Below are 115,343 nucleotides of genomic sequence, written 5' to 3'. Positions count from 1 at the left end.
TCAGCTTTATCAAAAGCAACCGTAATGGCATTGAATTGAGAACCTGTCATCAGTTTCTTCTGTCGAATGTTATATTCCTTGTCATTTTCGCCTTCTCTTCTAACATTCTCCGCCGGAAGAAGCTTTCTGTTATCCGTAAATTTTGATAAGACGTACGAAGCAGGTGTCGCTTTTGCCACTGAAATCGTCATAAGACTAAACGTACCTTCATCATCTTTATCTCCACCTACAACCTCAACAAGTGGATCCAAGTCATATGCACCACCCGGAGATGAAATATAAGAATCAAGTGGATATATGAACAAAATAGCTATAATTACCAGCATTACCCCGATTAAACCGAACCGTTTCTTCTTCAATTTACGTACACCTCCGTTAATAGCCTGTACTTCCATTACATATATATAAGTGTAGCACCAAAAAAAGACTTGCAAAACCTTTGTTCATAAATAGAGCAAAAAGGAGCGTAGTACATAATCGATGAAAAGCATGTACGCCTTTATCAAGTTATAAATTTGACTGTTGTTTGGGGATTAATCATACTGTTTATCTGGCAACCGGGAACAGCGCACGCTGGGGCAGTAGCCGGTGCACAGTTATTTATCCATGCGCTACTTCCGTATTTACTACCCTACATTATTTTGACACAATGGCTTTTAAAAATGCCTAGCCATTCAAAAAAGGTACCAAAGTGGAGACGGTTTTTGAAAGCATATGTGCTGGGGTCTTTCGGAGGTTTCCCAGTCGGTGCCGTAACGGTAACTGAAATGATGAAGAACGGCGAACTATCGAAAAAGCAAAGCGCTTTACTCTTAGCTATATGTCATGCACCTGGACCGATGTTTATCATTGGTTTCGTTGGAACTGAACTTTTTGGTGACATCAGTTCCGGTTGGAAATTGCTAATAGCCATTCACATCGCAAATGTCTCATTTTTTCTACTAGCACTCATTTTTCGGATACAAGGCGACGATTCAGGTATCCCACCTACAGATTTACCAAAAAAAGTTATAGGAATGCCCCTCCTTGACGCTATTAAAGAAAGCTCTACAATCATTGTTCTCGTCGCAACTACGGTAATTTTCTTTTCCTCACTTGGGACTGTTTTATCGACCGTTTTCACTTCCGCATTTACTGTGGAGATGGGAATTGCAAAAACCTTTGCATTGGCCATTTTTGAAATGACATCAGGCGTCCAAGCTGCAACAGATCATTTTTATGGTTTTCCCATTTTCCCATTTCTCATTGCAGCAATTATTTCCATGAATGGTTTGAGTATCCACATGCAAGTTTTTGTAATCGCGAAGTCAAGCTCCCTTTCAATGACCCCATACGTTATTGGGCGATTCTGGAGTGTTATTCTAGTTCCCATTATTTTCTATTTCTTGTATTAAACACAAAATGGTTATGATGAAATAATAATTTCATCATAACCATTGATTACTTAATTATGCTTCGTACTTTATTTTCAATGCTTCGTACTTTGTTTTCAATGCTTTTTCAACTTGAATTGGCACAAGTCCCGTAATGGAACCGCCGTATTTTGCTGCCTCTTTAACCATACTCGAACTGAGGAATGAATACTGATTGTTTGTCATGATGAAAAACGTTTCAATGCTTTCATCAAGGTATCTGTTCATTGAAGTAATTTGCATTTCGTACTCAAAATCGGAAACAGCCCTTAATCCACGTATAATAGCAGATGCACCTATACTTTTTGCATAGTCTACAAGTAATCCTGATGAAGAGTCTACTCTCACATTCGGGAAAACTGCTGTCACTTCCTCTATAAGTGCCACCCGTTCATCAACGGTAAAAAGTGAATTCTTCGATGAATTATTCATCACTGCAACTCTCACATCTCCAAAAACCCTGGCCGCTCTCTTGATAATATCAAGATGCCCATTTGTCAGTGGATCAAAACTCCCTGGAACAACCGCAATTCTAGACATTACTGAACCTCCATCTCGTAAATTGATACAGCGCTATTTCCATAAACTGAACTCTTAACTTTGTGAAACGTACCAAACGATTCTGGTAATCCGAACTTTTTATCATGTTCACATACTATGACAGCATTTTCAGTTAGGAGACCTGCTTCTGAAAATTCCTGAGCGAGATTATAAAACTTCGTTTCTGCGTATGGAGGATCGATAAAAAGAAGTTTCACTTTCTCTTCTTTTGTCAGCAAAAGCTTAACCGCATTTTTTGCGTCTGTACGTTGAATAAGTAATTCTTCCGTGAACCGGCACTTCTCCGTATTGGCCTTGATCATCGCACATGCATTAGTATTTTTTTCGAATATGTATGCCTTATCTATTCCCCTCGACAATGCCTCCAAAGAAAGGGATCCGCTGCCTCCAAACAATTCAACGGAAATCCCACCATCAAAGTAAGGACCAATCATGTTGAATACGGATTCTTTCACTTTATCCGATGTCGGACGTGTATTTGTCCCTTGAATGGACTTCAAGGGAATACCTTTTCTAGTCCCTGCAATAATTCTCAATTGTCTTCCTCCTCTAGCAGTGTCGAAATTCTGGTGATATCGATTGTGTCTGCCGTTTTCTCGATACTGAGAAGGAACAATCGTTTAAACCAATTTTCCTCGAAATAAAAATCGTCTTCCCGCACTTCAAAAGGCATCGTTACGAAATCATATTTATGTTCATTATAAACGTAAAAAAGATCATTCTTCGGAAACCTGAATTTTCTAATTTCATTTTCAATATAAATGGATCTATCATTCGAAGTAACTTTATAACCTGCGAGACTTAATATCTTTTTAGCGGGATAGAGGGTTTTTTCGTCCTTCAAAATGATTTGAATGTCTGAAAAAGCGCTACCTTCAAAATAGATCTTACGCGAATCTTCTACTAAGAACGGATAACTCGATACACTTTCTTCAATATTCTTATTGAAATAAGATATCTTAAATCCTGTTGCCTTACCAGCAAGCCTATCCAAAACGGTTGCATCGATTTCTTGTCCCACCCTGTCCTTTAGAAGTCCTTTAAATGTTTCGAGTTTTACGGCGCTCATCGATTCACTTAGGGTCTGATACAGTTTACGTGATGTAATCGAACCCGCGGCCTTTCCCGAAAGAATTGAAGCCGCCAATTCAGCTGTCAGACGTTCTTTATCCGGAATGATAAATCGATTATACATCGCTGCCGTCAGAAAGCGGTCTGATACTTTTTCTGCATCTGTATTTTCTGAAATAACGAACCTTGTGGAGTGAACAGTTGGGTTAGTGTTGTCAATTACAACCGTCGAGTGGTCTGCATCAATCGATTTAAGAGCTAAATCCACATCACCAAGCCTCTTAACATCAACGCCTTTTCCAAAAACAGACAACCTATCCCCCGCGTAGAGAAGAGGCAATCTATTTTTCTGCCAATATAAATCCGTAACCCCGCCAGATCCTCGGTATAATGCATAATCAATAGACGTCATTTCTTTTGTGCCTACGCGCTCGAGACCATTCACCCATAATCCACCAATCCCAGTTTCATCGGTCATATGAAATAATGTGAACGATACCGAAGAGCCGTAGAGCGCAGTAAATGGTTCTTTGAACAAGGCATTCTTTTTCATTTGGCCTTTTTTGGGTATTTCATAGGAAATGGACTGTCTGTCATTTTCCCCTTCAAGAAAGGCTGTGGTGTTTTCGTCTAACCGATTACATGACATTGCGTCTGATAGATAACATGTACGATTAACACTTTCTTCTGGCCAAATAATTTCATGCCGTTTATTTGATAAACCACTAAAGTTATGACGAACTACGAGTACATCCGAACGATTGATTACTTCAATCTCTTGTGAATAAGTTGAAGCCTTCGTTTCTTCTGAATTCGCACCTGCCGATAGATAATAATGCATATAAACGAGAAGACCATTCACACTTAGCAGAACGAGTATAGTTCTTGCAATAATTTTCAAATCTACACCCCGCAGAATGAATTGATGAATGCGCCCGTGCATCCATAATGGTATGATAAGTCTAGATTTACGTATTTGGAAAGGTAGTGGTGATTATGATACTTAATCAGCGATTCATAGAGCTTGGTCAGGGTTATGGAGATGTGTATGAATTATGCGAGTTGATCAATACAAATAGAGGCCGTCTGCATAAGACGTTCATCTTATCCTCAGAAACGCCTTTAGGCCATGCACTTTCTCTTGCAGCAGCCTTCGAGCCCGCAAATGATAGTCAGTTCATGCCCGTTTATATTTGTAGAGAAGGAATTATACAAAAGGATAACGACAAGTCAAAAAGAAGAGTACTCTTTGAAGAAACAGCGGAAAAGGCTGGTAGCACACCTGTCTATATCGAGTTGAAAAACTCTTCAGAATTTGCAGAACCTGAGTTATTCTTTCAATATGCGACTGGAATTCTTCGCATCAACAAGTTGCTTCCTCCGTTACGATAATTTTATAAACCGGTTTTATAATCGTATTCTTTCGCCCTATCAGGTTTAGTATTTTCAAATTCCGTTTTCACAAACGGTCGATAGGACGGAAGAACTTTTTTCACGGATGGTAGACGTTCTATTTTACCCATAACCGTGTCGACATCCTCCATATTGCAATACAGAACGACATACTTCATCGTTCGTGATATATAATGGACGTGACCATATTTCCGAAATGATTTTGCTTGTTTTAAATGATGAAGATAAACAATGATTCCTTGACGATCAATCATAGATTTCCCCTCTTTTCCTAACCCATACAATACCATAGTAGAGAAATGGGCTGCAACAAAAGAAAAGCAAAAGGCGCCGCCCAGCTCCGACAGGCATAAGCCGAACCGACTTATGAACCGAGGGGCTGGCGCCTGTAGCTAGACATCAAATATTGCTGACAGCGTTAATTTTTTGAATTACAATTAGTATAAGCATTGGGCGCAAAATGGCGCTTTGAGTCTATAAAACATAAACAGTTTATTTTATTAGGAGGTTCATGAATGGGTAGAAAAACAAATGTGGCTCTTACAGTAGGTGCAGCAGGAGTTGCTGCTTGGGCCGCTTCTAAAGTTGTCGCAAAACCAGTACCTCGTGAAGGTAAGAAAGCGCTCGCTTTTGATAAACCCGTTATTTTAGCTCATCGGGGAGGACTTTCCGAAGCCCCTGAAAATACATTAACTGCATTTTCTAATTCAGCCGCACTCGGTGTACATGGATTTGCAGTAGATATTCGGCTAACAAAAGACGAAGAGATTATTGTCTTCCATGACGAATTTACAGATAGAACTACGGACTTTTCTGGAAGAGTTGCTGATTATACACTAAGCGAATTGAAATTAGCAGATGCGGGCTATCGATTTGAGGACGATGCTGGGCAACATCCCTATCGTGGTAAGGGTGAGGTAATCCTAACTTTGCGAGAATTAATCCAACAGTTTCCGCATATGTTGATTGCCATCAATCTTAAAGATTCGCCAGACATGTACGAAGGCAGCCTTATGCCATCGAAACTTTGGAGACTACTCGAAGAACTAGACGCAAAAGACTGTGTAGCTGTGACAAGTCCTTATGATGAACAGACGGACAGGTTTAACTTGTATGCTCAAAACAGGGTAGCTACTGGTGCAGGTGAGATTGAAGTGAAAAAAGCATATGCTGCTTTCACAAGTAAATTTGGTCATCTTTACAGTCCACGTGCAGATTTTTTTCGGATTCCTGAAAAGCTCGGCGTATTTCCCCTTGGAACTGAAAGTTTTATCAACTTCCTAACAGACATTAACGTACCCGTTTATTTTGAAGGCGTTTCTGATAAAGATTCAATTATCAAACTCCTTCATGCAGGAGCGGCGGGTTTCATAACAGATACCCCTACTATTGCAATGGAAATTGTGCAAGATAATGTAAGTTCATCCTAACAAAAGAGAGGTTGCTTGAATGTCAATGACATTCAGGCAACCTCTCTTTTGTTGTAAAGCTTGAAATCCTGTATCCTCTTATGCTGAACACGAGCAGCCTCCACCGGTTCCACAGCTTCCACCACATGAAGAATCTGAAAAGAATGCGCTACCGGCCGGAACTTTTACTTCATCTGACACCGATTTTGCAATGATGGAACCGATTTCGTCAAGTACATATTGCACATCATTTTCGGTCAAACGGAGTTCCGCTACCCGGTCATTCATATCGAGTGCTCTTTTTTGAACACGGATATTTTTCATTACTATATTATAATCCGGATGATATCTCCCGAATCGTTGGACTTCCTCATATCGTTCCTTCATGATCGTGAACTCTTCGATCGTCTTCACCAGGTCGGCATCCGAATAAACATCATCGTAAGCTTTTCGGTAACTTGCCACCACTTCTGAAGCGAGAAGCATTTCAGTCAGTTCTTCGGCATGTTCAATGATGGTGATCCATTCGTCTGTCATCATATGAATAATCCCCTCCACTCACTGCTTATCATACCAGATGAAAAGGCATGCATGCACCTATTCAATTTCCATTTCTTTAATATCCAGAAATGTTTTTTCAGAAAGAGCTCGCCTTGCCTCATCAAAATCGGAAAATGGAATCATACCTTCAGCAGTGTGTTGCGTTTTCTCATGACCTTTCCCAGCAATTAGAACGACATCTCCCGGAGCCGCACAAAAAATCGCTTTCCGAATCGCATATTTACGATCCAGTACCGCTTCGATCGCAGAACAATCTCCTCCAAACCCCTCCATAATGTCCCTTATAATCGTCAGTGGATCTTCATTTCGGGGATTATCAGAAGTAACAATAACACTGGATGAATACAAAACAGCGAGTTCTCCCATCAAAGCTCGTTTCCCTTTATCCCGTTGTCCTCCACAACCAAAAACAGTTATTAATTTTCCATAACATGAATTGGATAATGTCTTTAATACTGATTCCAGTGCATCAGGTGTATGCGCATAGTCAATATAGACCTTTACACCATCACGCTCTACTAGTTGCAATCTACCTTCTGGGAGTTGAAGCGCGTTACAGTGCGGTACAATCTCATCTAAAGTGTAACCTAAGACAAGGAGCGCACTGATAGCGGCTAATGCATTCATGCGATTATAGTGACCTGGAACGACAGGGTTCATTTTCAGTTCCGGTACTCGGACATCTGCTGAAGTAGTTGTTCCAAAGTAAATAATCGGAGTCGTACTATTCTTAGTCATTTCCATACATTGTTCATCATCCTGATTGACAATCATCGTTTCTGCCATTCCGATTAAGCGCTTCTTTGCATTGATGTAGGATGACTTTCCACCATGTTCCTCATAATGATCAGTTCCCACGTTTAACAATAAGCCAATATCGATTTCACAATGATCTAAGCGATTTGTGGATAACCCTAGTGAAGATGCCTCAAGAACAATATGAGTGACACCTTCTGTTTCACATTTTTTTAACAAAGGATGAAGATACTCCGCTGGTAACGTTGTCATTTTTGGACCTTCATATTCACTGTAAACACCATCGACAAAAATGCCTGTTGTCCCTATGACAGCCGCTTTTTCCCCTAGACCTTTCAATAATTGACCGATGAAATGCGTGACTGTAGTCTTCCCATTGGTTCCCGTCACAGCTATTACCTTCATACGTTCCGCGGGACTACCAGCTAGTCGTGCACTGGCATGCGACATAAAAGTTTTACAATCGGGGACAACGATACTAACTGTCCCGGCTGGAATTTCAGTCAAATTCGTTCGATCTACAACAATAGCCGTCGCGCCTTGTCTTATAGCTTTTTCAATATATGACGCTCCATCATAATAAACACCTTCCCGCGCAACAAAGATGTAGCCTTTTTTTACTTGCAAAGAGTTTTCAGTAATTCCCGTGACCACAGTCCTGAGTTCGCCGCCGCTGACTGTACAAGGCCAGTCTTTTAGAAGCTCCGTTAATAACAGCACCAGTCTCCCCTTCCCGAACATTTTTCTATGAAAACGAATATATTGAGAGCGAACATACTTTATCGTATGAAGAGAACTCAATGAACGTCACGAAGAAAGTTGGGAGCCTTATGATCGTTCAAAAATTTGGTGGGATAGCAATGAAAGACAAGAAAATGAGATTGAATTGCATTAACCATATAAAAGCTGGATTGCATGAATTTGGCGACATTGTTATTGTCGTTTCTGCAATCGGTCGTTATGGTGATCCTTACTCAACGGACAGCCTACTTCAACTTACGGATGCCTTTTTACCCACGACAGCCGCTAGCGACCTTGTCGCATCTTGTGGCGAGCTCATAGCGGCAGCGGTGTTGTCTGCCGAGCTAGAGCAGGCTGGTGTAGAAAACACAGTTCTTCATGGTACACGGGCAGGCATAATGACAACGGGTGTCTATGGCGATGGAATGATTAGTACGATTGATACTACGTCGATTCGACAAAATCTAAAAATGACCCGTTGTGTAATCATTCCAGGTTTTCAAGGAGTTGCTGAGAATGGGCAGACGATGACACTTGGAAGAGGCGGAAGCGATTTGTCTGCCATTGCCCTTGCTGCTGCACTCCAAGCATCTCATGTAGAATTCTTTAAAGATGTCCCCGGCGTCATGACCGACGATCCACGCGAGGCGAAAAATCCTATTAAACTAGACTCGCTAAAGTTGGAGGAATTCATTCCCCTGCTGGATTGTGAAAGACCAATTATACAAAAACGTGCGGCGCTCCATGCAATGAAAACAGCGATACCCCTATATATAAGAGGTATCGCTGGTACAGAATCAGGTACATGGGTTTTGCCTTAGGCAGCAATAAAATTTACTGCTGCCTTTTTTCTTCATCAGTCATACGAACCAAAACTTGTGTATAATATTTTCCATATGCACCTGTTCCAAGATTTGTTACATCTTTTTCAAGCAATACACTTCGGTGGGCAGGCGAATTGAGCCAACCATGCACCGCCTCAATCGCATCCACATAGTTAAATGCTATATTTTCACGTGCTTTACGATGCTCAATTTCCGCTTCTTTCAACCTATCCGCAAGATTTCCAGTCACTGGGGATTCATGGGAAAAGTAATTTTCAAGCGCCATATCCTCGCTATGCTTTCTAGCAACTTGTGTCAGTTCATAGTCGCCTTCCACTTCACTTATACCATGATTTTTTCTATAAAGGTTTGTTAATTCATAAAGTTGTCGTTCCATAGCACGGTCCACTTCTATCTGCATTGTGGATGAAGGATGATCCGCACTTACAATTTCACCCATATAGGTCATATCATAAGGTTGATGGAGGACAAGTGTATGTGGATCTATAAAGCGCACAGCCTCCAGTTCACCGTCAATTCCGTCAAAGTAGAGTTGTGCATAGACACCTTCATAAGCAATGAGTAACCTATTTTTTACATCCTCACCATTCAATGTAAACGTATAAACACTTTCACCCGTGTGCACACTTACTTCTGATTCAACTATCGTAAACCTGTAAATGTCTTTTACGTCTTGACCGAGTTCAAATGGTTCAACATCAGAAGATGAATCAGCTGAGTATATCTGGTTCACTTTTTCACCTATTACTCCGACCATTAATTGCACACCCTGGTCATAAATCCACCAATCGTACCCATAATCGGATGGTTCAATCCTGTCCGGTTCACCAATCTTTTCGATTAGCCTATCTACACCTTTACCGACATACTGAGATATGCCAGATTCAGGTCTTGTTGCCTGATTCATTGAAACCCCTTCACCTTTTCCGGGGATTGGTATGGCCGTTCCGTGTTTCACTGGTGATTCAAGCGGTTCATTCTCTTTCACTCCATCATCTAAAATATAAAATACCAATAGGACGATGATGAGTAGAAGTATTATTTTCCAAAGAACTTTCATTTTTCGCCCTTCTTTCCTAATCGGTAGTTTAGTCATTTCATTTCTAGCTGATTCCATAAATGAGTTGCTCTATTCATTATACTTCATCAAAGCGATAAAAAAAGCGAGGTACGTCTAATTCTAAGTCATTCACTTCTTGACACAATGTTGTCATTGCAACTGTCAGTGATTTGTTCTATTATAAATAGGTATAGGGAATTGGCTGGACGATATATGAGGAGGATATAAACTATGTATATTGAGGATACAGGCATTGAAAATATTGTAACCGACTTATCAATACTTGACGAAATTATGTTAAAACACGATCTTGTCCGTGCAGGACAATGGGACTACGAACGAGCGACATTTGATAAGAAGTATATGCTTAAAGAAGGTACATACTATTTGCGCGTATTCAGTTACACAACTGATGGTGATGTAGATACACGCGAAGCAACTATGATTCTAAAAAAACCAGTTGTGGGTAAACATTATTATCCGCACGGCGTTGAGTACGGCGAAGGAGAACATTTCCCTGCAAGTCTCATTAAGGACTGTATCGCAACATTAAAAGCAGTAAGTGCTGAACTTGAACCTTTCAATGTAAAAAAATAATTTTATTGCAGAGGCCGAAGAACTTAAAGTTCTTCGGTCTTTTTTCGTCCTCTATTATTCAAATCTTTTTCACTACTCAATCACCTAAGTCTTGGTTATAATTGAAGTAGCGAATACTTTGGAGGAATGACCGTTGTCAAAATGGCTAACAAAACGTAATTTCATCATAATACTAAGTCTTATCCTCATCACCTTGACATCCATTATTATCCTACCTGTATCGTTGCCAATCATTTTCGCGCTACTGATAGCATTGATAATTGAACCTATCGTCAAAATGACTGAAAAGAAGTTCAAGTGGAATCGTAAAGTATCAGTCATAACTGTCTTTATGTTCACCCTCGCAATTATTACTATTTTGCTCTACTACACGGTTACTCAATTGTTTGGTAAAATTATTGATTTCACGAAAGCAGCACCTGACTATTTCAATTCGTTGTCGGGTGTATGGATTGACGTTCAAAGTAAGCTTTTACAATATACCTCAGGAATGCCTGATGAAGTCGTTATGTCTGTTCAAAAAGAATTTAAGAATATATTCGAATCGATTCGTAAATCGATACTCGATTTTCTGAACTACGAGAGAATTATGTCACTTATGGCTGAAATTCCAAACTTCCTCGTCAGTTTTTCAGTCTTCATCATAGCTTTATTCCTATTTATGCTTGAACTTCCCGAATTGAGAAAAATGTTGTTTAGGCACTTAACAACGTCAACGGCAGAAAAAGTGCGGTTTATGATTACACGGCTTAACTCAGCTATATTTGGATTTTTGAAAGCGCAGCTATTAGTCAGCTTAATCATTCTGGCGGTTACATTTGTCGGTCTACTCCTGATTATTCCTAAGTATGCAGTTGTCATGTCACTTGTCATTTGGTTTATTGATATCATTCCAATTCTTGGTTCAATCCTTATACTTGCACCCTGGTCGATGTATCTGTTCATTAGTGGAGATGTAGCAACAGCGACACAATTGGCTATTTTAGCAGTTATCCTGCTAATAATAAGGCGAATTGTGGAACCAAAGGTGATGGGTTCACAAATTGGGTTAGCACCGCTCCCCACACTGATTGCGATGTTCATCGGATTGAAGTTGTTCGGCTTCCTCGGATTTTTTATCGGTCCATTAGTAGTCATATTGTTTACAACAGCACGTGAAGCCGGGTTCATCAAAATGAATTTCAGAATTTAAAAGAGTGAAGAAAAAAACTATATATGGTACGTGTCAGAAATCCTGCTAATACCACTTCTGCGCTGGATGGTCTATTTTAGATAGCGCATTTCGTTACCTGGGATTTGATTGCAACCTATAGTATAATGCGATAAATCGAGTGAATGCATTTAACAACAGTAAACATAGATGGAATGAAACAGAGATTCTGCTAATATCGCTTCGACGCTTTGTGGATGGTCTCTTTAAGAAAGCACATTTCACTATCTGGGATTAAATCTGCAACCTATAGTGCGTCATTCTTAAATTAAATCAGTATCAAATAGTAATCACATTATAATCTCAGTCCATACATCTCAAAATCACTTTCAATAATGAACACCCCAGCGAAGGCGCGGCAAAGGGGTCGCCGAAGCCGCGAGACTGGATGCGAAGCGCTAATCCTGGCTTACCCCAGAGGCATCCCCAAAGCGCCAAGCGATCTACAATCCACACTCCGAACCCCAACTCTCCCATTGTGCCCTAAAATAGTTCCTACATTTTACAAAGCGAGCCTATTCTCAATAAAATCGAGAATAGGCTCGCTATTTTTTGTTGCTTATAGATACGCACATAAATTGGTGGTCGCCTTTGTAAAAAGCTAAGGTAAATGTAAGCCCTATTACGAAAGAAAACTCAATTAAGTGAATTACCCATGCATCGTCAATCGTTGACGTTCGCGAAGTGCTTGCGCAGTGATTTCGTCCGCATTTTCCCGTTCTTCTCTATTCCATTTAATGAAAATGCTACCAAGGACACCGACATAAACAATTTCCTGAATTACTTTCATGATAATACCACCAAGTTGTTGATCAACCAATGATGGCATATTCGTAAATAGCTCAGGACCTGAAATACCTAACCCAGATAACCCCGCTAGCGTACCTGCAGGTACACATAGCGCCATCGCTTTTAACCAAGCTTCTCCGGATTGGTAGGTTTCATAAACAGGTACATCTACGAAAATGATTAGAGAACATGCTGGAGTGATTAATATTGCACTTAATATGATATAACCAATCTTTTTCAAACCATGAAGCTTTGGTTGACCTTCCAATGTATTAATGACTGGCCACCAAAGAAATACAGCTGCAATAAACAGCGTTATCGTAAATATGGAGTGAAGGATAAGGCTCATTTTCACATTATCTAGGATAAGGGGTAAATGATAGAATGAAAACATACCGCTAAAGAACAGTACGCTTAGAATCGGTTTAGTGAAGAATCGGAAAACCTTATCAATAATCTTGACATCAAAAACCTTTTTCCACATCCAATTGGGAATACCCATAATGATTAATGGAGCAACGATTAGTAACAAAACTGCCATTTGTACCATGTGCATTGAAAATAGGATATGACCCATTAAATCCACTGGTGAACCTTTTAAGACGTAAAGCAGAATCATACCAGTCATGAATAAAAATACCTGACTTTTTTTAACCGGATGCGAGTCTTTAAATCGATGGCGCATTTTCGTCGACATTACTAAATACAAAGCCATACCGAGTATGATAAATAGTAAGAACCATGGACTCCATAATGCCTGGAATCCAAATATGCTTAAAGGCATTTGAGATCGCTCCTTCAATAGTTTCTTTCTTCATTATAAAGCGAATGGGACTGTAACTCAATGTACGAACTATGACAGTTTTTTTAAAATAGTAAAAGCCTGTGGAGGGTAGTATCTTCCACAGGCTTTTACATCTATTAATTACCACCAAACGATTGTTACAAAAGTTAAAACAACAGCGAATGAAAGGATTACTCCAGAATACATAAACATTTGAGGAACTTCATGTCCTTTTTCGCTCATATGCATGAAGTAATACAATTGTAAACCGACTTGTACTGCAGCAAATAACAGAAGCGATGGAATAATCAAGAACTTTGAAAATCCAGCGACATCAGCTTGGTATGCCATTACCATTGAGAAAGACATGATAGTCATGAAAATCATAAGCGAAAACATCATGACCTGATTACGCATGGACTTACGTGCACGTCTCTGGTCTAAGTTAAATTCAGCTGGTGACTTTTTATAAACTTGGATGTCAGACATATTAACCTATCACTCCCATCAAGTAGACTACAGTGAAGATGAATACCCAAACTACGTCAATGAAATGCCAGTACAACGAGAATGTATAGAATTTCGTCGCGTTATACAAGTTCAGTCCGCGCTTAGAATTACGATAGACAAGCAGCGTTATCCATACAAGTCCGAACGCTACGTGGAGACCGTGCGTTCCAACAAGTGCGTAAAATGCCGAACTGAAAGCACTGTTGTCAAATGTGAAACCTAATTTAATGTAATGTACAAACTCATACACCTCAAGCCCTAAGAATCCAAGGCCAAGGAACGCTGTAATAACGAGCCATAGTTGCATTTTCTTAAAATCATAATTTCTCAAATGATACATTGCGTAAACACTCGTCAATGATGATGTTAAAAGAAGCAACGTCATAACGAAGACAAGCGGCAATTCAAAAAGTCCTTGAGTTGAAAACTCAAAACCACTTGGACCTTTGTTCTTTAAAGCTAGATAAGTTGCAAAGAGCGTTGCAAACAAAATCGTTTCTCCGCCAAGGAAAAGCCAAAAGCCGACAAATTTGTTTTTCGCTTCAAGCGTTGCTCTTTCTGGATGATCCGGCCACGTCTCAGGGGTGAATTTTTTATTCAAATCCATTATTGTTTGCCCCCTTTACGTTTTAAATCTTTTAAGATGTCTTCTTTCTTAACATAGAAGCCCAAATCGTCTTTTAATGAACGCATTGCCATTGATACGAAAGTAAAGAGCAAACCAAAGATTAAAACCGGCAAGCCCCATGACTCTTCAACGCGGTACATTGCACCAAATCCTGCAATGAACAAACCTAAAGACATCAAAAATGGAATGAACGAACCGTTTGGCATATGAATGTCCTGAACTGGTTCAGACGGTGTAATACCCGACAGATTTCCTTCCAATTTTTCAATATGCACTGTGTCAAGACCACGTACAAGTGGTGTTTGTGCGAAGTTATAGAATGGCGGTGGTGATTCAATCGCCCATTCAAGTGTTCTTCCGTCACCCCATGGATCATTTGCAACACGTACTTTTTTAACCGAAGTGATAACTATATTTATGACTAAGACTATAATCCCGATTGCCATAAATACCGCTCCCACGGTACTAATATAGTTAGATAAGTTCCAGCCTTGTCCGTCCATGTATGTAAATACACGACGAGGCATTCCCCAGAAACCTAACCAGTGTTGAATCAAGAATGTCAAATGGAAACCGATAAAGAAGAAAGCAAAAGTTACTTTACCTAGCATTTCATTCAACATTGTACCGAACATTTTCGGCCAGTATAGATGAGTACCAGCAAGTATACCAAAAACAGTACCTCCAACGATTACGTAATGGAAGTGAGCAACAACAAAGTATGTGTCGTGCAATTGGTAATCAAGCGGCGCTGTACCTAGCATAACACCTGTAACTCCACCCATAACAAATGTTGGGATGAAACCTAATGCATAAAGCATCGGAGTTGTTACTTTTATACTTCCTCCCCACATGGTGAGCAGCCAGTTAAATATCTTGACTCCGGTAGGTATGGCAATTGCCATTGTCGCTACAGAGAAGATAGCGTTCGCCGTCGGTCCAAGACCAACCGTAAACATATGGTGAGCCCAAACCATGAATCCAAGGAATCCGATAAGGACGGTAGCGAATACCATCGCGGAATAACCAAAGAGACGTTTGCGTGAGAAGATTGAGAAAATCTCCGAGAAAATACCGAATGCCGGTAAAATCAGTATATATACTTCAGGGTGACCAAAAATCCAGAATATATGCTCCCAGATGATTGTATTTCCACCCATCGTATGATCAAAGAAATTCCCTCCGAACATTCGATCAAACGTAAGAAGGAAAAGTCCTACAGTAAGTGGTGGGAATGCGAACAAGATCATTGCTGATGCAACAAACGTAGTCCATGTGAAAAGTGGCATACGCATGTACGTCATCCCCGGAGCACGCATGTTAATAATTGTGACGAGGAAGTTAATTCCCCCAATTAACGTACCCAGACCTGCAATTTGAAGACCTATTGCATAAAAGTCGACACCATGTCCTTCTGATACCAATGCGAGAGACGCATAAGAAGTCCAACCTGCATCGGGAACTTGACCAATGAACCAAGAAACGTTTAAGAATATACCACCAAACATGAACAACCAAAAACCTAATGAATTTAGGAATGGGAATGCGACATCTCGTGCCCCGATTTGGAGCGGCATGACGGCGTTCATGAATCCAATTAATATCGGCATGGCCGCAAGGAAAATCATCGTCGTTCCGTGCATCGTAATAAGCTGATTAAATATCCCAGCGCTGACGAGATCGTTGTTTGGCGTTAGAAGTTGCAAACGGATGATCATCGCTTCTATACCGCCGACTACGAAGAAGAATCCTCCACCAAGGAGATAAAGGATACCAATCTTCTTATGGTCGACTGTTGTCAGCCAATCCCACAGCGTTGCGCCAAAACCTCTTTTTTGAGCAACTGAACTCAATTTGTTTACCTCCTCTTCAATTTCACGTTAATAATTACTTTTCTACCGAAAGACCCATAAGGTACTCTGAAATTGCATTTAATTCATCGTCGGAAAGCTGTTCACCGAATGACGGCATCAAGTTTCCAGGCTTGTATTTTTGAGTGTCAGAAATCCATTCAACTAAGCTTTCTTCTGTGTGATCCATAAATCCTGCAACTCGATTACGGTCGCCGAATGATGCTAAGTTGGGACCTTGCGCTCCACTTTCACCAACCGCGGAAGTTGCGTGGCACATAATACAGCTTTGTTGGAACAGTTCTTCACCTTGAGTTGTTGCTGCAGCGACATCCGTCGTTTCATCGCCAGTTGCCTGCATCGCTACAACCCATTCGTCAAACTCGGCTGACGGTAATGTTTTCACTTTGAAATCCATTAATGCATGTGATGGTCCGCAAAGTTCCGCACATTTACCGTAAAATACACCGTCTTTAAGATCTTTCGACTCTTCGTCAAACGTTAAGTAAAACTTATTGACGTTTTCAACGTTCGTGTCGAGCTTACCTCCAATTGCCGGAATCCAGAAGGAGTGCTTAACATCCGCTGCTATCAAGTTGAAATATACTTTTTTTCCAGTTGGTACAACAAGTTCCTGTGCTGTAACGATTCCGAGGCTTGGGTATTCAAACTCCCACCAGTATAGTTTCGCCGTAACATCGACGACAAGGTTTTCAGCATTTCCATCCTCATCTACTGTTTCCATCGCTGTAACATCACTGAATTTATATGTGTAATAAACAGTAGGTACAGCTAGAAGGATTACTAGAAGAACCGGTATGACCGTCCACACAAGTTCCAATGTATGGCTTCCTTCAATGTCCTTAGGTACATGGTCTTCACCTAATTTTGAACGTCTGAAGCGAACAATTGCAACTAAGTAAATAGCCATTACTACGACAATAACGAACAACATAATTGATGATGATAATATCAACAATTTGAATTGATCTTTTCCGACTTGTCCTGCCGGAAGAAGTGTGGATAGCTCTTGTTGGCCACAACCCGCAAGGAATATGGTTAGAGCTGCTAATAGAGAAAAAAGACGCCACTTTTTGAGTCCTTTCATCATCGCTTAATGATACCTCTCTTTCTAAAAATGATTTCTTAATACTTGAGGACGATTGACCTCTTTATGTGAATTCCTGTCTAAAGAAAGAATTCCGGAACACTAGATGAATATCGAGAAAATGATCATTGAAACAAATAGGATTGTCATGTAATTCAATGAATAGATAAACATTCCTGTAGCCCATTTAAGATCATCTTTGGCTTTAAAGCCCTTAAGCGCTAAATAAAGCCATCCGATATTCAACGCGGTAGCAAGAACTAAGAAGCCTATTCCAAGTCCGCTAAGTAGAAATGGGATTGGAAATAAAAACAGTACCCATGCAAGCATCGATTTCTTAGTTCTAGCAAAACCTTTTACAACAGGCAGCATTGGAATATTCGCTGCGCGGTATTCCTCTGTTCTTCGCATCGCCAGTGCATAAAAATGAGGCGGTTGCCATACGAACATGATTAGGAATAATGCCCAAGCACCTGCTCCCAGTGCTGGCTCGACCGCAGCCCATCCGATTAACGGCGGTATGGCTCCTGAAACACTTCCAACAACTGTATTACTAACATACCTGCGTTTCGACCACATCGAATAGAGTACAACATAACTGAAGATACCTGCAAGTCCCCAAAGACCAGCTGCTACAGAAGCGGAAAACAAAAGAACTTCACCTACAACGATGAAAATCAGTGCAAGTGCCAATACAGCCGGTGCCTTAAAGCGTCCGGTAACTGTTGGTCTGGACTTCGTTCTCGTCATAACAGGGTCAATATCGCGATCAATTAAATTATTAAGTGCCGCAGATCCGGCAATAATCAATCCAGAACCGACAAGTGCATAGATTAGCAAATCTATATTATGTAGAAAGTTTTTACCGGTGAATTGAAACGCAAGAAATAGTCCGGTAAAAGTAGTAATCATATTCGAGTTGACGATGCCGATTTTAATAAGCGCAAGGAAGTCTTTATAAAGAGACGCAGTCACTGCTTTTGATTCGGCAGGTGCAGAAATGGTATGACCGTTTGACAAGTTACCCCTCCTTTCATGGTTGTATGTATCAGCCGCTATACTTTACTATATCGAAAATCGAGTTGTAATTCTATACATATACAAAATTTCACCCGAATCCATAGTAAAACCGACACATTCATTAATGAACTCTCTCTATAGTAAATCATTTCTATATACCTTTTGTGAAGTTAAAGCGTCTTATTTATGAACAATTTGTGAAATAGGCAGTTACTCAGCCATTTACAGCTGTTCATCGTTGTCTTTTTAACAATTTTTCGTTATCATCAAAAACGTAGGGAACTTTTTTGCAGCTAGTTATCATTTAAAAAGTAGGTGTCTTTTCTTGAAATATAATAGGTATTTGAAATGGTTTGCAGTCGCCTCAACAGTAGGCATGCTCTTAATCTTACTCGGCGGAGCTCTTGTTTCAAAGACTGATAGTGGAATGGGTTGCGGTAGACATTGGCCTGGATGTAACGGCCAATTAATTCCTGATGAGATTACCGCAGAAGTACTGATTGAATTTTCGCATCGACTCGTCACAGGCTCCGTTGGCATCCTAATTGTCATTTTAGCTGCCTGGTCATGGAAAGCAATTGGGCATATCAGAGAAACAAAGTTTTTAGCAGTTATGGCAGTGTTCTTTCTTATACTACAGGCATTGATCGGTGCGGCTCAAGTATTATGGGGCCAAGGGGACTTCATACTCGCCCTTCACTTTGGGATTTCACTTCTATCTTTTGCGGCAGTTCTTCTATTAACACTACTCATATTTGAAGTAGACAGTAAATTCGATGCCGATAAAATTCAGATTGGCAAACGGTTAAAATGGCACACGATTGGCGTTACAATTTACTCTTACATCGTCGTTTATACTGGAGCACTTGTGCGTCATACTGAATCGGGATTGGCCTGTATTGACTGGCCATTATGCCAAAACGACTCTTTCGCACTACCTCGTAATATGTATGAGTGGGTTCAGATGGGTCACCGTGCTGCAGCGTCACTCATTTTCATCTGGCTATTGGTCATCATGATACATGCAATTCGTCATTACAAAAATCAGCGTGTCATCTACTGGGGATGGATTATCGCATTTACCCTTGTAGCAATTCAGGCGACTACGGGCATGACGGTTGTTTTAACCAAGTTGAATCTTTATGTTGCTTTGCTTCATTCATTATTTATCACATTACTGTTTGGATTGTTAACTTATATGATTCTCCTTGTATCGAGAAGTAAACTTACAAAGTAAATGTAAATGGGCTGTCCCTTGGGACGGTCCTTTTATATATTTACCCAAAATAGTAGAGAAAATAACAACAGCACATGGAATTATCCCATGTGCTGTTGTTATTTCTATTAATGTTCTAATTCTACGAGCAGGTCTCCAGTCGAAATCGACTCTCCAGCAGTAACATATATGTCTTTAACTACACCGTCAAAAGGTGCTTGAATCGTCGTTTCCATTTTCATAGCTTCTGTGATGAGTAAATGTTCTCCTCTTTTCACTTTCGCTCCTATGGAAGTTGCGACTTTCAAAACTGTACCAGGCATCGTTGCAGCAATATGGGCTTCATTTGAAGTATCTGCTTTTTGTTTACGAACTGTAACGGACTCGACATTCATATCTTCAATGACGACTTCACGCGGTTGACCGTTAAGTTCAAAATAGATTACTCTTGTCGCATCTGGCTGCGGTTCACTAATAGATACAAGTTTAACAATCAGTGTTTTCCCTTTTTCAATCTCCACTTCGATTTCTTCTCCAAGACGCATTCCGTATAAAAATTCAGGTGTATCAATTACTGATAGATCACCGAAAAGCTTATTTGTCACGGAGTATTCTTCGAAAACTTTCGGATACAGTGCAGATGAAAGCACTTCATGACTTGTAACCGGTCGCCCAAGTTTTGCATTTAATTCTTTTTGGAGTTTTTCGAAATCCGCATCTTCTAGTAGCTCTCCAGGACGAACTGTTATAGCTTGGCGTTCTTTTAAAATTATTTTTTGCAATTCTTCAGGGAAGCCGCCATATGGCTGGCCGATATAGCCCTCAAAAAACTCAATTACGGATTCTGGGAAATCAATAGAAGTTCCACGAACCAGAACAGATTTTTCATCCATTTCATTTTGCACCATGAATAACGCCATATCGCCAACGACTTTGGATGACGGCGTCACTTTCACGACATCTCCGAATAGCATGTTTACACGTGAATACATACTCTGAACTTCTTCCCAACGTTCACCAAGGCCTACCGCCTTCGCTTGTTGTTGCAAGTTAGAATACTGACCGCCTGGCATTTCGTGAACGTAGATTTCCGAATGCGGACTCATCATGCCGCTTTCAAAGTGCTGGTAGTACTTCCGAACATCTTCCCAGTAATAAGATAGATTCTCTAGCGAGTTGACGTTTGCACGCACATTGCGTTTACCGCCCTGTAGCGCATAGTGTAACGAGCTCGCTGAAGGTTGTGAAGTTAGACCCGCCATCGCCCCTAAAGCCGTGTCAACGATGTCCACGCCAGCCTCAACCGCTTTCGCATACATATAAATCCCATTACCGCTCGTATCGTGGGAATGTAAGTGAATTGGAATGTCCACTGTCGCCTTCAACTCTGAAACAAGTCGATATGCAGCTTCCGGTTTCAACAGACCCGCCATATCTTTAATAGCTAGAATATGCGCTCCGGCTGATTCAAGCTCTTTTGCCATGTCTTTATAATATTGAACGGTATATTTTGCACGCGAATCATCTAGGATGTCGCCTGTATAGCAGATAGCCGCTTCAGCAACTTTACCTGCATCACGCGTAGCGTCAATAGCAACTTCCATTCCTTTAATCCAGTTCAAGCTATCGAATATACGGAATACGTCTATTCCAGCATCCGCCGATTTTTTAACGAATTCCCGGATAACATTATCAGGATAATTCGTGTAACCAACTGCATTTGCACCACGGAACAACATTTGGAGAAGGACATTTGGAATTTGTTCACGTATTTTCAGAAGCCTGTCCCATGGATCTTCTTTCAAGAATCTGTAAGCGACGTCAAATGTCGCACCGCCCCACATTTCATATGAGAATAGATCGGGCATGAGTCTTGCCGATTCAGATGCAATTGACGTCATGTCAGAAGTCCTCACACGCGTTGCCAACAGCGACTGGTGAGCATCACGGAATGTTGTATCTGTTAAAAGAACATCATCTTGTTCTTTTATCCACTTGATAAGCCCTTCTGCACCACGTTCATCTAAAATCTGTTTTGTACCTGACGGTGGCGGTGTGAGGAGGTCCACTATCGGTTTTCTTACTGGATGAAACACTGGCTTCGATTGTTTACCAATTCCTGGGAATCCGTTTACAGTAACATTCCCAATATAATTCAACATTTTCGTTCCGCGGTCTTTACGGTTAGGGAATAGGAATAATTCCGGTGTCGTATCAATAAAACTAGTATTGTAGTTTCCTGTTAGGAAGTTTTTATGTTTTACAACATTTTCGAGGAATGGGATATTTGTCTTGATGCCCCGAATCCTGAACTCTTGTAAGTTACGGCTCATTTTAGATGCAGCCTCACGGAACGTCATGCCCCATGTTGAAACTTTGACCAGTAATGAATCATAATACGGTGTTATAACAGCACCTTGGAATCCGTTACCTGCGTCAAGTCGTACACCAAAGCCTCCACCCGAACGGTAAACCGATAATTTTCCTGTGTCAGGCATAAAATCGTTCAATGGATCTTCTGTTGTAACACGGGATTGAATCGCATATCCAAATAGCGGTATGTTTTCTTGCGTCGGAATACTTCCTTCGCCTTCATGAATGTTTTTTCCATCTGCAATACGAATTTGTGCATGAACGATGTCTATGCCCGTCACCATTTCTGTAATCGTATGCTCAACCTGAATTCGCGGATTGACTTCGATGAAATAATATTGACCGTTTGAAACAAGGAATTCCACTGTACCCGCATTTTTATAATTAACATTTTTCATCAATTTTACTGCCGCATCACAAATCTGTTCCCTCAACCCATCTTCCAATGAAATGGAAGGTGCAATTTCAACAACTTTCTGGTGGCGGCGCTGAATTGAGCAATCTCTTTCGTATAGGTGAATAACATTGCCATATGTATCCCCAAGAATTTGGACTTCGATATGTTTTGGTAAATCGATGTATTTCTCCACATATACTTCATCAGATCCGAATGCAGACTTTGCTTCTGACCGCGCGCGTTCAAAAGCCTCGTTGACTTCATCCGCTGAATTTACAATTCGCATGCCGCGTCCGCCGCCACCAAGCGATGCCTTGATAATGATTGGATAGCCGTTTGTCTCTCCAAATCTTCCGACTTCTTCGACCGTAGAAACAGGACCATCACTACCTGGAATAACAGGGATGCCTGCATTGATAGCTTGAGTCCTCGCCTTAACTTTATCTCCGAACATGTCCAACTGCTTTGAACTTGGACCTATGAAGATGATTCCTTCTTCCTCGAGACGTCTTGCAAAATCGGTATTTTCAGCTAGGAAGCCATAACCGGGATGGATGGCATTTGCGCCGGAGTCTTTCGCTATTGCGATGATCCCTTCGATGTCAAGATAAGCATCGATTGGTTTCTTTCCTTCTCCGACAATATAAGACTCATCCGCCTTATAACGATGAAATGATCCACTATCTTCAGTGGAATAAATACCTACTGTCGGAATATTCAATTCAGTACAAGCACGAAAAATTCGGATAGCAATTTCTCCACGATTCGCTACGAGGATTTTGTTAATCTGTTCCATCACTAGGCACTTCCTTTTCTCATTGTTTTTTCATATTTCACGAACATAGAAACATTCGTCAATATTCCTAAAGATAAAGATAACAGAATTATTGAAGTTCCGCCATAACTTATAAATGGCAAGGTTACGCCTGTAAGCGGTACCAACCCCGTCAGACCACCCAAATTAACGAATGTTTGAATTCCTATCATACTTCCTATTCCAGCTGCTAGCATACGTGCATGTGGATCTTTGGCTTTAAGTGCGATTGCTAACGCCCTCAAAACGATAAAACCAAGACCCCCAATAACAATAATAGCACCCAACAAGCCTAATTCCTCTGAAATAACCGCCATGATGACATCTGTCTGCGGTTCCGGCAAATAACCCATTTTTTGAATTGAGTTACCAAGGCCTCTTCCAGAAATGCCTCCAGAGCCAATTGCAATATAACCGTTCGCAATTTGGTAGCCCGATCCCTGAATATAATCAAACGGATTGAGGAATGACAGAATCCTTCCTTTCCTTCCGTCGGTCATAATTGATTCCCATTGAAAATATAGAATTAGGGCTGCAAAAATTAGACCGACCGAAATGAGTCCGCTAATTTTTAAGAAGGTACGTTTTTTAATACCACTTGCCGCAAGTACAGAAAGTGCAGTGATAATAATAATAAACGAACCTCCTATGTCCGTCTCAAGCATGATGGAACCGACCGCTAAAACGAGGATACCTACGGGAGGCCAAATTGATTGATTAATGTTGTCGATTGTACCAGATTCATACTTTTTTGCAAATACGCCAGAAAAATAAACTATTAAAACAAGTTTTGCTACTTCGGATGGTTGCAGATTGCCAAATGGCGTTTTAATCCAACTGGTAGCCCCGACATGTTCACCCGAGCCCACGAAATGGACCATGAATAAAAGAGTTAACATACTGATTACTGCAAAAATCATTAACTTTTTCCGTTTGTAATTCTTATATGGAAAAAAAGCCGCCAGAAAGAAAGCAGGAATCGCGAGGCCTAGGTTTAATAATTGCTTTTGATAAAAATAGTCAGCCGGATAGTCATATCTATCCACAGCCGTTACCATACTTGAACTATAAATCATAACTAGTCCAAAAAGACAGAGCAGCAAATAGACAAAGAACAAGGGGAAATCAAAATAACGAATTAGTTTTTTTACATATATTTTCATAGGGTTACCTCTTTTTCATTAAACAAAAAACTCAAACCTTTATGTCAGTTTGAGTTTTCGGCTTATTTTCTCGTATATATTTCGTGTAAGACTGTCATTTCTTTCTCAAGTAAAGAAAGAATTTCGTTACCTTTAGATCGTTCAATCAAACCGAGCTTGACGGCAAATTCAATTTCCCGTGATAGTCCATACATTTGAGTATCCAGCACTTCTTCATATAGCGGACACTGAGGCATCGTCAAATGGTCCATTTGTACTTTTATTAGTTGACCTATCTTATCAGCATCGGCCTGAAGTTGCTTCATCGCCTTTTCCTGATACGTTTCCTGCAATTCTATATCCATGAGGACGCCCCCATCAAACTTTTATTTCTTAATGGTTATTATGAATAAATTGTATCTTCCGATTGGGGAAAAAGCAAGTGATTTCCCTTTGGCTCTATGCATCCGATTGGAAAAGCTTTTCCTTGTGGCAACGAAGCGTTATACTGATGTGAAATGATTTTTTTATTATTTAGGGGGATATTCTTTTGGAAAAAATAATTCCGATTAAAGGAAATGTACGTTATGGTATCACACTGGACCCAACTGTATGGATTTTCGATGATCGTCGTGTGGATTTAAAAACATATTTTACCGAAAATCGCGTTGAAAAAGATGAACTAGAAGAATATAAAAGAGCTATGGGAAAACATTGGTCCCGCGAAATAATGGAGGGTGCAACTGTACCACCAACGTTAGAAACGGAGAAAAAGTTTGAAAAGAGAAAGGTTGTGACTGGTACCTATGGTATTCAATTAAGTCACTTCTTGAAAATTGCAGAGCCTGCTACTAACGCCGTGAGATTTTCTTTTGAAACGTCTGACGGCGATAGCCATACTTTCCCGCTTGAAAGAGCAGAAGAGATTATTTTTAAATTTAGTGATGAAGGAAAACCACTTCTTGATGGCGGTCCAGTTCATGTCATTTTCAAAGACGGATCGAATAACGACAATCCGATTCGCAACGTCATAGCAATCCAAGTCGATTGAAGGAGGATTTCCAATGCGCGTAAAATGTGTCATTTGCGACAATATCGGACAACTTCCGGATGATTTACCACTGGCAAAAACACTTCGTAACCGTCCAATTCACACGTATATGTGTGAGGAATGCAATGTCCGGATTGCAGAAAAAACCATTGCACGTATTGCAACAGGGAACTTCATATTTCACCGTAGTTCACTAGCCATCGAAAAAAAGTTTTAAAAAAAGAAGACTCCCATCAAACGATGGGGTCTTCTTTTTCGTCTTTGTATTCATTCATTCTACGGACTCTGTAAATTATTAAAATGAGAGCCGCAACGATAAGCCCTTCCACAATCGGAAGGAAAAACCCAAGAAAAGTTAATATTAGACAGCCGATAAACAGGAATACATAGATGACTAAAGTCTGTAATGGCTTAAGCTTTCTAGCAAATCCCAGTTTATAAACAATTGCCGACATGAGGAAGACGAGGGCAAAAAGCACATAACCGGCTATCGTAAAGGAAGGCATCACTTCGTAAATGAAGCGTGCGATGCCTGACATCCGTCCGAATACCTCTGCATCCCCAACACTAGCACTCATTCAACACAGTCCCTTCTTAAAAGCTATTCTACCGGCCAAGTCAACGAGAAGGCATATTACCCTACCTACCGCTAACAAGACGCTTAGATGAACCGCCTGGCCTTCTATTTGTCCAAATTTGAGCAGAGGAAGACATGTATCGTTTCCCCTGCTCTAATTTTAATGAAATGAAGTTAAAAAATTATTTCTTTTTCTGTACGCGTTCACGTTCGTTTTTATCAAGAATTTTCTTGCGAAGTCTGATTGATACTGGCGTTACTTCGCAATACTCGTCATCATCCAAATATTGCAACGCTTCTTCAAGCGACATAATACGCGGCTTTTTAGTTGTAACCGTCTGATCCTTCGATGCTGAACGAACATTCGTTGCTTGTTTAGCTTTCGTTAAGTTGATAGTCAAATCGCTTTCGCGCGTATTTTCACCAACTACCATTCCAGCGTAAATCTCAGTTCCAGCACCAACGAACATAATACCGCGATCTTCAAGCTGCATTATGCTGTAAGGCGTAGCTGTTCCGTTCTCCATCGAAACAAGAACACCGTTTCTGCGACCGCCAACTTTACCTTTAGCCATCGGCTGGTAAGAATCAAACGTATGGTTCATAATTCCGTAACCTCTTGTTAATGTAAGGAAATCAGTTGAATAACCGATTAATCCACGAGCAGGTACATTGAATATTAGACGAACTTGTCCGTTACCATTGTTAATCATATCAAGCATTTCGCCTTTACGTTCACCGATTGACTCGATAATAGAGCCTGTATGCTCTTCAGGAATATCAATTTGTAAACGTTCGATAGGCTCACAACGAATGCCATCTATTTCTCTTACGATTACTGTTGGTTTCGAAACTTGTAATTCAAATCCTTCACGACGCATGTTTTCAATCAGAATCGACAGGTGAAGCTCACCACGTCCTGAAACAGTCCATGCATCAGGTGAATCAGTTGGATCTACGCGAAGAGAAACGTCTGTTTGCAATTGAGATTGAAGGCGTTCGTCGATTTTTCTTGACGTTACCCACTTACCTTCTTTACCTGCAAACGGGCTATTGTTTACAAGGAATGTCATTTGTAGCGTTGGTTCGTCAATGAACAACTCCGGAAGTGCTTCTAGATGATCTGCCGGACAAATTGTTTCACCGACGTCAATGTTTTCCATACCAGATACTGCAACGAGATCACCAGAGAAAGCCTCTTGGATATCAACGCGTTTCAAACCAAGGAAACCTGACAATTTCGTAACACGGTAGTTTTTCACAGTACCATCACGTTTCATAACAGCAACCGACTGTCCAACTTGCATCGTTCCGCGGAAAACCCGTCCGATACCGATGCGGCCTACGTAATCGCTGTAGTCAAGAAGCGACACTTGGAACTGCAAAGGCTCGTCCCGGTTATCAACCGGTGCAGGAATATGTTCTAAGATCGCGTCATAAAGGACACGTAGTGTTTCTTCTTGTGTTGAAACATCTGGTGATAAGCTTGCAGTACCGTTGAATCCTGATGCATAGATAACAGGGAATTCAAGTTGTTCGTCATTCGCATCAAGTTCAATGAATAACTCAAGAACTTCATCCACGACTTCTTCTGGACGAGCAAACTCGCGGTCAATCTTGTTAACAACAACAATTGGTTTTAAGTTTTGCTCAAGCGCTTTTTTCAATACGAAACGAGTTTGTGGCATACAACCTTCGTATGAATCGACAACCAGAATTACACCATCTACCATTTTCAAGATACGTTCAACTTCTCCACCGAAGTCAGCGTGACCTGGTGTATCAAGAATATTAATTTTTGTATCTTTATATTCAATTGCCGTATTCTTTGCGAGAATCGTAATTCCGCGTTCACGTTCAATTTCATTTGAGTCCATTGCACGGTCATCGACTTGTTCGTTCGAACGGAAGATGCCCGATTGCTTTAAAAGTTGATCGACAAGCGTCGTTTTTCCGTGGTCGACGTGTGCGATAATAGCTATGTTACGTAAATCATTGCGTAGTTTAGTCATGATTTCACTCCATTATTCTTTTTTCATCTGATTAACTGTGTTATTATAGCACATGTATTGATAATTCTAAAACATTTAATTACAGATGGGGGTATTTTTTTTGAAAAACATTAAATGGATTTTCGTTTTTTACTCCGCTGCCGCTATAGCTTCAATGTGTGCAATCGGTGTTGCAGTTGGCATGGGCAGTTTTCCCATCGCCATTATCGCTATACTGGCACTCATTCTTGTAATGGGCAATGGATTCAAGACGAAAAAAAGATATAGAGAACAAGGTATACTTTAGAATAGGGTTAATCCATAGGGTCGTTTCAAGTTATTCGGTATATCCGGTACTTGACGACCCCTTTTTTTATTGCTTTAGACGGATATATTTAGTCAATATATCTTGATGTAAGCCCGGCCTTGCAACGATAAATGTATCTTGGCCGAGTAGATGGGGGGTTTCCCCTTTCATGTTTGTTGCAACAGCACCGACCTCCTGAGCAATAACAATTCCCCCCGCTATATCCCATGGGGAAAGTCTCATCGACATATACGAATCCAGTCTGCCCGAAGAGACATACGCCAACTCCATTGCAGCAGATCCATAAGACCTTGTCCCTCTACACTTCTGAATAAGCTCTATGATTTGTTCGTTTTCAACAAAGCGATTTGGAGCCACCCAACTAGCATTAATACCAATAACTGCTTCGCTAAGCGGTGTAATCTCCAATTGGGGCAGACGCTCATCATTGAAGTAAGCTCCTTCATCTTTCGCCGCATGATAGAAATCATCACCCATCACATCATAAATATAACCTAACATTCCGACACCTTCAGCAAATATTCCTAGCGAAATGGCAAAATTTCGTTTTTGATGAATGAAATTCATTGTTCCATCAATTGGATCAAGCATCCAGACAACCCCGTCAAGTGTGTGAACGTCATCTCCGAATCCCTCTTCACCCATAATTCTATGACTTGGAAAATCCTTTTTTATCCGACTTATGAAAAACTGTTCAATTTCCTTATCTATATTTGTCACAAGATCATTGGCATCCAACTTGGAATTGATGTCAATTTGATTGAAAAAAGAAACACGTATTTTATGTCCTGCCTCTTTAATCAAGGATTTTGCGTAACGATCAATACTTCCCCATTGCATGAAGCCACCTCTTCCCCTTCAACCATCTATATCATACTATAACGAAAAAAGCATCCCATTACACTATCCCTGTTTTGAAAGGAAGTGTAGGGATGCATTTTTCAGCGAGCACTTGTTCTTATGAAAATCCATTCAGAATCTCCAATTCACGATGAATCTCCATTAACCTATGTTTACTCTTCATGTTTTGTGTTGCATCTTTTTCCTCTATTGCATCGAAAAGCGTCGCAAGTTCATAATCAAGTTCTAAGTTCAGCAGCTTAACATATTCTTTCTCAACATCGGCTTTCCGAATTACATGGACGACCTGTTTCATAGTTGACACCCCTTTTTCAGTATATAGTCCTAATTTTCTGTTAGTTATTATTAAAATATGCCATGGCTTAGGGTTGCTCTAGTTATAAGCCTTGTTATTTAAGATTGTTCCCCGTTTTCTGCTATGATAAACGTGTAAATGTTATTGGGGGTAATGAAAATGCTAAATTATTTTTGGGAAAAAGATGATTTTGATGTATTTTCCACTGAAGGACTTGAAAATCGGATGGAAGCACTTCAAAATCGGATTCAACCTAAGTTCCATATGCTTGGCACACACTTTGCGGATCGTCTTTCTGCACACGGTACAGATGAATTTTTTCCACATGTCGCAAAACATGCAAGACGAACAGTCAATCCTCCTAAAGACAGCTGGGTAGCATTCGCACCTGCAAAACGAGGATATAAAGCTTTGCCTCACTTCCAGATTGGCTTATGGGGAACACATTTATTCATTATTCTTGCAGTTATTTATGAAAATCCTGATAAGATGGGAATTTCTGAACGACTTGAAAGGAAATTGAACGTTTTAACTTCCCTTCCAGCATCCTATATTGTATCCGGCGATCATATGAAACCTGATGCTTTTAATATCCAAGAAATGGATAAACTTGAATTAGTACAGCTTTTAGAACGACTACAAACCGTTAAAAAAGCCGAATTTCTTGTTGGACGTCATTTATCACGTGAAGATGCCATCAAACTGTCCACTGAAGAATTTATGGAATTTGCAGAAGAAACTTTTGATTGTCTACTCCCGGTGTATGATGTTGTCATTAATAGAAAGTAAAAGGAATGCCCTCGCTTAACGCGTGGGCATTCCTTTTATTATTTCTTCCTTTTTTGCAGCTTTTGCAGCTTGAATTACACGGTAACTGTTGTAACCGCTCGCTTCCTCGAATTCTTTAAACAATGTCTTTTCTTCTGACATGGAAGGCACAACTTTTTTAAATTCGCGATATGCTTCAAGCATCTTTTCTCCAGCAACACCTGATTCATATGCTTCTTCAATTGCCTCATAAAAACTGGCGACTGCGATTATTTCAACAGTGGACCAGTCCTCCCTGATTGGATAATTATAATCCATGTGTAACATCCCCTTTATTAACTTTAGTTCCAACTGGTGCGGATTGTCTTTGCTTGCTTGACCATACGTTCAAATAATTCAGCAACGGAAGGCACATCATTAATAAGTCCCGCAACTTGACCCGCCCATCCAAAGCCATTGTCAGAGTCTCCGTCGTGGATGAAACGCCGGTTTGCTTCTCCGCTAATATAATCTTTCAATGCTTCATAATCAGTATTTTGTGCTTCCATTTCGAGTATTCTACCCGTCCAACTACCTGTTAATGCACGTGCAGGGGATCCAATTGTCCGCTTGATAACAGTTGTCCCCGTTTCTTTGCTGGCTAAGAGAAGGTCAATGTACGCTTGTGAAGCATGAACGCACTCTTTCGTTGCGATAAACCTTGTACCCATCTCTATCCCTTCAGCGCCAAGTGCATGAGCAGCCATCCATCCACGTCCATCTCCGATTCCACCCGAGGCAATAACAGGAATTGAGACCGCATCGACAACTTGCGGGACGAGAACCATTGTACCGATGTCATCGCGACCAAGATGTCCCCCGCCTTCCTGCCCAACAACCATAACAGCATCGGCTCCAAGTGATTCCGCCTTTTGTGCCTGCCTTTTAGCGGCAACGAGTACTAACTTTTTGACATTTGTGTTTTCAAGTTGCGCAAAAAATGGTGCTGGGTTTCCTCCTGTCACCGACATGACTTGAACGCCTTCTTCGAGCGCTGCCTCCACCATATGTGCGAAAGGTCGTCCATGCTGTCCAATTGCAAAGTTTACACCGAAAGGCTTATTCGTCATCCCTTTCACTTTCTGTATCTCTGCTCTGAGTTCATCGGCCGAGTCCAAACTCATAGCCGTTATCTGCCCGAGTCCCCCTGCTTCCGAAACGGCTGCAGCAAGCTCCGCGTATGCTAAGTATGCCAAGCCACCTTGAACGATGGGATACTGCACTTCAAGCAAGTCCGTTATTCTAGTTTTCCATTCCATTTGTTTCCCCCCCATTATCTCTACTATACAATATTCTTCATTGACACCCACCAAACCTTTACCGAATACTCTTATTGCTCGGGGACCTTGATTGTTCCAGGATCTACGAACTCATAACCCTTTTCTCTTAAACCGAGGACAATTTTCTCCAGTGCTCCAGCAGTCCATTCACGATCATGCATAAGAAGATTCGCACCATCACGTAGTAACTCAGTGTTCACCATGATATCCGCCAATGCATCCACATCCGTATACTTTTTCTCCCAATCATAGCCAAATGACCAATTCATCAAAAGCATTCCATCTTTTAGCGCTAGCGCTCTGCTATAGTCCGTATTACTGCCAAACGGAGCTCTGAAAAACACTGGACGCTCACCAACAATTCCCTCTACTGTATCACTCACTGTAAGGATTTCTTCAGTTTGTTGTTCTTCTGAAAGTTGTTTTAAATCAGCGTGCGTTTTCGTATGATTGCCGATCATAAATCCTAAATCATGAATTTCTTTCAATACAAGTTTTTCTTCATCCGTATCAATAAAATGACCGTTTACAAAAAATATTGCTGGTGCATCAAGACTTTGTAGCGTCTTAGCCATATCTAATGCCCATTTATCAGGTGCATCGTCAATTGTCAGTAAAACAACCTTGTTGTTTGCACTTCCAATCGGTTCAATCGCATATGTCGCGGGATTCACTTCATACAATGGTTCATTAACTTCTTCTATTTCATCGAGATCTTCAACAGTACTTTTGTCAATGATTTCAACGTCAGGTTCAGATGATTTCTCGTCTCTATTTTCAGGCTTGGCGTCTACATCTATGTCGGAACATGCTGATAATACCAATATCAATGCGCCCAATATGTATATTATTTTTTTTTCAAGTTAGTCCCGCCCTTTCAATTCCTTAAATAATAACATAATTAAAGTTTTATAAGAAAAGAATACCAGTTTAATAGTTTTAATCACAATATATCAAACTAAAAAAACCGTCTAGGAGGATAACTTTCTGCCTCATAGACGGTTTAATCTCTAACTATAGTTTTTATTTTGTAATCATATGAATTGGTTTACCTAAAGCAACTTCCGCTGCTTCCATTGAGATTTCACTCAACGTCGGATGGGCATGAATTGTCATAGCCACATCTTCAAGTGTCATTCCCGCTTCAATTGCAAGTGCAAGTTCAGCAATCATGTCTGATGCACTTGCACCTACTATTTGAGCCCCAAGTAGTAGTCCGTCTTCTTTACGTGATACAAGCTTAACGAACCCTTCTGAAGCATCAAGTGCTAGTGCACGCCCATTAGCCGCAAATGGGAATTTCCCTACTACCGTTTCATAACCTTCTTCTTTTGCCTGTTGCTCGGTAAAGCCAACAGATGCAAGTTCAGGATCAGTGAAACAAACAGCAGGAATCGCCAAGTAGTCAACTTCAGACTTCTCGCCTGAAATCGCTTCTGCAGCAATTTTCGCTTCATAAGAAGCTTTATGTGCAAGTTGAAGTCCAGGAACGATATCACCGATTGCGTAGATATTTGGAATGCTTGTTCTGCATTGTTTATCGACTTCGATGAGACCGCGCTCAAGGAACTTAACGCCAATCTCTTCTAATCCAATTTCATCCGTATTCGGACGACGGCCTACAGTAACAAGTACGTAATCAGCTTCGACTTTTTTCTCTTCTCCGCCTACTTCGTATGTAACTGTAACGCCAGTAGCTGTTTCTTCAACGCCTTTTGCAGACGCTTTAACAACAACTTCAACGCCTTTTTTCTTCAAGCCTTTTTTAACGATCTGTGTCATTTGTTTTTCAAAGCCCGCAAGAATGTCATTAGCGCCTTCAATGATCGTTACTTTTGATCCAAGATTTGCATATGCAGATCCTAGCTCAGTACCGATATATCCACCACCGATAACTACAAGTTTACCCGGTAATTCTTTAAGATTCAAAGCACCCGTAGAATTAATAACGCGTTCTGTAAATTTAAACGTTGGAATTTCAATCGGACGTGAACCCGTTGCAACGATTGCATTTTTGAATTTATATGTTTGCGCTGAAGTTTCGTCCATCACACGTACTGTGTTGCTATCGACGAAATAGGCTTCACCTTGAACATAATCAATCTTGTTGCCTTTAAGAAGTCCTGCGACTCCACCAGTCAACTTGTTCACTACGCTATCTTTGAAAGCTTGCGCTTTAGTGAAATCTAGTTTCACTTCCGTTGCTGTAATGCCCATTGAATCAGAATCTTGAGCATTTGCATAACGATGTCCAACAGCAATAAGTGCTTTGGAAGGAATACATCCCACGTTCAAGCACACACCACCAAGATCACCTTTTTCAACTACGATTACTTTTTGGCCCAATTGTGCCGCGCGAATTGCCGCAACATATCCTCCTGGTCCAGAACCTACGACGAGCGTGTCTACTTCGATTGGAAAGTCTCCTACTACCATTGTTTACGCCTCCATTAATAAAAGTTCCGGATTTGCGAGCAATTTCTTAAGGTGATTCAACGCATTTTGTGCAGTTGCGCCGTCGATCATCCGGTGATCGAATACCAATGATAATGCTAACATAGGTGCCGCTACAATTTCACCATTTTTAACAACAGGTTTTTCTGCAATACGACCAATTCCGAGAATTGCAACTTCTGGATGATTAATAATCGGTGTAAACCATTGGCCCCCTGCGGAACCGATATTCGTAATCGAACAAGACGCACCCTTCATTTCCGCCGGGGATAGTTTACCGTCACGTGCTTTAACTGCGAGACTGTTAATTTCATCTGAAATTGCAAAGATCGATTTACGGTCTGCATGCTTAATGACAGGTACTAGAAGTCCACGGTCAGTGTCAGCAGCAATACCTATGTTGTAATAATGCTTCTGAACAATTTCTTGAGTAGCATCATCAAGTGAGCTATTGAAGACCGGGAATTCGCGTAATGTTGAAACAAGTGCTTTCACGACATATGGCAAATAAGTAAGTTTAATATCTTTTTCAGCTGCAATGTCTTTGAACTTACGACGGTGTGCTACGAGTTCTGTAACATCCACTTCGTCAAGCAATGTAACATGCGGAGCTGTTTGTTTTGAATTGACCATTGCTTTTGCAATTGCTTTTCGGATGCCGGACATCTTTTCGCGTGTTTCAGGGAAATCTCCTTCTAAGTAAACTGGAGATTGGACTGTTTTTTCTTGTTCAACGCTTTCAGTTTGCCCTTTTGTTTGTGGCGCATCTGCAGGTGGAGCCTCTTGAATTTGACCGCCATCTTGGAATGACTCGATATCTTCTTTCAAAACACGGCCATTTTTGCCTGATCCAGCAACTTGTTGAATTTCTACACCTTGCTCACGCGCAAATTTACGTACAGAAGGCATCGCAATAATACGGCGATTTGGATCGACGTCTGTTTTTGTTTGTGAACTTGCAGAAGCCGTAGTTGTTACCGATTCTTCTTTCGGTGCTTCTTCTTTTTCAATCTTCTGACCAGCTTCAGCTGTTGCTTGAACTTGTGCTTCAGTTTCAGCATTGGCGTCATCTTCAGTTTTCGCACTTTCATAACCAGGTGCGTCGAAACGGATTAATACATCTCCAACAATTGCTACAGTACCTTCAGAGACAACAACCTCTTCAACTGTACCCGTAACCGGTGATGGAATTTCCACTACTGCTTTATCGTTTTGAATTTCGAGTAGTATGTCATCTTCATTGATTTTGTCGCCTTTATTAACAAACCACTTTACAACTTCACCTTCATGGATACCTTCACCGATATCTGGTAAACGGAATTCAAATGCCACAAGATTCACCCTTTCTTATCAAGAATTTTACTATTTTAGACATTTGGTTTAGATATTTAACATTCAAATTATCTAACTTAGAATATCAATACTTTTTTAGCTGTTTCAATAATATCTTTCGCATTTGGAAGCCACGCATTTTCACCTTGAGCAAAAGGATAGACAGTATCAGGCGCAGTAACGCGTAGTACAGGTGCTTCAAGACTCAGAATTGCACGCTCTGTAATTTCAGCTACGATATTCGCCGCAATTCCGGCTTGTTTTTGTGCTTCTTGAACGACAATTGCACGGTTTGTTTTCTCAACAGATGCAATTATAGTTTCAATATCCATCGGTTGAATTGTACGCAGGTCAATAACCTCAACAGAATAGCCTTCTTTTTCAAGTTCTTCAGCGGCTTTTAAACTTTCGTGAACCATCGCACCGTAAGTAATAACTGAAAGATCTTTACCTTCGCGTTTCACATCGGCTTTCCCAAGTGGGATTGTGTACTCTTCTTCAGGAACTTCCTGTCTGAATGACCGATACAGCTTCATGTGCTCAAGGAAGATAACCGGATTCTCATCGCGAATCGCAGAAATCAAAAGCCCTTTTGCATCATAAGGAGTTGAAGGGATAACAACTTTCAAACCTGGCTGTGATGCTACGATTCCTTCCAGACTGTCAGCGTGCATTTCAGGCGTTGCAACACCGCCGCCAAATGGAGAGCGAATTGTTACAGGTGCATTATATCGTCCCGCACTTCTGAAACTCATACGTGCAAGCTGACCACTAACTGAGTCAATTACTTCAAATAGGAATCCGAAGAACTGGATTTCCATAACTGGACGGAAACCTGTGAACGCAAGTCCAATTGCAAGTCCGCCAATACCGGATTCTGCAAGCGGTGTATCAAATACACGTTCTTCCCCAAATTCTTTTTGCAAACCTTCAGTTGCACGGAAGACTCCTCCGTTATTTCCAACGTCTTCACCGAAGACGAGGACGTTTTCATCATTTTTCAGCTCCGTACGTAGAGCATCAGTTATTGCTTGAATCATCGTCATTTGTGCCATCGGTTACTTCGACTCCTTCTCTGTGTAAATATCTAGCTGCTCTTGCAAGTTGTAAGGTAATTCACCTTTGTACATGATATTAATGAAATCACTAACTTTTTGTTTAGGAGCCGCATCAGCTTCTTTTATTGCTTCTTTAATTTCTTCTTTTGCACGTTCAATAACTTCATTCTCTTTTTCTTCATTCCAAACCCCTTTAGCTTCAAGGTATGTACGGAAACGAATTAGAGGATCGCGTTTTTCCCATTCACTGTCCGTTTCAGATGTACGGTAACGTGTTGGGTCATCTCCTGCCATTGTATGCGGTCCGTAGCGATAGCATAGTGCCTCGATAAGCGTTGGTCCATCTCCGTTGATTGCACGTTCTCGTGCGTCACGTGTAACCGCATACACCGCAAGTGGGTCCATACCGTCAACTAGAATACTCGGAATACCAGCTGCAATACCTTTTTGTGCAAGTGTTTTTGCTGCCGTTTGTGCAGAACGTGGAGTCGATATTGCGAATTGGTTATTCTGAATAATAAAGATTGCTGGTGAGCGGTACGCTCCTGCAAAGTTTATTCCCTCATAGAAATCACCTTGAGATGTTCCCCCGTCTCCTGTATACGTCACGGCAACTGCTTTTGTGCCACGTTTTTGGAAACCAAGTGCAATACCAGCTGCTTGAATATATTGCGCACCGATAATGATTTGTGGTGGGAATACATTCACACCTTCTGGAATATTGCCCCCTTGGAAATGTCCTCTTGACCAAAGAAATGCCATCGATAATGGTAATCCGTGGAATAACATTTGCGGAACATCACGGTATCCAGGAAGGATGAAATCCTCTTGTTCTAATGCAAACTGCGAAGCAAGTTGTGAAGCTTCCTGACCTGCAGTTGGTGCGTAGAATCCTAGACGACCTTGTCGGTTCAACGAAATTGAGCGTTGATCCAAAATACGTGTATATACCATACGTGTCATCAATTCGATAAGTTTTTCATCTGATAACTTTGGATCTGCTTCCTTATTAACAATTTCGCCTTCTTCGTTCAAAATCTGGAACATTTCAAACTTTTCTTCAATCGCGTGAAGTGTCTCCACCGGATCGAACTGCTTGCTTTTGTTTGCAGCCATTTCGGCAACTCTCCTTTATAACTGTATTATGAAACATTGGTTTAATAATTGGTACAATCTATTTCTAATTAAGTATAACTAAACAAAACTAAATGGTCAAACATAGTATTCTCAAGCCTAAATGAACTTTAAAATTAACCGAATTGACTGTTACTTGGAATCTGTATTAGCACAATAATGCAACTGTATTATAATAGATTTCCAGTTTATATGATTCTATTGTCGTAGAATAAAACAGGACTAGGACTCTAAGCAACAATCCACATCCCTTTGCTATTTATAATTATTTTCATTTCTCTAATTCGACAAAAACCTCATCTTTTAGCTGATTCATTTTTCCAGTTGCGTCATTGAAAGATGTCACTGCGGACTTGACCATGTCATTTTGAGAATTCACTTCACCTACTTTATCCCTAAGCTCCGTCATCTCTATTTCTTCAGTAATAAGCATTCCATACAATTCTTGTTGTAACGTTAAAAGTTCTTTGTATTGAGATATAAAATCCGTATGCAATTCATACCTTTCACTGATAGCATTCTTCAGTTCTTCAATACCTTTTTTGTTAGTTTCATCTGCTTCTTTGATAGCTTTATCAAGACCGTCTATAGAACCTTCTGCCTTATTAATGGATTTTTCTTCTCTTTCTATATGAGTGACACGGAGATCAAGTGAACTTTCAAGTTCAGTGACGTTCTTCTTGAGCACTTCTTTTTGTTCCTGAGTCAGCTCCATTGTTTCATTAAATAATTTTTGTTCTGTTTTTTCAAGCTCTGTCAATTCAGCTTGCCCATCCCGGTACTCTTTTTCAGCACTATTCATTTCAGCTAAAGCATCAGCCACTATCTTTTCGACTGAAGTTTCGAAACTGCACCCAGAGAGTAACAATACGAGTGACAGTACGACTAGCATTATATTTTTCCTCAAAATTAAACCCCCTCCAATTCCTTATAAACTATAGCGTTTTGGATTCTTGAATTCAAGTTTGCGTTTAAATTCTTTCACCCCATTTAACAATCGCTTATACTATTCAATATAGATAACTGAAAGGATGTTTGTACATTGATTTTAATGAAAGATATTGTTCGAGAAGGGCACCCCATTTTACGTAAACATGCCGAAGAAATGAAATTCCCTTTATCTTCAGCTGACCGGGAACTCTGCGAGGACTTAATGGAATACGTAATAAATAGCCAGATCCCCGAAATTAGCGAAGAGTTTGATCTGCGGCCCGGTATCGGAATCGCAGCCCCTCAACTCAATAAAGCGAAAAGGGCTTTTGCACTCCACATTACTGAAACTGATCAGGAACCGATTAGTTTTGTAGCTGTAAACCCCAAAATCGTCAGTCACTCCATCGAAAAAACCTATCTCGCTTCGGGTGAAGGTTGCCTTTCAGTTGACCGGGTAATTGAGGGCTATGTCCCTCGCTATGCACGAATTACTATTAAAGCTTATGACATTGATGGAAATGAATTCAAAAAGAGATTAAAAGGATTGGCAGCCATCGCATTTCAACATGAACTCGACCATTTGAACGGCATTATGTTCTTTGATCATATTGATGAAAACTTACCGTTTAAAGAAATTCCCGGTGCATCTCCTTTCGAACGGGATTAATTATACGACTTTAGATGTAAATTTTAATCTAGCTGAAAATCAAGAAGACCGAGATAAATGAAGGATCTTTCAGCTTTGCTGAAAATCAAGAAGACCGAGATAAATGAAGGATTTTTCAGCTTTGCTGAAAATCAAGAAGACCGAGATAAATGAAGGATCTTTCAGCTTTGCTGAAAATCCTACTTGACAGAAGGTTCTGAATTTGGTATAATGATTTCGAGGAGTGATATAGCCATGTATAAACGCCTAAAACGCAAATTGTTGAAACGGCTAAATGGCATACTCGGAAAGAAAACTATTGCTTAAACATATTAGCCTGCCATGAAATTGGTGGGCTTTTCTTTATTTTAAAGAAGTGTCATGCTACTATAAAGAGAATCAGTTCAAACGAACGTAAAAAGGAGAGCAAACGATGATTTATAAAGTATATTACCAAGAAACTACACTTCAAGTACCAGTCCGTGAAAACACTAAAAGCATGTACATCGAAGCGGACTCGGAGAGGTCAGTCCGCCTAAAGTTAAAAGATCGTGGCTATAATATCGAATTCATCCAATTGCTTGAAGGTGTTCATCTAGAACATGAGCAGGCTGCACCCTATTTCGAGCTCGAAGAGGTTTAAGGATGAAATCTATTAAAAACAATGAAACTGCCGTTTTCGCTTTAGGCGGACTAGGGGAAATCGGTAAAAACACATATGGTGTGCAATTTCAAGACGAGATTATCTTAATTGACGCAGGGATAAAATTCCCTGACGACGAGTTACTAGGAATCGACTATGTCATTCCTGATTACACGTATCTCGAAAAAAATGTGGACAAGATTAAAGGCCTATTTATTACTCATGGCCATGAAGACCATATTGGTGGTATTCCTTATCTACTGCGTAAAATTAATGTCCCTGTTTATGGCGGTAAGCTTGCACTTGGACTATTGAGAAACAAACTTGAAGAGCACGGTCTGTTACGAACTACAAAGCTGATTCCATTCGGCGAGGATGATGTATTCAAGTTTCGGAAAACGGCAGTATCATTTTTCCGGACAACACACAGTATTCCAGATGCTTTCGGTGTTGTAGTTAAGACTCCGTCAGGTAACATTGTTCATACAGGCGACTTCAAGTTTGACTTCACTCCAGTTGGTGAACCCGCAAACTTGACTAAAATGGCGAAAATCGGAAGCGAAGGTGTTCTATGCCTGCTATCTGATAGTACGAATGCGGAAATCCCTAATTTCACAATGTCTGAACGAAAAGTTGGCGACAGCTTGAATGAGATATTCAGAAAAGTTGAAGGTCGAATTATCTTTGCGACATTTGCTTCTAATATCCATAGATTGCAGCAAGTCATTGAATCAGCTCAAGTATTTGGACGTAAAATTGCGGTATTTGGACGCAGCATGGATAACGCCATCACAATTGGACGCGAACTCGGTTACATTGATGCGCCTAAAGAATTATTTGTAGATACGCAATCACTTAATAAATTGCCTGCAAATAAAGTAATGATTCTTTGTACTGGTAGTCAGGGTGAGCCAATGGCAGCACTTTCACGTATTGCTAATGGTACACATCGTCAAGTTCAAATCCATCCCGGTGATACGGTTATCTTCTCTTCATCTCCAATTCCGGGTAATACGCTTAGCGTCAATAAAACGATTAATGCATTGTTCCGCGCGGGTGCGGATGTACTGCATGGTACTCTAAACAACATTCATACTTCCGGACACGGTTCTCAAGAAGAACAGAAATTAATGCTTCGACTGATTAAACCAAAATTCTTCATGCCGATACACGGTGAATACCGAATGTTAAAAATGCATACCGACCTTGCCGTCTCTTGCGATATCCCACGAGAGAATACGTTCATTATGGGTAACGGTGACGTACTGGCTCTTACACAAGACGAAGCACACCTTGCAGGCCGTATCCCCTCTGGCGATGTATATATCGACGGAAGCGGGATAGGTGATATTGGAAGCGTCGTATTGCGTGATCGCAGAATTCTATCTGAAGACGGACTCGTCATTGTTGTTGCAACAGTAGACTTGAAACGCAATCGCATAGTTTCAGGTCCAGATATCATTTCCCGTGGATTCGTTTATATGCGCGAATCTGGTGCAATGATTCATGAAGCACAACAGATGCTTTCGAAGCAAATGCAGCGGAAGCTCGCCAATTCACCCTCAGATTTCGACGCACTAAAAAGTGAAGTCATCGATGTCCTCGGACCTTATCTATACGATAAGACAAAACGTAAGCCAATGGTTCTTCCTGTCATTATGGAAGTTTAATTGATTTAAGATCAAAATTGAGTGATTATTGCATTTCCAAAGGAATGTTATAACACTGAATGCTTACTTGTTCATTGACTTGTACAAAACTAAATTAAACACACAAAAAGAGTCCAATTCACATATGAATTGGGCTCTTTACTTTATCCTATATGTCAGGACTTGTGACGAAAGTACAACTAGGAATACGGTTTGTTTCAATTAAGTGAGTGCGTTTAATAACAGTCACAGTTTTATCCCCGAGAACGAAATGTGCTCCCCTACATAATTATAATACGAACTAGTAGATTGTAGTGAAGAGCGGCGATTCCAGCGGGAACAGCTAGGAAGAGAAAGAAAGTTCACTCTTCCCTGGCTGAAGACCCCACAGGAACGCAGTGACGAGGAGGCTGAAGCCGTGCCCGCGGAAAACGTCCGCTCGGAACATAAATCAACGGCATTGAAGGTAATCGGACTTTTTCAGTGCCCACGGAGGCATCCACAAAGCGGCGATGCGTTATTAGTAGGGATTCTACATCACTCGCATCTCAAAATCACTTTCAATAATGAAACTTTCCAGCGCAGGCGCGGCAAAGGGGTAGCCGAAGCCATGAGCCTGGATGCAAAGCGTTAATCCAGGCTCAGGGCGAGAGGCATCCCCATAGCGCAAAGCGGTCTACAATCCACACTCCGAATCACATACTCTGTCAATAATGAACACACTAGGGAAGGCCAGACAAACGATATATACATTTTGAATATGCCGCGAAAACCGTCAAATTGTCTTGTTAGTGGAAATACAAACAGCACCGCCAATGGCAGTGCTGACTATCGTTCTAATTCGATGTTAGTTGGCTTATTTTTTATAGCTGAGTGCATTAAAGGATTTTTACGGTCGTTTAATGAAGTGCTTTCTTTTCAAACTTGTGTATTTCTTCATCCGATCCAATTACGATTAAGATGTCTTCAAGCTTGATCTTTTCAATTGCCTGAGGGGATACAAGAATTTGCTTACCTCGTTTAATAGCGACGATATTTACACCATATCTCGCTCTAATATCAAGATCAATTAGTGTAAATCCAACAAGTTTATCATTTGCCTTTATTTCTGCAATTGAAAACTCGTCCGATAATTCGAGATAATCGAGTATATTGTTTGATACCATATTATTCGCAATTCTGATACCCATATCACGTTCGGGATGGACAACCTGGTCGGCACCAATTTTCCGCAAAACTTTCTCATGCGAATCATTTTGTGCTTTCACCGTTATCTTTTTTACACCAATTTCTTTCAACATCAGCGTTGTCAAAATGCTAGCTTGTATATTTTCACCAATCGCAACAACAACGTGTTCAAAGTTTCGGATGCCAAGTGATCGAAGGACCGATTCATCAGTAGTATCAGCAGCTACTGCTTGCGTTGCCAATTGGGCAAACTGATCCACTCTTTCAGGTGATATATCAATCGCCATGACGTCAGCATCGAGTTCGATCAATTCTCTGACGATACTGCCTCCAAATCGGCCCAATCCAATCACTGCAAATTCCTTTTTCATATAGCACCCCTCCCTATCCACTAACCGGATGCGAATAGTTTATCATATTTAAGAAAAGCAGAAGGCGCCCGGAGCTAAATAATAATAACAAATCGCCTATCGACTTCGGTAATCCTTAAACATTCTTCTGTTTTAAAAAACCCGATGCCGCAAATGCGAAATCGGGCCAAATCCTACTCTTTTTTCATTTCATCTAGTACACGGTTAACACGTTTCTCAAGCATCTTCATGCCTCCGCCGCCCGCCTGGAAATGACGCAGCTGACCGTCTTTATCAAACACATAGTATGCCGGAACATATTGGTTATCAAATTTGTCGGTAAGTTTCGCTTCACTGTCAACGAATATTGGTTGAGTAATATCATGTTCAGCTGCAACTGATTTAATTTGATCTAAGTCCAGATCATCTTCCGAGCGCGGCATATGAACTGCGACGACATTTAAGTCCTCGCTATATTTGTCTCTAAATTGGTTAACTTCAGGCATTGCTTCTTTACAAAGGTGGCAGCTGACTGACCAAAAGTGAATCAGCGTCGGCTTTTCACCGACCAAATCCGTCTTCACCAATTCTCCATTTAACCATGCTGTCGCACCTTCAAGTTCAGGTAATTGATCACGTAATTTCATATCTATTTCCTCCTTCATTTTTCAAAAAAATCCCCACTGCGTAATATATGCACGGGGATTTCATTTAGTAAGATTTGAACTTTATCTTAAAGTGTCTTCTGACCAGGTCTCCAGTTAGCCGGGCAAAGTCCACCCGTTTGAAGAGCTTGTAGAACTCGTAGTGTTTCATCTACATCACGGCCGATATTGTTGTGGAATACAGTTTGATACTGCAGTTCACCTTCAGGGTTAATGATGAATAGACCGCGTAACGCTACGCCTTCTTCTTCAATCAAAACACCATAATCGCTTGACGTTTTGTGGTTTGTATCTGCAGCAAGTGGGTATTTCAATTGCTCAAGACCATTATCTTTACGGTCTGTGTTAATCCACGCTAGGTGAGTATGGATTGTATCTGTTGAAAGTCCAATAATTTCTGTATCCAAATCTTCAAACTCATCATAACGGTCAGACATTGCCGTTATTTCCGTTGGGCACACAAATGTGAAGTCCATTGGATAGAAGAACAATACTGTCCATTTATCATTTTTCATGTTTTCCTCAAGGCTTACTTTACCAAAAGACTTATCTGCAAGTACTGCATCCAAAGTAAATCTTGGAGCTTGCTTACCTACCATACGATTAATCATTAAATAACCCCTCCACTAATTCTTTTGTGCTAGGTCATCTCAACCGCACAATCCTTTTCAAGAATAACAAAAAAAATGCCCTAATTCAAATAGAGTGGCTTGTCCAAGCTACACTCTACTCAATATGTGGCAATTCCATGACGAATATACAATTAGTATGTTTAACCTCTTCCCTCTTTAGGGAAGAGGTGTGTATGTGTCATTTACAATTAGATGGTTTTGGTGGGCGTGCTAAACAATACTCACAACCTGGATCGCTGCAAGAGTCTTCCCGCCATTCATCGCACGCCGGGCAGAAGATGGAATCGTGTTCGTCATTATAATCCAATGCATCAAGACAAACTTTACAATGATTGGCTAACTCATGTATACGGAGGATTTTCCGATTTTTCGTATAGTAAATACCCTCGAATCCTTTTTTATTCGTCAATAGAGTTTCTAGTGAATCCCAGCCGAATCCTAGATCTTTCATCGTCCAATTTCGATCATTAGGGTCCAAATAGAAAACTTTCTTTTTTCCCAATCAAAGTCCCCCCTTTATTCGCTATATTGTACCATGAAAAGACAAAATTTCAATTGCCGAGGGTGAATTCAGATGAAGACATCAGTAACTATTACTAAACTTGATATTCTTCGATCACATATGTCATTCATTCTACCTTTAGGTTATGACAGTAGAAAAAATGATGAGCTATTCTTAGCTATGAATAAAAACGCCTTTTCCTATTTCCAGTTGAACGACAACGCTGAGAAGGCGAACTATTACGGAGAAGGAATTACGGTAGATGGAAAGGAACTTGAACAATACTTTTTACCCTATATCGAACGTAAAATTTTCCCTACATCGCTGAAGGAGAACGGTTTCCATAGGTTTACTAAATCTATACAAGAACGCTTCATATATAGAGTCAGAGATACAAGTCTGCCCTTCATCATCCACAGTATAGATATCGTCGTAGCACCATTTGGCCTTGCCTTTCTATCAATTAGAGTCCAATTAGACAATGAAGAATTGGATCTGTCAGACGTTCTTGATTTTATGCATCATTTCAGGACAATCGATCAAAAGTTGGAAGAGGAGCGGGGAATGACAATTAGTTCTCCTACCTATGGAGATGGCTTATCTATACACGAATTGCTTTTTGTTCACCTCTGTCCATTTTTGACAGATTTCCTTCTCCATGATAAAAATTTGAACGGCTATTTCGGTTCACTGCCTTACTATGAGGATGAGAGAATGTACGCTTCAGCATTTCTTTTCAGTCGTGAAGATTCACAAATAACTGAGGATCAATTGTATCGGATGGGCGCATTGGATGGACGTACACCAGATGGAAAGCCATTCATATCTGCAAATAACTCTGAATACATCCGCCGTTCTTTAGGCGAATCGCTACACGATAGATGGGCTCCGGATACCTATACCATTGCAACTGAACATGCGTTTATCACCGTAACGAATCACCTTCCTGAAGATATGTCCAGGGAGCTTTCACAATACATGGGGACCCATTACTATAATTTTCTTCTACACTACTTTTATAAAGTCATGCTCTTACAGCTATCGTTCAATTATAGTGAAATCAATTGGAAAAAAGACGAGGAATACGTCAAATCACTCATCAAACTCATTACTCTTTTTACTTCCTGGTATTATTTCCAAGAAATCAGTACGCGCTCGGAAGGTAAAGAACTTTCAAAGAGATTCCGGCAATCCTTTGCTATAGACAGCTTATTTAAAGAAGTAAATAAGACTTTGCAGGAACTTTATAAAAGCCAGGAGAACAATGCTTCTGACAGGATGAACATGCTCCTACTCATCCTTACTGTTTTTACCGTCGTTTCAGGAATTTACGGAATGAACTTAGTCATAGAAGATTGGGCGTCTCCTTCAGGCTGGAAAGCACTTTCTACGTATACTATTTTTGAATGGATATCCCTTGTCACTGCGTTGAGCGGAATTGCTCTATCTGTGTACTTAACTTTTACGACTATCGGAAAGATGGCGTTAGGAAAACTGCGACAGAAGAAATCAAATACGCATCAATGACTATGACCGGAACCCTTCGTTCACAAAAAGGGTTTTCCGGTTATATTTCATCAATTACGTCTCGGCGTAATTGCATCCAGATTTTGAATCGAGCCTGATGCCTACAGGGGCGAAGGATTGAACTGTATCCTTCCTTGTTGCCGCAGGACGCGGCGATCTCAGGTTGCCTTCATTACCTTGTTTCAAAATCTGCGACATCCGCCGAAAGCTTTATCAGGGAGGTATTGAACTTCATTGCTCTATGTTCAGCGGGCGTTTGGACACCCCTGAACAGGAAAACAAAACAGCATTCATCTCCCACCTATGGAGGTGAGAGATGAATGCTGAATAAAGATAAATAATAGTTCTTGATTTCCGACCTAGATTTTGTATAATTAAAAGGGTTTTTAGTAAACTTCGAGTATACTATCACTAAACTCCATAAAATTTGGGGAGGAATGTCCGTGGAGATTGGAAGTAAAATAAAAAGCCTACGTCTAAAAAAAGGACTGACACAGGAAGAACTTGCAGAACGTACAAATTTAACAAAAGGACATATCTCACAAGTAGAACGGAATCTAAACTCCCCTTCCATTGAAACACTTTTCGCTTTGTTGGAGGTGCTCGGTACGACACCAAAAGAGTTTTTCGATGAATCCACAAAAAATGTGAAAGTCGTATTTTCTGCTGAGGATCAGACAATCTTCGTCGATGACGAACTGAAATATGATATTCGTTGGTTGGTGCCACGTTCCAATGAAAATGAATTAGAACCGGTTCATCTAACATTTCATGAAATGGGAGAGTTCAAGAAATTCGATCCTTCACCATCTGAAACGTTTATCTATGTTTTAAAAGGAAAAATACGTATTGAAATTGGAGATTCACACCACTTTGCCACTAAGGGAGATGCTGTTTATTATGACGCATCGGAGCATCACCGCTTATTAAACGCATACAATGGATCGAGTGAGATACTACTTGTTGTGACGGAATCTTATTTATAAAACGAAATGCGGCAGACTGGACCATACAGAACTTTCACTATTAGAAAAAGGGGTGTCTACATGACGACTCAACCGATTATTCGTTTTGAAAATGTTACAAAAAAATACAGTAATGATACAACCGTATTGGACGGTGTATCATTCGAAATGGAACGTGGAAAGTTTTATACACTTCTAGGTCCTTCCGGTTGTGGTAAAACGACGATTCTAAGACTCATTGCAGGTTTCATCGAACCAACGGAAGGTACAATTTACTTCAACGGCAAAAAGATCAACAATGTACCTGCCAATGAACGTCAAGTTAACACTGTTTTTCAGGATTACGCTTTGTTTCCCCATTTAAACGTTTTCGAAAATGTCGCATTTGGTCTGCGCATTAAAAAGGTAAAACAAGCTGAAGTCAAACGTCGCGTCATTGAAGCACTGAAATTTGTTAATCTAGAAGGTTATGAAAATCGAGAAATTGCGGAGATGTCAGGCGGACAGCGTCAACGCGTAGCTATAGCACGCGCAATCATCAATGATCCGGAAGTTATTTTACTCGATGAACCGCTATCGGCCCTCGATTTAAAATTGCGTTCTGAAATGCAATATGAACTTCGAGAATTGCAACAGAGACTGGGGAAAACATTCGTATTCGTTACCCATGACCAGGAAGAAGCTTTGGCGATGTCCGATGAAATCTTTGTTCTGAACACTGGCGAAATACAGCAATCAGGAACACCTTTAGATATTTATGATGAACCCATTAACCGATTTGTTGCTGACTTCATTGGTGAATCTAATATCGTACCAGGGAAGATGATTGAAGACTTTGTAGTCCAATTTACAGGACAAACATTCGAATGTGTTGATAAAGGACTAAATCCCAATGAAAAAGTGGATATTGTCATCCGTCCGGAAGATTTAGAACTGACAACAGTCGATAAGGGGAAACTAAACGTTACAGTAGATACCCAATTATTCCGTGGTGTTCACTATGAACTATCCACTTACGATAAAGACGGAAACGAATGGCTTGTTCATTCCACTAAAAAAGCGGAAGTTGGCGTAGTCGTTGGACTTGATTTTGACCCAGAAGACATTCATGTTATGCGATTGAATGAAACTGAAGAAGAATTTGATGCCAGACTTGAGGCATATGGGGTATTGGTCGATGAACAATAAACCATTGCGTCCATTTTATACAATCCCTTATGCCACTTGGATTTTACTGTTCGTCATTGCACCGATTGCACTTATTATTTACTATTCTTTTTTTGATTTAAGTGGCAATTTTACATTTGACAACTATATCAACTTTTTCTCATCGGTTTATTTAAAACTGACCATCAATTCGTTCTGGTATGCGTTTCTAATCACTTTGTTCACATTGCTCTTTTCATACCCGACCGCATATTTCCTGACGAAGACGAAGCATAAGCAACTTTGGCTTTTGTTAATCATTATTCCATCTTGGATTAATCTCCTCTTAAAAACGTATGCATTCATTGGTCTTCTCGGTCTCTATGGCCCCATAAATGCATTAATGGAAACGGTTGGGATTGGCAAACAACAAATTCTTTTCACCGATTTTAGTTTTGTTTTTGTTTCCGTTTATATTTTTATCCCATTCATGATTTTACCGATTTTCAATTCACTCGATAAATTGAATCCTGTGCTCATCGAAGCATCCCGCGACCTTGGAGCAAATTCATGGACAACTTTCAGACGAGTAATTTGGCCACTTACTTTAAATGGGGTTAAGTCGGGAATTCAGGTCGTTTTCATCCCTGCCCTGTCGTTATTCATGATTACTCGACTGATTGCTGGAAATAAAGTTATTACACTAGGAACTGCAATTGAACAACAATTCCTTGTTACACAAAACTGGGGTATGGGTTCCACCATCGCCGTATTCCTGATTTTATTCATGTTTCTCATTATGTTGATTACAAGCAGCAATGATAGGGGGTCGACAATCAATGGGAAAATTAAATAAACTCCCTAAATTTTATTTGATTGCCGTGTTCATCATTTTATATGCCCCTATATTTTATTTAATTTTTTACTCGTTCAATTCGGGCGGCGGAATGTCGAATTTCGAATCGTTCACCCTTGAACATTATTCGGCCGTCTTTGAGGATACGAGGTTAATTGTCATTCTACTTAACACGATTATTGTCGCACTTTTATCAGCGCTTGTTTCTACAGCAATCGGTGTACTGGGTGCACTGTCAATTGTTTTCATGCGCAACAAAGCAATGCGCAAAGCCGTACTGTCACTCAATAATATATTAATTGTCAGCCCGGATGTCATCATCGGTGCTTCGTTTCTCATCCTATTCACAATAATTGGGGTGAAACTTGGTTTCGCTTCTGTACTTATTTCACATATTGCTTTCAGCATCCCAATTGTCGTTATTATGGTGCTGCCGAAACTGCAAGAGATGAGTCCCACACTTATCGATGCCGCACTCGATTTAGGTGCTACCAAACGAGATGTTTTGACACGCGTCATCATTCCGTTCATTAAACCAGGCATATTAGCAGGATTTTTCCTTGCGCTGACGTATTCCCTTGATGATTTTGCGGTAACATTTTTCGTTACAGGTAACGGATTCTCTACACTTTCCGTTGAAATATATTCAATGGCACGCTCAGGAATAACACTGACAATCAATGCATTGTCCGGACTTATCTTCATAGTGACAGTCGGACTTGTACTTGGTTACTATGCGATTAGCCGCAAAACTAGAACTCCACTTTCGGGGGTGAGGAAATGAAAGACATTATACGTGGTGCAGTAATAATTCTTATTGTTTCCGCAGTCCTGCTTTTCGTCAATTCGAAGTTGAATGACGGAGGTGCACGTTCAAGTAAGGATTCCATCACCGTTTATAACTGGGGTGAATACATTGATCCTGATTTGCTGAAACAATTTGAAAAAGAAACAGGAATTAAAGTATCCTACGAAACATTTGATTCGAATGAAGGGATGATGGGGAAAATTGAACAAGGCGGGACAGCATACGATATTTCAATGCCTTCGGAATATATGATTGAAATGATGCGCGATGCAGATTTATTACTCCCGCTCGATTACAGTCAAATTCCCAACATAAAAAACATTGACCCCTATTTCCTAGACTTGCCTTTTGATCCTGACAATAAATATTCACTTCCTTATTTTTGGGGGACACTTGGAATCGCTTATAATCCCGAGCTGTTGGATGGTCAAACATTTGATAGCTGGGATAAATTATGGGATCCATCTCTAAAACAGCAAGTTATACTAGTCGACAGCGCAAGAGAAACCATTGGGATGAGTCTGAATTCATTAGGCTATTCATTGAACTCCACTGATTTAAACGAATTGAGAGAAGCGACTGATAAGTTGAAAACCTTAAGCTCTAATGTTAAGGCGGTTATCGGAGATGAAGTAACGCAACTGATGATTAACGGAGAAGCGGCGATTTCACTAACATGGTCTGGTCAAGCAGCAGACATGATGTATGAAAACGAGGATATCAATTATATTGTTCCCGAAGAAGGTTCAAATCTTTGGTTTGATAATATGGTAATTCCACGTACGTCTACCAACATCGAAGGTGCACATGCGTTTATCAACTTTATGCTCGATGCCGAAGTCGCGGCACAAAATGCTGATTATGTTGGTTACTCTACCCCGAATATAGCTGCTATGGATATTTTGGATCCTGAAGTGACAGAAGACGAGCGCTTCTACCCAGACAAAGAAACACGAGGACATCTTGAAGTCTATCGCAATCTTGGACTTGAAATGCTAGGACATTACAATGAGTTATTCCTGGAATTCAAAATGGATATGAAATGAATGTATGATTGACGACCTTAGTTTTCTACTTAGGTCGTCTTCATTAATTAAATATTGTATTAATATGTATTCAAATGAAGCTTATGGTATTATAGTTTAGTTACAGAGGTAGTTTAGAAAGCGGTGGTATTTCTGACAAACAAGTCCAATAATTTCGCTTTATATGTTTTAATGTTCAATATGTTTATAGCCATGGCAGGATTCGGTCTTATTATTCCTATCATGCCGGAATATCTGGGAACGTTCGGGGTTGCTGGTCAAGCACTCGGTTTTTTAATTGCAATATTTTCATTCTCACAATTTATCTTTTCTCCGCTTGCCGGTGATCTATCCGATAAACATGGTCGAAAAAAATTGATCATTATTGGTTTGATTATTATGGGTCTATCCCAACTCGCATTCGGTTTAGCCACAGAATTATGGATGCTTTACGTCGCACGATTCTTCTCTGGACTCGGTGCTGCCTTCATGATCCCTCCAATGATGGCGTTTGTTGCCGATATCACTACGTACAAAGAAAGAGGTCGAGGGATGGGTCTGCTAGGTGCCTCAATGTCTTTTGGCTTCATGATTGGTCCTGCAATCGGCGGCGCCCTATCAAAAATAAGTTTAGAATTCCCTTTTTACTTCTCCACAGCAGCAGCTTTAATTGCAGCGGTTATCTCAGTTTTTGCTTTGCCGAATCCAGCCACTAGCAGTGCTGTTGAACCTGGAAGTGAAAAAAAGAGTGAAAATCTATTCAAACAGATGAAACGATCTACCACAACGCCTTACTTTGTCATGTTAATTGTAATGTTCGTCTTTTCTTTTGGACTGGCTAATTTCCAATCAACCATTTCTCTTTACGTTGATCACAAATATGGCTATACGCCTTCTCAAATCGCCGTCATTATTACAATTGGAGGTTTTGTAGGAGTTATCGCTCAGACATTCGTTATCAATAAACTGTTTAAAAGATTTGGTGAAATGCGTGTCATTCTAGTTAATCTTATCATCGCGGCACTAGGGATGATTGGCATTTTGTTCGTCGATTCATTTTTCACTATTCTTTTCGTTGCTACTATTTTCTTTACAGCCACATCTCTTCTCAGACCGGCCGTCAACACCCTCGTTTCCAAACTTGCTGGCAGCGAACAAGGCTATGCAGCAGGGATGATGTCTGCTTACATGAGCTTAGGAAACATGATTGGACCGGCACTTGCGGGCGTATTGTTCGATATTAATATTATCTACCCATACATCATCGGAACAATCATCCTGCTCATCTGTTTTGCCCTCGCCAACTTTTGGTCAAAACGAAACGGAGAATTATTAGCAAAGCTATAACTCAAAAGCGCAGGACGCCTGTCCAGAGGCGGCAGGCATAAGACAGGTTGGCGAAGCAGCGTTCTTTGCTGCACAGCCAAACTGACTTATGACCGAGCCTCTAGGCCGTATGGAGCTAGACGAATCAAATCCACAGTCACCTATTCATTCAAGTAAAAATCCCTATCATACCGGCTATTATTCCGGCGTGATAGGGATTTGCTCATTAAATTACGCACTGCTCGATCCGGACTCCACTAGAGTCGTTAGAACCCCTTAAAAGTTATAATCATTTTGTAATTTATTTGCGTGTTCCTGTACAATTTGTGTGAACGCATCAACTTGTTTCAATGCGAACGACGATTCGTATCCTATCAGCCATGTATCCCGCGTCAATTCGAACTCTTCTTCGCTATTTAAAAGAGGTATTTTATTGACATTCTCATCCCCAGTAAGCGTAATCGAAGGCAAAATCGCATAACCGATACCGTTTATCGCGAGTTGCTTGCACGTCTCAATCTGATCTACTGTAATCTGACGTCCAGGATTTTGATGAAAATGACGCTGCCACCACCGCTGGATTTCCATATGGTAGTTTGAATCACTTTTAAATTGGATGAATGGTCTTTTCGTGTCTTTTAATTCATCAATTGATTTAATTTCACGATCTACTAAATAGAGACGATCCCGAAATAAATAGGTTTTTCTGCTCTTCCAATCAACCTGACCACGCACGATACCCACATGTGCCTCACCCTCATATAACGCTTTAACAATTTCTGAACTCCAACCCGTTATCAGCGAGATTTTTGCATCGGGATACCTTTCCACATACTCTTGTAATATTTGTGGCAACCAAGTCTGACCTACAATAGAGGCACATGCTATCTTCAAAGTACCGTGCACCCTGTCAGCCATCGAAGCAATCATTTCAAACGTTTCTTCCCTCTTAATGATTGCTTCACGCGCATAAGCGATGACAAGTTCTCCTGCAGGTGTTGGCTCAAGTCCTTTCTGAGAGCGAAGAAACAATATTGTTCCCCATTCTTTTTCAATTGACTGCAAACGCTGGGAAAGCGCAGGTTGCGATAAAAAAAGACGCTCCGCCGCTTTTCGCATATTCCCTTCTTCAGCAAGTGCTTTGATGATTTCAAGTTCTGTCGTCGTCATGAAGAAACCCCTTTCCACGTGGGATTTTCAATATCAAAAGCAAACTGATTACAGCGAAAGCAGCTACAGCAATATACACCCATTCTAAAGATCCATCGAGGATATTTTGTAACATATTCAGATTTGAGTTTGGTATTGTTTGCCTCAGCTTTTCGGTTAGAAGAAGATTAACATCATCTAAACTGTAATCTAGGTTCTCTTTTTTGAAACCCGCCATTATCATACCGTTTAAAATAGCCCCAAAGAGTGCGGCTCCAACTGTATTTCCAAAGTTTCTCATGAACATATTAGCTGCAGTTGCAGAACCTCGCATCTCTCTTGAAACCGCCCCTTGAATTGTTACAGTGAAAGCTGTACTCGTCAATCCCATACCGATACCTACAAAGAAGCTAGACATAGCAGCCCACCACGGTCCAGATGCTGCATTCATCATAACAAACAAAGATGTCCCTAGAACAAGCGATATGCCCCCTACAAAAGAGACCGCAAACGGACCAAAACGGATCAATAAATGCCCCGCGACAGACGACGCAATCGGCCAGCCTATGGACATTGCCGTCAAGGTGAATCCAGCGATAATCGCAGGTTGCTCCATGACACCCGTCACATATGTTGGTAAATAGGATGAAATACCGATTAATATGATACCTGTCGTAAGTGACACGAGATTCGCATACAAAATAACAGGATTCTTCCACATTGCGAATGGCATGACGGGATTCACTGCTTTTCTCTCAACTCTGACGAATAATGCCAGCGCTCCGAACCCCACCACAATAAGCGTAATGCTGTAAAATGACAGTCGACCAAATGACTGACCGCCTTCAACAAGCCAAAAGAGAATTGTGGATAATGATAATGTAAGAAGTATGGCCCCTTTATAATCAATTGACACTTTTTTCGAACGCTGAGGTTCGTGTAAAAACAAATAGATACCGACCATTGCAAGAATGCCTAGTGGCACGTTTACCCAAAAGATATACTTCCAATCCATATATTGGACAATCAGCCCACCGATGACAGGACCAGATACCGCAGAAATCCCCCAGACACTCGATAAATACCCTTGGACTTTTGCGCGCTCTTCAGTCGTATAAATATCACCAACGATAGTCGTTGCAATCGGCATAACAGCTCCTGCGCCAAGTCCTTGTAATAACCTGAAAACAATTAACTGCTCCATTGAAACAGCAAAACCGCATAAAATGGAACCGATAATGAAAATGGACAAACCTATAAACAATATTGGCTTACGACCAAATATGTCCGCAAGTTTACCATAGACAAGAACAGTTACCGTACTCATCAGTAAATAAGAAGAAAAAACCCAACTATATCTTGAAAACCCCCCGAGATCTGAAGCTATTGCGGGCATTGCTGTTGATACAATAGTTGCTTCTACCGCCCCGACAAACATAGCGAGCATAACCGAAATTAGTACCAATGGACGATTCGTTTTTTTAATGGTCTTCACTGCCATACAGTCTCCTTTCAAACAGAAAAAGGCCCCGCCAAGGAGCCAGTCGTTAAACCACAAATTCTTATTGAGCTGAATAAATGTATTTTTTAAATTGTTTCATTATCACTCTTCGCGTTAAAATACCGGCAAATGTACCGTCCTCTTCAGTAACACATAGGAAAGTATGGTCAATTAAAAGATCAAGTCCTTTTTGGAACCGATCACTCGTTTTTATGGTTGGTAAATCAGTCTGCATAATTGCATCTACTTTTAAGTTTGCTAGAAGTTCATATTCGATACGTTCAAGACCCAAAATCGAATCTGTTATCATTCCCATACTAAGTAACCCTTTGAGATGATATTTCGCATCAAGGACCGGTATAGCTGAATAACCTGTTTTTGTCAGAACAAGGAGAGCGTGCTCCGCATTATTGCCAACCTGCACGTGGGCAACTTTTTCAGACGATATGATAAATTCCGCGATTGGTGTAAAAAGAAAATCCCTATTATTAATAGATATCATGTAAATCTGCTCCTTCTGTAGCTTTGCTATTCACCTAAAAACTACATATCTATCATATCATAAGAAGGGCTTTCTTTCCTCAATTTGACAAAGAAAACCTCTCCGATTAAGAAGAGGTTGCATAATAGAAAATGACAATTAAAATGAAGAATGCAGCGGTGAGAGAAATCCAAATAATTGGATTTAAAGTAAACGGATGATCTTCGTTCTCTGCAGCAGTCTGGATATCTTGTCCACTTATAACTGCAAATGCCTTGTTCCATTTCCATACGGAAACAACACTAATCGAGATGATGATCAAAACAACGATGACAAATGGTACTGTCCAAATATCCAAGCGTACATCTCTCCTTTCGAAGGTAGGATGCACTATTTATAAATAGTTAATCATCAAAACGGATAACTTTTTAACCATTGGCCACCATCAAGCGTAACAATTTCTCCATTCATATAAGATGCTTTATCGGACATGATGAATGCAGCCAGTTCTGCGACTTCTTCCGGCTGTCCGAGACGACCTAAAGGAATTGAAGCCAATGTACGTTTCGCAGCTTTTTCTGATTCCCAGAGTTTTCCTGCGCCTCCTGTGCGCTCGATTGGACCCGGAGCTATCCCATTCACCCTAATTCCGTATTGTGTACCCCATTCAACCGCTAGTGTCCTTGTTAACGACATTACGCCTGCTTTGGCTGCTGCGGAATGAACAACACCTGCTCCTGCATCCCACGCATATGTTGCAAGCATATTTAAAATCGATCCTTTTTGACCTTTTTCAATCCAATATTTCCCGACAGCACTCGAACAGTAAAATGTTCCATTTAAGACGATATCAATTACAGTATTCCAGCCATTTGGCGATAAATCTTCTGCTTTAACAATAAAGTTTCCCGCTGCATTATTAACGAGACCATCGATTCTACCAAACTTTTCATCAGTGAAAGCAACTAATGTATCCACATTTTCTACTTTTCGTACATCCATCTGGAATACGTGGGCATGATCGCCAATTTCTTCTTGCGCTAGTTTCAATCTATCCATATCCCTGCCTGTTATAACAACTTGGGCACCTTCAGCTGCAAATTTCTTCGCCATATATTTCCCCATTCCATTCGATCCACCAGTGACAATAAATACCTTTTCTTCAAACATTTCAATTCCCCCTCGTAATGAATGAATATTCACTCATTATTGTATCATTTTATTTGCTACATGACGAGATTAATAGAATGGATTGTCCTGTTTATCGTTAGAAAGTAATTAATGTGTCTATATAAGTTAAATTAAAGAATCCCATTGAATCCGCTTGCGCTGGTGTGTACATTATCGGGAGAGTTGTCAATTCAGAAAGTGGATTGAAGAACGCTTGGCGCTCTGGGGATGCCTCTGGCCATGAGCCTGGATTAACGCTTCGCATCCAGTCTCACGGCTTCGGCGACCCCTTTGCCGCGCCTGCGCTGAGGTTGTTCCATTATTGAAAGTTTATTTGAGATGTATGGAATGAAATTATTATATGAGTACTAATTGATTCAAATTACATTGAAGAAAGACAGACTACGGATTGCAAATCTAATCCTGACAAGTAAATGTACCTTCATACATAGAATATCCAGCGCAGGCGCGTCTACGTGGTAGCCGGAGCGATAAGACTGAAAGCGGTTTCCTTTCCGGCTTATCGCGGGAGGCATCCACAAAGCTTAGAAGCGGTATTAGCAGAATTTCTGATTCACACTCATCTTTTAGGACTTTTCCAGTTGTCATGCATGTTTTTCTATACAAAATATTTTTCAACGATTTCCTTTATAGGTATCGCTTTGCTGTATAAAAATCCTTGTGCTTTCTGACACTTGGCCTCCAGGAGAATCTGAGCCTGCAAATCCCTTTCAACCCCTTCAGCAACAACTTCCATTCCCAAGTTATGAGCCAGATTAATAATTGTCTTCGCAATTGCTTCATTTTTCACATCTGTTTCAATATCTTTGATAAAAGAACGATCGATTTTAATGATGTCGATTGGATACTGATTCAAATAACTAAGTGACGAATATCCTGTGCCGAAATCATCGACAGAAATTATTACACCAATCTCCTTTAGGTCATTGAGTGTTTTAAGCGTTTCATTCATTTCTGTCAATGCACTTTCTGTAATTTCCACTTCCAAGGAAGAAGGTACAATGCCGTAACTTAAAATTTTACTTTTTAATTTCTCTGAAAAATCTTCCATTCTAAACTGCTTTGGTGAAATATTTACAGCAATCCGTGCCGCCTTGAACCTTTTGTCCTGCCATTCTTTCAACTGACTGCATACCTGATTCAATACCCAATCGCCTATCCCATGTATGAGACCCGATTCTTCTGCAATCGGGATAAATAGTGCGGGTGAAACAAATCCAAATTTACGGTTATTCCACCTAAGAAGTGCCTCGAAACTGCTAATGTGGCCCGTTTTCAAATCGATTTGGGGCTGATAATGGATTGCCAATTCTTCCAGTTCAATCGACCTACGTAAATGCGATTCCATCAATGCTTCATCAGGGAAAGTTGAATTCATCTCTTCACGATAGAAACGATAATGAGAACGACCTCGATCTTTCACAAAGGTAAGAGCATGTTCTGACTTCCGCAACAAAGCTTCCAGCGTTTTTCCATCCTCTGGATACACAGCAATACCTATGGACGCAGATATGAAATATTCTTGATGGTTGAAGTAAAAAGGTTTTCCAAAATCATTTAATAATTTTTGCGCAAATTTCTCCGTTTTTGAAACAGAATGATTTTGCAAGGAGACGATAAATTCATCTCCTCCATTACGGTACACTCTTCCCGATGGGGGACAAATTACTTTTAAGCGTTCTGCAACGATTTTCAAAATTTTATCTGCACCATTATGTCCAAGCGATTCATTAATCATCTTAAAACGATCTAGGCCAAGGTGTATGAATGATAGTCGTTCATCACTTTTCAAAGCATAGGTGGCGTCTTCAGTGAAATGCTCCTTCATCGCACGGCGATTCCATAGACCTGTCATATGGTCATGATAAGATAAATAAAGAAGTTTTTCATTATTTCTTTGATTGACAGAAGTATCCCGTAGTATCAGGTGAATTTCTTTTACTTCTTCAACCACGAGGACAGGAATCAGCTTCATATAAGTAGGTAATAAGTGGCCTCGTTTGTGGAAGAAGGTCGAACTTTCCATCTCCATTGATTCGCCAGATAGTGCGCGGTGCAGGATTTGTTGAAACTCAGCTATTTTATCCTCACCTAGCAAATCAATGAATGTACGGCCGGAAAGTTCTTTAAAACGATAACCGAATGCTAAATGAACTGCACGGTTGGCATCGATAATTTTCATGCTTTGATTAATAGTTATAATCGGATCTATATTGTGGTCAATAACAGAATTATATTTGTTTTGCAATTCTGTTTGTAATTCCCTTTCCGCGGCTATATCCATTCGTTCACGTAATTCAACATAGATATACTCACTTTCATACTCTTTTGCGTGGAATTGGAAATCCAATTCGAGTAATACCTTCAGTCCGTTTTGCATTATTTGAATTTCAGTTGCAAAATCGAAATGATTATGATATTTATGTATAATCTGTATAAACGATTCCCACATATCACCAAAAAATTCTTGTGCTGATGACGGGGCTTCTCTAGCAAAGTATTGCAAAGCTAATGCATTCGCATAAAGTACATCAAACCCCTCTTTTTCATTTTTCCTAATTAGTACGGACATCTTGAAAGAATGATTAAAAATAGAGGATTCTACTATTCTATCTATCTGGTCTTCTGCTTCAGTTTTTCTCATGAGTGCCTCCATTTATAGTCTGTATGCTTAAAGTTTCACCGAACAACAATCTATTCAATTCTTTTGTTTGTACTTCAAGAATAGTTTGTACCATTTACAGAAGACCATGTATTCATAAGGGTACTAATTAAATTTTCCGTGATTTCACAACTATTTGTGTAAGGAGGTATACAACTCTTATCATTCTTGGTATTATCGAAACATATGCAATCACACAATCATTTATAAAGGAGGCCTATTTTGAAACATAAACATTCAATCCGTCAATTGGCAATTGCCATCTATACAGTAAATCGACACGCTAAAACTGCTCCTGATAATAAACAACTTTATGCATTTAAAAAAATGGCGATTGATAAACTGATTCGTTCAGGCAACGCAGAAAAAATCGGATTGCACTTTGTCGATAATCCGAAATTTAGCAAGCAGCATTCCACGGTCCTCGTTCGTTGTGACGAATTCCTCTTTCACACACTCCCGGAAAAAGAAGACTTCAACACACTTCCACACCTCGGACAACAAGATCCGACATCTCGTAACCCACAAGAACGAATGAGCCTTAAAACAGCTCGTGAAATTCTTTCCAATTATGTAGAACCACTTCAGCAGAAAACACGCGAGAAGAAAAAGGTTCCTCCAAAAAAATCAATCCATACGATGCAAAACACTCAAAGTTTTCGCTCCTCTTATTTAGACGGAAAATGAAACTGACTGAATCCTATCTTGATCATTAGGATTCAGTCAGTTTATTCAAATTCACCTGAACTATTCCATGTTTATTTAAATTGTTCCGCAATCACTTTTTCAAAATCGACGAGGAGCGTCATGCCATTGTCTCGTTTGATAACGCCTGAAACGGGTACTTTATCACCCATATACATGTCTGAAGCAGGTTCAATATCAGTGAAATTAATGCGTTGAATCTGTGTGACACTCGTCACATCCAGAACAACTGTTATGCCATCGAATTCCGCTACGATGTACTTCGATTCCTCCGTGTCATTAAAATCTGTATTTCCTGTTACCTTCCTCAAATCAATGACCGGAAGCACTTCGCCCCGTAATTGTATAATTCCTTCGATAAATGGATGGGAATGTGGCAAGACAGTTACTGGAACAGGTTGAATAATTTCACGAACATGTTGAATACTCAGTCCAAAATTACTTTGTCCGACTTGAAACTCTACAAATTCAAAAACTTCATATGTGACTTCATCGGATTTTATCGTGTTCATATGTCCATCTCCCACCTATTGATGATCGTTATTGATTAGATTCATCCCTTAGTTCTATTTTCGGTCTATTTTAGCTATTATTGAGGTTTATTCATATCTTTTATAAAGAACTTGTGTCCCTTTTTCCGCGAAGCCTTTCTGTTCAAGCTGCTCGTACATTTCACGCGCAAGCTGTAAACCCGGAAGCGTTAAATTCATTTCTTCCGCTTCTGTCAAAGCGATATTCATGTCTTTCAAAAAATGTTTAACATAAAAACCTGGTTCAAAGTCTCCTTTAAGCATACGCGGTGCCAAGTTCGACAGTGACCATGAACCCGCTGCCCCAGTTGAAATGGATTTCAGGACTGTTTCAGTATTTAACCCTGCTTTTTCAGCATACGCTAGTGCTTCACAAACACCGATCATATTTGAAGCAATTGCAATCTGATTGCACATTTTAGCGTGCTGTCCAGCACCGGCCGTTCCTTGATAAACAATTTGTTCTCCGAAGTTTGATAGAATCGGAAGGACTGCTTTAAACGTTTTTTCGTCACCACCACACATAATCGACAACGTTCCATTCCTTGCACCGATGTCCCCACCTGAAACAGGTGCGTCTATCACCGACATCTGCAGGTTGCCCCCTTGTTCTGCAATTCGTTTCGCCAGCGCAGGACTAGATGTCGTCATATCTATAAGGATCTGTCCCGCCCTGCCATTTTTAAAAATCCCATTCTCACCAAAATAGATTTCTTCTACATCTGTCGGATAGCCGACCATCGTGAAGACCAGGTCTACACCCTTCACAGCTTCCCCGATCGTATCCGACCAGGTTGCACCTGCCTCAATGAGTGGCTCCGCCTTTTCTTTTGTACGTGTGTACATGTTCACTCTATAATTGTTCTTCAGTAAGTGTTTAATAACACTGGCCCCCATTACACCTGTCCCGATAAATGCCACCTTTTCTATTTTCAATACGATTCCCCCTAATTAGTAGTAGCACTATTTATCGTATCAAAGAAAATCTTTTTTTCCATCATTCATTTAAATTTTCAAAAAAAGGAGGACGGACCCTGTGAATAGGGTTCCGTCCTCAAAAGGGGGAAATGAGAATGTTGCTGTGTTCTACCTTAATTTCCCCCTTTTCCAAGGTTATTAAACATTGTTTGTAAAATATTTTTTCTAGGTCATCTAAAAATGTGATTCCTTCTTCTTCCGTAACAGATAAAGTTATATGTGCTAAATCTTTTCATTGCTCAAAAGTTATTTTTTTCTTCTTCATACTGATTCATGAGATAATCAAGTTCATTGCTAAGTACTATCGTTTCGTCAGCATTCAGTCCTTTTTTCAACGCTCGTTCAATCATCTCTTCACGCATCATTTCAATTTTTTCTTCAAGACTCCATTCCAAGATGATCCCTCCAAATATAAAAGATAGTTAAAATATTATTATACAGCAATACTCTTCTAAAATGATAATAAATCACCATCAAATTCCGTCAACTTTGAAAAGTGACAAAGAAAAAAGCAACAGGTGGATATCACTTTACGTTCTGCTCTTAATAAGGCAAACTAGTAAAGTATAAAGAGTTATGCAACATTTATGAGTTTCATGCGTCTAAATTTAATAAGGAGGGATTTACGATGAAATTAAAATGGAATTTACTGCTAGTAGCAGTCGCGACCACTTTACTTCTGACAGCATGCGGTACAAATCCCGATGCTGGCGAGGAAACAACAAATGGTTCAACGGATGTAGTCGAAGAGACAGATAAAGTCGTTGAAGATGAAAGTTCAGATGAAGTTGTCGAAGAAGAAGATGTTGTACCAGAAGAAACAGAAGTAGAAGATGAGACGACAAGCAATGACGCCAAAGAAGATTTCATGAAAGATAGCAAATTGACAGATAGCGATGAACAAAATTACTCTATTTCTGTTCTTCCGAAGTATACATTAACAAGTGAAGAGCCCGGCAAGGACGTTCTTATGGCAACAGAAGACGAATCTGTGTTCATGCGTATTGAAACCATGCCAGTAGAAGAAGGTACTTATGATTACTTACTTGAAAATATGGGCGCTGTGCTAGAAGCATCCAGTGATGGCGGCACACCTGTTGAAGTTACAGACGAAACGTCAATTCCAGTTGGGGAAAACATCGAGAACGCAAAAGTTCTTTCTGTCAAAGCTGAAACCACGTCCGTTACAGGTATTCTCTTCGAACGCGGGGATATGATTGTTCGCCTAACAATTTATGATTCCCTAAACGAAGACCATTTTGAAAGTTTTCTACGTATGAGCGAAACAATTGTTGCTAAATAGCAGTACAACAAAAGCGCCAAATGGAACATATCCATTTGGCGCTTTTCTATTTCTTCCTTCGACTGCACTGATTCTATCAGCATACAAGCGGATTTTACGATAGATTTTTTACGGATAGACCTAGCTTCCGTAACAATTCAATTGCCTGATTTTGTTCTTCGATTGTAAGTGATGTCATAATCGATTTAATATTAGCTGCGTGTTCCGGAAATATGGAAATCATGAGTTCCTCACCCGCAGTTGTAATTGACATATATGTCACGCGCTTATCCGCCTCACAATTAACACGTTCCAATAAACCTCTTTTTTCAAGTTTATCAACCACGTATGTCATTGAACCACTTCGTAGTAAGATTTTTTGTCCTATCTTTTGAATCGGCTGTCTCCCAGTATGATGCAGCAGTTCAAGAACAGCAAATTCAGTAGGGTTAAGCCCATGTTTTTCACTTGTCCTATGCGCCTCTTCCAATATCACTTTGCTTGCTCTAGATAAAACGATAAATAGTTTTAATGCCCGTTCTGTATCTTTTGTCATTATTCAGTGCCACCTTCTATATCCCGTTCCATTGTTGCCTTCATTATAGCGGTTAGAACGCATTGATGTCAAAAGGCATGAAAGTCGTTAGATTGCGCTTATTGCGTCGACAATACACTATTGTTATTTAAAACCTTCTCAGCTCCATGTGCAATTGCTGGAGGAAATGTTAGTATAAAGGTCGTACCCTTACCAACTTCACTTTCGACAGCAATCATTCCACCATGTTCTTCGATTATTTTCAGAACAAATGGCAGCCCAAGTCCTGTTCCATTCGATTTGGAAGTAAAAAACGACAAGAAAACCTGCTTCACTTGCATCGCATCCATTCCTTTTCCAGTGTCGGTAACCTTTAAGATTATTTTTCCTGAGCTATCCAAATCCAAGGAAGTTGTAAGTATGCCTCCAGGAGTCATTGCTTCAAGTGCATTTTTAAACAGATTCAGAAGAATTTGCTTAATTTTATCGGGATCGCCGAAAATCAATGACTCTTGAATAGCTCCTATTTGTTGCGATATAGTGATGCCATCCATTAAAGCTTTCGGTTGGATAACCTCAATCATATCTGCAACGAGGAGTTCCAAGCAGAAGGTCATCTTCTTGTTCATGCTGGGCTTTGAAAGGATAAGCATTTCTGTCAATATCGATTCCATCCTAAGAACTTCTTCATCAATGACATTTAAGTACTTCATCGTGTCAGATGTTGCTGAAATCTTAAGTAATTGAACAAAACCTTTCATGGTCGTCATTGGGTTCCTAATTTCGTGAGCGATACTTGCTGCTAGCCCACCTAGAGTCGATAATGATTCTGAATGCGCCAAATGCTTTTCTATAGCAACCTTTTCTGTATGATCTCTCATCCGTATCAGATACGTTTGAGTCTCACTGTCGAATGAAGTGATAACGTTATAATATCTACTATCTTGAAGTGAACGCTCATACATGACTGTCATTTCTGCACAGCTATAAAGTCTTATGCTTTTAAAGTAATCAATCAGTATTTCATTTTCTACATTCAATAATTCTAAGACTACATTAGCCGGCTTTCCTACAAAATAATCTCTTGGTAAATTAAAAAATTCAGAGTGCATCTCATTTACGTCACAGATTGCTCCTTGAATGTCCGTGAATATCAAAAAATTGTCTGAACTACGGAAAGCATTTATATATGTTTTTTCTGCAATATCCGGAAAAATCTGTGGAATATCGAATAGTGCAATCGTTTGTTGGACATCTTCAAGATACATCAGATGCATTTTAACAGCACATATTCTGCCTACTAATTGAATATTTAAGTTTAATGTCTTATCCTTAAATTCAGTAACAAGATTTGTTTTATTGTCCCACAATTCATTAGTCGGACCAACGAGGTAATCACGAATATTATTCTTTTCACTAGTGCCACAGTTTTTCCTGAATGATTTATTTGCATATAAAAGCAAACCCTTATTATCAAAAACTGTACCCGAATTGTTTGCATTATCCAACATGAAAGTTATGTGTTGCATTACTTTTCCCTTTTTACAGTTCAAGCGTACGCCCCCTGTTCCCGTTTCAAAACAATATGAAATATGACAATGATTCATGCTGAAATATCAAATTTTTACAATAATCACCTTACTTGGATTATTCCATATTTAGGTTGCATTATAAATAGATCTTTGTACCTATATTTAATTTTTTTCGAATTATATGATGAAGTAGATAAAAAAAGGAGCTTGTTCATGAACATTATACTATCAACGCTTAACGCAAAATATATACATACGAATCTAGCCGTACGTTGCTTGAAGGCATTTGCAATGCCTGAGTACAATTCGGTTATTGCAGAATATACAATAAAAGATCCTACAATGAATATTGTATCAGATTTATACCAAAAAAATCCGGATATTGTTGGATTCAGCCTTTATATTTGGAACATTGAAGAAACCATTAAAGTGATACGCATGTTAAAAAAGGTCAAACCCGATGTAAAAATTATCGCAGGCGGACCTGAAGTGACCTACGATTATGATTATTGGCTGGAGCGTGTTCCCGAAATTGATGTCATCGCCATTGGTGAAGGAGAAAGAACTTTTAAACATCTACTGGATGTCTTTGCTGGAAATGCCGATATAACCGCAGTCCAGGGTATTGCTTATAGACAAAATAATCAGCTAAAAATTACAGCACCCGGTCCAAAACTGGACTTGCGCGAACTCCCCTCACCTTTCAAGTTCAACGAGGATATATCTGACCTTGGTAAAAGAGTGACATATATAGAAACGAGCCGCGGATGTCCTTTTTCTTGTCAATTTTGTCTGTCATCCATTGAAGTAGGTGTCCGCTATTTCAACCGCGAGTCGATTAAGGATGACATACGCTATTTGATGGAACATGGTGCTAAAACAATAAAATTTGTCGACCGCACGTTCAATATTAGCAGAAGCTATGCAATGGATATATTTCAATTTTTGATTGATGAACATAAACCGGGTACCGTCTTTCAGTTTGAAATTACGGGCGACATCATGCGTCCCGAAGTTATTGATTTTCTCAATGAAAACGCGCCCGCAGGACTATTCAGATTCGAAATTGGCGTTCAATCCACTAATGATTTAACAAACGAGTTAGTACAACGGCGACAAAACTTCGAAAAACTTTCACGAACAGTCAATATGGTGAAAGCGGGTGGAAAAATCGAGCAGCATCTGGACTTAATCGCTGGGCTGCCTGAGGAAGATTATCAATCTTTCCGCAATACCTTCAATGAAGTTTTCGCCATGCGCCCGGAGGAATTGCAACTCGGCTTCCTAAAACTGCTACGTGGAACGGGATTGCGCATCCAAGCCGAACAGTTCGGATATGACTTTATCGATGAAGCACCCTATGAGATCTTTTCAAATAACGTATTGACGTTCGATGATATCTTACGTATCAAACAAACCGAAGACGTCCTTGAGAAGTATTGGAACGACAATCGTTTACCAAGAACAGTCGAGTATGTTGTCTCTGAAGTCTTCGAAACACCATTCGACTTCTTCCAACAGTTTGGATCCTATTGGGAAAATCGGGGCTGGTCAAGAATTGGACATCAATTGGAGGATTTATTCATTCGATTGCATGATTTCCTTATGGAAGATGGCAGTGCAGACATGGATATCGCACGAAGTCTTCTAAAAATGGACTACCTTGCTCATCATAAGTTCCAACCGCGAAAAATATGGTGGCAAGATGATATGCCGATTGAGGAACGGTCTTCCATTGAACAACTCCTTCTAGAAAATCCTGCTTTACTAGGAGATTCGTTTAGTTCTTTAGGCTTGAATGCAAGAAATATACGAAAACAAACTTTCATCACACCTATAGCAGTCCAACCTGAAGACGTTGAAATTGGTGTTGTCCAGAATGCTACTGGATATCTCATAACTGTCTTCAGACATGATGATACACCGCAACTCATGTTTTTAGAAAAGTCACTGGTCCATTGAATAAAGGCTGCCCCATCTTGATATGGGACAGCCTTTTTTTCTTACACTGTGGGAAGCTAATTTGATGTTTTTTTGCTTTTAACGCTTTTATTTTCATCCAATAATGACCCGTTCTTTCGGGTACTGATAATGCAAACTTTTCGTTTTTCCTCCTAATGTGTAGAGGAACGATATAAGCCCTACTCGTCCGATGAACATAAGAATCATAATAATCCCTTTCCCAACTACAGAGAGATCCGACGTAATCCCTAGCGACATTCCACACGTTCCAAATGCAGAGGTTATTTCAAACAACAAAGCAACAACTGGGACGCCTGGTTCTGTAATAAGCAACACTAGAAGTGCTGTCATAACCATTGCCAATGCTAGAATAATTACAGCAAATGAACGGAAAATATCTATTAATTTAATTTGCCGATGAAAGACATTAATAACCTGATTTCCACGTGCAAAGTTGATGAGGAATAGGAGTGCAACTGCAAATGTCGTTGTACGGATTCCACCACCTACGGAACTCGGCGATGCGCCGATGAACATCAACGAACTTATGAAAATATCGGTCGCTTCACTGAATTTCGTTATATCATACGTTGTCAGTCCCCCAGATCTCGATGACACTGAATGAAATAACGCGGTAAATATCTTCTCATGCCACGCCATCCCTTTAAATGAGTTTACAGATTCCAATATGAAAATCATTAATGCACCAAAAACGAGTAAAATACCAAATGTGATTGTCGTTATTTTGGTAAACAATGAAAAACGGAAATGAGGAACTTTTTTAGAGAAGAAGCTTTTGACTTCGATGAGAACAGGGAATCCGATTGCACCTAGTATTATCAAAATCATCGTCAATGATTGAATGAAGTAATCATTAAAATAACCTGTTAACGAAGTGCCTGTTAGATCAAATCCAGCATTTGTGGTTGCTGAAACAGACATAAACATACCGTTTAGAAACGCTTCGCTGAACGAATCATAATAACGCATGATATACATTGTAAAAATGAGTCCGCCAATAATTTCAATTAAGATTATTATTTTCACAATTTCTCTTATGAGATGAACGAGTCCGGCGAGGTTGTATTGATTATGTTCGACCATAATTAGCTGTCTTTCACGCAAACCTATCTTTTTTTTGACGAGCAGCCAAAAAAATGTACCTATCGACATAATTCCTATCCCGCCAATTTGTAAAACCAACATCAACATACAAATCCCGAAAACTGAGTATGTATTTACAATACTGATAGGTGTCAGACCCGTAACGCTTACTGCACTGACGGCGGTAAACAAACTATCAATAAAACTCACCTTTACGCCAGGCAAGTAAACGCCTGGAAGATTCAGAAGTAATAATGAGAATGCAATGGCCAGAAAATAATAAAACACAATTACTTGGGCAGGTGTGAACCTGCGTAAATTCTCGCGATTGAATTTCACTCTTATCCCCGCTCCTTTCACCACTGTAGAGGTGTCGTACCTATTTTAGAGAAGTTGCACGAAAAAAGAAAGTACGAACTTTTTATAAACAAAAAAACAGCCGTACAAATGCACGACTGTCCTTAAAATCAAGCTTTATTCTTATTTTGTCGAATCCCTGCTAAGTAACCAAAAACTGCAATTCCAACGAGGACAATCCAGAACGTTGTTTTCCATAATGCTGAATGTGGGAAGCTTTCAGCAAGGATACCCACGCCTGGATGCGCTAATGTAAGAACAAGTAATTTGACACCGACCCATCCAACGATAAGAAATGCTGCTGTTTCTAATGAAGGGAATTTTTCTAACAGAGTAACGAATTGACGTGCTGCAAATCGCATGATGACTAACCCAATAATTCCACCTAATAGCATGACAGTGAACTGTCCACCATTAATACCACCAACTTGGAAGTTCCCAAGCTCAGGCAACGTTACAGCAAGTGCAACCGCCGCAAGCATTGAATCAAGCGCAAATGCAATATCCGCAAGTTCGACTTTCACAACCGTCATCCAGAAACCAGATTTTTTGCGTACTTTCGCATCGGGATGTGGATCTTCATCTTTTCGCTGATCAATGAGGCTTTTAATCGAGATGAATAAAAGATATGCTGCTCCAAGTGCTTGAATTTGCCAATAGTTCACAAGGATTGTAATCATAAACAATGCTGCAAAACGGAAGACAAATGCACCAAATAATCCGTAGAAGAGTGCTTTCTTTTGTTGATCGCGCGGTAAGTGCTTAACCATAACTGCCATAACAACCGCGTTATCTGCTGCTAGTAATCCTTCTAATACGATAAGTACAACGAGTACCCATGCGTATTCCAATAATATTGCGTCCAAATCGATTCCTCCTAATTTTTCACGAATAAAAAAGACCCTCACCTAATAAAAGGCAAAGGTCTCGCTAAGTCGGAATTTTAGTCTTGTAAAAATCCAGCTATCATAACCGATGGCACAAGCCACGTATTGACGACTATGAAATAGGTTTCCCTATAGCTACTCCCCCTTGACAAAAAGTCAAAAGTTATTAAGTTCGGGTGCTTTTGATTTATTATAGCATAGTTCGACCAAAAGTAAATTATAAGGCTTCCTACTTTTATTTGATATTCGCTATTTTTCTTATATAGAGCTCTCGATAGATGGAATGGACTTCAGGAAGTCCTGCTAATACCGCTTCGACGCTTTGTGGATGCCTCCCGCGATAAGCCAGAAAGGAAACCACTTTCAGTCTTATCGCTCCGGCTACCACGAAGACGCGCCTTCGCTGGATAGTCTCTATGTAGGAAAGCGTATTTCATTATCGGGGAAAAGGCATTTTGCATGGAGTGCGTCTTTCTTCAATGAAATTAATATCAAATAGTAATCACATTATAATCTCAGTCCATACATCTCAAAATCACTTTCAATAAAGTACACCCCAGCGCAGGCGCGGCAAAGTGGTAGCCGAAGCCCTGAGACTGGATGCGAAGCGTTAATCCAGGCTTAGGGCCAGAGGCATCCCAAGAGCGCCAAGCGGTAGATATTCCACACTCCGAATTACAACTCTCTCAAGAATATACATACCAGTGCCGCTGATGATTCAGCTGGATTCTTTATTTCAACATATATCGTCATTAATATAATTTCACTTTGACAATTGTAAATGAGTTTATGTCCTGCCCCCCTATTTTACATTTGTATGCCAAAAAATGCCTCCTTCGAAAAGGAGACATTTCCATTATTTCTTCTCAACCGCTCGTTTTCTCGTTTGTCGATCAAACAGGCTGTAGATGATGGGTACAACATATAGCGTTAGCAATGTCGAGCTCAGTAAACCACCAATCACTACAATTCCCATCGGTTGGTTCATTTCTGTCCCTTCGCCTATACCTAGTGCCAGTGGCAGCAGGCCAAGAATAGTCGTTAGTGCAGTCATCAGGATTGGTCTAACCCGATCCCTGACAGAAACAACGATAGCATCATATGAGCTTAGCCCCGCTTCTTTTCGCTGATTAATATACTCAACAAGGACAATCCCATTATTAACGACAATCCCGACAAGAACGAGTATACCAATAACCGCTGTTACACTAATTGGCGTATTCGTCAAAAACAATCCAAGTCCTACGCCAATAATCATAAGTGGTACGGAGAACATAATCACAAATGGATACTTAAATGATTCAAATTGTGCCGCCATTACAATATAAACGAGGACAACAGCTAGCAGGATTGCCATAATCATATCATCAATGGCACCTTCAAATAACTCCCTGTCACCGCCGAATGAAACATCTATCTCTTCAGGTAACTTTAGGGTATCAATCGTATTATTTACTTTTTCAGTCATATCCCCAAGCGACTGGGACGATATATATTTCACATTGAATGTAACAGAGTGCGCCTGGTCGACTCGCTGTATGGAAACAGGTCCTTCTGCAATATTAATTTTAGCAACTTCACCTAGCGACACAAAAGTTCCAGCAGGCGTTCGCATTTTTATATTTTTCAACCGTTCTATGCTATTACGGAATTTCTTGTCGTATCTAACATAGACACCGTAAACTTCTTCATTTTCTCCAATAATTTGGGTCGCAAATGAACCACGCGTAACGTCGTTGACCGTTTGTGCAATTTGATAAGGTGCTAATCCTTTTTCAGATGCTTTATCTGGATTCACTTCGATTTGTATCTCTTCCACGGTATCTTGAAGATTATTTGTTACTTCAGTTACTGAGTCAAGGTCGGCCAATTTCCGATTCAACTTCAATACTGCATCATTGAGTTGTTCTTCATTTGTATCTTTCAATGAAAACGTCAATGTATTCGGACTTGAGCCCGCGGCGGTCTGCAAGTTAAAGCTAACTTTCGCATCATCACCGATTTCCTTCAATACCTCAGGCTGTACATCATCGACGAATTCGAAAACAGAACGTTCACGATCTGCAAGAGGTAACAGTTTTACAGATATTTCTGCACGATCTGCTTTTGATGTGCCTTGAGCTATATCCTGTTGCGTTCCGCCAACTAGACTGACATATACCTCTACGTCACTTTCCTTTTTCAATTGTGTTTCGATTCGCTTCACAACTTCATCCGTCGTAGTTGCAGATGAACCATTCGGCAGCTTCACCGAAACACTTACAAATCCTTCATCTGTTGAAGGCAGGAATTCTGTTCCGACTTTGGTCAAGGCTAAAACGCTAAGTAGTAGAACGACTACTGTAAATACCAGAACAACAGAACGATATTTCAACGACCATTTTACCGAGCGTTCAAAGTTGTTCAATTTTTTAGATCGACGTCTTCTCGCTTCCATGTCGGCCTTCGGTTTATTGAGTAAACGACTTGCCATCATTGGTACAACTGTTAAAGCAACAATAAGCGATGCAAATAAGCTGAAGGAAATTGTTAAAGCGAATTCAGTAAATATCTGTCCTATCAAACCGCTGATGAAAACAACCGGTACAAATACAGCTAGCGTCGTTAATGTTGACGCTATAATCGCACCGCCAATTTCCTTCGTCCCTTCAGATGCAGCTTGCTTTGGCTTTTTCCCCATAGTGAGATGCCGTTCAATGTTTTCAATAACGATAATCGCATTATCGACGAGCATTCCGATACCTAATGCAAGTGCACCCAATGTCATAATATTTAGCGAGAAGTTCGCAAAATACATGAGGACGAAAGTGACAATAACCGAGTATGGAATTGCAATTCCAATAATAATTGGGCTCTTGATGCCTCGAAGGAAAAAGAATAAAACGAGCATCGCAAAAATACCGCCTAGTATTAGAGATTGGCCAATATTTCCGATGGCAAGTTTCACATAATCTCCTTGGTCAAACAAAATATTTGACTCGACTCCATTGAATTCTTCTTTCTCTAAAAGCTTGTCAAGCGCTGTTTTGAATGCTGTAGATACTTCCGCAGTATTTGCACCCGATTCTTGCAATACGGACATTAAAACTGCCTGCTGATCATTTGCACGGGTTTCTGTTCCGGTCTCAGACTCTACAAGCGCAACGTCCGCTACATCGGCTATTTTTATCTTTTTGCCACTGAGTGGATTTGTTCCTACTGTGACGCCACGGATATCTGAAATGGACGTGAGCGTGCTGACAATACGTGTTGTCAATAACATTCCGTCTCTAGTCTCGATTGGTTCACCCGGCATCGATACATTATTCGCCTGGATCATTTGCACGATACCTGCTTGGTCAAGTCCATTTGCCACAATTTTGTTCTGATCTAGAATAATTTGGACTTCTTCCATAAGTTGACCTGAAACAGAAACACTCGCTACTCCTTTTGTTCTCCGTAATTCTGTTTCCAACTGTTCGGCAATCTTTCGGACATCAATGTCTTCCGTAGTAGAATGCAACGACAATTGAATTACCGGAAACTGGGCCGGGTCAAACTTCATGAATCTGGGTTTATTTGCCCCGTCAGGAACCGGAACTTGATCGACCCGCTGCATGATATCGAGTTGGACTTCATCAATGTTCGTCGACCAGTCAAACATGAGTAGGATGAAATTTGCCCCTTCCTGGGAGGTAGACTGCATTGATTTCAAACCAGGTGAAGTTGAAAGACTTGCTTCAAGCGGTTTAGTTAATTTCTCGCTCACTTCAGCCGGAGATGCGCCTGGATAACTAGAAACTACGACTGCAATTGGCGGGTTCAATTCCGGAATTAGTGTTACTGGAATGCGAAAAAATGACACAGCTCCGAGAATGATGATTAGAAACATTGTCACAATTGTAAATACAGGTCTTTTAATAGAAAAGTCACTGATTTTCATTTACATTTCCCTCTCCCCAAATAATTCTTTATTTCAATCATAGTTAAAGATTGACACTTCTTCAAACATGAGCCACTATCATCTGCTCTTTTATCAAAAGGTCGAACCTCAAAGAACCTGAGGTCTGAAACTAGAAACGATCAATTTAAACTTATCGTTTCCTATCCATAAAAAAACCGACAAAACGGAAAGACCGTCCTGCCGGATTAGCGGATTATAATAGACTATATAACTCAATATCTGGATACTTATCGTGGAACCACCGCATCGCAAAGTCGTTTTCAAACAGGAATACTAATTTATCGTGGCGGTCTTTTACGAGCATTGCACGTTGACCCGCCATTGATTCTTTGACATCACTTTCATTAACAATCCAACGTGCCACTTTTGAACCGACGTGCTCCATACGTACCTCGACATTATACTCATTCTTCATCCGATGCTCGAATACTTCGAATTGAAGCTGACCAACTGCCCCTAAAAGTACATCCTCGGTGTGGAGCGTCCGGTAATATTGAATTGCGCCTTCTTGTACAAGCTGGAGAATCCCTTTATGGAAATGTTTGGACTTCATGACGTTTTTCGCGGTTACCCGTACGAAAAGTTCCGGTGTAAATTGTGGAAGCGCATCAAAAATGAAGTTAGATTTACCGCCAATTACTGTATCACCGATTTGGTAGTTACCTGTATCATGGAGCCCAATAATATCTCCGGCAACTGCTTCATCCACAGTTTCACGATCATCTGCAAGAAACTGTGTTGTCTGTGTCAGTTTGAATGTCCTTGAAATTCGTGGAACTGTTACGTTCATTCCACGTTCGAATTTACCTGAAACAATACGGACGAATGCGATACGGTCTCGGTGCATTGGGTTCATATTCGCTTGAATCTTAAAGATAAACCCTGAAAACTCTTCCGAATACGGATCGATTTCTGTTTTATCTTTTGTTATTCGCGGTTGTGGAGGCGGTGAAAATTGTAAAAATGTTTCTAAAAATGTTTGTACACCGAAATTTGTAAGTGCGCTGCCAAAAAATACTGGCGTTAATTCGCCAATTGCAATTTTCTCTTCATCGAAATCATTTCCTGCTTCATTTAAAAGAAGGACATCTTCGATTGCCTGCTTGTAATACGAAGTTTCCATCATCGGATGCGGTTCTACGAGGCCACCCTCGTCATTTATAGCAAGGAAACGGTTTTCATCGTTGACACGAACCTGTTCAATACGCTGATTAAAACGATCATAGATACCTAGGAACTCTTTGCCCATCCCAATTGGCCAGTTCATGGCGTAAGACTGTATGCCAAGAACTTCTTCCAACTCTTCCATTAATTCAAGCGGTTCTTTCCCTAAGCGGTCCATTTTGTTGATAAATGTAAAAATCGGAATTCCACGCATACGACATACTTTGAATAGTTTAATCGTCTGCGGCTCAATTCCTTTCGCCGAGTCGACCATCATAACCGCTGCATCAACTGCCATAAGCGTACGGTAAGTATCTTCACTGAAATCCTCGTGCCCGGGTGTATCCAAAATATTAACGCGTTTTCCATCATAATCGAATTGCATAACTGATGAAGTGACCGAAATCCCACGCTGTTTTTCAATTTCCATCCAGTCAGACGTTGCAAATTTACCAGACTTTTTCCCTTTTACTGTTCCAGCATCACGAATTGCGCCGCCAAAATAGAGAAGTTTTTCTGTAATTGTCGTTTTCCCGGCATCCGGGTGAGAAATGATTGCAAAGGTACGACGAGACGCAATTTCTTCATTTATAGGTTTGTCCATTATATAGCATCTCCTTCTGTTCTGCTTTTCTTAGCATAAGTTTATCATAGTGTAAACCGCAGTAGATCATTTGAATAAATGCCGTTGCATCCAGGTCTACAAGCATTCAACAAAAAACCAGTGTATTAAAGTTTATTATACCGTTTCATGGATCAATTACGCCTCGGCGTAATTGCGTCCAGATTTTGAATCGAGCTTGCTCGATTAACTCCTTTCAAAATCTGTGACATCCGCCGGAGGCTTTATCAGGGAGGAATTGAACTTCATTCCTCCTAATTCAGTGGGCGTTTGGACACCCGCTGAACAGGAAAAAAACTGCATTCATCTCCCACCTATGGAGGTGAGAGTCTTCTGCTGAATAAAGATAAAAGGTTTAAACAGGCCCGCACCCAAAAATACACAAAATAAAACGACCTTTCCGTAATTGGATTGGTCGTTTTATTCCTCCATCACCACGATACTATTACTTCTGATTTTAACATCATCGCGATGAGCACGCAATCATAAATGTCTGTTTTCCCCATCCGCGTGTCTTCCTTCGTCCTATTTCTTTTGTTTAAAAACCAACAAATCTACAACCACTTTCATAATCAGTCAACTTCGGTTAGCTTCGAGCCTTGTGCATCCGTTATTTTTACATTTAGTGGTTTCCGTATTACCGTCACTTTCATCGACTTTTTTATACCAGCTTAAATCTGCTAGATGTTCTCGAAACAACAGTGACATAGCATGCTTCTCAGCGCTTTGATCTATCACGTTAAAGCTACTCCTTTACTGCTCTGATTTCCTACCATTGCAAAGTAAATAGATATTAGCTCTTCCGTCCTGTTGCGCAGCCGCATGTTCATGTAGCGTCTTTTGTCTTCATAGCCACCATGGAAAAAGGCATACTCAGTAAACGTACCGTCTTTCCCTTGTTTAATTAACTTTAAATGTTCACTTCGGGCATAGAGATTCGTTTCTTTTAATTCGGCTCGGACGATTTTTAGTGCACTATCAATAATTTCTACATAAGGCTTTTTCAATTTAAATGAGCCTGGTCTCTCTCTAAAATTGTTATAACCATTGGTAAGTAAATCATATTTTCAAAATGCGGTAATGCATCTGATGGAATAAACGCCATTAGATTACCCTACTCTCCTTACGAATGATGGGAACAAGTGCCAGTACATTATCAATAATAAAAGTACGTTTGGATCCTCGAAGATGACAATAAGCTCGGAAGGATACCTCACCAACCTGTATGACTTTGATTCTTCGCTTACTGATTGAACCATCTTTAGCCATGTACATCATATCCAGTGACTCGTTGTACTCCATTGACTTCAATAATTGACCACGCACATTCGTTCCCCCTTTTCACTCACTATACAGAATGTATGTTCGCTTTGCAAGCAAATAAAAAGCATCTTGTGAGAGATGTTTTTAGTTACGATCACTATTTAGATGAACGACCTTTATGCACTGTGTACGCCCATTAAGAAACGTTCAATTTTAGATAAAAAAATAACGCCGAAGCGTTTAATGATATAACTATTTATAGTTCAATACGCTACGCCAGATGGGTATGAAACATAATCACAAGAAAAGAGATGACAACTTTAAATTTCATATCTTTAATTATTTTCATATCACCACATCCTATGTCTAGAGTATTGGTACATTTAAAGATTAACACGCCTTTATTAAGCCATTTTGAATGGAGCGTAAATGTTTTGTAAATATTCTCAAAGCCGCCTATCACTTTTCTATTGCATGAACAAAAAGAACGCCCGGATGGACGTTCCAATGAGATGGTAGTGCAAAAAAAGTTCCTAAAGTCAGGACCAAGCTAACTTTCAATTAATTAATAAATAACCCTGTACCAAACTTCTTTTCCGCTTCTTCTAGCGCGATTTCTGCATCAGAATGCGGATGTTTTATAGAGCCGATAATTTGAAAGTCCTCATGCCCTTTTCCTGCAAATATGATGATGTCTTCAGAATTTGCGACTGAAACTGCGTGACGCACAGCACTTGGTCGATCACCGATACATGCATACTGCTTATGCAGCATGCCAGCTTCCAATTCAGACAGGATTGACTCGTACGGCTCGTCTCTCGGATCGTCTGTCGTTAAGACAACATAATCAGCAACAGATGCTTTTTCCGCCATGATTGGACGTTTAATCCGATCGCGGTTGCCTCCTGTCCCTATGACGAAGATAAGACGGCTTCCTTCCTTCTTATATGGGAGGACTGCAGCAATCGCTTTTTCAATCGCATCCGGCGAATGTGCGTAGTCGACATACATCGTTAGCGGCAATTGTGTCGGTACTTGTTCCATTCTACCTTTGACGGCTGAAATCTTCCCTAGGTAATTTAGGATATCCTCTATAACCATTCCTTTAGCGTATAGAGCAGCGATTACAGCCAATGCATTGTAGACACTGAATTCGCCTATCAAATTCATAGCGACCCGGAACTCCCCATCAGGTGAAGTTAGTTTAAATACCGTTCCGTTTGCTGCAAGCTCGATATCCGATCCACGAAATACCGCTTCATTTTGAATGCCATATGTAAAGGCTGGGTAAGAAGTCATTTCCAGTAGCTTATTGGACCATTCGTCATCCGCGTTAATGACTGCAAATTTCCGTTTCTCCATGTCTTGTCCTAGTTGTGAAAACAATAAACCTTTTGCATAACCGTAGTGATCCATCGTGCCATGGAAATCGAGATGGTCATGCGTTAGGTTTGTGAAAACAGCAATATCGAATTCCGTTCCTGCTAAACGACCTTCTACGAGTCCGTGTGAGGAAACTTCCATCGTCATTGTTGTACAGCCTTCCTCCAATGCACGGGCAATCATTCCCTGTGTCGTCAGTACGTCAGCTGTTGTATTTTCAGTTTCATATAGTGTTCCATTCAACTCAAAGCCAATTGTTCCAGAAACTGCTGATACTTCACCTGCTTGCTGGAGTATTGCTTGTATGATGCCACTCACGCTAGTCTTTCCGTTCGTCCCTGTTACACCAATCATCGTCAGCCGTTTTGAAGGATAGCTGTAAAACCGTGGTGCCAACAAACTGATAGCCCGTGAAGTATTTTCAACCATCACGCAAGCAACTTTAGTCAAATCGACGTTGACGGGTTTCGAAGCAACGATAACGCGTGCTCCATTTTCAATGGCTTTATCCACAAACTTATGACCATCCACTGTGAACCCTTCGATACAGACGAAAATCCCTCCCGCACTTACCGAACGTGAATCTACCGCAATATCTGTCACAGTTGGTGGGAGTGTCCCTGTTATTTGTTTAATAGGTAAGATTGATAGTAAATTTTTTGTATCCATAAAAACCCTCCATTTAATCTATCATTGCTGAAGTCACGTATGCTCGTAGCAACTGCGCAGACGCTTTCAGTGAATCGGTATGTGTCCGTTCTAAAGCATGAGATGATTCAATTCCTGGACCGAATAACGCATGCTTAACGTCGAATCCCGCATGAATTGCAGCAGATGCGTCTGATCCGTAATACGGGTAAATATCGAGTTTGAACGGAATATCCCCTGCTTTACACAAATTCGATAAGTGCTGCGTCAATGCATAATGATACGGTCCGCTTGAATCTTTTGCACAAATTGAAACCGTATATTCATCCGAGGTTTGACCATCTCCAATTGCGCCCATATCGACCGCTATGTACTCAACTGTTTCTTCTGGAATATTAGAGTTTCCACCATAGCCGATTTCTTCATTATTGGAAATATAAAAATGCGTCGTATGCGGAAGTTGTAATTTTTCTTCTTTTAATGAACGAATCAATCCGAGCAAGAGAGCTGTACTCGCTTTGTCGTCAAGATGACGTGATTTAATGAATCCACTTTCTGTCGTTTCAAAACGCGGATCAAATGAGACAAAATCGCCAACTTCGATACCCAGTGCACGTGTTCCATCTGCTTTCGTCACTTTTTCATCTATACGTACTTCGATATTATCTGCGCTTCGTTCAGCTGTTCCGGCATTTTTATAAACATGGACAGACGTCTGGTGCATAAGAATTGTTCCCCGTACTTCTTTCCCTGAAGCTGTATGGATGAGGCAATATTCCCCTTCCACTGCATTCCATCTGAAACCGCCAATCATATCCAGCTTCAAACGACCATCGCTTTTAATTTCTTTAACCATTGCGCCAAGTGTGTCCGTATGTGCTGTGAGCAGGCGATGACGTGAAGTATTAGAACCTTCAATCGTAGCGATGATAGCTCCTTTATTTGTCTTCTTGTAGGATACCCCGATATCGCTCAGTTCTTGCTCAATTAGCTCCATCACTTTTTGTGTATATCCCGATGGACTAGGTGTTTCAACAAGTCTTTTAAGTAGCGTAACAATCTGTTTTTCATCAAATACAGTTTGCATTTTCAAGTCCCCTTTCTTCCCCTTCAAAAGTAGCCGACTTTTCGAAGTTTTACATCATATATTTTAAGTATAATGTAGATTTACCGAGGTGCCTAATGGAATACTTTTGTTCTAACTTTTTTCAATTCATAGTACCATTCATAGTCAATAGCTAACGTTTGATTGTTGCCGTTTCTCACACCTTAAAGAATAGAAAACCGCTATCCATTATCGGATGAGCGGTTTTACTATTTTCAGCTTATTGCCGTATGGTGGAAATGCAAGTGACATTGGAATGGTTGTACTTTTTTTCATCATAGACTTGGCATGCGTAAATGTATCAAAACTAGCTTTTCCATGATACGAACTCACTCCGGAAGTACCGACTCCGCCAAATGGTAAGTTGACGTTTCCAACATGCGCAATTGTGTCATTTATACATCCACCGCCGAACGGAAGGTTTTCAATGAAGTAGTCAGCAGCTCGACTATTCTCAGTAAAGAAATATGCGGCCAGTGGTTTCGGCAATTGACGGATCCGTTGAAGCGCATCGTCAAGGTTATCATATGTCAAAATCGGTAAAATCGGCCCAAAAATTTCATCCTCCATTGAAGCACTATTCCAAGATATATTATCAAGAAGTGTCGGTTCAATGAATAAGTCAGAACGGTCAGAATTCCCTCCGCTTATTACATGAGTTCGGTCCGTATCAATAATTCCGGCGAGTCGGTTGAAGTGTTTTTCACTGACGATTCTTCCGTAATCTGGACTTTGCGAAATATCTTTTCCGTAAAATTTACGAATAGATGATTGAATATTTTTAATTAGTTGTTCTTTGACAGTATGATGGACGAGAAGATAATCCGGTGCAACACATGTCTGTCCAGTATTCAAAAATTTACCCCAAACAATTCGCTCAGCCGCTTTTTGTAAATCAGCTGTCTGATCAACAAGCGCCGGACTTTTCCCGCCGAGTTCAAGCGTAATCGGCGTTAACCTTTCCGCCGCAGCTTTCATAATAACTTTCCCAACGGCCACACTTCCGGTAAAGAAAATATAATCGAATGAAGCGTGGATGAGTGCTGACGTTTCTTCCTGTTCTCCTTCTACGACTCGAATATAATCCGGCGCAAAAGTTTCCGTCAGTATTTTATTAACGACATGCGCAGTATGAACAGATGTCTCAGAAGGTTTAACGATGGCGCAATTCCCACCTGCAATCGCTCCGATAAGTGGCTCCATAACGAGCTGAAATGGATAGTTGAAAGGTCCAATAATAAGGACGGATCCATAAGGTTCATGAACGATGAAGCTTTTCGCAGGTTGAAGGTGGACAGGCGTTTTGACTGATTCCTCTTCCATCCAGTCTTCTAAATGTTTAATCATATTAGTAATACTCGATAGGACAAATCCAATTTCCGTCACATAGGACTCAAAAGAGCTTTTACGCAAATCTCTATGCAAGGCTTCCGTGATTTCTACTTCATTGGCGGTAATCGCTTCCTTCAGCTTACCGAGCATTTCTTTTCGGAATGCAGCGCTCCGTGTCTTCCCAGTAAAATAAAATGAGCGCTGGGAAGATATCATCGATTCTACGTCTTGTGCAGTAAAATTCATGTTATCCCTCCATATTCTATTTCTTATAATCTTAAATATAATAGGTAGAGGTTGCAATCATTATGCTAAAAGAATATCAATCACTTTTTGTATCTCAAGACCTTCTTCGAATGAAACAAGCAACGCATCTTCCCCGTTCACGGCTGCAATACATTCATCCACAAGCGTTTTCACTGAATCAGAAGAAGTCAATATCTCAAAAGGACTGTCTTTTAATGCCATGCTAAGTTCCGACCAATTGCGCAGTTTCAGAACACCTTTATCTCCATATACTGTATAAGACAGTTCTTCTTGTTGGCCGATTCCTGAAATGCCGTTCAGGAGGAATGGTATGTCGCCTACCGTATCGCCAAATGCAATGACGCTCGTTTCCGCAAGCGTTTCATCTATAGGATAAGTGGTCTGGTGGGAGATGATTTCCAGTTCACCAAACATCCTGTACATAAGCTGAAGATAATGCGGGAATACTTCTCGTGTAAAGCCACCTTGTTCACGTGAAGCAATCCATGGATTTTGCTGCCAAACGCGTGGCCAATGTGGAAAATAGGTTTGCAACTCAATTCGAACAACTTCACCGATTTCACCTTCATTAACAAGTTTCATCATATGCCTGACTGATGGACTGTAGATCAATGGAAAATGCATTGCTGTTTGAATCGACTTGTCCGCCGCGGCTGAAGACATAACCAATCCATCTGCAACATTATGTGCAAGCGGTTTTTCACAAAGTACATTCAAACCTTGTGCAAGCGCTTCCGTACTAAGAACAGCATGCGATACAGGCGGAGTTCCAATATAGACCCAGTTCGGTCTCAATGCGAGTACCTCTTCATAAGAGGATGCCGCATAAAGCCCATATGTATTCGCCATTTCTTGAAGACGTTTGTCATTTTCATCAAACAGCGCCACAATGAGTGCAGCATCATTGTTACGCAATTGGTTAATAATCCGTTCACCGACAATTCCTGTGCCGACGATTGCAAATGTAGTCTTATTCATCTAGACAACCCCTTTTTGAAAGTTCGTTTTTACAAAGCTAATATCAATTACGCCTCGGCGTAATTGCGTCCAGATTTTGAATCGAGCTTGAGGCCTACAGGATGTAGGTCATGCAACCGTTGCCGCAGGACGCGGCGATCTTAGGTTGCCTTCATTGACTCCTTTCAAAATCTGTGACATCCGCCGGAGGCTTAATCTTTATTCAGCGGGCGTTTGGATACCCGCTGAACAGGAATTAAACCCCATTCACCTCCAACCTATGGAGGTGAGAGATGAATGCTGAATAAAGATAAATAGGTATTAGGATTCCTTTACACGCCTTCACGTTTTGAATGACAGCAATGAAGGGAATAGAAAATTTAAACAGCAAAGAATCTAAAGGAGGAAATGGACATGACAACAACTGATACTTGGTGGGAAACAATCTTTGAAGGTAATCTTTCATCGGGAATAAATAAAGAACGTCTGGTTGAACTTGAAGAAGAAAATTTCCTTTATTTTGATGAGGTGCAACAAATCGAAGAACCCATACACTGATAACGAATTCCACATACTAATTCATGACACTAATTTAACATGGACCATACAACAGCTTTTCCAGTAATTTACCGGGAAAGCTGTTTTTAAATATGGTTTACTCGATACTGTGCCATAGATAAAGTGCAGCATAACTTAAATAGGGTGTCCAATCAGGAAAATGAACAAGCATTTCATCGATCGTAGGCTTGCGGTCCATTCCCCATAACTTTTTCAATGCATTTTGTAGACCAATATCCGCCAATGGGAATAAATTCGGACGCCCAAGACCTGACATGAGAAAACTTTGCGCCGTCCATGGACCCACTCCACGATATGCAACCAATTCCGATGTCACTTCTTCATCATCCATTAGCGTAAATCGCTCAAGGTCCAGCTTCCCCTTTGCAATCGCTTGCGACAGTCCGATGACATATTCAGCCTTACGTGAACTAAACTGCAATTCACGCAGAGTGGAGACATCTAGGGACGCAATACGTTCAGGGGTGGGATAGCGCCAGACACCATCCAACTCACTACCAAACGTTTCCACGAAACGCTTGGTCAATGTATGCGAAAAGGAAAGGTTTAGTTGCTGATGAATAATACTTTTCATTAAAGTTTCGTACAAAGAAAAACTTTTTATAAGCGGCGTTCCTTCATATTCGAGGAAAAGTGCTCCAAGGTCCGTATTTGCAAAATGATTCCCGATGGCATCCAGCGGTTTATCAAAGTGAAAAATTGACTTAACCGTTTTAACTTGATTTTCATCAATCGCTTCTTCTATGTTAAATGAAGGGAATTGTTTTGTGCCTGTACTTTGTAAGTGGACAATATTCCCTTCCTTCATGGGAATGCGAACTGAACAACTATGCAAATCCACCGTATTTACAGGGTCTCTTGCAAGTCGCGCAATTGCTCGATCAAAATCGTAAACGAACGGCAATGAGAATTGAACGTCGATTAAAAACACCTCTTTCTTCATGATTCTATCGTTTATTATACGCTAGTAAAATAGTTTCCCAAAAAGTATTGACTTCCTCTACAGATTGGTTATAATAGAACTTGTGCAGTAAGCAGAAGCACTACTTAAATTCCCGGTTCCGTAGCTCAGCTGGGAGAGCACTACCTCGACAAGGTAGGGGTCGCTGGTTCGAGCCCAGTCGGGACCATTGGGTGTTAAACCCGAAAAAAGCCTTTAGGAACAAAGGTTTTTCTAAAAGCATCATCCTTCATTGGATGGTGTTTTTTTGTTTTTGATAATAATATTTAAATTCTTCCTTATGTATAGGGGCGGGTTCGGAGTATGGAGTGTAGACCGCTTCCCGCGCTGGGGAGTTCGATATCGAGAGAATTGAAAAATTCGAAGTGTGAATTCGCAGATCGCTTGGCGCTTTGGGGATACCTCTCGCCATGATCCTGGATATGTGCTTCGCATCCAGTCTCAGGGCTTCAGCTACCCCTTTGCCGCGCCTTCGCTAGAGTTTCCATTATTGATAGAGCTGTTAATTCAGAGTGTACATTTTAGATCGCTTAGCGCTTTAGGGATGCCTCTGGGGAACTGAAAAAGTTCTATACTATATCACTTCAATCCATTTTTCTTTAAGGTCTCCTCTTGCATCTTCGCTTTTTTACTTAAACGGTAGCTATTTTTGTATACACCGTATAATGCGATGGCAAATGGAATTGATGCCATTAGAAATGTTTCAAGTGCTGTTATCGATTCCTGGTCAAACCATTCGAATTTGACGTTTAGAGTACCCAAATATAAGAGTAACGCTGACAGCCATCCCCCGAATAACGCGACAAGCTGTTTTAGTTTTTCTGCATTCATTATTATACCTCCTTTATCCTATAATTCTAAGACCCACAAACACGAAAGTTAGATATGGCCTGTATTACTATCGTATTCACTATAATTTCTTTCATTTCCGCTCCACGCCCGATTCTTTTCCTATTCCGAAATATATCTACAACACTGCATTAGATCGATTGAATGCAGAGGGTAATATCTTCAAAAAATGCAAGGAACTTTCCCCCAATGAAAAATTGGATTCCGAACGCAAAAAATCCCTTCGCCTATTAGCGAAGGGATTTCCACTTTAAAAAACATTTATGTGGTTTTCAATTCTAGTCTTTGTGCAAGTAGAGACAAAGCGTAATTCACAACGAAGTACATAAGGGATATTAATATAAAGATTGGAATTACTTCGTTTGGAAAGTGTGCTTGAATGATTTTTGCATTATGAAGCAACTCCGGAAGCGCTATAACAACTGCAAGCGATGTATCCTTTAGAAGTGATATAAACTGACTAACAAGGTTTGGTACCATTCTTCGAAGTGCTTGCGGCAAAATAACAGTTCTCAACGCTTGAACATATGTAAGTCCTGATGAACGTGCTGCTTCCATTTGCCCTTTTTCAATAGAATTCAATCCACCACGGACAATTTCAGCTAACATCGCTGATTCAAAAACAGTCAATGCCACAATAGCGGAAACAGTTATGCTGAGATTAATACCCATCTCTGGCAGTGCAAAATAAGTAAATAATATGATCAGAAGTAGTGGCAAGTTCCGGATTGTTTCCACAACAACCGCTAGTAATTTTGAAAGGATAGGTATTTTAGCAAATCGTAAAGTTCCGATTGCCCCACCTATTATAAAACTGAAAAAAATTGAAATAAAAGCAACTTTTAACGTAACATAAAAACCTTCCATTAAAAATTTAAGATTATCTGGACTAAATGCACCTGAAAAATCCATTATGACACCTCCTTAATGGCTATTAGCAAGACGTTTTTCAAGATAAGATACGCCTAAGCTTAATGGAATGGTTATGATTAAATAAAATAAAGCGACAAATATGTACACATCAAAGACTACATAAGTTTTGGCCGAAATAAGGTCTGCTTGATACATCAGTTCCGTACCGGCTATGAGCGCCAAAATAGATGAGTTTTTCACTAAATTAATAAATTGGTTACCAATAGGAGGTACTACAATTTTAATAGCTTGAGGTAGGATGATTATTCTCATTGTTTGAGCATAGCCTAAACCTGACGACCTTGCAGCTTCCATTTGCCCTTTGGGAACAGACAAAATACCTGAGCGAATCGCTTCTGCGATAAAAGCAGACGTATAAATAGTCAATCCAATTGTTCCTGCAGTAAATCCTGAGAGCTGTAGTCCCAAGGACGGAGTCCCAAAATAAAAGAAAAACACAATAACGAGTAGTGGAATATTCCGGAAAAACTCTACATAAGCTGTGGCTATCCAACGAAGCGGTGCAAACGGAATAATTCTCATTACCGCGACGATAGCACCAATCAAAAAGCTTCCAATTAATGCGATAAGACTAATTAATAACGTAACTTTAAACCCATCCCAATACATATCGAAATAATTTATTAGAATTGAGAAATCCACAATCTTTCCACCTCACTTAATTCAATCAGGATGGGCAATAGATGCCCATCCTGATTGATCAAACTATTTTGTGAAACTATACATTGCCAATATAGAAACACCCTTTTACTTCAACAAACCTTCAAACCAACTGTTATAAACAGTATCGAATTCACCGTTCGATTTTAGTGATTCAAGCGAAGTGTTAAGCGCATCTAAAAGTTCTTTTTCACCTTTTTTCACAGCAATCCCATAAGGCTCTTCTGTAAATTGTTCACCAACTAATTCAAATGAATCATCTTCAGAAGCCATTCCTGCAAGGATTGAGTCATCTGTTGTTAATACTTCACCTTTTCCAGCTTTAAGTGCAGTGAAAGCTTCTGCATAGTTTTCAAATTCTAAGACGGGTGCATCTGGAGCTGCTTCACGTATATTATCAGTAGAAGTAGACCCTTTTACAGCAATTACAGTTGTATCTTTTGTAAGGTCGTCAGTACTTTGAATAGGACTTCCTTTTTTCACAAGAAGAGATTGACCTGCATTGAAATATACGTCTGAGAAATCAACTTCTTTTGCACGTTCTTCTGAAATTGTCATTGTCGCGATAATTGCATCGATATCGCCTTTATTCAATAATGGAATTCTTGTTTTAGATGTTACTTCTACAAATTCAACTTTCGTTTCATCGCCTAGGATTTCTTTTGCTAATTGCTTAGCAACATCGATATCAAAACCTTCAACTTCTCCTGTAGCTGGATCTTTTAAACCAAATAATTTCGTGTCGTATTTTACACCGAACACAATTTTATCGCGTTCTTTAATTGTATCTAGTACATTTTTCCCTTCTGTTGCATCACTCGCTGCATTGTCGTCCTCCGAATTACAAGCTGCCAAAAGCATAACTGACATAATTGCAGTAATCGTTAATAAAAGAATCTTTTTTGTTTTAAACATATCAACATCTCCCCTTTTGTTTTTAATGATTTAATATACGGCTGAGAAAGACTTGAGCTCTTTCTTCTTGCGGGTTTTCGAAAAACTCAACCGGAAGTGCCTCTTCTAAAATTCTGCCTTGGTCTATGAAGACAATTCGATCTCCAACTTCTTTGGCAAATCCCATTTCATGTGTGACAACCACCATCGTCATACCTTCTTTTGCAAGCGTTTTCATGACATCCAATACTTCACCGACCATTTCCGGGTCAAGAGCAGATGTAGGTTCATCAAAAAGCATGATGTCCGGTTTCATAGCAAGTTCTCTCGCAATTGCGACGCGTTGTTGTTGTCCCCCAGATAATTGCGATGGATAGGAAGATGCTTTGTCAGGAATTCCTACCTTTTCTAAGTAATACATCGCAGTCTTTTTTGCCTCTTCTGCTGATTGCTTCAAGACATTCATTGGAGCTAGTGTAATATTTTGAAGAACAGTTTTGTGTGGATACAAATTAAAGTGTTGGAAAACCATTCCAATGTTTCGTCTCAATTTGTTAATATCCGTTTTCTTGTCATTGACTACGGTATCATTCACGGTAAGCGTTCCTTCGGTAATTGTCTCAAGCCTATTTATGCATCTAAGTAACGTACTTTTCCCAGAGCCCGATGGACCGATGATGACAACTACTTCTCCATCTTTCATAGTGAGATTAATATCTTTAAGAACTTGAAAATCTCCATAATATTTATTGACTTGTTCAAATGAAATCATGCCTTACCCCTTTCTAACAACTTCGAACTCAAAAAGAACTGAGTTCATCGAATCATTTCCAATTTCTAAATTGTCATGCATGTATGCCATTCTATCTATTCACAATTTAGTTGTCAACTTGATTTTTTGAAAACGGTTACATTTGATATAATTACATCACGATTAGTACACTTTCAAAGTTATATCTTATTCTATTGAATGAACCTCCTTAATACAAAAAAGCCCGAAAGGTTGGTTTAAACCTTTCAGGCTTTCATATACGTTTCGTTATGTTTGTGCACCTTTCACTTTCGTTTCAGGCATTGTTTCATCAGGTCTGATATCTTCGAAGGTTTCGCCGGCTTCTTGTAAATCACGCGTTCTGTGTGCAATTCTTGACGATGCACAAGCAGCAATACTGGCAACGAGATCGTCAAGGAACGTATGGATTGCTTTTCCTTTTACTGTATCCAGTTCATTAATAATTCCTATTTTATTTTTGTCAAGATGACCGAATGTCGTTACTGCAATGGATCCATATGTAAATACGGCACCAAGTGCGATTGTTTCATCGACTCCGAAGAGTCCTTCATCCGATTCAACAATTTGTTGTAAGGGTGCGGACAACTTACCTTGTTCAGCAAGTTCATCCAGCTCGATTCCCACTAAGATTGCATGTTGGAGTTCACGTTTTCGGAGTACACCTTCAACAGATTCAATACAGTGATCCATTGTGAGGCCTTTATTGTAAGGATATTGCATTTCGTAGACAATTTCTGCAACCGATTCAAGCGTTACACCGCGTCGGTTCAAAGCTGCTTTCGTTGCATCAGTTACAACTTTTGAATGAACTACCTTTTTGTCGTCATGCATTACTGTTCAACCCCTTTTGTAAGTAATATATAAACTTAACACAACCATTATACCTGACCTTGCCGATATGATACAATTTCACTATATACGCATTTTTAGGAGGTTTCATCTTGAAGAACGGTAAAATAGAGGACATAACAATCTATAGTAAAGAACTTGATGAGGAAATGCAGTTACTTATTCATTTACCACACAATTATTCCCCACTATATAAGTACTCAGCTCTAATCGCATCCGATGGAAAAGACTATTTTCAGTATGGACGAATTGGACGAGTCATCGATGGGTTGCTTGAAAAAGAAGAAATAGAGAACGTGATTGTCGTTGGCGTCCCTTACAAGAGCGTCCAGGAACGAAGGCGCATGTATCATCCTGAAGGTGATCGACGAGAAGCATACATCCGATTTTTGGCCCACGAGCTTGTCCCTTTTATCGATGATAATTACCCGACTTATCAAATAGGCACAGGCAGAGCACTCATAGGAGATTCACTTGCGGCTACGATCTCCCTATTAACTGCTTTGAAATACCCTAATATATTCGGAAGAGTACTTCTCCATTCCCCTTATGTCGATGATTTGGTACTGGAAAAAGTGGAAGCTGCAAAAGATTCTTCTTGTTTCTCGATTTATCATGTGATCGGAACTGGAGAGAATGAAGTGTCCACACAGGTTGACGGTGTCCAGGACTTTCTTACACCCAACCGGACATTAAACGAGTTGATTGTACGAAAAGGGTTTCCATACTATTATGAAGAATTCGACGGAAATCATACTTGGAAGTATTGGCAACCCGATATCCCCCGCGCTATAAAAATGGTATTTGGCCATTAAGTCAGTCTAAACGGACAATTTGCAGGATATTCTGTTATAATTGATTGTATGAAGCATTTAACAATAACTTTACCTAGGAGGTTTTCATATTGAATTATGGCGTTGTTGCATTTCCATCTAAGAAACTTCAAGATTTAGCGAACGGCTATCGGAAAAGATACGACCCGCATTACGCACTAATTACTCCACATTTGACGGTTAAAGGTGTTTTCGAAGCGAACGACCAGGAAATTGATGAAGTTTCTAAAGCCATCAAAGAAATAACTAAAAAACACGGTCCGTTCGAATTAAATGTTTCGAAAGTGGGTACTTTTGCCCCTATTACGAATACGATTTACTTCAAGGCCACTCTAAACGATGAATTGGCTGCATTGCATAAAGATTTGAATTTCAACTTTTTCGGTAAAGATCCTGAATATGCATTCGTTCCCCACGTGACGATTGCACAAAAGTTATCTTCCGGCGAGCACGATGATATCATAGGTCAATTGAAAATGATTGGTGTCGATCATACTGAAACGATTGATCGACTTCACCTAACTTACCAGCTTGAAGACGGCTCTTGGACGGTCTACGAAACATTCCGCCTCGATGAGGATAACTGAACGTTGTTCGAAGTAAAAATCGCAACTTCTGACCTTGAAAGAGAAGACGCATTTTTTGTCAGAAGAAAAGTATTCGTGGAAGAACAAGGAGTACCCCTCAATCTTGAACTAGATCCTCTTGACAAGACTGCAGTGCATTTCGTCGTCTATTCGGCCGAAACACCAATCGGAGCAGGTCGAATCAGAGAAATCAGTGACGGAATCGGGAAGGTCGAAAGGGTTTGTGTTTTAAAAGACTACCGCGGTAAACATCTGGGTAATCTCGTAATGAATGCACTTGAAGAGCATGCAATAAACGTAGATATGAAGAAAGTAACTTTGAATGCTCAAGCATACGCTGTTCCTTTCTATGAGAAATTAGGATATATTATTACTTCACCAGAGTTTATGGATGCAGACATTCCGCACCGTGCAATGGAGAAAATTATTATTGAATCATAAAAGGTTCGCATTGCTAGATAGCAATGCGAACCTTTTTCTAATCATTCATTAGATATATGCATTTACTGATATACCTTTTCCTATAACTTGAGCAATGATTGGCGACAGATTAACGGGGTTTGGATAGACGAATCCTTGATAGGATGGAGGTATTTTAACAATAGGCCTACCTTCTACATCTCCCTTATCCTTTTCTTGTTGCTGGGAAAAGGATCCATTCAATTCATCCGAAAAATCCGAATCAAGCTTAACCCTGCTGACCTTTTCGATAAATGCGAAATCGTGGAGATCCAAATTCAAACGGTTTGCGTACATTTGAGATTGAATTGGTTGAATCGGTAATATATAACCCATTGTTAACACCCCATTACCACATTTTCTATTAGTATATCCTTAGAGTGCTATTGTTAAACCTATTATTCTATTTTTCTGTAATTTTATTTTATTGCCGCCCAAGCATATCTTGAATATCTTTAATATTTACGGCTTTGCCATTCTTTATGATAGAATTGACAAGCTCATCTTCAGTAGCTTGAGGGACTTCTTTTTTAGCGAGTTTACCCACTTTTCGTATGATTTTCCTCACTTGCCGTTCATCACTGAAATCCGCATACTGGATTGCATTTGCAAGTGCAAACACTTCTTCCATTGGGACGCCTGTTTTTGATTCGATTTTCCGGAAAAATGAATCATTCATCTGATATCCCCCTTCTTAAACATAAAAACTGCGGCCCACAATAATGAGCAAGATGAAGAGAACTACGATGAGGACAAATGTCGAACCACCATAATTACCGCCTTTATCGCTTTCATAACCGCCGCAACCACCGCCATATCCGCCTGCATGTGAATTGTATCCGAACATAAATATACCCCCTTCCTTTCTATATATCCTATGCGGACACAACCAGAAGGTAGAGGGCGAAATGACTATTAAACCTTTCCTTTTGCTTTAAAAATGATAGCAGCAATGAAACCGAACAGAATAGCAGAACTAATTCCTGAACTTGTCACTTCAAACATTCCTGTCATTACACCAATGAGACCATGTTTTTCAGCCTCTGCCATCGCTCCATGTGTCAACGAATTTCCAAACGATGTAATCGGTATTGTTGCACCTGCCCCGGCAAAATCGATGAAAGGCTCATACAGTCCTAAACCGTCTAATACAGAACCTGCCACAACCAAAATACATAATGTATGCGCAGGTGTCAGTTTTGCGACATCGAATAAAAGCTGTCCAACCACGCAGATAAGACCCCCTACAATAAAGGCGGTAATAAAAATCGAAACCATTAGCCACACTCATTTCATCGTTAATTCGATTGCGTGCGCGATACACGGAATCGTATCTCCTTGTTGGAATGATAACGGAGATAAGAGCGCACCAGTCGCAATGAGAAGGACACGCTTATATTCACCTGCCACCATTTTATCGATTATTTCCGTGAAAAAAATAGCTGCCGAACAACCGGCTCCACTTGCCCCTGCTAAAAAGGATGTGTCATCACCGTAGAATTCTTTACCTGCGTCCCGAAAGTTATCAAATACGTCAATTCCCTGATTACCTGCGAGCGTTTTGTATAACTCAAATCCGACTTTCCCAAGATCCCCTGTCATTATGACATCGTAGTCACTTACATCTTTCCCATGGCCTTTTAAATGGCGTGATAGCGTATCCGCCGCCGCGGGTGCCATCGCAGCACCCATATTCAATGGATCAGTCATTCCGAGGTCTATTACACATCCCATTGTCCCGCACTCTATAGAAGGTACTCCTTTTTTATATGGCGTGATAGTCGCTACCCCCGCGGCAGTGACAGTCCACTGAGCGGTCTCGGGTTTTTGCGCACCGTATTCAACTGGGTAGCGAAATTGGCGTTCAACCGCATTATGTTGACTAGACGCTCCCGCAATGGCCATTGTAGACATCCCCGACTCAGTCAACAATGCTGCGAGTAAAAGTGAGGATACAGATGTCGAACAAGCTGAAAATAAACCAATGTATGGAATTCCTAATGTACCAGCTGCAAAATTTGAAGGCGTCATTTGATTGACCAGATCACCAATTAACAGAAAGTCAGCATCACTAGGAATGGATTCAACTTTACTTAAAGCAATCATGCATGCGTCTTCTATCATTTTTGCATTCGCATGTTCATTCGTCTTCAAACCGCAACGTTCATCGTCGTACCTTTTATCGAACTTATCCGCAAAAGGGCTTTTTCTTTCAAGAGGTCCCACTGTTACACCTGTCGCAGCAATGGAAGGTGTCGTTTTGAAAGTCAACAGACCGCGCCCTACCATGACACGACACCAAACTTAACCAGAATCGTTTTAATAAGAGCAACCACAAACGCCGAAAAAACACCGAATAAAATGACGGACCCCGCAAGTTTAAACATATTTCCGCCCACCCCGAGGACATAACCTTCGGACTTATGCTCGATAGAAGCGGAAATGACTGCATTACCGAAACCAGTTATCGGAACTGCACTTCCAGCCCCTCCGAACTGTGCAATTTTTTTATATAATCCAAAACCCGTTAGTAGCATCGCAAAAAATATCATTGTAGCGACAGTTGGATTACTAGATGTTCGTTGCGTAAAATCAAAATACGTCATATAAAATAATGAAACAAATTGACCCACCAAACAAATAGTTCCTCCAGTCAAGAACGCAAATATCATATTTCGCATCAAAGGGGTTTTAGGTGAAATTTCTTTTTCTAATTTCGCATATTTCTTTTCATCCATCATGTCTCTTCCTTTATAAGTGATTTTAATTCTTTTATCTTTTCTGCTTTTTTCTTTTCACTTTCCAATTTCATGAGTTTTTTTGTTTCCATCCATATTTTGCTGTCTGCAGATACTGTTACATCCAAATCAGGGTATAACTTTTCCAGCTTCCCTTTAAGTTCCTTTTCAATTTTTTCTTTTTTGAATCTCGAAAATGTTTTAAGTGTAACTCCGGCGATGACATCATTTTCATGAAAAACAGTAACCGCTGAAGTGAGTCGTTCGTCACTTTTTAAGACTTCTTCTGCTTTTGCAGCATCTTCGTCAGAATGATTGGCAATCCGAAACCCGTTTTCTGAACAACCCGATAGTAAAACAGCTGCGAGTAGCAATTGACCAAATCTACGGATATGCGTCCCCTCCATTTCCTTACAGTATGCCTTTTCGCTCTAATCTTTATTCATAATACCGGTGCGCCCTTACACTCCGAACTTTTTCGCATAAAGTATAAAGAATTGAAAAAAGGAGGTGGAAGTAATGGGATGTGGAAGAAATGATGATAGTAATGATAATCGTCGCGACGAGAATTGCATTTGTGAAGTCGTCCGTGCAATTAAACGGGTGCAAGACCTTAGGGATGATCGGGACTGTGATGATTGCAGTACCGACTGTTTCTTGACTCCACTTGGAGCACTTGTCAGCCCATCACGTCAACGTGCGAACACACGTGTATTTATGCTATTAACTAAAGATGGCGATCCATTCAAAGCAATGTTTAATAAGGAAAACAGAAGACGCAGAGAATCACTAGGTGCAAATCAATTAGATAAAGATAAGGATCACGATGGCTGTTTCTCGGTTTTTTTCAGAGTTCAAAACGTATTTGACAATTGCTGTGCTACATTAGAAGTATTAGAACCTCGTAAAGGTAGACATGGTGTAAATCTTATCAAGCACGGAAAAATCGATTTTGATGAGTTGTGTGACGTGGATCGTTTTGAAGCAACAGGTTCATGTATAACTGTGGACTTAAAATGTTTCTGTGGTATTCAGTGTGTTAAGGACGTATTTATCGACTGTGACGAAGATTAATTTTATTACCCTGCAATGCCCAATCTGTCTGATCGTTAAATCGATCAGACAGATTTTTTGTTATGTAAAGTAACGTCTGTGATTAACCATTTTTTATAAAGTGTTGGAGAGAAGTGCTTTAAAACCGCTATTTTCACTGGACTATTTTCGGTCCGCTTTCGGCGAATTAATCACGATACGATTACCGAAAAAATTAAGTAGGGATGCGACGAAGTCGCATCCCTACTTAATTAAGACATCTCGATATTGTTATAGAAGTTGTTTAATTCAAAGCAATCCAAGAACAACTGTACTCGTAATGCCCAGTATGTGATCAGGTTACTTCCCTACTAACTCCTAAATGGATTACCACGCCAAAGTATTTCACTAATATTGCCCATTTCTACAGCAACAAATTCATTGTCTCCACCCTTGACTTCAATGAATAGTGTTTCGCCCTCAATCTTCTCTATTTTCCCTGTCAATGTTTCATCACTTAATACAAATTGAAGGGGTTGGTATGCTTGCCGCGGAAACGGTGTGCCTAGATACATTATTCGCTTCACGATAGATGGATCGGCAACCGAGAATGATTGTATTTCTTCTGGCACCTGGTCTTCACCTATCTCCCTACCCTCCAGACCCTCTTCAAGAACGTCTACTGTAGCCTCAAGTTCTCCCCCATCTATTACAAATACTGACGTGCTTTCCTCGACTGTGATGGCAATTTTCATAAAGACAGGCGGTCCATGAACAAATAATAATGGCTCATTTCGATAAATGATCAGCACATCCTTTTTAACCACAGTATATGCGCCTAAATTTCGAATGGTCACCTGAAAAGCGCAAGGCGCCGCACAGCTCCGACAGGCATAAGACAGGGCGGCGGAGCGGCGCTCTTTGCCGCATAGCCGTCCTGCCTTATGACCCGAGGAGTTGGCGCCTGAAGCTGGATCACCCGAAAAGCTGAAGGAGCCGTCTAGACGCGACAGGCATAAGACAGACCAGCGCAGTGGCGTTCTTTGCCACGTAGCTGGTCTGCCTTATGACCCGAGCGTCTGGCGCCTGAAGCTGGATCCACCGAAAAGCGCAAGGCGCCGCACAGCTCCGACAGGCATAGGACAGGGCGGCGCTCTTTGCCGCATAGCCGACCTGCCTTATGACCCGAGGAGTTGGCGCCTGAAGCTGGATCACCCGAAAAGCCGAAGGCCCCACGCACCTAAACTTCTCCATACAAAAAAATTCACCGCCGATCTAAAGATCAGCGATGAAAACAGTAGCGAGGCCAAGATAAATAATAACACTTATAACATCATTTAACGTCGTAATAAAAGGCCCTGATGCAACTGCCGGGTCAATTTTCAATTTGTGCATTAACAAAGGAATGAAAGAGCCTGAAATTGTCGCGACAAAAATCGATACAAAAATTGCGGCACCGACTAACAGCCCTATCACAAATTGATCCTTCCAAACGTAAATGAGACCAACAACAAATAGTGCGCAGATGAATCCCGTCATGAGACCCGTTCCCGCCTCGCGTAGAAGCAACTTAAATTTACTTTCATCCTCAACGTCACCTGTTGCGATACCACGTACTGCAACAGCAAGCGCTTGAGTACCACTATTCCCCGCTGTTCCGGCAATCAGAGGAATGAATGCCGCAAGAAGTGCTACTTTTGAAATGGTTTCAGTAAACAGATCAATCAAATTTGCAGTTAGCATTCCAAGTACTAATAAGATAAGTAACCATGGAAGCCTCTTTTTCATCGCTGAGAAAGAGTTTTTGTCAAAAGTATCCATACTGGAAACCCCTGCAAGTTTGGAATAGTCATCAGATGCTTCTTCATCAAGGACGTCAATAATGTCATCAACTGTAATAATCCCTAGCAAATGATGTTGGAAATCAACGACCGGTACTGCGAGGAAATTATAGTCTTTAATCATTCGGGCTACATCTTCCTGGTCTTCCGAAACAAGAACACTAACAACCCGTTCACTCATAATGGAACTGATCAACGTATCTTCATGTGCAATGATTAGATCTCGGAGTGATATGACACCAGTCAGACGATAGGAATCATCCACAACAAAAATATAATAGATTGTTTCCGCTTTTGGTGCTTCACTACGCAAAATCGTCATAGCAGAACGAACGGTTGAGTTTTGCGGAATTGTTACGTATTCCGTCGTCATAATCGAACCTGCCGTATACTCTTCATAATGGAGTAAGGCTTTGATTTCGGCAGCCGCTTGTTTATCCATCAAGGTTAAATAACTAACAACTTGTGCTTTGTCGAGTTCATTCAGGACATCTACCGCGTTATCGACGAACATGTACGAAATCATGTCTGCTGCATACGTCGTGTCCATCTCCTGAAGGAACTGCTTATACTCGTCGCCACTAATTTCGCTTGTCTCGAAAATTTCTGCAAGTTCTTTCGGAGATAAGTATTGATAAATGATTTCTCGTAGTTCTGGTGTAACTTTCTCGTAAAACAGTGCCCGATCATACGGATGAAGGAGTAGATATTCATTCCGGAAAGATTTTATATCATGTTGAACGAGCGTCTCTATTAATTTCTCTTCATCGAAAATGACTTCTTCATTCATCTCTTCTTTTGTGTTCATAGCTACACCTTCCTTTCTATGTCTATCGTGCATTATTGATTTGAATATGGGTATTATAAACTAATATAAATACTAAAAGGATGTTGATATTATGAAATTCGATATTATTGGCGATATCCATGGTTGTTACGATGAATTTATGCAGTTAATTCAAAAGCTGGGATACACCATAAGCACAGGCGTTCCCCTACATCCGGACGGAAGAAAAGTCGCCTTTGTTGGCGATGCCATGGACAGAGGTCCTGACTCAATCAAGATGTTAAATCTCTTATTCAAGATTCAAAAAAACCAATCTCTTCTCTATTCCCCGGGAAATCATTGCAATAAATTTTATCGATTTGCCAAAGGAAATCAAGTTCAACTCACACACGGGCTCGAAACTACGGTGGCTGAACTTGATGCATTATCAAAGGATGAACGCAGGCAATTTCTTAGTAATTATCGTAGTTTTTATGAAAGTTTACCATTGTATCAATCCTTGGATGTAGGCAATCTGATTGTTGTTCACGCTGGTATTCGCGAAGATATGATTGGTAAACCGCGTTCGGAAAAGATGAGAGTTTTCGTCCTCTACGGAGATATTACAGGACAGAAATTACCTGACGGAAGACCTCTTCGACGCGATTGGGCTAAGGAGTACAAAGGAACTCCTTATATCGTATACGGGCATACACCTGTAATAGAATCTCGCATCATAAATAACACTGCGAATATCGATACAGGTTGTGTCTTTGGAGGAAAGCTTTCCGCGTTACGTTATCCCGAAATGGAAATCATCTCGGTTCCATCACACCAGCCGTTCATCCCTGAAAAGTTCACTGATTTTGATTGACATTAGGGTTCAACAATTGTTTCATATCCACCGGGCTTTCACAGCTGAACTTTAGGTACTCACCCGTAAGTGGATGGGTAAATCCAATTTCTGCACAGTGTAGTGCCTGTCGCCCAATCAATCCACGACCGCCGCCATATAAATCATCGCCATGGAGCGGAAAACCCGCCCACTGCATATGGACACGAATTTGATGTGTCCTTCCTGTATGTAAAATCAATGTAATTTCTGTAAATTTATTTCCATCTAATTCGGAATGTCTTTTAACTTCTACTTTGGTCAAGGCTTTCTGACCATCTTCACGAACAATTCTCTCGATGATACTGCCATCTTTTCTGCCAATTGGTTGTGAAATACTGAACTTTTCCTGCTGTATATGGCCTTCTACAATCGCCACGTATTGTCTGTGAAAAGCAGAATGTATCATTTGCTCACTTAATAGATGATGAATATGTCGGTTTTTTGCAACACAAATCAAACCTGAAGTATCCCTATCCAGGCGAGTCACAATATGAACCGTCGATGGCAATCGTTCAATAGCAAACTTACCGGCAAGTGAATTTGCAATCGTACCGGCTGGATGATCTCGTGACGGTATCGTACTTTGACCCGCTGGCTTATTAATAATAATAAGTGCATCATCTTCAAAGACAATAGAAAGTGGACCGGGCTCTGGGCGTAACCCGGGACTCGGTACTTCCGGTGGAAAGAAGACAATTACTTCGTCGCCTAATTGTAAGTGATGTCGAACATTTCGTTCAAATCCATTTACTGTAATAGTGCCACCGTCGTATTTAGTCGCTGTCAATGTCCTTTTGGATATCCCTTTTGCGTGGAGGTATTCGCGCAGGAGCAGACCCTCTTCATCTACATGAAATTTAAGTTGAAAACGTGCATCCCGCTCTAACGCATTAAACATCGCTGTCGATGAATGAGTCATGTACTCTTCTCCAAAATGGAAACGGTCGGAATCTTCCAAAACGCACTTTTTCTTGTGAAACTGTGTATTCAATTGACTTTACATCTTTATGAAGAAGTTGCAAATGATCCACTGTTACCATGAAATCCGGTCCTTTGACAGGAGTCAATATACATTTATGGTGCGCTGGAAGAACAAGCGATGAACCCACAGTGCGGAAAACCCGGTTATTGATGGACGCCATTTCCGTTAGCTGCATTGAAGGCAGCGATGGATGGATGATTGCCCCTCCCAACGCCTTATTATATGCAGTGGATCCTGAAGGTGTAGACATACATAGACCATCACCGCGAAAGCGTTCAAAATGGTTGCCATTCAGTTCAACATCCATCACAAGCGTTACGTCAGGTGACTTCACAGTCGATTCATTCAGTGCTAGGAATAGGGCACTGTCTCTTTCATTTGCATAATTAATCTTGACATCCAGAAGCGGGTATTCGAAAACTTCAAAATCTTTACGAGCGATTGAGATAACAAGTTTCTCAATTTCAGCCGGCTTCCAATCTGCATAGAAACCTAGATGGCCTGTATGAATTCCAACAAATGCAGTTTCTTTCAGGCGGTGTTGGTATTTATGAAAGGCATGAAGTAATGTACCATCCCCGCCAATCGACAGAACAATATCAGGTTCTTCTTCGTCAAACACCATGCCGAAATCAACCAAATAGTTTTTTGCTTCGCCAAGTAATCGATTTGATAAATCATCATTACGTGACTGGATTGCAAATTTCATCATTTTTCTCCTCCTTTCCCATTATTTTCACCATAACGTCTCGTAGCCGTTTCCTTAAATGCACTGAAATATTGTTGTGCATCCTGTATTTCATTACGGATTAAGGACATTTCTTCATCCAGTCGGAAAGCGGCTTCCGCGGCTCTTTCAAGCCGATGCCTAATTTCATCGGGCATTTCACCTTCATATTTATAGTTTAATGAGTGCTCAATCGATGCCCAAAAATTCATTGCCAATGTGCGAATTTGAATCTCCGCTAAAATGGTCTTTTCCCCATGTATTGTCTGAACGGGGTATTTGATAATCAAATGGTAAGATCTGTAGCCACTCGGTTTATTATTCGATATATAATCGCGTTCCTCTATCACTTCGAGATCATTCCGCTGTCGTAACGTTTCCACAACGGTACTGATATCATCAACAAACTGACACATCAATCGAATTCCCGCGATATCAGGAAGTTCGGCAGCAAGTTCCGGTGAAGGTTCGAACGGAATCCCTTTTTCAAGCGTCTTATCATATATACTCGCGAGCGGTTTTATCCGACCTGTCACAAACTCAACAGGCGTATGCACATCTTCCAATTCATACTGATTTCGCAAACCTTTCAATTTCACTTTCAGTTCATCAACCGCTTGTTTGTAAGGTTCTAGAAACTGATTCCACTGCCTCATCCGGATCCCTCCCAACTGTTAGTCCATTTGTTGAAGAATCGAACTAAATGCTTTCTCAACTGACGTAGAGAAAACTTCCCCGTAGTTATCATTACCCTCAATATTATAAATTAACATCAACAGTTCATCTCTGAATCCGGGAAGTACAATTAGTTCTTCTTGCCAAGAAATTGCAGGATCCGTTTCCGTTGTCAATACATCTAGCATGAATGGCCATACTTCCTCAGGGAAATAAACGTGATTGTATCCTTCTTCCCCTTCCAACAGGTACACAAACGAAAGGTTGTCCGAATCTGTAATCATCTTCCCTGATGGAAGCCCCTGTGGTTTCTCAGCACCTTCTTCCAATAAAAAAAGGACATGATCGTTGTTGCGCTGCGCTCTATGAATTCGATTTTGTATGTTCATAATTTCTTCTTCCCTTCATCTGTCATTACGTACATTCTATCATATGGAGAACGTGCATGCAGTTTAGAAAATGCGTTATTCCACATAAATTGGTATACTATATGTAAGGATAGATATCCAGCAATTACTCACACCACATAGGAAAGGGGAAATCGTCATGGATACGCGCACATTTCGTACAGTATTGGAGATAAATGCACTCCAGTCTCTAGGTGCTGTTCAGACATATGCAGGACAAAATAATACTTCAACCTCTATGTTCAATACGATACTAGAAGAAATGTTGGGTGACACATCCATAACGGACTCCTTATCCTCTTCTACGTCCGCATTACTTGGAAATAGTAATACAACTGAAAGTTTGAGATATAATGGGATTAATGGCATTTTCAAACCTTCTACGCTAAGTGCCATAATGGATGCCACTCAACAAGTGCAGCCTATTCCGATTGCCGCTACATCTACAACGAATGGCAACTATAGCGAAATTATCAGCCAAGCCGCAAAAAAATACAATTTACCGGATAATCTAATTGCTGCTGTCATCAAACAGGAGTCAAACTTTAACAATAATGTTGTGAGTCATGCAGGCGCACAGGGACTCATGCAACTGATGCCCGGCACTGCGAAGTTCTTGGGTGTCAAAGATAGTTTCGACCCCGCTCAGAACGTGATGGGTGGAGCGAAGTACTTAAGACAAATGCTAAATCAGTTCGACGGCAATGTTGAATTGGCGCTTGCCGCATACAATGCAGGTCCTGGTAACGTAAAAAAACACGGGGGAATTCCTCCTTTCAAAGAAACACAGCAATATGTCACAAAAGTGCTTGACTATTTAAAAGTTTAACAATGATAATTTTGATTTCCATTTCACTCTGCAAGCTATTTATTTGTGTAAGGAGTGAAGGGTTGATAGAATATCAGTACAGTCAGAGCAAAGGAGATTGACAGAATGATGCGAAAACCTTTGATCCCTTTTGAGGAGATCGGTGCTACAAAGTTATCGGAACTTATCGACCTGTTTTACGCTAAAGTTGCCGTACACCCGGACCTATACCCGATTTTCCCGGACGACCTGACAGAAACAGCACGTAAACAAAAACAATTTCAAACACAATATTTAGGCGGCCCCAATTTATATACTGAAGAACATGGCCATCCCATGATGAAAGCACGTCATATGCCATTTCCCATTACTCCAGTTCAAGCAGAAGCATGGTTAGCTTGCATGGCAGAAGCGATGGATGAGGTAGAACTTGATGAAAAAATACGTGATATCTACTATAAACGCCTCGTCTTGACTGCCAATCATATGGTGAACAGGACCGGGGGAGAGATAACGTGAATCGACGAAATTTGATGGAGAATCCGGTTATTCCTTCCTCATGCAAAAGACCTGTCGAGTTGTATGTTTATATCGACCCGTTATGCGGAGATTGCTGGTCACTTCAGCCTTTACTTCGGAAACTGCAAGTGGAGTATGATCGATACTTTACACTGCGTATCGCATTGCGTACATCACTGCCCAAGATGAATCTTCAATCTAAGGAAAAATTCATTGATGAGCTGGCTTGTGAAAAAGTCCATCCCTCTTTTCCAAGCATTGCTGTTAAAACTGCGGAGTTTCAAGGTAAACGTGCCGGGTTCCGTTTCTTATCCAAAATGCTAGAATACTCATTTTTGAAATCTAGGAATGTCTTATCATTTTCGGTACTCCTTGAAATTGCAAATAAGGTAAATTTAGATGTCGACGAATTCATTCAGGACTTCTCTTCAAAAAATGTGTTGCGGTCTTTACAAGTCGATTTGTATATGGCAAAAGAAATGGAAGTCGACAAAGCCCCTACCTTCGTTTTTTTCAATGAAAACATTGAAGATGAAGGATTGAAAGTAAGCGGTTTGTATGACTATGAAGTGTACGAACAAATATTGGAAGAACTGATAGGCGGGCCTGTTTTCCCTGATATCCCTCCACCTTTAGAGGATTTGTTCCAACGATTCGATACACTTTCCACAATAGAAATTGCCAACATTTACAGCATCTCAGAGAAATCCGCTGAGCGTGAACTTAAAAAACGACTTCTTCAACAAAATGTTGAACGCGTTTCCTTTCAAGATATAACACTATGGCGTAAAAAAAAGAGCTAATTCATTAAACAAGCATCGTCCCCCAGAATTTATGGGAGATGATGCTTGTTTGATTGGGAATGGGATGGATTGCGCATTGTGGAAGAGTATTCAAAGTTGTCTGGACTACTATAAATTAGCACGATTGATTCATGGATATTTGGAGGTAAGTCATGACTATCTCACTCACAGACAATAACGATTCAAAGAATGCCATGCGTTTTAAATAAGCCCGCCATTTTCCGCCAACAGAAAAGAGCACTCACTCCTGGGGGGGAGTGAATGCTCTATATCAAAGGGAATGGGGGAAATGTTCACGTTCAAACAAAAGGGGTGTATGTTTGGTATGTGATTTATTTCACATCCTTATCTTATCACAAGATAATAGTAGCATCAACAATTCACAAAGAATTTCACAAGAACGTCACATTGACCGTTACACGAAGGCGGCTTACTTTATATTTTTCGAAATCTATGATAAAAAACAGCCTTATCCGCTTTTAAAATAGGCGGATAAGGCTGTTTCTGTATTTTATCTTTATTCAGCAGAAGACTCTCACCTCCATAGGTGGGAGATAAATGCGGTTTTGTTTTCCTGTTCAGCGAGTGTCCAAACGATTACGCCGAGGCGTAATTGATTTACTTTTTCAAGAGCAGGTCCTCTAATTCATTTAATTTCTCTTCGAAAACACGACACGCTTCTTCAATTGGCGCAGCGCTCGTCATATCAACGCCTGCCTTTTTAAGAACTTCAATTGGATAATCGGAAGAACCAGCTTTCAAGAAGTTATTTACATAACGTTCAACAGCGGGCTCCCCTTCTGTCAGAATTTGATTGCTGAGCGCAACTGCAGCACTATAACCTGTTGCGTATTGATAGACATAATAATTATAGTAGAAGTGAGGAATTCTAGCCCATTCCAAACCGATTTCTTCATCGACAACCAAGTCTTCACCGAAATATTTTTTATTGAGCGCATAATACTCTTCAGTCAGTTTTTCCGCAGTCAAAGCGACCCCTTGCTGGTCAAGCTCGTGAATCAGGTGTTCGAATTCAGCGAACATCGTCTGACGGAAAACAGTTCCTCTGAAACCATCGAGCCAATAATTCAGTAAGTAAATGCGTTTTTGTTCATCATCAATTGTTTTCAAGAGATGATCATTCAATATAGCTTCATTCACTGTTGACGCAACTTCCGCCACAAAAATGGAGTATCCGCTGTAGACATATGGCTGGCTTTTACGTGAATAGTAACTATGGACGCTATGTCCGAATTCATGTGCCAGCGTGAATAAGTTGCTGACATTATCTTGCCAGTTCATTAACACATAAGGATTCGTTCCATAGGCACCTGAGGAATAAGCTCCAGAACGTTTCCCTTTGTTTTCACGGACATCGACCCAGCGGTTTTCAAGGCCTTCTTTGACGATGGAGACATATTCTTCACCAAGCGGATGGAAACTATCCAGCATCGTCTGTGCGGCTTCATCATATGGAACTTTCATGTCAGCATCCTTTACGAGTGGTGCATACATATCCCACATATGAAGGTCTTCAAGTCCAAATACTTTTTTACGAAGTGCCACATAACGTTGCAATAAGTGGACGTTTTTGTTGATCGTAGAAACTAGGTTTTCATAAACTTGTTCAGGAATATGATTATTCGACATTGCCGCTTCACGAGCAGATGAATAATTACGGATGCGTGCGTTAACGTTATCGCTTTTCACATTCCCAGAAAGAGTCGATGCAAAAGTATTCTGGAATTCACCATACCTTGTATACATCGCTTTGAATGCTTCTTCACGAACGCGTGGATCGTCACTCTCTAAGAACCTCACATAGCGACCATGTGTTAACTCTATTTCTTCTCCCTTTTCGTCTTTAACCATCGGGAATGTTAAATCAGCATTGTTTAACATACTGAACGTTTCTGAAGAATTTCCTGTCACTTCCGATAACTGGGCAAGAAGCGCTTCTTGTTCAGCCGGTAGTACATGTGGTCTTTGTGTATTAATTTCTTCGAATTCCTGTTTATAAAGACGAAGTTCTTCATGTTCAACAACCTGTTTGTCGAGTTCAGCTTCATCAATTGACAGAAGCTCTGGGAGGAAGAATGATAACGCAGTTGACACCTTGACATAGAGTGATTTCACGCGACTATCCATCGCCTGGTAGAAGCTGTTAGTTGTATCCTGGTCAGTCTTTAGATGCGCATATGTGTAAAGCCTACGCAATCTCTCTGAGAGTGTGTCACGGTATTTTAGAGCATTGTATAATGCATCGCCGCCATTGGTTAATGTCCCTTTATAAGACTCTGCCTTACCGGAGAACGCTTCCACTTCAGTGTATTCTTTTTCCCACGCTTCATCTGTTGCAAAGATATCTTCAAGACGCCAAGTTTCCTCTACTTTTACTTCCTCACGCGTTAGTACTTTGTTTTTGTTTTCGGACATTTTCATTAATCCCCCTTCTCCCTTTATTTCGGGATACGAATCAATTCTATTTTCTCAATTTTCGCTCCACTTTGCAAGGAATCTTTCTGATAACAACTCAGAAATTTCTTCTTCACTTATAACTGTACTATCTTTAATGGAATGAACGCCAATGAAACGAAGATATTTCAAGTATGCAAGACATGCTTTTAGCTGTCCCTCTGACGATCCATTCAATCGGGATACATATCTTCTGACCTGGCTATTTGTAATTTCCATTATATTAATCCCTTCCCTATTCACGTGATAGAGGAAAGCCAATTGCCATTCACAATCATGCTCCTTAAATACATTGTTAAAAAGAACGGGTAATCCAATCCATTGCGGAAGATGCGCAGGTAAAGTACGCATTTCATAGCACATTCTTAAAAAAGGATTATTTACACCTTTTCTATTCAATAATATGCATGATTGAATAAATTGATTTCGCATAGATATATAAATTGCTGTATACTTCCTGATTTCATTCTTTGATGGTGCTTTTGGGCGTGCAAAAGGAAAGATTTGAAGGGATAACGGCAAAGTCCGATGCATGCCGATATAACGCTTACCAGCAATACAAATTAGACTAGTGAGGTAGTGAAAACGTTCTGTTTGGGGGTTATATGTGAGTAGTGTAAGACCTTCAGGGGATGTATTTGTTAAGAAACTCTCATGAAATTTTGATAAATGAAATACGCCTATACCTACGGGCGCATGCACGAATTTTGCCGGCGTATGCAAAATCCAGATTGGATTCATGCCAATACTACGATAGCCATCTGATCTAGATTCAATGTCAGCAATCGGAATGGTGCTGCATTGAAATTCGATTGGTATTGATTCTGTTGGTGTAGTTAAAAGAATATCGGGTCTTTGCGTCAGCATTTTCAAAAAGGGTTCAAGTTCTACATCTTTCGCGTATTGTTGCAGAAACCCATATAATTGCTGTTTTCCTCGTAAATGTTCTTGTGACTCGCCTTCAGAAAAAAGGGTCGAACAGGATGCGCCTTTCATATGTGAAAAATGAGGAACTTTAATATCACCAACTTTTAACTGAACCTGTGTATTACATTGTTGGCAATAGAATAATTGTAACTGTCGCCACTGTCTCAATTTTTCTCTTTTTAATTTCCTAGTTAGTACAATGATTTCACCTTCGCCTGTTTTAGCTGTAAGAATAAACAATCCCCTCCCTCATCTTCAATAGTACGAAAATTCAAATAAAAACGCAAACAAAAAAGCTACCCGTTGAACTGCACCTCTAATTGTTAGGTTGAGCTAACAATTGTAGTGCAATTCAATAGTAGGTAGCTGTTTTAAGAAACTTTAATCAATCTCCAAAGTACTGTTGCACTTTTGCAAACACATCAGTGTCCATAATGAGGTCGCCATATTCTTCAATTCTATGAATTGTCAAATTTGATGGATCTCCAAATTCGGACATTACGCTAAACAAATCCGACTTACGCGAATCGTCCATCGTATCGACATCATATTCCACATGTAGATAGTAGTTATCTTCAAATGAATACAGCGATGTTTTTACATCATAGTCTGCTGCTTTAACAGATAATGGAATGAGGTAATCAAAATCAGTAAAGACGAACATATTGTCAAGCCACTCGTATGCGATATCGTCTATCTCTGACATTTTCGAGTTATTTCCATCCGCATCATCGTCAAACATTTTCCCATGTTGAAATAACTTTTTAGGATCATCCATTGTAAATGGTGATTCTAATGGTTCGCCATCCTCTGACATTTGTGCTCGCGTGACAGTCACTTCAATACCGCCATTCATCGCGTGGACCTGAATCCACAATGGTCCCTCAACTTCAAATTCGGCTTCGTCATTCACTTCTTCCATCATTTCCCAGAATAATTCCTCGCTTTTATCGCGATTATACCAAACTTCTTCACGGGTAAAGCCACGCTCTTCTATATCAATATATGAAAGAAAGAACTTAACTGTATTTTCATTAATGCGCTCTATTTCCATCCCTTTTCTCTCCCTTCCTTGGAACAGGACAAGTCCAGTTCCCTTCAATGTGTGTAAAAAAACTGCAATGCTTATACTTACTATATGACCGTCCTCTACGATTTGAAAGGGTTACGCCTTAGGACGAATAATTTTGATAGTAATAGCATTGTAGAGAACATCCACCAGGAAAGCAAGAGAAATACAAAAAGCTGATAGGAATACGGCATTTTGCAATGTCAATCCCTATCAGCTTCACACTATTGGTTTGATTAGTTTACCATGCGCCGCGCTTCTTGCAGCTGATAGGCTCTTACTTTTCTCGGTAGGAATCGGCGAATTTCATCTTCATTATAGCCTACTTGAAGCCTTTTTTCATCTAGGATGATTGGTCTCCTCAAAAGACCTGGATGTTCTTGAATTAGCTCGTACAGACGTTGCAGTGGAAGACTTTCCACATCAACATTTAGTTTTTGGAATATTTTTGAGCGAGTGGATATAATTTCATCAGTTCCGTCCTCAGTCATTCGAAGAATTTCTTTTATTTCATCAATATTCAATGGTTCTGAGAAAATGTTACGTTCAGTATACGGAATCTCGTGTTTCTCTAACCATGCTTTTGCTTTTCTGCATGATGTACAGCTAGGTGAAGTAAATAATGTAACCATCATATGCTGACACTTCCTTTCAGTCGGCTCGAATGTTTTGATATATATTTTTACAAGTAAATTAGAATAACTTTAATCTGATTGCTTCTATTTTCTATTATACACGTATTCATTACTGATGAATACACTTTTCCAGAAATATTCATTGGCTCATACACTATTGTCACAATTCCACAACATTAAAGGCTTTTGTTGAACTTTAACAGTATGTGTTTGTACTCTCTACTGTTATACCCGAAAGGAAAAATAATTAAACATCCCTCTTTCAATTAAATCTATTTCTCATTTAGATTGTATCTAATTGAAAATAAGTACTTCATCATTTAATTATCTACACTATATAATACGTCTTATAGTGGTAAAGGTTTCATTAAATAAAAAGAAAATCCAGTAACAGCAATCGCGTTCCTGAACTTTCTGTATGTCATGGATTGTAATTTACACCTGGTGAATATTTGTTTCCTGCATTCCATAGTAGATATTCGTTTATACCGTTATCCTTCAGACCTTGGATTTGCGCATCGACTTCAGCTTTTCCATAACGCAAATAATTTCCTGATCCAAGCCATGGTGCACTAAAATCTTGTATCCAAGGTCGTGATATCGGTGGATTGTCAAGCTTAGCTAGCACTGCATTTTCTAACTTGGCGTATTCAGAAACCAATTTATACGGTTCAAGGTCCGGCTTTTTAATACCAAAATAGGACGTCCAGTGACTTGGATAAATCATCGATGATATGACATCCACATTTTCCGATATCTTTCCGAAGTTCTGTCCGATACCTGGCGCTTCCGGGAGCGTTGCTGCATAACCGAAAATATCAACTGATACTTTGACGCCATATGGTTTCAATTGCTCACGTGCATAGGCAACGAATTCCGTAATTGCTTCTACACGGCGTTGTACAGGGTCGAGTTCAGATTCCGCATAGGATTCATATGTATACTTCAACGAATCATGACGTTTTTCAAAGCCTTCTGGAAAACGAACATAGTCGAACTGAATTTCTTGAAAACCCATTTTAGCAGCCTCAATGGCAATATTGACATTGTGATCCCATACTTCCTTCATGAAAGGATTGACAAATGATTCTCCCCGTCCATTTTTCCATACGCTGTCGCCCTCCATGAATGATAAATCCGGACGCATTTCTGCAAGGACACTATCTTTAAATACAACAATACGGGCAATTGGATAGATTTCCTTTTCTTCTAATGTCTTCAACATGATTTGAGGATTTTCAATATAAGGTTTACCAATCCCCAATGCTTTCAAGGGTGAATCATCAGCAGGTTGATAGGTAATGTTTCCAAAATCATCTTTAATATCAATAACCATTGCATTCAGTTCTGTCTTATCTAGCAAATCTGTTAAATAATTAAAACGTTCACCGCCCGCAGAGTGCCCTGTTACGTAGACACCCCGAATTGCATCCGGGTATTCAAATGTCAGTCCTGAATCGAAGCTGAATAGCGTTGAGGAGGCAACCATACTCTCATCTATTGCTTCAAAACCATAAGAGCGTTCTGCAAAATCTTCGTGTTTTTTAACTTCGTCGGCATCTGTCTTGATTGGTAGCGCAATTGCTAGAATAAGCAGCATAGCCGGTAACCATATCTTTGTTTTCATAACAATCGAACCATCCTCTCTTTTCAATCATTCTATCAAATTGACTACATGAATAATAGCGATATATAGAGAATTGCCAGTTTCCTTGTCGAAGACCGACCTAGTTTCATATATTAGCACAGCTGTCGATAAACCAGTAATAAGTATAAAATACGGGCGGAAGGGATTAAAAACCTCATTTTTCACTGGACTATTTCAGGTCCGCTTACGGCTAATTAAAGACGACACTTTTACCGAGGGGCAAGGATGTCTAGAAGTGACTCCGTCACTTCTAGACACACTCTTTAGGGTAATCCTGTTGCGATTAATTGCCTGTCGCGATCCTACAATATTCAAGTGAAAAATGCTGTTGCTTTGAAATAAAAGAATAAATGCCTTTCTATAAAAGGTGTAAGTGCCCGAAGATATAATTTCGGGCACTCTTGCACGTTGTACATTGTATTCTCTGCTTTAAAGTAATAGTTCCTAAAATTAAATAGAGATCCTGTAGAAGAAGGTTAGAGCAGTCAAAATTGTATTTTTGACTGCTCTAACCAAGCGAGAAGCGATCTATTCATTCGTCCCAAAAACCTTCGGTACTAGTGTCTTTGGAGAGCGCTGAATGAACAATCACCATACGATTACCGAAAAAAATAAGGAGGGATGCGACAAAGTCGCATCCCTCCCCTTATCAATACACCTCGTTGACGCTTTAGAAGTTGTTCAATTCAAAGCGAACCAATAGCTATTCTACATGTAGTGCCCAGTGTGTGAACTAGTAGCTAATTACACTGAAAAGGAATCAAATTCACGTTGTGAGCAAAGGACAAAATGTCCCGGTGATACTTCGCGCATGCTCACTTCTTCATCTTCAGTGTAGTTATGTGCTTTTGGATTGTAGCTCTTACGGACACGGCTACGTTCATAAGCTGGATCCGGTAACGGAATCGCTGATAGAAGCGATTGTGTATAGGGGTGTAAAGGTGCAGTATACAACACATCAGCAGGTCCAATTTCGACAAGTCTACCGAAATACATAACACCTATCCGATCTGATATATACTTTACCATTGAAAGGTCATGCGCAATGAATAGATACGTCAGTCCTCTTTCTTCTTGAAGCTCTTTAAGCAAGTTAACTACTTGTGCTTGAATCGATACGTCCAACGCTGAAATCGGCTCATCCGCGATGATAAATTCAGGTTCAACTGCTAGCGCACGTGCAATACCTAGACGTTGACGCTGTCCGCCTGAAAACTCATGTGGATACCGGTTCGCATGCTCGCGATTCAAACCGACTGTTTCCAACAACTCGTGGACACGTGCTGTACGTTCTTTCGAGTTCTTAACAAGCCCATGTATATCGAGCCCTTCGGCGATAATATCAAGCACTTTCATTCGAGGATTCAATGAAGCATAAGGATCCTGGAATATCATTTGCATTTTCCGGTTAAACTCTTTCAGTTCTTTCTGCGATTTTTTCGCATGCACGTCGATGCCATCATAGATAACTTCTCCGCCTGTTGCATTATAAAGCCGAATGATTGAACGGCCAGTCGTGGATTTACCACAACCTGATTCACCTACAAGACCGAGTGTTTCCCCTTTATAGATGTCGAATGTAATATCGTCAACTGCACGCACTTCATTCTTTTTCCCATAATTGAAATACTGCTTCAAGTTTTTGATTTCTACTAATTTTTCAGCCATTAACGGTCACCTCCTGCATTACCAACGTAGTAACGACTTCCGGGGAATCTCTTCATGCGTTCCATGACGGCCACTGGAGGATCCACTTGAGGCGCATCCGGATGCAGAAGCCATGTGGCAGCATAATGCGTTTCACTCACTTTAAATAGTGGCGGAACCTGTTCAAGATCAATCTTCATAGCGTATTCACTGCGCAGTGCAAACGCGTCCCCTTTTGGAGGATCCAACAGATCTGGAGGCGTCCCTGGAATCGCATATAGTTTTTCGTCTATTGTATCGAGTGATGGCATAGAACTCAGCAAGCCCCATGTATACGGATGCTGCGGGTTGTAAAATATCTCATCCACCGTTCCCACTTCGACGATTCGCCCACCATACATGACCGCTACACGGTCAGCTACGTTCGCTACAACACCTAGGTCATGTGTGATAAATATAATCGACGTATCGATTTTCTTCTGAAGGTCTTTCATTAACTCTAAAATTTGGGCTTGGATTGTTACGTCCAAGGCAGTTGTTGGCTCATCCGCAATGAGTAATTTTGGATTACATGCCAGTGCAACAGCGATAACGATACGCTGGCGTTGCCCACCTGAAAATTGGTGTGGGTATTGTTTCATGCGCATATCGGGCTGAGGCATGCCGACAAGGCCCAATAACTCAATCGATTTATTCCAAGCATCGGATTTACTAAGCTTTTGGTGTTTCAACAACGGCTCCATAATCTGCTTGCCAATTGTCATTGTTGGATTGAGAGATGTCATCGGATCCTGGAAAATCATCGAGATGTCTTTTCCACGAACTTTTTGCATCTCTTTTTCAGGAAGTTTCAGTAGATCTTTTCCTCCGAATAAAATTTCACCATTTTTATATTCTGTGCTGGATTTAGGAAGCAGTCGCATGATAGATTTTGTCGTTACTGATTTACCTGAACCCGACTCACCAACAATCGCGAGGGTCTCCCCTTTGTAAACTTCAAAATTGACGCCTTGAATTGCTTTCACTTCTCCTGCAAACGTATGGAAGGAAAGCTCCAGGTTTTTCACTTCAACAATTTTCTCCATTTCACTTTCCTCCTTTAATCTTTCATTTTCGGATCAAGTGCATCACGCATTCCGTCCCCGATTAAGTTGAACGAAATCATCAGAATACTCAAAACAAATGCCGGGAAGAACAAAATATGCGGCTGATACTGAATGAATTTATAACCATCATTAATCAGCGTTCCAAGAGACGCTTCTGGCGCTTGAAGACCAAGCCCGATAAAGCTTAAGAAAGCCTCGAAGAATATCGCAGTCGGAATTGTAAACATCATATTGATAACAATGATCGCCATAATGTTCGGTAGTATGTGTTTGCTGATAATTCGTCTATCACTTGCACCTAACGTTTTGGCCGCCAAGACAAATTCCTGATTTTTAAACTTAAGGACTTGGCCGCGGACAATACGAGACATGCCGATCCATCCGGTTATCGATATGGCAATAATGATTGCCCAGATACCCGGTTCCATAATCATTAGCATCAGTATTACGATGACTAGCGTTGGAATTCCGATTAACACTTCTACAACCCGTTGCATAATGTCATCGGTTCGACCCCCATAATAACCGGAAATCCCACCGTAAATAACACCTATTACAACATCAATGAAAGCAGCAACGAAAGCGATGATTAAAGAAATTTGCGTTCCTTGCCATAGACGTGAAAACAAATCTCGTCCTAGGCTATCTGTACCAAACCAGTAATACTCGTCAACCTTCTTCAGTTCATAGAGATTGACTGTTTTTGTACCAAGTTTACCTTCACCATCGAAAATCCCTAGTTTTTCAAGTCCCGGAACTTTCGGTGGCAAGCTCGCATGCGCTACTCTTACATCCTCTGGATCATGTTCAACCATGTAAGGGCCAGCAAATGCCATAAATACGATAAAGATTAAAACAAACATACTAACGATAGCTGCTTTATTTTTCCGAATACGAAGCCAAGCATCTTGCCAGAAACTCAAACTAGGTTTCGAAATTCTTTCTGCATGTGAACTATCTATCGTAATCCGTTCAAACGAATCCTTTGGTAATTTATCAAAGTTTTTATTCATTAATTGGAACCTCCAGACAAACGGATACGCGGATCAATAATCCCATAAAGAATATCCACAATTAATATGATCACAATGAGGAGGACTGAGAAGAACATCGTCGTACCCATGATGATAGAAAAGTCGTTCGTGCTAATAGAAGTGACGAACTGCTCACCAATACCTGGAATTGCGAAAATCTGCTCTACTACGAGTGATCCTGTCAATAATCCAGCTGCGAGCGGTCCAAGTACCGTGACGAGTGGAATAAGCGCATTACGAAATGCATGTTTGAAAGCTATCTCAAACCAGTTTGCACCTTTCGCTTTCGCTAACAAAATATAGTCTGAACTTAATACTTCTATCATTTCTGTACGAATGAACCTTGCCGAGACGGCAATCGGGCCCATTGCTAGTGCGATGGATGGCAGAATACTTGACCTCCATCCTTCCCAAAGACCGACAGGCAGCCATTCAAGCCATACCGAAAAGACATATTGTAGCAGAACGGCAAAGACAAACGATGGTATCGAAATTCCTAGAATTGCGATTATTGTACTTCCATAATCCCAGACTGTGTTTTGCTTCAAAGCAGCAATCATCCCGAGAGCGATTCCTATTAAAGTACCGAAAATGAGCGCTTGGGCACCTAGAATAGCTGAGTATTTTAGTTTCTTCACAATTAGAGTAGTTACATCCGCATTTTTATATTGGAACGATACACCAAAGTCACCTTTTGCAAGGTTCCCCATATACCTGACGTACTGTACGGGGATTGGATCGTTCAAGCCATATTTCTCATAAACGACCTCCCTTTGCTCAATGGATAATTTTTCTGCGGAAGCTAACGGGGACCCTGGAAGCAGTTTCATAAGGACAAATGTAAATGATGCGATTAGAAATAGTGATAGGAACATATAAATCACGCGTTTTGTGATATACTTTGCCATTTTCATACCTCCTGGAAATTCGTATTAAACCTACTACATAGTCAATTTGCAATAAATTGATAAAATGAATTTTTAGTTTGTTCCATCTCAGTGAAAAAGAGAGTACATGGTCAGAAATACCCATATACTCTCTTTTCTATAAGATTTTAAGCTAACAAATTGTTATTCTTACTTTTCTGCAGCGTCGATGTACGCCCATTTGTAGCTATAGTCGCCACCGAATGGATGTGTAGCAAGATCTTTTACTGCTGGATTCATAAGAACCATTCTTCCGCGTTGATACTGAGGTGCAATAGCCACGTCATCTTCAAGAAGAATTTGTTCAGCTTTTGCAAAAGCTTCAAAACGTGCTACTGGATCAGTTGCGATTGTCGTTTTTGTAGATTCAATCAATTTGTCATACTCAGGATTAGAGTAGTTCATCTTGTTTTGTGGGCTTCCTGTTACGAACAATTCCATGAACGAGATTGGATCCTGGAAGTCAGGGCCCCATCCAGCTGATTGAATATCGTAATCACTTGTATCATCAAGTTCAAGACGTACAGCGAAAGGAACTTCTTTCAGTTTGATCGTCAAACCTGGAAGGTTTCTTTCAAGTTCAGATTTGAACCATTCTTGTTGTTTTTTAGCATTTTCAGTGTCTCCACCAAGGATTTCAAGTTCAACTTTATCTGTACCTAATGCTTTAAGTCCTTTTGCCCATGAAGCTTGTGCTTCTTCAACGTTATACACAGCGAATTCCTTGCTGTAGTCACGGAAATCTTTTCCGTCTTCGTCAAATGTGAAAGCAGTTGGTACTAAGAAGTTTGCAGCGATAGATCCATTGGCAAGAACTGCGTCTGCAAGTTCTTCTTTGTTATACGCTGTGGCAATTGCTCTACGAATGTCAGCATTAGCAAGTGGCGTAGCCTTACCACCACGTTCTTGGTTCATTTTGAAGTAGAATACTGCTGTTTCCATCTCATTGACGATGTCTGGATTATCAGCAAATTGCATTGCGTATTCAGCAGAAAGTTTTACACGGTCTTTCTTGCCTTGTTCATATAATTTAACTGCTGTTGCAGTTTCTTTGACAACGTCAACAACGATTTCATCAAGTTTTACAGTTTCTGCATCCCAATATTTATCGTTTTTAAGATATTTCCAACCGCTTGTACCATCCCAATCAGATAATGAGAATGGGCCGTTATAAATCATGGCGTCAGAGTTAGATGCATATTTGTCGCCTTGTGCTGTTACAAACTCTTCATTAAGTGGTAAGAATGTCCCGAAAGACATAAGTGATAGGAAGTAAGCAACCGGGCGTTCAAGTTCAATGATAAGAGTTTTATCATCTTCAGCTTTAATGCCTAGGTCTGCAATTTCTGCTTTCCCTTCGCCGATTTCAGTAGCATTTTTAATCATTCCTGCCATCAAGTACGGTCCGTAAGGTGAACCTGTGTCAGGATCAATCGCGCGCTGCCAAGCA

The 115,343-nt window shown here is 40.3% G+C and carries 117 protein-coding genes and 1 tRNA gene (2 of these 118 only partly in view); 34 read left to right on the top strand and 84 right to left on the bottom strand.

Annotated elements, in window-relative coordinates; translation table 11 throughout:
- Nucleotides 1-359, bottom strand: the 5' end (the start) of a protein-coding gene (locus AC1TO4_RS01660) for a SepM family pheromone-processing serine protease (RefSeq protein ID WP_482100341.1). Its footprint begins 688 nt before the window's first position; the window shows 359 of its 1,047 coding nt (coding positions 1-359); it begins with the start codon at nt 357-359; its stop codon lies beyond the left edge, outside the window.
- 156 nt (nt 360-515) lie between these two features.
- Here AC1TO4_RS01660 and AC1TO4_RS01655 point away from each other — a divergent pair, with 156 nt between their 5' ends.
- Nucleotides 516-1,394, top strand: coding sequence for a hypothetical protein (locus AC1TO4_RS01655; RefSeq protein WP_482103888.1), 879 nt, complete (start codon nt 516-518; stop codon nt 1,392-1,394).
- Nucleotides 1,395-1,448: 54 nt separating this feature from the next.
- On the opposite strand, the gene coaD is transcribed toward AC1TO4_RS01655, so the two are convergent.
- The 3 genes from coaD to AC1TO4_RS01640 are packed head-to-tail and all read right to left on the bottom strand — an operon-like array spanning nt 1,449 to nt 3,945.
- The gene (gene coaD, locus AC1TO4_RS01650; RefSeq protein WP_482100339.1) at nt 1,449-1,952 is read right to left on the bottom strand and encodes a pantetheine-phosphate adenylyltransferase; all 504 of its coding nucleotides are present in this window, start codon (nt 1,950-1,952) and stop codon (nt 1,449-1,451) included.
- Nucleotides 1,952-2,509, bottom strand: coding sequence for a 16S rRNA (guanine(966)-N(2))-methyltransferase RsmD (rsmD, locus tag AC1TO4_RS01645; protein ID WP_482103887.1), 558 nt, complete (start codon nt 2,507-2,509; stop codon nt 1,952-1,954). Before rsmD ends, coaD begins: the two co-directional genes overlap by 1 nt.
- Nucleotides 2,506-3,945 carry a hypothetical protein gene (locus tag AC1TO4_RS01640; protein WP_482103886.1) on the bottom strand — a complete coding sequence of 480 codons (1,440 nt, stop codon included), beginning with the start codon at nt 3,943-3,945 and terminating at the stop codon, nt 2,506-2,508. The genes rsmD and AC1TO4_RS01640 overlap by 4 nt, the downstream gene beginning before the upstream one ends.
- 95 nt (nt 3,946-4,040) lie before the next feature.
- Between AC1TO4_RS01640 and AC1TO4_RS01635 the strand changes: the two genes are divergently transcribed.
- A complete protein-coding gene (locus AC1TO4_RS01635; protein WP_482100336.1) occupies nt 4,041-4,436 on the top strand; it encodes a DUF7147 family protein in 396 nt (131 codons plus the stop codon).
- Between the two features lie 2 nt (nt 4,437-4,438).
- Here the strand turns inward: AC1TO4_RS01635 and AC1TO4_RS01630 are convergent, their stop codons facing one another.
- Nucleotides 4,439-4,711: a YlbG family protein gene (locus tag AC1TO4_RS01630; RefSeq protein ID WP_482100335.1), complete on the bottom strand. Its 273-nt coding sequence runs from the start codon at nt 4,709-4,711 to the stop codon at nt 4,439-4,441.
- A gap of 261 nt (nt 4,712-4,972) precedes the next feature.
- Between AC1TO4_RS01630 and AC1TO4_RS01625 the strand changes: the two genes are divergently transcribed.
- A complete protein-coding gene (locus AC1TO4_RS01625; RefSeq protein WP_482100334.1) occupies nt 4,973-5,887 on the top strand; it encodes a glycerophosphodiester phosphodiesterase family protein in 915 nt (304 codons plus the stop codon).
- A 78-nt stretch (nt 5,888-5,965) separates the two neighbouring features.
- Here the strand turns inward: AC1TO4_RS01625 and AC1TO4_RS01620 are convergent, their stop codons facing one another.
- Both AC1TO4_RS01620 and AC1TO4_RS01615 read right to left on the bottom strand, forming a co-directional pair.
- Nucleotides 5,966-6,406 (bottom strand): YlbF/YmcA family competence regulator, encoded by a 441-nt coding sequence (locus AC1TO4_RS01620; protein ID WP_482103885.1) that lies wholly within the window; start codon nt 6,404-6,406, stop codon nt 5,966-5,968.
- Nucleotides 6,407-6,463: 57 nt separating this feature from the next.
- Nucleotides 6,464-7,903, bottom strand: coding sequence for a UDP-N-acetylmuramoyl-L-alanyl-D-glutamate--2,6-diaminopimelate ligase (locus AC1TO4_RS01615; RefSeq protein WP_482103884.1), 1,440 nt, complete (start codon nt 7,901-7,903; stop codon nt 6,464-6,466).
- Nucleotides 7,904-7,983: 80 nt separating this feature from the next.
- Here AC1TO4_RS01615 and AC1TO4_RS01610 point away from each other — a divergent pair, with 80 nt between their 5' ends.
- Nucleotides 7,984-8,745, top strand: a complete 762-nt coding sequence (locus AC1TO4_RS01610) for an amino acid kinase family protein (RefSeq protein WP_482103883.1) — start codon at nt 7,984-7,986, stop codon at nt 8,743-8,745.
- A 13-nt stretch (nt 8,746-8,758) separates the two neighbouring features.
- On the opposite strand, the gene AC1TO4_RS01605 is transcribed toward AC1TO4_RS01610, so the two are convergent.
- Nucleotides 8,759-9,829 (bottom strand): CAP domain-containing protein, encoded by a 1,071-nt coding sequence (locus AC1TO4_RS01605; protein WP_482103882.1) that lies wholly within the window; start codon nt 9,827-9,829, stop codon nt 8,759-8,761.
- 231 nt (nt 9,830-10,060) lie between these two features.
- Here AC1TO4_RS01605 and AC1TO4_RS01600 point away from each other — a divergent pair, with 231 nt between their 5' ends.
- Together AC1TO4_RS01600 and ytvI are read left to right on the top strand one after the other, a co-directional pair.
- Nucleotides 10,061-10,426 carry a YugN family protein gene (locus tag AC1TO4_RS01600; protein WP_482103881.1) on the top strand — a complete coding sequence of 122 codons (366 nt, stop codon included), beginning with the start codon at nt 10,061-10,063 and terminating at the stop codon, nt 10,424-10,426.
- 133 nt (nt 10,427-10,559) lie between these two features.
- Nucleotides 10,560-11,618, top strand: a complete 1,059-nt coding sequence (gene ytvI / locus AC1TO4_RS01595; protein ID WP_482103880.1) for a sporulation integral membrane protein YtvI — start codon at nt 10,560-10,562, stop codon at nt 11,616-11,618.
- Nucleotides 11,619-12,285: 667 nt separating this feature from the next.
- Here ytvI and ctaG read toward each other — a convergent pair.
- From ctaG to cyoE, 6 genes are all read right to left on the bottom strand, one after another.
- Nucleotides 12,286-13,209, bottom strand: coding sequence for a cytochrome c oxidase assembly factor CtaG (gene ctaG, locus AC1TO4_RS01590; protein WP_482100327.1), 924 nt, complete (start codon nt 13,207-13,209; stop codon nt 12,286-12,288).
- Nucleotides 13,210-13,350: 141 nt separating this feature from the next.
- Nucleotides 13,351-13,698 carry a cytochrome C oxidase subunit IV family protein gene (locus AC1TO4_RS01585; RefSeq protein WP_482103879.1) on the bottom strand — a complete coding sequence of 116 codons (348 nt, stop codon included), beginning with the start codon at nt 13,696-13,698 and terminating at the stop codon, nt 13,351-13,353.
- A gap of 1 nt (nt 13,699) precedes the next feature.
- Nucleotides 13,700-14,326, bottom strand: coding sequence for a cytochrome c oxidase subunit 3 (locus AC1TO4_RS01580; RefSeq protein WP_482103878.1), 627 nt, complete (start codon nt 14,324-14,326; stop codon nt 13,700-13,702).
- Nucleotides 14,326-16,200: a cytochrome c oxidase subunit I gene (gene ctaD / locus AC1TO4_RS01575; RefSeq protein WP_482103877.1), complete on the bottom strand. Its 1,875-nt coding sequence runs from the start codon at nt 16,198-16,200 to the stop codon at nt 14,326-14,328. The genes AC1TO4_RS01580 and ctaD overlap by 1 nt, the downstream gene beginning before the upstream one ends.
- 34 nt (nt 16,201-16,234) lie before the next feature.
- Nucleotides 16,235-17,308, bottom strand: coding sequence for a cytochrome c oxidase subunit II (gene coxB, locus AC1TO4_RS01570; protein WP_482103876.1), 1,074 nt, complete (start codon nt 17,306-17,308; stop codon nt 16,235-16,237).
- Nucleotides 17,309-17,407: 99 nt separating this feature from the next.
- Entirely contained in the window at nt 17,408-18,325 is a 918-nt protein-coding gene (gene cyoE, locus AC1TO4_RS01565; RefSeq protein ID WP_482103875.1) for a heme o synthase, read from the bottom strand.
- A gap of 325 nt (nt 18,326-18,650) precedes the next feature.
- On the opposite strand from cyoE, the gene AC1TO4_RS01560 reads away from it, so the two are divergent.
- Nucleotides 18,651-19,562, top strand: a complete 912-nt coding sequence (locus AC1TO4_RS01560; RefSeq protein WP_482103874.1) for a COX15/CtaA family protein — start codon at nt 18,651-18,653, stop codon at nt 19,560-19,562.
- 107 nt (nt 19,563-19,669) lie between these two features.
- Here AC1TO4_RS01560 and pyc read toward each other — a convergent pair whose 3' ends face one another.
- The 3 genes from pyc to AC1TO4_RS01545 all read right to left on the bottom strand — a co-directional run bounded on the left by pyc (nt 19,670) and on the right by AC1TO4_RS01545 (nt 24,632).
- Nucleotides 19,670-23,107, bottom strand: coding sequence for a pyruvate carboxylase (gene pyc, locus AC1TO4_RS01555; protein ID WP_482103873.1), 3,438 nt, complete (start codon nt 23,105-23,107; stop codon nt 19,670-19,672).
- A gap of 2 nt (nt 23,108-23,109) precedes the next feature.
- Nucleotides 23,110-24,288 carry an FtsW/RodA/SpoVE family cell cycle protein gene (locus tag AC1TO4_RS01550; RefSeq protein WP_482103872.1) on the bottom strand — a complete coding sequence of 393 codons (1,179 nt, stop codon included), beginning with the start codon at nt 24,286-24,288 and terminating at the stop codon, nt 23,110-23,112.
- 62 nt (nt 24,289-24,350) lie between these two features.
- Nucleotides 24,351-24,632 (bottom strand): Fpa/YlaN family protein, encoded by a 282-nt coding sequence (locus AC1TO4_RS01545; RefSeq protein WP_482100318.1) that lies wholly within the window; start codon nt 24,630-24,632, stop codon nt 24,351-24,353.
- A 185-nt stretch (nt 24,633-24,817) separates the two neighbouring features.
- Here AC1TO4_RS01545 and AC1TO4_RS01540 point away from each other — a divergent pair, with 185 nt between their 5' ends.
- Nucleotides 24,818-25,318, top strand: a complete 501-nt coding sequence (locus tag AC1TO4_RS01540; protein WP_482103871.1) for a peptidyl-prolyl cis-trans isomerase — start codon at nt 24,818-24,820, stop codon at nt 25,316-25,318.
- 13 nt (nt 25,319-25,331) lie between these two features.
- The gene (locus tag AC1TO4_RS01535; protein ID WP_482100316.1) at nt 25,332-25,535 is read left to right on the top strand and encodes a YlaI family protein; all 204 of its coding nucleotides are present in this window, start codon (nt 25,332-25,334) and stop codon (nt 25,533-25,535) included.
- A gap of 16 nt (nt 25,536-25,551) precedes the next feature.
- Here the strand turns inward: AC1TO4_RS01535 and AC1TO4_RS01530 are convergent, their stop codons facing one another.
- Both AC1TO4_RS01530 and typA read right to left on the bottom strand, forming a co-directional pair.
- On the bottom strand, nt 25,552-25,896 hold the full coding sequence (locus AC1TO4_RS01530) for a YlaH-like family protein (protein WP_482100315.1): 345 nt from the start codon (nt 25,894-25,896) through the stop codon (nt 25,552-25,554).
- Nucleotides 25,897-26,077: 181 nt separating this feature from the next.
- A complete protein-coding gene (gene typA, locus AC1TO4_RS01525; RefSeq protein WP_482103870.1) occupies nt 26,078-27,907 on the bottom strand; it encodes a translational GTPase TypA in 1,830 nt (609 codons plus the stop codon).
- A 100-nt stretch (nt 27,908-28,007) separates the two neighbouring features.
- On the opposite strand from typA, the gene AC1TO4_RS01520 reads away from it, so the two are divergent.
- Entirely contained in the window at nt 28,008-28,193 is a 186-nt protein-coding gene (locus tag AC1TO4_RS01520; protein ID WP_482103869.1) for a YlaF family protein, read from the top strand.
- Nucleotides 28,194-28,259: 66 nt separating this feature from the next.
- On the opposite strand, the gene AC1TO4_RS01515 is transcribed toward AC1TO4_RS01520, so the two are convergent.
- Together AC1TO4_RS01515 and AC1TO4_RS01510 are read right to left on the bottom strand one after the other, a co-directional pair.
- Entirely contained in the window at nt 28,260-29,054 is a 795-nt protein-coding gene (locus AC1TO4_RS01515) for an inositol monophosphatase family protein (RefSeq protein WP_482103868.1), read from the bottom strand.
- Nucleotides 29,055-29,172: 118 nt separating this feature from the next.
- Nucleotides 29,173-29,370, bottom strand: coding sequence for a hypothetical protein (locus tag AC1TO4_RS01510; protein ID WP_482103867.1), 198 nt, complete (start codon nt 29,368-29,370; stop codon nt 29,173-29,175).
- A gap of 159 nt (nt 29,371-29,529) precedes the next feature.
- On the opposite strand from AC1TO4_RS01510, the gene AC1TO4_RS01505 reads away from it, so the two are divergent.
- Entirely contained in the window at nt 29,530-30,159 is a 630-nt protein-coding gene (locus tag AC1TO4_RS01505) for a YktB family protein (protein WP_482103866.1), read from the top strand.
- 15 nt (nt 30,160-30,174) lie between these two features.
- Here AC1TO4_RS01505 and AC1TO4_RS01500 read toward each other — a convergent pair whose 3' ends face one another.
- The 8 genes from AC1TO4_RS01500 to AC1TO4_RS01465 form a co-directional block, all read right to left on the bottom strand.
- Nucleotides 30,175-30,456 carry a UPF0223 family protein gene (locus AC1TO4_RS01500; protein ID WP_482103865.1) on the bottom strand — a complete coding sequence of 94 codons (282 nt, stop codon included), beginning with the start codon at nt 30,454-30,456 and terminating at the stop codon, nt 30,175-30,177.
- 23 nt (nt 30,457-30,479) lie between these two features.
- Nucleotides 30,480-31,436: an NAD(P)H-dependent flavin oxidoreductase gene (locus tag AC1TO4_RS01495; RefSeq protein WP_482100308.1), complete on the bottom strand. Its 957-nt coding sequence runs from the start codon at nt 31,434-31,436 to the stop codon at nt 30,480-30,482.
- A gap of 71 nt (nt 31,437-31,507) precedes the next feature.
- Complete coding sequence (locus AC1TO4_RS01490; RefSeq protein WP_482103864.1) at nt 31,508-32,281, bottom strand: polysaccharide deacetylase family protein; 774 nt, start codon at nt 32,279-32,281, stop codon at nt 31,508-31,510.
- A 199-nt stretch (nt 32,282-32,480) separates the two neighbouring features.
- Entirely contained in the window at nt 32,481-33,893 is a 1,413-nt protein-coding gene (lpdA, locus tag AC1TO4_RS01485; protein ID WP_482103863.1) for a dihydrolipoyl dehydrogenase, read from the bottom strand.
- 3 nt (nt 33,894-33,896) lie between these two features.
- Nucleotides 33,897-35,243, bottom strand: coding sequence for a dihydrolipoamide acetyltransferase family protein (locus tag AC1TO4_RS01480; protein ID WP_482103862.1), 1,347 nt, complete (start codon nt 35,241-35,243; stop codon nt 33,897-33,899).
- 77 nt (nt 35,244-35,320) lie between these two features.
- Nucleotides 35,321-36,298: an alpha-ketoacid dehydrogenase subunit beta gene (locus AC1TO4_RS01475; protein ID WP_482103861.1), complete on the bottom strand. Its 978-nt coding sequence runs from the start codon at nt 36,296-36,298 to the stop codon at nt 35,321-35,323.
- Nucleotides 36,299-36,301: 3 nt separating this feature from the next.
- Complete coding sequence (pdhA, locus tag AC1TO4_RS01470) at nt 36,302-37,417, bottom strand: pyruvate dehydrogenase (acetyl-transferring) E1 component subunit alpha (RefSeq protein WP_482100303.1); 1,116 nt, start codon at nt 37,415-37,417, stop codon at nt 36,302-36,304.
- 289 nt (nt 37,418-37,706) lie between these two features.
- Entirely contained in the window at nt 37,707-38,342 is a 636-nt protein-coding gene (locus AC1TO4_RS01465; RefSeq protein WP_482103860.1) for a YkyA family protein, read from the bottom strand.
- A 135-nt stretch (nt 38,343-38,477) separates the two neighbouring features.
- On the opposite strand from AC1TO4_RS01465, the gene def reads away from it, so the two are divergent.
- The 3 genes from def to rnjA all read left to right on the top strand — a co-directional run bounded on the left by def (nt 38,478) and on the right by rnjA (nt 41,327).
- Nucleotides 38,478-39,035: a peptide deformylase gene (gene def, locus AC1TO4_RS01460; RefSeq protein WP_482103859.1), complete on the top strand. Its 558-nt coding sequence runs from the start codon at nt 38,478-38,480 to the stop codon at nt 39,033-39,035.
- 412 nt (nt 39,036-39,447) lie between these two features.
- The gene (locus AC1TO4_RS01455) at nt 39,448-39,657 is read left to right on the top strand and encodes a DNA-dependent RNA polymerase subunit epsilon (RefSeq protein WP_482100300.1); all 210 of its coding nucleotides are present in this window, start codon (nt 39,448-39,450) and stop codon (nt 39,655-39,657) included.
- 2 nt (nt 39,658-39,659) lie between these two features.
- Nucleotides 39,660-41,327: a ribonuclease J1 gene (rnjA, locus tag AC1TO4_RS01450; protein WP_482100299.1), complete on the top strand. Its 1,668-nt coding sequence runs from the start codon at nt 39,660-39,662 to the stop codon at nt 41,325-41,327.
- Between the two features lie 878 nt (nt 41,328-42,205).
- On the opposite strand, the gene AC1TO4_RS01445 is transcribed toward rnjA, so the two are convergent.
- From AC1TO4_RS01445 to AC1TO4_RS01430, 4 genes are all read right to left on the bottom strand, one after another.
- Entirely contained in the window at nt 42,206-42,865 is a 660-nt protein-coding gene (locus AC1TO4_RS01445) for a potassium channel family protein (protein WP_482103858.1), read from the bottom strand.
- 173 nt (nt 42,866-43,038) lie between these two features.
- Complete coding sequence (locus tag AC1TO4_RS01440; RefSeq protein ID WP_482100297.1) at nt 43,039-43,491, bottom strand: TlpA family protein disulfide reductase; 453 nt, start codon at nt 43,489-43,491, stop codon at nt 43,039-43,041.
- 86 nt (nt 43,492-43,577) lie between these two features.
- Complete coding sequence (locus AC1TO4_RS01435; protein ID WP_482100296.1) at nt 43,578-44,120, bottom strand: peroxiredoxin; 543 nt, start codon at nt 44,118-44,120, stop codon at nt 43,578-43,580.
- A gap of 199 nt (nt 44,121-44,319) precedes the next feature.
- On the bottom strand, nt 44,320-44,643 hold the full coding sequence (locus AC1TO4_RS01430) for a hypothetical protein (protein ID WP_482103857.1): 324 nt from the start codon (nt 44,641-44,643) through the stop codon (nt 44,320-44,322).
- A gap of 72 nt (nt 44,644-44,715) precedes the next feature.
- On the opposite strand from AC1TO4_RS01430, the gene AC1TO4_RS01425 reads away from it, so the two are divergent.
- The 7 genes from AC1TO4_RS01425 to AC1TO4_RS01395 all read left to right on the top strand — a co-directional run bounded on the left by AC1TO4_RS01425 (nt 44,716) and on the right by AC1TO4_RS01395 (nt 52,317).
- Nucleotides 44,716-46,170 (top strand): hypothetical protein, encoded by a 1,455-nt coding sequence (locus AC1TO4_RS01425; RefSeq protein ID WP_482103856.1) that lies wholly within the window; start codon nt 44,716-44,718, stop codon nt 46,168-46,170.
- 443 nt (nt 46,171-46,613) lie between these two features.
- A complete protein-coding gene (locus AC1TO4_RS01420; RefSeq protein WP_482103855.1) occupies nt 46,614-47,156 on the top strand; it encodes a helix-turn-helix domain-containing protein in 543 nt (180 codons plus the stop codon).
- 60 nt (nt 47,157-47,216) lie between these two features.
- Nucleotides 47,217-48,323: an ABC transporter ATP-binding protein gene (locus tag AC1TO4_RS01415; RefSeq protein ID WP_482103854.1), complete on the top strand. Its 1,107-nt coding sequence runs from the start codon at nt 47,217-47,219 to the stop codon at nt 48,321-48,323.
- Complete coding sequence (locus AC1TO4_RS01410; RefSeq protein WP_482103853.1) at nt 48,313-49,137, top strand: ABC transporter permease; 825 nt, start codon at nt 48,313-48,315, stop codon at nt 49,135-49,137. The genes AC1TO4_RS01415 and AC1TO4_RS01410 overlap by 11 nt, the downstream gene beginning before the upstream one ends.
- Nucleotides 49,121-49,921, top strand: a complete 801-nt coding sequence (locus AC1TO4_RS01405) for an ABC transporter permease (RefSeq protein WP_482103852.1) — start codon at nt 49,121-49,123, stop codon at nt 49,919-49,921. Before AC1TO4_RS01410 ends, AC1TO4_RS01405 begins: the two co-directional genes overlap by 17 nt.
- Complete coding sequence (locus AC1TO4_RS01400; protein WP_482103851.1) at nt 49,918-50,991, top strand: ABC transporter substrate-binding protein; 1,074 nt, start codon at nt 49,918-49,920, stop codon at nt 50,989-50,991. Before AC1TO4_RS01405 ends, AC1TO4_RS01400 begins: the two co-directional genes overlap by 4 nt.
- 132 nt (nt 50,992-51,123) lie before the next feature.
- Nucleotides 51,124-52,317 (top strand): MFS transporter, encoded by a 1,194-nt coding sequence (locus tag AC1TO4_RS01395; RefSeq protein WP_482104036.1) that lies wholly within the window; start codon nt 51,124-51,126, stop codon nt 52,315-52,317.
- Nucleotides 52,318-52,572: 255 nt separating this feature from the next.
- Here AC1TO4_RS01395 and AC1TO4_RS01390 read toward each other — a convergent pair whose 3' ends face one another.
- From AC1TO4_RS01390 to AC1TO4_RS01365, 6 genes are all read right to left on the bottom strand, one after another.
- Nucleotides 52,573-53,466, bottom strand: a complete 894-nt coding sequence (locus AC1TO4_RS01390) for a LysR family transcriptional regulator (protein ID WP_482103850.1) — start codon at nt 53,464-53,466, stop codon at nt 52,573-52,575.
- Nucleotides 53,447-54,892 (bottom strand): MDR family MFS transporter, encoded by a 1,446-nt coding sequence (locus AC1TO4_RS01385; RefSeq protein WP_482104035.1) that lies wholly within the window; start codon nt 54,890-54,892, stop codon nt 53,447-53,449. Before AC1TO4_RS01385 ends, AC1TO4_RS01390 begins: the two co-directional genes overlap by 20 nt.
- A 115-nt stretch (nt 54,893-55,007) precedes the next feature.
- Nucleotides 55,008-55,448, bottom strand: a complete 441-nt coding sequence (gene cbpB / locus AC1TO4_RS01380; RefSeq protein WP_482100287.1) for a cyclic-di-AMP-binding protein CbpB — start codon at nt 55,446-55,448, stop codon at nt 55,008-55,010.
- A gap of 106 nt (nt 55,449-55,554) precedes the next feature.
- On the bottom strand, nt 55,555-55,785 hold the full coding sequence (locus tag AC1TO4_RS01375; RefSeq protein ID WP_482100286.1) for a hypothetical protein: 231 nt from the start codon (nt 55,783-55,785) through the stop codon (nt 55,555-55,557).
- A 53-nt stretch (nt 55,786-55,838) separates the two neighbouring features.
- Nucleotides 55,839-56,597 (bottom strand): 2,4-dienoyl-CoA reductase, encoded by a 759-nt coding sequence (gene fadH, locus AC1TO4_RS01370; protein ID WP_482103849.1) that lies wholly within the window; start codon nt 56,595-56,597, stop codon nt 55,839-55,841.
- A gap of 619 nt (nt 56,598-57,216) precedes the next feature.
- Entirely contained in the window at nt 57,217-59,262 is a 2,046-nt protein-coding gene (locus tag AC1TO4_RS01365) for a putative bifunctional diguanylate cyclase/phosphodiesterase (protein WP_482103848.1), read from the bottom strand.
- A 240-nt stretch (nt 59,263-59,502) separates the two neighbouring features.
- On the opposite strand from AC1TO4_RS01365, the gene AC1TO4_RS01360 reads away from it, so the two are divergent.
- Entirely contained in the window at nt 59,503-59,967 is a 465-nt protein-coding gene (locus AC1TO4_RS01360; protein WP_482100283.1) for a YkyB family protein, read from the top strand.
- A 71-nt stretch (nt 59,968-60,038) separates the two neighbouring features.
- On the opposite strand, the gene AC1TO4_RS01355 is transcribed toward AC1TO4_RS01360, so the two are convergent.
- The 3 genes from AC1TO4_RS01355 to AC1TO4_RS01345 all read right to left on the bottom strand — a co-directional run bounded on the left by AC1TO4_RS01355 (nt 60,039) and on the right by AC1TO4_RS01345 (nt 61,888).
- Entirely contained in the window at nt 60,039-60,497 is a 459-nt protein-coding gene (locus tag AC1TO4_RS01355; protein ID WP_482103847.1) for a chemotaxis protein CheW, read from the bottom strand.
- 87 nt (nt 60,498-60,584) lie between these two features.
- Nucleotides 60,585-61,451, bottom strand: coding sequence for an NAD(P)-dependent oxidoreductase (locus tag AC1TO4_RS01350; protein WP_482100281.1), 867 nt, complete (start codon nt 61,449-61,451; stop codon nt 60,585-60,587).
- Nucleotides 61,452-61,732: 281 nt separating this feature from the next.
- Nucleotides 61,733-61,888, bottom strand: coding sequence for a Spo0E family sporulation regulatory protein-aspartic acid phosphatase (locus AC1TO4_RS01345; RefSeq protein ID WP_482103846.1), 156 nt, complete (start codon nt 61,886-61,888; stop codon nt 61,733-61,735).
- A gap of 233 nt (nt 61,889-62,121) precedes the next feature.
- Here AC1TO4_RS01345 and AC1TO4_RS01340 point away from each other — a divergent pair, with 233 nt between their 5' ends.
- Complete coding sequence (locus AC1TO4_RS01340) at nt 62,122-62,796, top strand: hypothetical protein (protein ID WP_482103845.1); 675 nt, start codon at nt 62,122-62,124, stop codon at nt 62,794-62,796.
- A gap of 94 nt (nt 62,797-62,890) precedes the next feature.
- Here AC1TO4_RS01340 and AC1TO4_RS01335 read toward each other — a convergent pair whose 3' ends face one another.
- Both AC1TO4_RS01335 and AC1TO4_RS01330 read right to left on the bottom strand, forming a co-directional pair.
- A complete protein-coding gene (locus tag AC1TO4_RS01335; RefSeq protein WP_482104034.1) occupies nt 62,891-63,334 on the bottom strand; it encodes a MarR family winged helix-turn-helix transcriptional regulator in 444 nt (147 codons plus the stop codon).
- Nucleotides 63,335-63,429: 95 nt separating this feature from the next.
- Complete coding sequence (locus AC1TO4_RS01330) at nt 63,430-64,863, bottom strand: ATP-binding protein (protein ID WP_482103844.1); 1,434 nt, start codon at nt 64,861-64,863, stop codon at nt 63,430-63,432.
- Between the two features lie 192 nt (nt 64,864-65,055).
- Here AC1TO4_RS01330 and AC1TO4_RS01325 point away from each other — a divergent pair, with 192 nt between their 5' ends.
- Nucleotides 65,056-66,804: a B12-binding domain-containing radical SAM protein gene (locus AC1TO4_RS01325; protein WP_482103843.1), complete on the top strand. Its 1,749-nt coding sequence runs from the start codon at nt 65,056-65,058 to the stop codon at nt 66,802-66,804.
- Nucleotides 66,805-66,897: 93 nt separating this feature from the next.
- Here AC1TO4_RS01325 and AC1TO4_RS01320 read toward each other — a convergent pair whose 3' ends face one another.
- The 10 genes from AC1TO4_RS01320 to AC1TO4_RS01275 all read right to left on the bottom strand — a co-directional run bounded on the left by AC1TO4_RS01320 (nt 66,898) and on the right by AC1TO4_RS01275 (nt 81,857).
- Entirely contained in the window at nt 66,898-68,247 is a 1,350-nt protein-coding gene (locus tag AC1TO4_RS01320; RefSeq protein ID WP_482103842.1) for a TrkH family potassium uptake protein, read from the bottom strand.
- A 128-nt stretch (nt 68,248-68,375) separates the two neighbouring features.
- A complete protein-coding gene (locus AC1TO4_RS01315; protein WP_482103841.1) occupies nt 68,376-69,131 on the bottom strand; it encodes a TerC family protein in 756 nt (251 codons plus the stop codon).
- Nucleotides 69,132-70,008: 877 nt separating this feature from the next.
- Nucleotides 70,009-73,074, bottom strand: coding sequence for an efflux RND transporter permease subunit (locus AC1TO4_RS01310; protein ID WP_482103840.1), 3,066 nt, complete (start codon nt 73,072-73,074; stop codon nt 70,009-70,011).
- Nucleotides 73,075-73,288: 214 nt separating this feature from the next.
- A complete protein-coding gene (locus AC1TO4_RS01305) occupies nt 73,289-74,863 on the bottom strand; it encodes a peptide chain release factor 3 (RefSeq protein WP_482103839.1) in 1,575 nt (524 codons plus the stop codon).
- A 752-nt stretch (nt 74,864-75,615) separates the two neighbouring features.
- The gene (locus AC1TO4_RS01300) at nt 75,616-75,888 is read right to left on the bottom strand and encodes a YhjD family protein (protein WP_482103838.1); all 273 of its coding nucleotides are present in this window, start codon (nt 75,886-75,888) and stop codon (nt 75,616-75,618) included.
- 97 nt (nt 75,889-75,985) lie between these two features.
- Nucleotides 75,986-76,207, bottom strand: coding sequence for a transcriptional regulator (locus AC1TO4_RS01295; RefSeq protein WP_482103837.1), 222 nt, complete (start codon nt 76,205-76,207; stop codon nt 75,986-75,988).
- A 498-nt stretch (nt 76,208-76,705) separates the two neighbouring features.
- Nucleotides 76,706-78,196: a UDP-N-acetylmuramoyl-L-alanyl-D-glutamate--2,6-diaminopimelate ligase gene (locus AC1TO4_RS01290; RefSeq protein WP_482103836.1), complete on the bottom strand. Its 1,491-nt coding sequence runs from the start codon at nt 78,194-78,196 to the stop codon at nt 76,706-76,708.
- 13 nt (nt 78,197-78,209) lie between these two features.
- Nucleotides 78,210-79,262: a M42 family metallopeptidase gene (locus tag AC1TO4_RS01285; RefSeq protein ID WP_482103835.1), complete on the bottom strand. Its 1,053-nt coding sequence runs from the start codon at nt 79,260-79,262 to the stop codon at nt 78,210-78,212.
- A 207-nt stretch (nt 79,263-79,469) separates the two neighbouring features.
- Nucleotides 79,470-80,858, bottom strand: coding sequence for an aldehyde dehydrogenase (locus AC1TO4_RS01280; RefSeq protein WP_482103834.1), 1,389 nt, complete (start codon nt 80,856-80,858; stop codon nt 79,470-79,472).
- A gap of 60 nt (nt 80,859-80,918) precedes the next feature.
- Nucleotides 80,919-81,857, bottom strand: a complete 939-nt coding sequence (locus tag AC1TO4_RS01275) for a Gfo/Idh/MocA family protein (protein ID WP_482103833.1) — start codon at nt 81,855-81,857, stop codon at nt 80,919-80,921.
- A 393-nt stretch (nt 81,858-82,250) separates the two neighbouring features.
- Here AC1TO4_RS01275 and AC1TO4_RS01270 point away from each other — a divergent pair, with 393 nt between their 5' ends.
- Nucleotides 82,251-82,394, top strand: coding sequence for a hypothetical protein (locus tag AC1TO4_RS01270; RefSeq protein WP_482100265.1), 144 nt, complete (start codon nt 82,251-82,253; stop codon nt 82,392-82,394).
- 97 nt (nt 82,395-82,491) lie between these two features.
- On the opposite strand, the gene AC1TO4_RS01265 is transcribed toward AC1TO4_RS01270, so the two are convergent.
- Complete coding sequence (locus AC1TO4_RS01265; RefSeq protein ID WP_482103832.1) at nt 82,492-83,358, bottom strand: DNA-3-methyladenine glycosylase family protein; 867 nt, start codon at nt 83,356-83,358, stop codon at nt 82,492-82,494.
- A 114-nt stretch (nt 83,359-83,472) separates the two neighbouring features.
- Here AC1TO4_RS01265 and AC1TO4_RS01260 point away from each other — a divergent pair.
- Nucleotides 83,473-83,545, top strand: a tRNA-Val gene (locus tag AC1TO4_RS01260).
- A gap of 410 nt (nt 83,546-83,955) precedes the next feature.
- Here AC1TO4_RS01260 and AC1TO4_RS01255 read toward each other — a convergent pair.
- From AC1TO4_RS01255 to AC1TO4_RS01230, 6 genes are all read right to left on the bottom strand, one after another.
- Nucleotides 83,956-84,207 carry a phage holin gene (locus AC1TO4_RS01255; RefSeq protein WP_482103831.1) on the bottom strand — a complete coding sequence of 84 codons (252 nt, stop codon included), beginning with the start codon at nt 84,205-84,207 and terminating at the stop codon, nt 83,956-83,958.
- A 279-nt stretch (nt 84,208-84,486) separates the two neighbouring features.
- Nucleotides 84,487-85,137 carry an amino acid ABC transporter permease gene (locus AC1TO4_RS01250; RefSeq protein WP_482100262.1) on the bottom strand — a complete coding sequence of 217 codons (651 nt, stop codon included), beginning with the start codon at nt 85,135-85,137 and terminating at the stop codon, nt 84,487-84,489.
- A gap of 12 nt (nt 85,138-85,149) precedes the next feature.
- Complete coding sequence (locus tag AC1TO4_RS01245) at nt 85,150-85,800, bottom strand: amino acid ABC transporter permease (protein WP_482103830.1); 651 nt, start codon at nt 85,798-85,800, stop codon at nt 85,150-85,152.
- Between the two features lie 105 nt (nt 85,801-85,905).
- Nucleotides 85,906-86,733, bottom strand: coding sequence for a transporter substrate-binding domain-containing protein (locus tag AC1TO4_RS01240; RefSeq protein ID WP_482103829.1), 828 nt, complete (start codon nt 86,731-86,733; stop codon nt 85,906-85,908).
- Between the two features lie 22 nt (nt 86,734-86,755).
- Complete coding sequence (locus AC1TO4_RS01235) at nt 86,756-87,484, bottom strand: amino acid ABC transporter ATP-binding protein (RefSeq protein WP_482100259.1); 729 nt, start codon at nt 87,482-87,484, stop codon at nt 86,756-86,758.
- A gap of 267 nt (nt 87,485-87,751) precedes the next feature.
- The gene (locus tag AC1TO4_RS01230) at nt 87,752-88,336 is read right to left on the bottom strand and encodes a phosphatidylglycerophosphatase A family protein (RefSeq protein WP_482100258.1); all 585 of its coding nucleotides are present in this window, start codon (nt 88,334-88,336) and stop codon (nt 87,752-87,754) included.
- A gap of 110 nt (nt 88,337-88,446) precedes the next feature.
- Between AC1TO4_RS01230 and AC1TO4_RS01225 the strand changes: the two genes are divergently transcribed.
- The 3 genes from AC1TO4_RS01225 (at nt 88,447) to AC1TO4_RS01215 (ending at nt 90,215) form a co-directional block, all read left to right on the top strand.
- A complete protein-coding gene (locus AC1TO4_RS01225) occupies nt 88,447-89,169 on the top strand; it encodes an esterase family protein (RefSeq protein ID WP_482103828.1) in 723 nt (240 codons plus the stop codon).
- A gap of 89 nt (nt 89,170-89,258) precedes the next feature.
- Complete coding sequence (locus tag AC1TO4_RS01220; protein ID WP_482100256.1) at nt 89,259-89,774, top strand: YjcG family protein; 516 nt, start codon at nt 89,259-89,261, stop codon at nt 89,772-89,774.
- A gap of 3 nt (nt 89,775-89,777) precedes the next feature.
- Nucleotides 89,778-90,215 carry a GNAT family N-acetyltransferase gene (locus AC1TO4_RS01215; RefSeq protein WP_482103827.1) on the top strand — a complete coding sequence of 146 codons (438 nt, stop codon included), beginning with the start codon at nt 89,778-89,780 and terminating at the stop codon, nt 90,213-90,215.
- A 48-nt stretch (nt 90,216-90,263) separates the two neighbouring features.
- Here the strand turns inward: AC1TO4_RS01215 and AC1TO4_RS01210 are convergent, their stop codons facing one another.
- The 7 genes from AC1TO4_RS01210 to AC1TO4_RS01180 form a co-directional block, all read right to left on the bottom strand.
- On the bottom strand, nt 90,264-90,569 hold the full coding sequence (locus tag AC1TO4_RS01210; protein WP_482103826.1) for a hypothetical protein: 306 nt from the start codon (nt 90,567-90,569) through the stop codon (nt 90,264-90,266).
- Nucleotides 90,570-90,657: 88 nt separating this feature from the next.
- Complete coding sequence (locus AC1TO4_RS01205) at nt 90,658-90,912, bottom strand: stage VI sporulation protein F (RefSeq protein WP_482103825.1); 255 nt, start codon at nt 90,910-90,912, stop codon at nt 90,658-90,660.
- A 15-nt stretch (nt 90,913-90,927) separates the two neighbouring features.
- On the bottom strand, nt 90,928-91,080 hold the full coding sequence (locus tag AC1TO4_RS01200) for a YjcZ family sporulation protein (RefSeq protein WP_482103824.1): 153 nt from the start codon (nt 91,078-91,080) through the stop codon (nt 90,928-90,930).
- A 68-nt stretch (nt 91,081-91,148) separates the two neighbouring features.
- The gene (spoVAE, locus tag AC1TO4_RS01195; protein WP_482103823.1) at nt 91,149-91,511 is read right to left on the bottom strand and encodes a stage V sporulation protein AE; all 363 of its coding nucleotides are present in this window, start codon (nt 91,509-91,511) and stop codon (nt 91,149-91,151) included.
- Nucleotides 91,512-91,520: 9 nt separating this feature from the next.
- Complete coding sequence (locus AC1TO4_RS01190) at nt 91,521-92,522, bottom strand: stage V sporulation protein AD (RefSeq protein ID WP_482100250.1); 1,002 nt, start codon at nt 92,520-92,522, stop codon at nt 91,521-91,523.
- Complete coding sequence (gene spoVAC, locus AC1TO4_RS01185; RefSeq protein WP_482103822.1) at nt 92,516-92,971, bottom strand: stage V sporulation protein AC; 456 nt, start codon at nt 92,969-92,971, stop codon at nt 92,516-92,518. Before spoVAC ends, AC1TO4_RS01190 begins: the two co-directional genes overlap by 7 nt.
- Nucleotides 92,971-93,378 carry a hypothetical protein gene (locus tag AC1TO4_RS01180; protein ID WP_482103821.1) on the bottom strand — a complete coding sequence of 136 codons (408 nt, stop codon included), beginning with the start codon at nt 93,376-93,378 and terminating at the stop codon, nt 92,971-92,973. Before AC1TO4_RS01180 ends, spoVAC begins: the two co-directional genes overlap by 1 nt.
- A 112-nt stretch (nt 93,379-93,490) precedes the next feature.
- Here AC1TO4_RS01180 and AC1TO4_RS01175 point away from each other — a divergent pair, with 112 nt between their 5' ends.
- The gene (locus AC1TO4_RS01175) at nt 93,491-94,045 is read left to right on the top strand and encodes a CotY/CotZ family spore coat protein (RefSeq protein WP_482103820.1); all 555 of its coding nucleotides are present in this window, start codon (nt 93,491-93,493) and stop codon (nt 94,043-94,045) included.
- A gap of 329 nt (nt 94,046-94,374) precedes the next feature.
- Here AC1TO4_RS01175 and AC1TO4_RS01170 read toward each other — a convergent pair whose 3' ends face one another.
- Nucleotides 94,375-94,830 carry a hypothetical protein gene (locus tag AC1TO4_RS01170; RefSeq protein WP_482103819.1) on the bottom strand — a complete coding sequence of 152 codons (456 nt, stop codon included), beginning with the start codon at nt 94,828-94,830 and terminating at the stop codon, nt 94,375-94,377.
- Nucleotides 94,831-95,278: 448 nt separating this feature from the next.
- Nucleotides 95,279-96,652, bottom strand: a complete 1,374-nt coding sequence (gene mgtE / locus AC1TO4_RS01165) for a magnesium transporter (RefSeq protein ID WP_482103818.1) — start codon at nt 96,650-96,652, stop codon at nt 95,279-95,281.
- Between the two features lie 91 nt (nt 96,653-96,743).
- On the opposite strand from mgtE, the gene prpE reads away from it, so the two are divergent.
- The gene (gene prpE, locus AC1TO4_RS01160) at nt 96,744-97,484 is read left to right on the top strand and encodes a bis(5'-nucleosyl)-tetraphosphatase PrpE (protein WP_482103817.1); all 741 of its coding nucleotides are present in this window, start codon (nt 96,744-96,746) and stop codon (nt 97,482-97,484) included.
- On the opposite strand, the gene AC1TO4_RS01155 is transcribed toward prpE, so the two are convergent.
- From AC1TO4_RS01155 to AC1TO4_RS01140, 4 genes are read right to left on the bottom strand one after another with little or no spacing between them, the layout of a single operon-like run.
- Nucleotides 97,468-98,424 carry an RluA family pseudouridine synthase gene (locus AC1TO4_RS01155; RefSeq protein ID WP_482103816.1) on the bottom strand — a complete coding sequence of 319 codons (957 nt, stop codon included), beginning with the start codon at nt 98,422-98,424 and terminating at the stop codon, nt 97,468-97,470. The two genes, prpE and AC1TO4_RS01155, sit on opposite strands and share 17 nt — an antisense overlap.
- A complete protein-coding gene (locus AC1TO4_RS01150) occupies nt 98,396-99,196 on the bottom strand; it encodes an NAD kinase (RefSeq protein WP_482104033.1) in 801 nt (266 codons plus the stop codon). The genes AC1TO4_RS01155 and AC1TO4_RS01150 overlap by 29 nt, the downstream gene beginning before the upstream one ends.
- Nucleotides 99,196-99,870 (bottom strand): GTP diphosphokinase, encoded by a 675-nt coding sequence (gene yjbM / locus AC1TO4_RS01145; protein ID WP_482103815.1) that lies wholly within the window; start codon nt 99,868-99,870, stop codon nt 99,196-99,198. The genes AC1TO4_RS01150 and yjbM overlap by 1 nt, the downstream gene beginning before the upstream one ends.
- Before the next feature lie 18 nt (nt 99,871-99,888).
- Nucleotides 99,889-100,278: a UPF0738 family protein gene (locus tag AC1TO4_RS01140; protein ID WP_482103814.1), complete on the bottom strand. Its 390-nt coding sequence runs from the start codon at nt 100,276-100,278 to the stop codon at nt 99,889-99,891.
- 157 nt (nt 100,279-100,435) lie between these two features.
- On the opposite strand from AC1TO4_RS01140, the gene AC1TO4_RS01135 reads away from it, so the two are divergent.
- The 3 genes from AC1TO4_RS01135 to AC1TO4_RS01125 all read left to right on the top strand — a co-directional run bounded on the left by AC1TO4_RS01135 (nt 100,436) and on the right by AC1TO4_RS01125 (nt 102,426).
- Nucleotides 100,436-101,125, top strand: coding sequence for a lytic transglycosylase domain-containing protein (locus tag AC1TO4_RS01135; RefSeq protein WP_482103813.1), 690 nt, complete (start codon nt 100,436-100,438; stop codon nt 101,123-101,125).
- Nucleotides 101,126-101,230: 105 nt separating this feature from the next.
- The gene (locus AC1TO4_RS01130) at nt 101,231-101,623 is read left to right on the top strand and encodes a globin domain-containing protein (RefSeq protein WP_482100239.1); all 393 of its coding nucleotides are present in this window, start codon (nt 101,231-101,233) and stop codon (nt 101,621-101,623) included.
- Entirely contained in the window at nt 101,620-102,426 is an 807-nt protein-coding gene (locus AC1TO4_RS01125; protein WP_482103812.1) for a DsbA family protein, read from the top strand. The genes AC1TO4_RS01130 and AC1TO4_RS01125 overlap by 4 nt, the downstream gene beginning before the upstream one ends.
- 618 nt (nt 102,427-103,044) lie before the next feature.
- On the opposite strand, the gene pepF is transcribed toward AC1TO4_RS01125, so the two are convergent.
- The 10 genes from pepF to AC1TO4_RS01075 all read right to left on the bottom strand — a co-directional run.
- The gene (gene pepF, locus AC1TO4_RS01120; protein ID WP_482103811.1) at nt 103,045-104,862 is read right to left on the bottom strand and encodes an oligoendopeptidase F; all 1,818 of its coding nucleotides are present in this window, start codon (nt 104,860-104,862) and stop codon (nt 103,045-103,047) included.
- Nucleotides 104,863-104,916: 54 nt separating this feature from the next.
- Nucleotides 104,917-106,068: a competence protein CoiA gene (locus tag AC1TO4_RS01115; RefSeq protein ID WP_482103810.1), complete on the bottom strand. Its 1,152-nt coding sequence runs from the start codon at nt 106,066-106,068 to the stop codon at nt 104,917-104,919.
- Between the two features lie 145 nt (nt 106,069-106,213).
- On the bottom strand, nt 106,214-106,882 hold the full coding sequence (mecA, locus tag AC1TO4_RS01110; protein ID WP_482103809.1) for an adaptor protein MecA: 669 nt from the start codon (nt 106,880-106,882) through the stop codon (nt 106,214-106,216).
- Between the two features lie 251 nt (nt 106,883-107,133).
- Nucleotides 107,134-107,529 carry a transcriptional regulator SpxA gene (gene spxA, locus AC1TO4_RS01105; protein WP_482100600.1) on the bottom strand — a complete coding sequence of 132 codons (396 nt, stop codon included), beginning with the start codon at nt 107,527-107,529 and terminating at the stop codon, nt 107,134-107,136.
- A gap of 424 nt (nt 107,530-107,953) precedes the next feature.
- On the bottom strand, nt 107,954-109,159 hold the full coding sequence (locus tag AC1TO4_RS01100) for a putative glycoside hydrolase (protein ID WP_482103808.1): 1,206 nt from the start codon (nt 109,157-109,159) through the stop codon (nt 107,954-107,956).
- Nucleotides 109,160-109,924: 765 nt separating this feature from the next.
- The gene (locus AC1TO4_RS01095; protein WP_482100233.1) at nt 109,925-110,848 is read right to left on the bottom strand and encodes an ABC transporter ATP-binding protein; all 924 of its coding nucleotides are present in this window, start codon (nt 110,846-110,848) and stop codon (nt 109,925-109,927) included.
- Nucleotides 110,848-111,912: an ABC transporter ATP-binding protein gene (locus tag AC1TO4_RS01090; RefSeq protein WP_482103807.1), complete on the bottom strand. Its 1,065-nt coding sequence runs from the start codon at nt 111,910-111,912 to the stop codon at nt 110,848-110,850. The genes AC1TO4_RS01095 and AC1TO4_RS01090 overlap by 1 nt, the downstream gene beginning before the upstream one ends.
- 14 nt (nt 111,913-111,926) lie before the next feature.
- A complete protein-coding gene (gene opp3C / locus AC1TO4_RS01085) occupies nt 111,927-112,946 on the bottom strand; it encodes an oligopeptide ABC transporter permease (RefSeq protein ID WP_482100231.1) in 1,020 nt (339 codons plus the stop codon).
- Nucleotides 112,946-113,875 (bottom strand): oligopeptide ABC transporter permease, encoded by a 930-nt coding sequence (gene opp3b / locus AC1TO4_RS01080; RefSeq protein WP_482103806.1) that lies wholly within the window; start codon nt 113,873-113,875, stop codon nt 112,946-112,948. Before opp3b ends, opp3C begins: the two co-directional genes overlap by 1 nt.
- Before the next feature lie 168 nt (nt 113,876-114,043).
- Nucleotides 114,044-115,343, bottom strand: partial view of a peptide ABC transporter substrate-binding protein gene (locus tag AC1TO4_RS01075; RefSeq protein ID WP_482103805.1) — the 3' portion only. It continues 413 nt past the right edge of the window; 1,300 of the gene's 1,713 nt are visible here — the last part of the coding sequence; the start codon falls outside the window, past its right edge — the gene reads right to left on this strand; it ends in the stop codon at nt 114,044-114,046.

The organism is Sporosarcina sp. Y838 (assembly GCF_056786515.1).
Note: the sequence above shows the minus strand (reverse complement) of the source record. Positions and strands in the feature narration are given on the sequence as shown.

Coding starts and splice junctions, on each gene's coding strand:
- AC1TO4_RS01500 (WP_482103865.1), bottom strand. CDS start 30,456: ATGGATTATAATTATCCAATCAGGGAGGACTGGTCCACTGTTGAAATA.
- yjbM (WP_482103815.1), bottom strand. CDS start 99,870: ATGAGGCAGTGGAATCAGTTTCTAGAACCTTACAAACAAGCGGTTGAT.
- AC1TO4_RS01090 (WP_482103807.1), bottom strand. CDS start 111,912: ATGGAGAAAATTGTTGAAGTGAAAAACCTGGAGCTTTCCTTCCATACG.
- spoVAE (WP_482103823.1), bottom strand. CDS start 91,511: ATGGTTTCGATTTTTATTACCGCCTTTATTGTAGGGGGTCTTATCTGC.
- AC1TO4_RS01310 (WP_482103840.1), bottom strand. CDS start 73,074: ATGAAAATCAGTGACTTTTCTATTAAAAGACCTGTATTTACAATTGTG.
- mgtE (WP_482103818.1), bottom strand. CDS start 96,652: ATGAACACAAAAGAAGAGATGAATGAAGAAGTCATTTTCGATGAAGAG.
- AC1TO4_RS01610 (WP_482103883.1), top strand. CDS start 7,984: ATGAACGTCACGAAGAAAGTTGGGAGCCTTATGATCGTTCAAAAATTT.
- AC1TO4_RS01505 (WP_482103866.1), top strand. CDS start 29,530: ATGCTAAATTATTTTTGGGAAAAAGATGATTTTGATGTATTTTCCACT.
- AC1TO4_RS01150 (WP_482104033.1), bottom strand. CDS start 99,196: ATGAAATTTGCAATCCAGTCACGTAATGATGATTTATCAAATCGATTA.
- AC1TO4_RS01385 (WP_482104035.1), bottom strand. CDS start 54,892: ATGCTCGCTATGTTTGTCGGGGCGGTAGAAGCAACTATTGTATCAACA.
- AC1TO4_RS01130 (WP_482100239.1), top strand. CDS start 101,231: ATGATGCGAAAACCTTTGATCCCTTTTGAGGAGATCGGTGCTACAAAG.
- AC1TO4_RS01205 (WP_482103825.1), bottom strand. CDS start 90,912: ATGAATGATTCATTTTTCCGGAAAATCGAATCAAAAACAGGCGTCCCA.
- AC1TO4_RS01255 (WP_482103831.1), bottom strand. CDS start 84,207: ATGAATGCAGAAAAACTAAAACAGCTTGTCGCGTTATTCGGGGGATGG.
- AC1TO4_RS01445 (WP_482103858.1), bottom strand. CDS start 42,865: ATGAAAAAGGAATTTGCAGTGATTGGATTGGGCCGATTTGGAGGCAGT.
- AC1TO4_RS01365 (WP_482103848.1), bottom strand. CDS start 59,262: ATGAGAAAAACTGAAGCAGAAGACCAGATAGATAGAATAGTAGAATCC.
- coaD (WP_482100339.1), bottom strand. CDS start 1,952: ATGTCTAGAATTGCGGTTGTTCCAGGGAGTTTTGATCCACTGACAAAT.
- AC1TO4_RS01510 (WP_482103867.1), bottom strand. CDS start 29,370: ATGAAACAGGTCGTCCATGTAATTCGGAAAGCCGATGTTGAGAAAGAA.
- lpdA (WP_482103863.1), bottom strand. CDS start 33,893: ATGGTAGTAGGAGACTTTCCAATCGAAGTAGACACGCTCGTCGTAGGT.
- AC1TO4_RS01265 (WP_482103832.1), bottom strand. CDS start 83,358: ATGAAGAAAGAGGTGTTTTTAATCGACGTTCAATTCTCATTGCCGTTC.
- AC1TO4_RS01530 (WP_482100315.1), bottom strand. CDS start 25,896: ATGAGTGCTAGTGTTGGGGATGCAGAGGTATTCGGACGGATGTCAGGC.
- pyc (WP_482103873.1), bottom strand. CDS start 23,107: ATGGAACAGATTAACAAAATCCTCGTAGCGAATCGTGGAGAAATTGCT.
- AC1TO4_RS01135 (WP_482103813.1), top strand. CDS start 100,436: ATGGATACGCGCACATTTCGTACAGTATTGGAGATAAATGCACTCCAG.
- AC1TO4_RS01535 (WP_482100316.1), top strand. CDS start 25,332: ATGCGCGTAAAATGTGTCATTTGCGACAATATCGGACAACTTCCGGAT.
- prpE (WP_482103817.1), top strand. CDS start 96,744: ATGAAATTCGATATTATTGGCGATATCCATGGTTGTTACGATGAATTT.
- spoVAC (WP_482103822.1), bottom strand. CDS start 92,971: ATGGATGAAAAGAAATATGCGAAATTAGAAAAAGAAATTTCACCTAAA.
- AC1TO4_RS01545 (WP_482100318.1), bottom strand. CDS start 24,632: ATGGATATAGAATTGCAGGAAACGTATCAGGAAAAGGCGATGAAGCAA.
- AC1TO4_RS01240 (WP_482103829.1), bottom strand. CDS start 86,733: ATGTTTAAAACAAAAAAGATTCTTTTATTAACGATTACTGCAATTATG.
- AC1TO4_RS01270 (WP_482100265.1), top strand. CDS start 82,251: ATGACAACAACTGATACTTGGTGGGAAACAATCTTTGAAGGTAATCTT.
- AC1TO4_RS01340 (WP_482103845.1), top strand. CDS start 62,122: ATGAAATTAAAATGGAATTTACTGCTAGTAGCAGTCGCGACCACTTTA.
- AC1TO4_RS01200 (WP_482103824.1), bottom strand. CDS start 91,080: ATGTTCGGATACAATTCACATGCAGGCGGATATGGCGGTGGTTGCGGC.
- AC1TO4_RS01175 (WP_482103820.1), top strand. CDS start 93,491: ATGGGATGTGGAAGAAATGATGATAGTAATGATAATCGTCGCGACGAG.
- AC1TO4_RS01190 (WP_482100250.1), bottom strand. CDS start 92,522: ATGGTAGGGCGCGGTCTGTTGACTTTCAAAACGACACCTTCCATTGCT.
- AC1TO4_RS01440 (WP_482100297.1), bottom strand. CDS start 43,491: ATGAAATTACGTGATCAATTACCTGAACTTGAAGGTGCGACAGCATGG.
- AC1TO4_RS01630 (WP_482100335.1), bottom strand. CDS start 4,711: ATGATTGATCGTCAAGGAATCATTGTTTATCTTCATCATTTAAAACAA.
- AC1TO4_RS01515 (WP_482103868.1), bottom strand. CDS start 29,054: ATGCAATGGGGAAGTATTGATCGTTACGCAAAATCCTTGATTAAAGAG.
- AC1TO4_RS01290 (WP_482103836.1), bottom strand. CDS start 78,196: ATGGATACAAAAAATTTACTATCAATCTTACCTATTAAACAAATAACA.
- AC1TO4_RS01275 (WP_482103833.1), bottom strand. CDS start 81,857: ATGAATAAGACTACATTTGCAATCGTCGGCACAGGAATTGTCGGTGAA.
- AC1TO4_RS01435 (WP_482100296.1), bottom strand. CDS start 44,120: ATGATTAATCGTATGGTAGGTAAGCAAGCTCCAAGATTTACTTTGGAT.
- AC1TO4_RS01410 (WP_482103853.1), top strand. CDS start 48,313: ATGAACAATAAACCATTGCGTCCATTTTATACAATCCCTTATGCCACT.
- AC1TO4_RS01475 (WP_482103861.1), bottom strand. CDS start 36,298: ATGGCACAAATGACGATGATTCAAGCAATAACTGATGCTCTACGTACG.
- AC1TO4_RS01635 (WP_482100336.1), top strand. CDS start 4,041: ATGATACTTAATCAGCGATTCATAGAGCTTGGTCAGGGTTATGGAGAT.
- AC1TO4_RS01625 (WP_482100334.1), top strand. CDS start 4,973: ATGGGTAGAAAAACAAATGTGGCTCTTACAGTAGGTGCAGCAGGAGTT.
- AC1TO4_RS01305 (WP_482103839.1), bottom strand. CDS start 74,863: ATGGACAAACCTATAAATGAAGAAATTGCGTCTCGTCGTACCTTTGCA.
- AC1TO4_RS01210 (WP_482103826.1), bottom strand. CDS start 90,569: ATGGGTTATATATTACCGATTCAACCAATTCAATCTCAAATGTACGCA.
- coxB (WP_482103876.1), bottom strand. CDS start 17,308: ATGATGAAAGGACTCAAAAAGTGGCGTCTTTTTTCTCTATTAGCAGCT.
- spxA (WP_482100600.1), bottom strand. CDS start 107,529: ATGGTTACATTATTTACTTCACCTAGCTGTACATCATGCAGAAAAGCA.
- AC1TO4_RS01355 (WP_482103847.1), bottom strand. CDS start 60,497: ATGAACACGATAAAATCCGATGAAGTCACATATGAAGTTTTTGAATTT.
- AC1TO4_RS01580 (WP_482103878.1), bottom strand. CDS start 14,326: ATGGATTTGAATAAAAAATTCACCCCTGAGACGTGGCCGGATCATCCA.
- AC1TO4_RS01425 (WP_482103856.1), top strand. CDS start 44,716: ATGAAGACATCAGTAACTATTACTAAACTTGATATTCTTCGATCACAT.
- AC1TO4_RS01230 (WP_482100258.1), bottom strand. CDS start 88,336: ATGCATGACGACAAAAAGGTAGTTCATTCAAAAGTTGTAACTGATGCA.
- AC1TO4_RS01585 (WP_482103879.1), bottom strand. CDS start 13,698: ATGTCTGACATCCAAGTTTATAAAAAGTCACCAGCTGAATTTAACTTA.
- AC1TO4_RS01405 (WP_482103852.1), top strand. CDS start 49,121: ATGGGAAAATTAAATAAACTCCCTAAATTTTATTTGATTGCCGTGTTC.
- opp3b (WP_482103806.1), bottom strand. CDS start 113,875: ATGGCAAAGTATATCACAAAACGCGTGATTTATATGTTCCTATCACTA.
- cbpB (WP_482100287.1), bottom strand. CDS start 55,448: ATGATATCTATTAATAATAGGGATTTTCTTTTTACACCAATCGCGGAA.
- AC1TO4_RS01415 (WP_482103854.1), top strand. CDS start 47,217: ATGACGACTCAACCGATTATTCGTTTTGAAAATGTTACAAAAAAATAC.
- AC1TO4_RS01155 (WP_482103816.1), bottom strand. CDS start 98,424: ATGACTCATTCATCGACAGCGATGTTTAATGCGTTAGAGCGGGATGCA.
- AC1TO4_RS01180 (WP_482103821.1), bottom strand. CDS start 93,378: ATGGAGGGGACGCATATCCGTAGATTTGGTCAATTGCTACTCGCAGCT.
- AC1TO4_RS01455 (WP_482100300.1), top strand. CDS start 39,448: ATGATTTATAAAGTATATTACCAAGAAACTACACTTCAAGTACCAGTC.
- AC1TO4_RS01100 (WP_482103808.1), bottom strand. CDS start 109,159: ATGAAAACAAAGATATGGTTACCGGCTATGCTGCTTATTCTAGCAATT.
- AC1TO4_RS01280 (WP_482103834.1), bottom strand. CDS start 80,858: ATGAATTTTACTGCACAAGACGTAGAATCGATGATATCTTCCCAGCGC.
- AC1TO4_RS01095 (WP_482100233.1), bottom strand. CDS start 110,848: ATGGCTGAAAAATTAGTAGAAATCAAAAACTTGAAGCAGTATTTCAAT.
- ctaG (WP_482100327.1), bottom strand. CDS start 13,209: ATGCCTTTAAGCATATTTGGATTCCAGGCATTATGGAGTCCATGGTTC.
- AC1TO4_RS01285 (WP_482103835.1), bottom strand. CDS start 79,262: ATGCAAACTGTATTTGATGAAAAACAGATTGTTACGCTACTTAAAAGA.
- typA (WP_482103870.1), bottom strand. CDS start 27,907: ATGACTAAACTACGCAATGATTTACGTAACATAGCTATTATCGCACAC.
- rnjA (WP_482100299.1), top strand. CDS start 39,660: ATGAAATCTATTAAAAACAATGAAACTGCCGTTTTCGCTTTAGGCGGA.
- AC1TO4_RS01390 (WP_482103850.1), bottom strand. CDS start 53,466: ATGACGACGACAGAACTTGAAATCATCAAAGCACTTGCTGAAGAAGGG.
- AC1TO4_RS01495 (WP_482100308.1), bottom strand. CDS start 31,436: ATGGAATGGAAAACTAGAATAACGGACTTGCTTGAAGTGCAGTATCCC.
- AC1TO4_RS01140 (WP_482103814.1), bottom strand. CDS start 100,278: ATGAACATACAAAATCGAATTCATAGAGCGCAGCGCAACAACGATCAT.
- AC1TO4_RS01250 (WP_482100262.1), bottom strand. CDS start 85,137: ATGGATTTTTCAGGTGCATTTAGTCCAGATAATCTTAAATTTTTAATG.
- AC1TO4_RS01235 (WP_482100259.1), bottom strand. CDS start 87,484: ATGATTTCATTTGAACAAGTCAATAAATATTATGGAGATTTTCAAGTT.
- fadH (WP_482103849.1), bottom strand. CDS start 56,597: ATGTTTGAAGAAAAGGTATTTATTGTCACTGGTGGATCGAATGGAATG.
- AC1TO4_RS01600 (WP_482103881.1), top strand. CDS start 10,061: ATGTATATTGAGGATACAGGCATTGAAAATATTGTAACCGACTTATCA.
- AC1TO4_RS01550 (WP_482103872.1), bottom strand. CDS start 24,288: ATGAAAATATATGTAAAAAAACTAATTCGTTATTTTGATTTCCCCTTG.
- pdhA (WP_482100303.1), bottom strand. CDS start 37,417: ATGGCTGCAAACAAAAGCAAGCAGTTCGATCCGGTGGAGACACTTCAC.
- AC1TO4_RS01325 (WP_482103843.1), top strand. CDS start 65,056: ATGAACATTATACTATCAACGCTTAACGCAAAATATATACATACGAAT.
- AC1TO4_RS01620 (WP_482103885.1), bottom strand. CDS start 6,406: ATGATGACAGACGAATGGATCACCATCATTGAACATGCCGAAGAACTG.
- AC1TO4_RS01400 (WP_482103851.1), top strand. CDS start 49,918: ATGAAAGACATTATACGTGGTGCAGTAATAATTCTTATTGTTTCCGCA.
- pepF (WP_482103811.1), bottom strand. CDS start 104,862: ATGTCCGAAAACAAAAACAAAGTACTAACGCGTGAGGAAGTAAAAGTA.
- opp3C (WP_482100231.1), bottom strand. CDS start 112,946: ATGAATAAAAACTTTGATAAATTACCAAAGGATTCGTTTGAACGGATT.
- AC1TO4_RS01605 (WP_482103882.1), bottom strand. CDS start 9,829: ATGAAAGTTCTTTGGAAAATAATACTTCTACTCATCATCGTCCTATTG.
- mecA (WP_482103809.1), bottom strand. CDS start 106,882: ATGGAAATAGAGCGCATTAATGAAAATACAGTTAAGTTCTTTCTTTCA.